The following is a 113,420-nucleotide window of genomic DNA, read 5'->3' as shown; positions in this document are numbered from 1 at the left end:
CATCGGGAAGTCCCGCGAGGGCAGGCAGTCGCCGTACCAGGAGGACTTCAGCGCGCCGCCCCGGCCGAACACGTCCAGCAGCGGCAGCTCCAGCGCCATCTCCGGCGTCGGCACGCCGACCAGGACGACCGTGCCGGCCAGGTCGCGGGCGTAGAACGCCTGCTTGTACGTCTCCGGACGGCCGACCGCCTCGACCACCACGTCCGCGCCGTGGCCGCCGGTCAGCTCGCGGATCGCCTCGACCGGGTCACTGGTACGGGAGTTGACGGTGTGGGTGGCACCGAGCCGCTGCGCGGTGGCCAGCTTGCGGTCGTCGATGTCCACCGCGATGATCTTCGACGCGCCGGCCAGGCGCGAGCCGAGCACGGCGGCGCCGCCGACCCCGCCGCAGCCGATCACCGCGACCGTGTCGCCGCGGCCGACGTTGCCGGTGTTGATCGCGGCGCCGATGCCCGCCATCACACCGCAGCCCAGCAGCCCGGCGACGGCCGGGTCGGCGGCCGGGTCGACCTTGGTGCACTGCCCGGCCGCGACCAGGGTCTTCTCGGCGAAGGCACCGATCCCCAGGGCCGGGGAGAGCTCGGTGCCGTCCAGCAGGGTCATCTTCTGCTTGGCGTTGTGGGTGTTGAAGCAGTACTGCGCCCGGCCGCGCTTGCAGGCCCGGCACTGACCGCAGACCGCGCGCCAGTTGAGGACGACGAAGTCACCCGGCTCGACCTCGGTCACGCCCGCGCCGACCGACTCGACGATGCCCGCCGCCTCGTGGCCCAGCAGGAACGGGAACTCGTCGTTGATACCGCCCTCGCGGTAGTGCAGGTCGGTGTGGCAGACACCGCAGGCCTGAATCCGCACCACCGCCTCGCCCGGACCCGGGTCGGGCACGACGATCGTCGTGACCTCCACGGGCGCGCCCTTGGCGCGCGCGATGACTGCCTTGACCTGCTGGGCCATCCGATTCCACCTCCGTCGGCCGGCGCGCCTCCGCACCGGCGTGACCTGCATCAATGACTTGCCCACGAAGCGTAGCGCCCGTCCGGCCGCGCCCCCGGCGTACGGGCCTGGTGATCCGGCTCACCGTGACCCGGTCGGCCCGGCCGGCCGCGTCGGCCGGGGCGCGCGCACGGCACCGAGCACCCGTCATCGTGCCCTGAACCGGCCGCCGATGGCTGGAAGTGCCGCTGACTGCGGACCGTCACCCACGTACGGTCGAAGCTGACCTGCCACACCCCGACCGAACCACCCCGGCCGAACCACCCCGACCCGCGCCGAACCGTCCCCGCCCGCGCACCTCCCCGGATCCACCCCCCGTCGGGCCGCCCCGTGCGGCCCACCGCCCTGGAGTCTGGAGTACGGATGTCCGCCGAGAACAGTGCGACCGGCACCGCCCAAGCGCCCCTGATCCCGCTGCACTGCCTGCGCCACCTGGAGCCGGGCCCGCCCCGCCTGGCCGCGCTGCCCACCGGCACCCCGGTCTGGCTGGTCAGCCGGCACACCGACGTCCGGCAGGTGCTCACCGACCCGCGTCTGGGCCGCGCCCCGCTGTACGCCGCCGACGCGCCGCCGCTGTCGCTCACCCCCAACATCCTGGACGACCCGCAGAGCATGCTGAACATCGACGGCACCGGGCACCAGCGGCTGCGCCGCACCGTGCAGCGGGCGTTCACCCCGCGCGCGATCGCGCGCTGGCGCCCCTGGGTGGCCTCGGTGGTCGAGTCCCTGCTGGACGAGCTGATCGACCAGGGCTCCCCCGCCGACATCGTCGCCGCCTACTCCCGCCCGCTGCCGATCGCCGTGATCAGCCGCCTGATGGGTCTGGACGGCCTCGACAGCAAGCGCCTCGCCCACTGGAGCGACCACGCGCTCTCCGCCACCGCCTTCTCCGCCGAGGCGATCCGGGCGGCCATGGACGACTTCGCCGCGTTCGGCACCGAGCTGATCGCCGAACGCCGCGCCGCCCCCGGCGACGACCTGGTCAGCAGTCTGCTCACGGCGGCCGACGAGAGCGGCGACATCGGCGAGGCGCAGCTGGTCTCGCTCGTCATCGGCCTGGTGGTGGCCGGGCACGAGACCACCATGACCACGCTCGGCAACGCCCTGGTCTACCTGCTCGGCGACGGCCGGGACGCCTGGCAGCGGCTCGCCGCGGACGAGCAGAGCGCGGCCGCGGCCACCGAGCAGTTGCTGCGCGCCGTCCCGCTCGGGGACGCCAAGATCCTCCCCGGGCTGCTGCGGCGCACCGTGGAGGACGTCGAGATCGGCGGGGTGGTCATCCCGGCGGGCAGCGTGGTGGCCGCCGACACCGGGGCCGCCAACAAGGACCCCGGGGTGTTCACCGGGGACCTGCTGACCGAGCTCTTCTCCCCGCTCGCCGCGCCGATGTACACCTTCGGGGCCGGCCCCCACCACTGTCTGGGCGCCTGGCTGGCCCGGATGGAACTGGAGCTCGCCCTGCACCGGCTGGCCCGCCGGCTGCCCGCGCTGCGGCTCGCCGGGGCGACGGACATCGACTGGCGGCGCGGCCTGCTGACGCGCAGCCCGAACTCCCTCCAGGTCGCCTGGTGACCGCCGACGCGGCGGACGCCGACGCCGTGGTGGTCCGGGTGGACCGGGACCGCTGTATCGGCTCCGGGATGTGCGCGCTCACCGCACCCGGCTCGCTGGCGCTCGGCGCCGACGGGCTGGCCCGCCCGGTGCGCGGCTCCGTCGACGGCGCGGACGGTGACGGCAGCGGCGGCAACGGCGAGCGGCTGACGGAGGCGCTGGCCGAGGCCGTGGACTTCTGCCCGGTCGAGGCGATCGCCCTCTACTCCGCCCGCCACGGCCACCGGCTCGCCCCGGCCGAGTGACGCCCGCGCCGGTGCCCCGCCCTCCCGGGGAGGGCGGGGCACCGGCGACGGTCCGCCCGTCCCGGACGGGCGGTCAGGCCGGGACCTGCCCCGGCTCGCCCGCCCAGGCCAGCGCCTTGCGGATCTCGCTCGCCGGATCGCCCTCGTGGTACGGGCGCTCGCTGGTCTCGACGTGGTCCAGGAACTCCTGGTACCGCACCGCGTACGAGAGGTGGTAGAGCGGCTCGACCAGTTCCAGGGCGCGCTCTGGGTCCGAGCCGGGGGCATGCTCCCGCCAGGCGCGCGCCCAGACACCGGCGATCTGCGCCCAGCGCTCGGCGGAGACGTACTGACGCGGGCGCAGCCCGTCCAGCGCCGGGTGGCCGAGGCAGGAGTCCGCGTAGTCGACGATCACCGTGTGCGTGCCGTCGGAGCGCCAGTTGCCGGGGTGGAAGTCGCCGTGCACCAGCGTCTCGGGGAGTCCGCAGGCGGTCAGTTCACCGACCAGTGCGGGCAGTCGCGCGGCGAGGGCGCGGGCGGCGGCGAGTTCACCGGCCGTCAGATCGGAGCGGGCCGGGCCGGTGCCGGCCTCCAGCCGGTCGAGCAGGGAGTCGACCTGGCCGAGGAGGGTGCGCGGGGTGCGGTCGCGCAGACCGGCGGCGGCCGCCCGGCCGTCCGCCGCGAGCGCCGCCTGGGCGGCGACCAGCCGGGGCAGCACGTCCGCGACGGTCTCGGCGGACGGGCCCCAGCAGTCCTCCCCGGGCACATGGTCGAGCAGCAGCAGCCCGCGCTCCGGGTCGGCGCCGAGCACCGGTGGCACCAGGGTCGCGTCGACGCCGCCGAGCAGGGCGATGACCTCGCCCTCGCGCGCGTTGAACACCGGGTTGATCGCCTTCAGCCAGGCGTCGCCGCCGGTCGTGGTCGAGTAGCGGAACAGGCCGGACAGGTTCCACGTCCTGAGCTGCCGGGCCCGGCCGGCCACGGGACGACCCGCCTTCCCCAGCGTCCGCTCCGCCCAGTCCAGGACGTCGCGCAGCCCGGCGGGCGTGGCCCAGCCGGCCCGCCGCTCGGCCGGGCCGAGCAAGGCGGCCAGGTCGGCGCCCGGCTCACGCGGGGCCGGCGCGGCGGGCCGCTCCAACGCCTCGGCGTGGTAGACCACATGCCCGCCGCTACCGCCCTCGCCGCTCGCCACCTCGGCCAGCCGGACCACCGTCACCGGCACTCCGGCCACGGCCGAGACCCGTTCGACCACCGGCCCGACGGCCGACCACCACCCTCCGTCCACCTCGAACGGGCCCACCGGCCCGAAGTAGTCGTCCCCGTGGGTGAGGTGGACGCTGACCGTCCGACCGTTCGCTCGTTCCATCCGGGCAGGTTCCCTCATCCGGCCCGCCCTCGCGACCGAATTTCGGCCCGCCGGTACGGCGTAGGCGCTGGGCCCGTCCGGGGCCGGCCGCCCGGCCCGCCGGTGCCTCCGTCCCGTCGGCCCCGGTGGCACGGCTACGGGATCGCCACGGCGGCCCCCGAGACCCGCACCCGGGCGTCGCCCTCGCGGAGTTCGACGTGCAGCAGGCCCGGGCGGCCGAGATCGTCGCCCTGGTGCAGCGTCAGTGTGGCCGGCACCGTCACCGCGCCCAGTTCGCGCAGGTAGGCGCCGAAGGCGGCGGCGGCCGCACCGGTGGCGGGATCCTCCACGACGCCGCCGACCGGGAACGGGTCGCGGACGTGGAAGACGTCCTCGCTCTCGCGCCAGACCAGTTGGAGGGTGACCAGATCGCGGGCCGTCATATAGGCGGCGAGGCCGTCGAAGTCGTACGCCAGCCGGGCGAGCCGGTCACGGGTGGCCGCGGCGAGCACCAGGTGGCGGGCGCCGCCGTAGGCGATCCGGGGCGGCAGCGCGGCGTCCAGGTCCTCGGGCGACCAGCCGAGCAGGGCGAGCGCCTCGGCGACGTCCGCCTCGCCGGCCTCCTCGACGTGCGGCTCGACGCTGGTGAGGGTGGCGCGCAGCACGCCGTCCGCGTCCTTGTCCACCTCGATCGGCACCTCGCCGGCCGGGGTGGCGAAGACGTAGTGGCCGGGACCGGTCCGCTCGGCGAGCGCGACGGCGGAGGCGACGGTGGCGTGACCGCAGAACGGCACCTCCAGCAGCGGGCTGAAGTACCGCACGGTGTAGGTGCCTTCGGCCCGGCCGGGTATCAGGAACGCCGTCTCCGAGTAGCCCACCTCGGCGGCGATGGCGAGCATCCGCTCGGTGGAGAGACCGGAGGCGTCCAGCACGACGCCGGCCGGGTTCCCGCCGTCCGGGCGGGTGGTGAAGGCGGCGTAGCGAAGGATCTCGCCGCCGGGGGGCACGGGCACGGTGTCACTGGTCATGACCGCTCGAACGCCGTCCGTCCGACGGCTGTTCCCGTTCGTCGGCCGCAACCGGTGTCACTCGGATCGCCACGCGCCCCCTCCGCCCCGCCCACGCCCCCTCAGCGCAGGCCCTCTCAGCGCAGCACGGCCCGGGTGGCCGCGCGCCGGCCCCCGCGGTGCTGACGGCGCTGCTGACCACCCGGCGGCGGCCCCGGTCCGGTGGGTCCCTCCCGGCGCCGACGAGCCCGGCCCCGTACCCGGCCGGCCGCACCACGCCCGTCCCCCGCCCGGCCCAGTCCGGCGTGCGGGCGGGCACGTCGGAGCCGATGCTGGGCGGCGACGCGCGCCCGGCGTACGGCGGCCGGGCCGGCCCGAGGAAGGACACCCCATGAGCTCCCTCGACTTCGAGGTCATCGACAGCCCCGACAGCTCACTGAACAAGACCTCCGTGCTGGTGACCGGTCCGAACGACGCCCTGCTGGTGGACGCCGGGTTCACCCGCTCCGACGGGCGGCGGCTGGCCGAGCGGATCCGCGCCACCGGCAAGCGGCTGACCACGGTGTTCGTCAGCCACGGCGACCCGGACTTCTACTTCGGCGCCGAGGAGGTCCAGGCCGCCTTCCCGCAGGCCCGGTTCCTGGCCACCGCGGCCACCGTCGAGCACATCCAGGAGTCCTACGAGGACAAGCTGAAGGCCTGGGCCCGTCTCGGGCCGGAGCTGCCGACCCGGCTGGTGCGGCCCGAGGTGCTGCACAACGACGAGCTCGTCTTCGAGGGCCACCGGTTCGAGCTGCGCGGCGCCGACTTCCACCTGCCGGAACGGCACTACCTCTGGCTCCACCACCACCACGCGATCCTCGGCGGGGTGCTGCTCTTCGAGGGCCTGCACGTCTGGACGGCCGACACCCCGACCCCGGAACAGCGGGCCGCCTGGATCGACCTGCTGGACGGGATGGAGGCGCTGGAGCCGACGTTCGTGGCGGCCGGCCACCGGACCGCCGGCGCACCCACCGACACCACCGCGATCCGACACACCCGGGACTACCTGCGGGCGTTCGAGACGGAGATCGGCCGCACCACCGACGCGGCCGCCGCCAAGGAGGCGCTGGAGCGCCGCTTCCCGGATCTGGGCCTGAAGCTGGCGGTCGACCTCGGGACGAAGGTCGCCAAGGGCGAAATGGCCTGGGGCTGAGCCGCGATGATCGAGATTCCGAAGGCCGCGGCCTCGTTCGCCGAGTCCGACGCCCCCGCCGACGTGGTGCGCCGCCAGTACCTGGCCTCGGCCCGCGGGGACCTGGCCGCACTGCGGGCCACCCTGGCCGACGACGTGGAGTGGACCGAGATGGCGGGCTTCCCGCTGGCCGGCACCTACCGCACGCCGAAGGGCGTCACCAGCAATGTGATGGAGCGCCTGGCCGCCGAGTGGGACAGCTGGACGGCGCACGACGACCGCTATGTGGTGGACGGCGAGAACGTGGTCGTGCTGGCCCGCTACACCGCCGTCAACAAGGCCACCGGCCGCCCCCTGGCGGTGCGGGTGGCGCACCACTTCACGGTGCGCGGCGGCCGGATCGTCCGGTTCGAGCAGTTCGTCGACACCGCCCTGGTCAGGGCCGCGATGACGGCCTGACCCGCGCAGAACCACCTAGCACCCGCTCTAAACCCGCTCGAACCCTGCTTCACCCGTTCGGGGGAGCCTGTCGCGGCGCGCCCGGCGCGGCCTCGACAGGCCCGCAGGACGGCGGCAGGCTGTCGGTGATTCCGGCCGGAGAGCGAGGAGTTCAGCATGAGCACGAACACGGCGGGGACGGCCGACGGCGGCGGGCGCGAGCGCCCGTACGTGATCGTCGGGGCCTCCCTCGGCGGCGCGAAGGCCGCGCAGGCACTGCGCGAGGCCGGGTACGGGGGCGGCATCGTCCTGATCGGCGACGAGCACGAGCGGCCGTACGAGCGGCCGCCGCTCTCCAAGGGATACCTGCTCGGCAAGACCCCGCGGGAGAAGATCTACGTCCACCCGCCGCAGTGGTACGCCGAGCACGACATCACCCTGCGGCTGGGCACCGCGGTCGCCTCGATCGACCCGGCCGCGCACACCGTCACGCTCACCGACAACGGCGAGATCGGCTACGACAAGCTGCTGCTGACCACCGGCTCGGTGCCGCGCCGGCTGCCGGTGCCCGGCGCGGACCTGGACGGGGTGCTGTACCTGCGCCGGGTCGAGGACAGCGACCGGATCAGGGCGGTGCTGAGGCCCGGCGCCCGGGTGGCCGTGATCGGGGCCGGCTGGATCGGCCTGGAGACGGCGGCGGCGGCGCGGGCCGCGGGCGCCGAGGTCACCGTGCTGGAGGCGGCCGAGCTGCCGCTGCTGCGGGTGCTGGGCCGCGAGGTCGCCCAGGTCTTCGCCGACCTGCACCGCGACCACGGCGTGGAGCTGCGGTTCGGCGCCGGCGTCCAGGAGCTGACCGGCGCGGGCGGCGCGGTCACCGGCGTACGGCTCGCGGACGGCGCGACGGTGGCCGCGGACGCGGTGATCGTCGGCATCGGCATCACCCCGGACACCGCGCTCGCCGAGGCCGCCGGGCTGGAGATCGACAACGGCGTCCGGACCGACGAACGGCTGCGCACCTCCGACCCGGACATCTACGCGGCGGGCGACGTCGCCAACGCCTTCCACCCGCTGTTCGGCCGGCACATCCGGGTCGAGCACTGGGCCAACGCGCTGAACCAGCCGCAGACCGCGGCCCGCGCGATGCTCGGGCAGGACGAGGTGTACGACCGGGTGCCGTATTTCTTCTCGGACCAGTACGACGCGGGCCTGGAGTACGTCGGCTACGTCGAGCCCGGCGGGTACGACCGGGTGGTCTTCCGCGGCGACCCGGCCACCCGCGAGTTCATCGCCTTCTGGGTCGCCGAGGGCAGGGTCCTGGCGGGCATGAACGTCAACGTGTGGGACGTCACCGACCCGATCCGCGAACTGGTCCGGTCCGGCCGGGCGGTGGACCTCAAGGCCCTGGCCGACCCGGCCGTCCCGCTGACGGACCTCTGACGGGCCGCTGACGGACCGCCGAGGCGCGCGGCGGGCCGACGGGCGCCCTGCCGCGCGCTCAGAGCCGCCGCAGGGCGCCGTCGGCACGCAGGTCGGCGAGCGCCGGGTAGCCGTCCACCGCCATCAGCAGGTCCGCCTCGGCGAGCAGCGAGCGCAGGACGTGCACCACACCGTCCTCGCCGCCCAGGGCCAGCCCGTACGCGTACGGGCGGCCGACGCCGACCGCGGTGGCGCCGAGGGCGAGCGCCTTGACCACGTCCGCGCCGGTCCGCACCCCGGAGTCGAACAGCACGGGCAGGCCGTCGGCGGCCTCGACCACGCCGGGCAGCGCGTCCAGCGCCGGCAGGCCGCCGTCGGCCTGCCGGCCGCCGTGGTTGGAGCAGTAGACCGCGTCCACGCCGCCGTCCCTGGCGCGGCGGACGTCCTCGGGGTGGCAGATGCCCTTGAGGACCAGCGGCAGATCGGTGAGCGAGCGCAGCCAGGGGAGGTCGTCCCAGGTGAGCGGGTTGCCGAAGACACCGGCCCACTCCAGCACGGCGGCCCTCGGGTCCTCCTCCGGGGTCTTGGCGAGGCGGGCCCGGAACACCGGGTCGCTGGTGTAGTTGGCCAGCGCGTGACCGCGCAGCTGGGGGAAGTTGCCGGTGGCGAGGTCGCGCGGCCGCCAGCCGGTGAGCCAGGTGTCCAGGGTGATCACGATGCCCCGGAAGCCGGCCCCCTCGGCGCGGCGCACCAGGCTCTCGGCCAGTGCCCGGTCGGTGGGCGTGTAGAGCTGGAACAGACCGGGGGTGTCGCCCAGCCGGTCGGCGACCTGTTCCATCGGGTCGACCGACAGGGTGGAGGCGACCATCGGCACCCCGGTCCGGGCGGCGGCCCGGGCGGCGGCGAGGTCGCCGTGGCCGTCCTGGGCGCAGAGGCCGATCACCCCGATCGGGGCCAGGAACAGCGGCGAGGGCAGCCGCAGGCCGAACAGGTCCACGGTGAGGTCGCGCTGCCGGGCGCCGACCATCATCCGGGGCACCAGGCCCCAGCCCTCGAAGGCGCTCACGTTGGCCCGCTGGGTCCGCTCGTCACCGGCGCCGCCCGCGACGTACGACCAGACCGAGGGCGACAGTGCGGCCCGGGCCCGCGTTTCGAGGTCCGCGAAGGTCATCGGCAGGGTCGGCTGGACGCCGAACAGCCCGTCGAAGTAGATCTCGTTCTGGTAGTCGCCGAACTGCTGCCCTGCCATCGCCGGTCGCCGTCCTTCCGTGGGCCGCCGGGCCCGGGCCCGTCCCGGGCGGCGGCAGCCCCCACCCTGCCAAACCCGCGGCCCGGCGGGGAGGAGGAGGACCGGTGCGGGACCGCCCGGTGTGGCGCGTTCAGTGCGTGACCAGCGCGCCGTGCCGCATCCCCGGCCCGGCTGGACGGCGGATCGGACGGCGGGTCAGACAGCGAGCAGGGTCCAGGGTTCGGGGCGGGCCAGGGCGAGGCGGGGTTTGCGGGCGGCCCAGTGGCGGACGGAGGCCGCCATGACGGCGGCCGGGTCGTGCACCGTCCGGGTGGGTTCGAAGGGCTCGCTCATGCTGGTGTAGCTCTGGAACATGGCGAGCAGCTTGACCGCCTGGCTCTGGAACGGCGAGAGGTACTGGTCCGCGAGCGGCAGGAAGAAGCGGTTCCAGCTGTCGCCGGACACCAGGGGCGGCCGTTCGATGGGGGCCACGCCGTGGGCGGCGCGCCATTCGTTGAGGGTGCCGCAGATGACGTCGAGCAGGGAGTCGAGGGTCAGGCTGCCGCGGCCGGCCGCCAGCACCTCGGTGCGCGGGACGTCCGGGGGCGCGCCGAGCGCGGCCTCGGCGACGAGGGCGGCGACCTCGTCCACCGGGCTGATCTCGGCATAGCCGGCCGGGTCGCCCACGACCACGGCGGCCAGGCCCGAGACGAGCGCCTGTAGCACGGTGTAGGGGCCGGAGAAGCGGGCGATCTCGCCGCTGTCGCGGCGGCCGACGATCAGCGGCGGGCGGACCAGCGTCAGCGGGCCGTCGTGCTCCGCGCGGACGACCTCCTCGCAGACCGCCTTGGACCACTCGTAGCCGTTGCGGTACCCCTCGAACTCGGCGCCCCGCAGGTCCTCGGGGTTGCGGACGCCGCCGACGTAGGCGGTGGAGAGGTGGACGAGGTGGGTGTCCCGGTCGGCGAGGGCCAGGACGGCCCGCAGCGGGTCGATGTTGGCGGCGGTCGCCTCCGCCCGGCTGAGGGTCCAGCGGGTGGAGGCCGCCGAGTGCACGATCACGTCCCAGTGCCCGGCGAGGACGGCGGGCGCGGGCTCGGCGCCGATCCGCCAGCAGAGCACGGAGTCGTCGGCGGCCCGCCGGGCGACCCGGGTGACGGTGTGCCGGGCGGGGCCGTCGGCGGCGCGCAGCCGTTCGACGACCTCGGCGCCGACCACACCGGTCGCTCCGGTGACCAGGATTCGCATGGCTTCCTTTCTGTCGGGGTGCGGCTGTTCTGTCGCGCTGCGGGCGGAGCCTGGTCAGCCGGCCGGGACGAGAACCAGGCAGGCGTTCTGGCCGCCGAATCCGAAGGAGTTGGAGAGGACGGGGGCGGGCCGGACGGAGCGCGGCGCGCCGCGGACCAGGTCCACCAGGTCGGCCTCCGCGCTGGAGCGGAGGTTGGCGATCGGCGGGACCACCCCCCGGGCGGCGCAGAGCAGGCCCAGCACGGCCTCCAGGGCTCCCGAGCCGCCGATCAGATGGCCGGTGACGCCCTTGGAGGCGGTGAGCGGCGGCGGCTGCCCGGCGAAGCAGCGGTCGACCGCCCGGGCCTCGGCACGGTCGTTGAGGAGCGTCGAGGTGCCGTGGGCGTTGATGTGGCCGATGTCGGCGGTGGACAGCCCCGCGTCGGCGATGGCCTGCCGCATGCACCGGGCGGCGGTCCCCCCGTCCTCCTGCGGGGCCACGATGTGGGAGGCGTCGCAGGTGTCGGCGTAACCGGCGACCTCGCCGTAGATCCGCGCGCCCCGGGCGAGGGCGGCGTCCCAGCGTTCGAGGACGAGCACGGCCGCGCCCTCGCCCATGACGAAGCCGTCCCGGTCGGTGTCGAACGGACGGCTGGCCAGCTCGGGTTCAGTGTTCCTGGTGGACATCGCCCGCATCCGCGCGAACGCCCCCACGACGACGGTGGTGACGGCCGAGTCGACGCCCCCGGCCAGCGCCACGTCGAGCTCCCCGTACCTGACCTTCCGGGCGGCCTCGCCGACGGCGGTGGTACCGCTGGCACAGGCGCTGGAGTACGTGGTGCAGGGGCCCTGGAAGCCGTACCGCATGGCCAGTCGGCAGGCCGGCGAGTTGGCCATGGTGCGGGGCACGGTGTGCACCGGCATGTCCCTGGGCCGGTCGCCGTGGCTCAGGGTGACGGCCTCCATGCTCGGCAGGCCGCCGATGCCGGTGCCGATCTGCACCCCCACCCGGTCCGGCGGCAGTCCGGCCGGCAGGGTGGCGTCGGCCACGGCGTCGGCGGCCGCGCAGAGCAGCAGTTGGGTGGTGCGGTCGATCTGGCGCGACTCACGGCGGGTGAGGTAGGCGTCGAGGTCGAACGGCGGTACCAGGCAGGCGAACTGGACCGGGTGGTCCTGCTCGGCCAGCCACCCGGCGACGGTGGCGGCGGTGCGGTCGGCCTTCAGTACGGTGGTGAACGCCTCCTCCGGGTCGTTGCCCGCCGGTGACTTCACGCCGATGCCGGTGACGGCGACGCGGTGTCCGCCCGAACGGTGACGGCCGGTCATGCGGGCTCCGCCGTGCGGATCCGGAGCAGGTCGATGGCCTGACCCACGTTCTGCGCGGCGGTCAGGTCCGCCACCTCGATCCGCAGTTTCAGGGCCCGTTCCAGCCGGGCTCCGATCTCCATCAGTTCCAGGCTGTCGATGCCGTAGTCGGCCAGCAGGCTGGTCCGCTCGTGCACCTCCTCCACCTCGGTGCCGAGCACATCCGAGATGGTGGTCCTGACCAGCAGGGCCAGGTCCTCGCGTGTGGGCATGTCCGTCGTTCCTTTCCGATACGGGGCGGTGCGGGTCGGTGCGGGCGGGCGGGTCCCGTCCGGTCGGGTCCGGTCGGGTCGGGTGTGGTGTCAACCCGCCGCGGTCGCGGCGATCGCGGCGTCGAGGATCCCGATCGCCTCCGCGATCTCCGCTCCGGTGCCGACCAGTGGGGGCAGCAGGCGCACGGTGGTCGGCCGGCCCAGGCAGGGCGAGACCAGCAGCCCGGCACCGGCCAGCTCGACCACGACCGCGCCGGCCGCCCGGGGCGTGGCGAAGTCGATCCCCCGGAGCAGGCCCCGGCCGCGCACCTCGGTCACCACACCCGGGTAGCGCTGCCCGAGACCGTCCAGCGCGAGGTCCAGAAGACGGGACAACTCGGCCCCGTGGCCGGCCAGTTCCTCGATCGCGGCGAGGGCCGCCGGCAGCGCCGCGCAGCTCAGCGGATGGCCGCCGAACGTGGCGGAGTGCAGGAACGGGTCGGCGGCCAGCGGGGCGTACATCCGCTCGGAGCAGAGCAGCGCGGACAGCGGCACCACCCCGCCGCCCAGCGGCTTTCCGAGCAGCACCGCGTCGACGGGGAGGCCGTCGGCGAGGGCGACCGACCGCTCGCCGCACCGGCGCAGCCCGCACTGGATCTCGTCCGCGATGGCGAACGCGCCGTGCCGGTGGGCGTCCTCGCACCACTGGCGCAACACCTCGGCCGACAGCGGGACGGCACCGTTCTCGCCCTGGACGGGCTCGAAGACGACGGCGGCCACATCGCCGGCGGAGGCCTCGCGGAGCACCGCGTCCGGGTCCTCCGGGTCCAGATGGACGACGTCCACCGCACAGCCGCGCAGGCCCACCCGGTAGAGCGGGCTGTGGGTCAGCGCGAGCGCGCCGAGCGACTTGCCGTGGAAGCCGCCGCGCACCGCCAGGACCCGGGCCCGGCCGGTGGCGAGCCGGGCCAGCTTGACCGCGACCTCCACCACGTCGGCACCGTTGAGGCCGAAGTAGACCTTCGGCAGCGCGTCGCCCAGGTAGCCGGCGAGGCAGGCCGCCGCCCCGGCCGCGACCGGGTTGGCCAGGCTGCGGGTGGAGGTCGGCATGGTGTCGAGCTGCCGCCGGACGGCGGCCACCACCGCCGGGTGGCGGTGGCCGAGCAGGGTGACGGCGTACGAGCCGAAGTCCAGCGCCGAGCGGCCGTCGGAGAGCGTCACCCGGCACCCGCCGGCGGACTCCTCGACGGCTCCGCGCCCGGCGAAGCTGCCGGTCAGGGCGAGCTTCGGGGAGAGGTGGCGGCGCAACTGGTCGAACACCCCGGTGGCGGTGGCCGGGGCGGTGGAGGCGGCGGTGGCTGGCCCGGCCGCAGGCGCGGCGGTCACGGCGCGACCGCCGGGTCGAGCGGGCGGTGGGTGCCGGCGGCGGGCGCGGCCCCCAGCAGCCGCTGTTCGAGGGCGGCCAGCATCTGGGCGGCGTTCTCCCTGAGGGCGTCCGCGGCCACCGGGTTGAGCATCGCGGCGAGCAGCGGGATGCCGATGTCGAAGTCGACGTGCAGGGAGACGGTGCTGCCGCCGCCCGGTGCCGGGCGGACGGCCCAGTGGCCGGCGAAGTGTCCGAGGTCACCGCTCACCTGGTGGAAGGAGAAGCGGCGGGCCTCGGGGTCGATCACCTCGGCCTCGGTCCAGTGCAGGACCGATCCCTTGAGGCGGACCGACCACGCGGTCGTCCGGTGCCGGTCGTCGGTCCGGTCGGTGACCACCACCGAGTCGACGCTCTCCATGCAGTCCGGGTAGCTCTCCACGTCGACCACCGCCGCCCAGGCGGTGTCGGGCGGAACCTCGATGGGCAGATCCACTTCCACGCGTGGCATGGCTTCACCTTTCTCCGTCGGGGGCGGCCGGCACGCCGACCGGTGGGCCGGCCGCCGGACCGGCCGCCGGAGCGAGCGGGCCCGGACCGGCCGGGGCGTTCGGGCCCAGGGCCTCGGCCACCGAGGCGGCCAGGGCGGGCGGGAGCAGCCGCCGCAGCACGGCGCGGGGCAGCGGCCGGACGTGGGTCATCGCGTGCCGCTGTTCGACCAGGTCGCAGCCGAGTTCGAGTTTCGGCTCGTACGCCGTCTGGGCGAAGCGGATGTGGCGGCAGCCCGCCTCGATCGCGAGCCGGATCGCCGCGTAGTGCACGTTGTGGTAGAGCCGGGCCTCGTGGGCAAGGCGGTAGTCGAGACCGATCCTGGCGCCGACGGCTCCCGACCCGGCGAAGAGGCAGAGCAGGAACGCGACCAGCCGGTCCCCCTCGAAGCAGGCGACCAGCCGGCGGTCCGGGTCGGTGCCGGCGTGCACGGCGGCCAGGAAGGAGCCGTCGAGGACGTCGAGGGTCTGGTCGGCGCGCGCCATCACCTGCCGGTAGAGGGCGAGCACCTGGGGCAGCAGGTGCCCGAAGTCGTCGAGGACCTCGATCCGCAGGTCCGGCCGGGCCTGGAACTTGCGGATCTTGCTGCGGGCGTTGCGCCGCGGCTTGGCCGGCAGCGCGGCGACGTAGTCGTCGAACGAGCCGTACCCGAGGCGGAGTTCGGTGTCGGGCAGGCCCGGGGCGAAGAAGAAACCGGACTCCTCCAGGGCCGGGCGCAGCCGGTCCAGCTCGGCCGGGGCGAAGTCCTTGAAGAGGACGGTGCCCAGCCGCTCCCGCCGGGCGAAGTCGAGCACCGCGCGCACCAGCAGCCGGCCGGCCTCCTCGTCCAGCGGGCCCGGGGCCAGGACGTGCCCCTGGCCCAGCAGGTTGCCGCAGAACAGCATCGGCACCCGCAGCAGCCGCGGCGCCACCCGGCGGACGGGCGCCAGCAGCCGGCGCTCGCGCGGGCCGACCACGTGGTCCAGCCGGAGCTCCCGGAACAGGGAGAGCGGCAGCACCGCGACCACCTGGCCGGCGCGGCGCACCACCAGGCAGGCATAGCCGTCGGGCCCGACGGAGGAGTGCGCCAGCGCGGTGAAGACGCCGCGGGCCCACATCGGGTCGTCGCCGGGGGCGAGTTCCGCCCACAGTTCGCGGGGCAGCGCGTCGACGCCGGGAAGGATCTCGACGCGGTAGCCGGGGTGGCGGGCGGCGGCCGGGTCCATCGAGGTCACCTGCTCACGGGTCGGAGGGACGGGTCGGGGTGGCGGGTCGGGGCGCGGGGTGGGGCGCGGATCACGGATCCGGGCCGGGAGGCGCGGGCCGGATCCGGGGACGGACGTCAGCCGATCCGCAGCGGGCGGCCGTCCAGGAAGTCGCGCAGCGGGCGGGCCATCCGGTTCCGGGACGGCGGGTGGAAGGTCAGGCCGACGGCCGCCGACGCCAGGTAGGAGCCGTCGGGCGAGCCGATGAACGCCATGCCGCCCAGCGCCGCCAGGCAGGTCCTGGTGGTGCGGGCGATCGCGTCCTGGGCCGCGTACCTGGCGGTCAGCGCCCGGACGAGCAGGGCGTCGCCCCACTCCTCGTCCTCCATCGCGCGGGCGACCGCCTCGACCGCGAGCATCGCGGCCTCGACCCCCACCAGGTACGGGGTCGGGTCCTCCTCGGCGCCGCCCGGCCGGTTCAGGACCCGTTCCACCAGGGCGCTGGCCACCCCGAGATAACCCGCCGTCAGCAGCAGCTCGAACCAGAGGAACCCGGCCACGTTCAGCGAGTCCGGGACGGCGTCGGCGGTGACGTCGGTGAGCACCACCATCTGCGGGTCGAGTTCCACCTCGGTGAGCACCACCTGGTCGCTTTCGGCGCCGGCCAGGACCGGGGTCCGCCAGAAGGGCCGTACCTCGATCCCCGGGGTGTCGGCCGGGACGAGCGCGACGGCGAGCCGGTCGACGCCGTCCTCGTCGGCCATGGTGACGGAGGCCGTCAGCAGGTCCATCGAGCGCGAGAGGCTGCAGGGCATCTTGCTGCCGTTCAGCACGATGCGGTCGCCGCGCCGTTCGGCGGTGATGTGCGGCCGGAGGATGTTCTGGCCGGTGTTGCCCTCGGCGAAGCCCGAGGCCAGCAGCAGCCGGTCGGTCGCGACCGCCTCCAGCAGCTGGCCCTCCAGCCCGCTGCCGTACTTGGCGGCCTCGACCAGGCCGGCGACCGAGAAGTGGTGCATGGTGGTGGCCACCGCCAGCGAGGGGCAGCGGGCGCCGACGGCCCGCTGCACCCGGACGGCCTGCAACGCGGTCGCGCCCGAGCCGGCGTTCTGGGCCGGTACCAGCAGCCCGGGGCCACCGGCCTCCCGGAACGCCCGGATCGCCGGGCTGGGCGCGCTCTCCAGCTCCGCCAGCGGGTGTCGGGCGAGCGCCGTGTCGAGTCCGGGCAGGAAGGTCTCGAGCGTCGCGCGTTCGAGGTGCAGGAAGTTCACGGGAGGCCCTTCGGGGGACGGCTGTGCGGGAGTGCGGGCGGGCGGCGGCCGGCCGCCGGGCCGCTAACCGGTGGCGGCCAGGGGGAGGTCGTCGAACGAGCGGAGGCTGACGGCGGCCCGCCGCACCGGTGGGCCGGCGATCGCGAGATCCGGGAATCTGTCCAGGAGTTGACCGAGCAGGGCGGCGCCCTCCAGGCGGGCGAGCGCCGCGCCCAGGCAGTAGTGCGCCCCGGCGCCGAAGCTGAGCACCCTGGTGTCCGGCCGCCGGACGAGGAAGGCGTCCGGATCGCGGTGCCGGGCGGGATCGCGGTTGGCCGCGGCGAGCACCACGGTCACGCTTCCTCCCGCGGGCACCGCCGTGCCGGCGAGCACCAGGGGGCGGGCGGCGATGCGTTCGGTCATCATCACCGGCGAGTCCCACCGGAGCGACTCCTCGACGGCACCGGGCCTGAGCGCGGGGTCGGCGCGGACCAGGGCCAGCTGGACCGGGTGGGTCAGCAGGGCGAACACCATCAGGCCGAGCAGACCGGTGGTGGTCTCGAAACCGGCGACGAACACCAGCAGCAGGAGGTCGACCAGCTCCCGCTCCGTCAGCCGCGCCTCGGGGGCGCCCCGCTGGTCGAGCAGGGCCGAGGCGAGGTCCTCGGCCGGGCGGGAACGGCGCTCGCGCAGCAGGGCGGCGAAGTACTCCCGCAGCGCCACGACCGCGCGGTCGGCGCGGTCCCAGTCCTCCGGGGTGCGCACCGGCTCCAGCAGCCGGCTGGCTCCCCGGCCCAGTTCGTCGAACTGCCCCTGCTCCTCCCGGGGGACGCCGATGAGCTGCCCGACCACCGCGACCGGGAGCGGATACCCCACCAGTTCCTGGAAGTTCGCCGCACCGCCGCCGGAGGTCGCGTCGGCGAACCGGTCCAGCAGCCCGGCGGTGATCCGCTCGACCGCCGCCCGCAGCGCCGCCACCCTCCGGGCGGTGAACGCGCCGGCCACCGGCCGCCGCAGGCGCTCGTGGTCCGAGCCGTTGCGGGCGAGCATCGAGGAGTAGAAGAAGTCCGCGGCCGGATGCCCCGGCCACTCCGGTAGTGCGTGGGCACACCACTCCCGGTCGGGCACCAGGAAACCGGGATCGGCCAGCACGCTCTGGCAGTCGTCGAACCGCGTCAGAAAGCGCGTCCCGAAAGTCTCATGATAGTGAATCGGGTCGATTCTCCGGATTTCGGCCAGCAGCGGATAAGGATTGCTCCTGCCGTCCGCCGTGAAAATCGAAAAAAGAGTCGACTCCGTATCCACCAGCCCCGCCCTCGACTCCCGCCGACCACACCGAGGCCGCCAGGCGGCGGCACGAACAGTTCGCCAATACTCCAGGGGAGGCTAGTCGAGATATACGGCGGGCGCCACGACATACGCGCCCGAATTCACCGGCATATTGATCCTATAATCACCTCTGCCATTCTCCGGGAATTCCCGGCCGGGCGGCCGGTGGCCCCGACCGGGAACGGCATCGCGGGCCGGTCGAACACCGACCGTCCGACGTCAACCCCACTCCCCCGGAGTGTCTCCACGGGCGCGCGGACTCGGTAGCCTTCGCGGGCGACCCAGGGCCGTCCACCGTCGGCCTGGGCCGGAAGGAGGCCGAATCCCATGAGTCCACCCGCCGCACGACGCCCGGCGTTCACGCTCCCGGGGGCGCGCAGGCCGGCGCGGACCGCGGATCCCGCGCCGCCCGGGGCGCCGGCGCTCCAGGCCGCAGGCCGAACAGCGCGAGGGACGCACCGGCGGACCGGCGCGCCCGCCCCCACCCCCGCCGCGGGCGGTCCGGCCCGCCCGATACCGCCCTCATCCGTACCGGCACACGGGCACTGAACCCCCGTACGACACCCCGCGTCCACACCCGGACGGCGGTACCGGACGCCCGACCCAATGTGTCCGGTGCCGTCCGTACCCACCCGACCCGACGTCCGATCAGATGTCCGACCGGGCCCGAAACGCCCGTGTTGACCGGCCAGTAGCACGCTCCTATGCTCGTCCGCGTTCGCGTTCGCGTTCGCGATCCGGCACCGGGGCCGGGGCCGCCGAGGCCCGCCCGGCCGGAGCCGCCATCGGCTCGAAGGGCTCCTCCCATCAGCACCTCCATCGACCCAGTGGACAACGCGCGGGACGCCACGGCCCCCGAGGCCGGGTGCGGCACGGCCCGGGACGGCGTCACCCCCCGCGTCCCCGGGCCGCCCCACCGGAGGCCGCCGGCCGCCCGCCGCCGCTTCCTCACCTATCTGCTCGCCGCCCCGACCCTCACCGTCGCCGCCGGGCTCGGCCGGGACACCGCCCCGTCGGCCGCCGGCGCCGTCGGCCGCCCCGAAGGGCCTTCCGGCGGGGTCAGGTTGCCCGGCGTGTCCGGCGTCCCCGACGTGCTCAGCCTCGGCGACGCGCTCATCGTGGCCGGGCTGCCGACCTCCCACCTCCTCGTGCTGGAGATCACCACCGCCGGGCGCGCCGTGCTCCACCTCCCCCGGCTCGAAGTCGGCCAGGGCCTCACCACCAGCGTCGCGATGCTGGTCGCCGACGAACTCGACGCCCGGCTGACCGACGTGGACGTCCCGCTCTCCGACGGCCGCCCGGACCTCCTGTTCAACCAGCTCACCGGCGCGTCCAACTCGGTCCGCTCGCTGTACGACCCGGTGCGCGCCGCGGCCGCCGGGGCCCGTGCCCGGCTGGTGACCGCCGCCGCGCAGCGCTGGGGACTGCCCGCCGCCGGCCTGCGCACCGCCGGCTCCGCCGTCCTCGCCCCCGACGGCCGCCGGGCCGGCTACGGCGAACTCGCCACGGCGGCGGCCGCGATCGCCACCCCGGCCGTGCCCGCCACCCCCAAACCGCCCGACCGGCTGCGCCTGGTGGGCCGGCCGACCGGCCGGATCGACGCCCGTGACATCGTCACCGGCCGCGCCAAGTACGCCGGGGACCTGACCGTCCCCGGCGCCGTGCCCACCGTGGTCGCCCGCCCCCCGACCATCAACGGCACCCTCGGATCCCTGGACGCCGCCACCGCCCGCACCATGCCCGGCGTCCTCGGCGTGGTCACCATCCCCACCGGTGTGGCCGTCCTCGCCGAGACCTTCGACCAGGCCCTCAGGGCCCGCGACGCGCTCCGCACCACCTGGAACCCCGGCCCGCTCGCCGCGCTCTCCGACGCCGGGATCCGGACCCGGCTGCGCGCCGCCCACGCGCCGTTCCTCGTCCCGCCGCTGCTCACCCACCAGGTGGACGGCGAGTTCGACTTCGCGTTCGTCAACCACGCGCCGCTGGAGGTGCTGACGGCCGTCGCCGACGTCCGTGCCAACCGCGCCGAGGTGTGGTTCGCCTCCCAGACCCCGGTCATCGCCCAGCAGACCATCGCCGCCGAACTCGGCCTGCCGCAGAGCGCCGTGACCATCCACGTGGTGCGCGGCGGCGGCTCGTTCGGCCGGCGGCTGTTCTTCGACGCCGCGCTGGAGGCCGCACTGGTCTCCAAGGCGGCCGGCCGGCCGGTCAAGCTGATGTGGACCCGCAACGACGACATGCGCCACGGCCGGATGCGCCCGGCCAGCCACCACCGGGTCCGCGCCACGTTCAGCCTCGGCGAGGTGCTCAGCTACGAACACCGGGTCGCCACCGTGCAGACCGACTTCGGGCACGGCCTCGGCGAGTTGCTGACCGCCGCCGGCTTCAGCCCCTCGGCGGCCGGGCTCAGCGCCTCCCAGGCCTTCTTCCTGCTCAGCGAGCGGAACCCGTACGACGTCGGCGTCCCCACCCAACTGCTGTCCGAGGTACCGCTGAAGATGCACACCGGGAGCTGGCGGTCGGTGTACTCGGGCACCGTCCGGGTCGCCGACGAGATCATGATGGACGAACTCGCCCAACGGCTCGGCCAGGACCCGATCGCCTTCCGGCAGGCCAGGCTGCGCCGCCCGGAGGGGCGGGCCGTCCTCGGCAGGGCGGCCCAGGCCGGCCGCTGGGGCCGCCCGATGCCCGCCGGACAGGGCCAGGGCATCGGCTACCACGAGGAGAACGGCGGGCGCGTCGCCTACCTGGTCGAGCTCGACGCCGCCGACCTGCGGCAGCCGCGCGTCACCCGGGCGGTGATCGCCGCCGACCTCGGCCAGGTGATCAACCCCCGTGGTCTGGAAGCCCAGTTGACCGGCGCGCTGGTCGACGGCATCTCGGTGATCCTCCAGGCCGGCAACCACATCGACCACGGCGCGGTCCGTGAGGGAAGCTACGCCGACTTCCGCTACGCCCGGCAGCGGCACACCCCGCCCACGGTCGAGATCCACCTCCTGCCACCGAACGGACCGCCCGGCGGCGCCGGCGAGCTGGGCGTCCCGGCGGCCTCGGCCGCGGTCGCCAACGCGTACGCCCGTGCGACCGGCACCAGCCCGCGCTCCTTCCCGATCGACTTCTGACCCCGCCCGCCCCGCGCGCCCTCCGGCACCCACGACAGCGCCGGCCGCGCCTCCCCCGAAGGGCCCGAACTCCCCATGCCCAGCCACACCTTCGTCCTCAACGGGCGGCCGGTCACCGTCGAGGCCCCCGACGACATGCCGCTGCTCTGGGTCCTGCGCGACAAGCTCGGCGTCACCGGCCCCAAGTACGGCTGCGGGGTGGGCGTCTGCCGCGCCTGCACCAGCCACCTGGACGGCGAGGAGTTCCAGCCCTGCACCCTGGCCGTCCGGGACTGCGCCGGACACAGCGTCACCACCATCGAGGGCCTGGCGGACGGCGAGACACTGCACCCCGTCCAGCAGGCCTGGCTGGAGTGCGACGTCGCCCAGTGCGGCTTCTGCCAGCCCGGGCAGATCATGACGGCGGTCGCGCTGCTGCGCCGCACCCCGGCCCCGACGGACGCGGACATCGACCAGATCCACAACATCTGCCGCTGCGGCACCTACCCCCGCATCCGCGAGGCGATCAAGAAGGCCGCGGCCCGGCGGGCAGCCACCAAGCCCTAGCCTTCGCGGTCCAGACCACCTAGGGTGATCAGCCATCAGACCGACCGATCCGAAGGGCGGATGGATGATCAGGCGCCGTTCACTGCTGGCACTCGCGGGGCTGGGCGGCGCGACGCTCGCCCTGCCCACCACCGTCGCCCAGGCCGTTCCGGCGCCCGCCCCGGCGCTTACCCCAGCACCCGCTCCGGCACCCGCCACCGGGCGGCCCCGGGCGATCACGCTGCCGGCCCCGACCGGCGACCGCCCGGTCGGCACCGTCGATCTGCACCTGGTCGACCGCTCCCGCCGGGACCCGTTCGCCCCCGTACCCGGCCCGCGCGAACTCATGGTCCAGCTCTGGTATCCGGCGCTCGGCACCGGCGGCCGCCCCCGCGCGCCGTACACCACGGCCCGGGTGGCGGCGGTCATCGACGAGATCCTGCCGGTGGACCCGGGCACGATCAGCACCGTCCGCCCGAGCGCGCACACCGGCGCGCCCGCCGTCCCCGGTCCGCTGCCGCTGCTGCTGCTCGGTCACGGCCGCACCGGCGGGCGCAGCAACTGCACCGCCCTGGCCGAGGAGTTGGCCTCCCACGGCTATCTGGTGGCGGCGATCGACCATACCTACGACGCGGCCGCCGTGGAGTTCCCGGACGGCCGGCTGGTGCGTACCGTCCTGTCGAACGACCCGCCGGACCGGGACGCCACCGAGCGCAAGGAGATCGCCGCCCGCGTGGGCGATCTCCGCTTTGTGGCCACGGAGTTGACCGCCCGCCGGCCCGGCAGGCCGTCGGTGGACCCCCGGCGGATCGGGGTGCTCGGTCACTCCATGGGCGGAGCGGCCGCCGCCGAGGCGGTCCGCCAGGATCCCCGGTTCGTGGCCGGGCTGAACCTGGACGGCGGCCTGTTCGGCTCGCCGGTGCCCGAACTCGGCCTGGACCGCCCGTTCCTGATGCTCACCTCGATCGCCGACCACGACACCTGGCAGCGCTGGCGCGAGCACCAGCGCGGCTGGGGAAGGCAGCTGAGGGTCGGCGGGGCCGGCCATCTCAGCTACACCGACCTGGTGCACGTCGCCGTCCCCGGCGGACTGCCGGGGCACGTCCCGGCCGACCTCTACGCCGCGATCATCGGCACCCTGGCCCCGGCCCGGGCGACCGAACTGACCCGCGCGTACACCCGGGCCTACTTCGACCGGTTCCTCGGGAACCGCCGGTCACCACTGCTCGACGGGCCCTCGACGCGCTTCCCGGAGATCGAGTTCCGCTGGAGCCACGGTTAGGGCTCGCCCGGAGAACGCCCACCCGGGGCGTCACCCCCGCCCCGGGTCGCGGCCGAAGAAGCCGGCCAGCCGGTCGTAGGGCGGCGCGTCCGCCGGAACGGCCACCTCTGGGCCGAACGAGTGCTTCTCCTCCTCACCCCGGTACTCGGGCCGCAGCGCGCCCCGGGCCCAGGCCAGCGAGGCGCTCGCCACCTCGTGGTCCAGGCCGTCCGTGGACTGCCCGGTGGCACGCGCCAAGTCCCAGCCGTGGACGGCGAATTCGGCGATCTGCTGGTCCACGGGGAAGCGGGCGGGCAGCTCCCCGACGCCGGGCACCACCACGACGCCGCCGAGGTCACCGGCCCGGCGCCAGGCCTCGACCAGCTCCTCCGCGCCGGCCTCGAAGGCGTGCAGCCAGTCGTCCTCCACCCGTTCGAGGGGCTGCGACCAGTCGGGTTTGCCGCCGTTCGCCCGGACGGTGAACTGCCGCAGGTCGAAGAGGAGGTGGCTGATCAACTGGCCGACGTCCCAGGACCGGCAGGCCGTCGGATGGGTGGCCAGCTCGACGCCGGCGCCGTCGATCAGCCCGGCGGTCTGGGCGAGCGCCCGGGCGAGCAGCTCGATCGGGTCTTCCGCTGCGGTCATGGCGCACCTCTCGGGTTCGGGGAGACAGGTCGAACCGGGCGATCGTAAACGCGGCCGCCGACCACCGGCCCGGCGCGACACCGCCGGGCCGGTCCTCGCCCCCGCTCCCCGCCCCGCCCCTCTCAGCGCGTCAGGCCGCGAACCCGCCGTCCACCGCGATCTCCGCACCGGTGATGTAGCGGCCGTCCTCGCCCGCCAGGTGGGCGACGGTGGCGGCGACATCGGCGCCCCGGCCGAACGTGCCGAGGGCCGTCAGTTCCCGCTGTGCCTCGGCCGCCGGGCCGTCCGCCGGGTTCATGTCGGTGTCGATCGGCCCGGGGTGGATCAGGTTGGCGGTGATCCCGCGCGGGCCCAGCTCCCGGGCCAGCGCCTTGGTGAGCCCGATCATCGCGGCCTTGCTGGTCCCGTACAGCGTGGCACCGGGGAAGGCGACCCGCTGGGCGATACAGCTGCCGATGGTGATGATCCGGCCGCCCTCGCCCAGGTGGACGGAGGCCGCCTGGGCGAACAGGAACGGTGCCCGGACGTTGATGTCCAGCACCCGGTCCACGTCGTCCGCCGCGAGCTCCGCGATCGGGCCGAGCACGCCGATCCCGGCGTTGTTGACCAGGATGTCGAGCCGCCCGAAGCGCTCGGCCACCGCCGCCACCACCGCCCGGACGTCCTGCGGGTCGGCGCTGTCCGCGCGCACCGCCCAGCCGCGCCGCCCCATCCCCGTGATCTTGGCCGCGACGGCCTCGGCCCGCTCCGCGCCGCCCCGGTAGGTCAGCGCGACATCGGCGCCCTCCTCGGCCAGTCGCAGCGCCACCGCCTCCCCGATCCCCCGGCTGCCGCCGGTCACCAGGGCCACCTTGCCGTCGAGCCTCGCCTGAACAGAAATCGTCATATCAGCAGAACTCCTCATCATGTTCTCGGACATGAATCGATCTTCTGCCGACTCCGGCCGAAGGTCCGGCGGTATTCGGACGTCGAGTTCAAGCTTCAACAATCACCTGGCGCGCCGCGCCCTGGCAGTACGGGACCACCGCGGGCTGCCCGGGTTCACCGCGCTACCGGAGACCACGATCGAGCCGGTCGGCTCGCCCGTCGCCCGTCGGTCGAGGCACCCGGCCGACCCTGACCACAGACCGAACAGCCGCCCCTCGTCGGGGGCGGCCGCTCGCACCGTTCGGATCGGGTGTCAGATGCTCAGGGTCTGGCCAGGGTAGATGAGGTCCGGGTTGCCGCCGATCGCCCTGACGTTCTTGGCGTACAGGCTCGCGGTGTCGGTGCCGAACCTGGCCGCGATGCCGCTCAGGGTGTCGCCGCTCCGGACGGTGTAGCCGCCGCCGGAGGTGTTCGTCTGCCCCTGGGCCGGCTTGGCCGGCTTCGCGGCGCCCTGCGCCTTCCCGGCCTGCGCCTTTCCGGACTGCGCCGAACCGGACCCACCGGAGGTGTTGGTCTGCCCCTGCGCGGGCTTGGCCTGCTGCGGCGCCTTGGACTTCGGGGCCTTGGCACCGGCCGGACCCTGCGCGGCCGACCGGTTCGAGGAGCCCGTCGAGCCGTTCCTGGCGGAGGAACCCGCCGAGGTGTCGACGGCCGCCGGGGCGCCGCCCTTGCTGAGGCCCGCCTTCCGGGAGCAGACCGGCCAGGCGCCCGGCCCCTGCGAGGCGAGGACCTTCTCCGCGACCGAGATCTGCTGGGCCCTGCTGGCCTGGTGGGCCTGCGGCGCGTACGCGGTGCCGCCGTACGCCTTCCAGGTGGAGGAGGTGAACTGCAGTCCGCCGGAGTAGCCGTTACCGGAGCTGATGTTCCAGTTGCCGCCGCTCTCGCACTGGGCGACGGTGTCCCAGGCGGAGGCGGGAGCGGCGGAGGCCGAGGTGGCCGTGACGAGGCCGGCCACCGGAAGGGCCGCGACGGCCCCGCCGACCAGGGCCAGACGGGCACGACGGCGGCGCGTTCCGGCGGGGGTGGCGTTGGTGGGGGTGGTGGTGGCAGCGGCGTTCTCGTGACGGAAAGTCATGAAAATCCTCTCGACAAGCCCCGGGCGGGCAGACGGAACCAGGCCCTCGCCGGGGCCGTCGTCGCGCTCACCTCACTCGTCGGGCGGTCACGCACGTGTCCGACGTGCCCTGCCGCCGCCGCCACCCCCGCTCGCCGACGGCCTGTTCGAGCCGATCGCGTCGACGGGCACGGCCCTGACGCCGGGGGTCGGCCGGCGGGCTGTGCGTCGGGGGTGAACCCGGGTGGTGCTCGTTGCACCGCCAATGAAGCTACGGGCCGTTCGGGGCCACTTCAAGCAATTCCTGGACGCTGCAGGTCAGTTGACCGTTACCGGCGGTATTGATCGAGAAAGTGTGCCCGAATTGACAGCTTTTGACCATACTTTCACGATCAAACGATCAATTTCCGTGCCCTCACTCACACCTGCCGGCCCGTGAGAGCGCCCACACCATCGACCCTCCGCGACGCGGATCCCACACACCGTCACCGGGGCCACCGGAGTTCCCGGTTCCGCGCCGGATCGCTGTGGCATCCGCCACGTCCGCTACGCACCGTGTCCGAACGATGCCCCTCAGCCGACCCCGTCCAGCCCCGCGTCCCGTGCGAGCAACGCCGCCTGCACCCGGTTCTCACAGCCCAGCTTGGCCAGGATCCGGCTGACGTACGTCTTCACCGTCGCCTCGCTCATATGGATCCGGGCCCCGGCGTCGGCGTTCGACAGACCCTCACCCAGCAGTGCCAGCACCTCCAGTTCACGCTCGGTGAGCACCTCCAGCCGACGGCGTGCCGCGGCGGCCCGGGCCGCGACCGGACCGGTCCGGCCCCCGGCCAGCGAGTCCACGATGTGCCGGGTGGCCGCGGGCGAGAGGAAGGCGTGCCCCGTGGCGGCGGCCCGCACCGCCTGGATCAGCTCGGCCGGCGCGGTGTCCTTGAGCAGGAACCCGGCGCCGCCCTCGGTCACGGCTCGCAGCACATTATCGCGCTCCCCGAAGGTGGTGAGAATCAGCGCGCGTGCGCCGGGCGCGACCCGGGACAGTTCCCCGAGCGCGGTGAGCCCGTCCATCACCGGCATCTGGATGTCGAGCAGGACGACGTCCACCCGGTGGGCCCGGGCCAGTTCCAGGGCCTCCCGGCCGTCGGCGGCCTCCACGACCACGTCGATGTCGTCGGCGGAGGACAGGATCATCCGGATCCCGGCCCGGATGAGCGGCTCGTCGTCGGCGACGAGGACTCGGATCACTGCTGGTCATCCCCTTGAACGGTGCTGGCGGCAGCGCTGGTGCCGGTGCCGTGCACCATCCTCACACCCCCGGCGCTCACACCTTCACCGGGTAGTTCTCCTTCTCGACCAGGACGCCGTCCTTGAAGCAGAACCTGATGACGTTGTCCTCACCCATGTGCCCGGAGGGCTCGTCCGACATGAAGTACCGACAGGTGGTGCCCGGCGGCGGGGTCGGGCCGCTGCCCTCCCAGTCCTTGCTGAAGAAACGGTTGCCCTTCGGCAGCCGCTCCTCGACCCCGGCCTGGTCCGTGCCCACCTGGATCGAGTCGAACACGCTCTTCTGCACGGTCACGCCGTCGATGCCCCGGACGAAGGCCACCATGCCCCAGACCAGCAGGCCCAGCACGATGAGCACCACGGCCGTCCCGCCGGCCGCACAGCCGATCGCGGGGCTGCGCCGGCGCCGCGCACCGGCCTCCCCGTCGGCCGCGGGCAGGGTGTCCAGTTCCCACGGCTCCGCGCCGCCGATGTCGGCGGCCTGGTCCGCCGCCCCCTCGTACGGCAGTACGGCGGCGAGCCGGAAACCCGCCTCGGGCGTCGGCCCGGCGTGCACCATCCCGCCGACCAGCCGGGCCCGCTCCCGCAGACCGGTCAGCCCCTGCCCACCGCTGACGGCCGCCCCCGCACCGGCGCGCACACCGACGAGCTCCGGCGCGCACGGATTGGCGACCTCCACCACCAGCGCGTCCGGCTCGTAGCGCAGCGCGACGCTGATCGGCGCGCCGGGCGCGTGCTTGTGCGCGTTGGTGAGCGCCTCCTGCACTATCCGGTACGCGGCGTTGTCGACCGCGGCCGCCAGCGGGCGCCGCTCGCCGTCCCGGCCGAGCGAGACGGTCGTCCCGGCCGCCCGCGAGAACTCCACCAGCCGCTCGATCCCCGCCACCCCGCCGGTCCGGCCGCCCCCGGACGCCGCCGGCCCGGCGGCCACCACGGGCGCGGGCGCCGTGGACTCGTCGTGCAGCACCCCGACCACCTCGCGCAGCTCGCGCATCGCGGCGACGGCGGCCAGCCGCAGCACGCCGACCGCCTCCCGCTGCCGGTCGGTCAGGGTACGGTCCACCTCCAGGGCGCCGGAGTGGACGGAGATCAGGGCCAGCTGGTGGCCCAGGCTGTCGTGCATGTCCTGGGCGATCCGGTGCCGCTCACGCAGCCGCGCCTGGTGCGCCACCATGGTGCGCTCGCGCAGCAGTTGGTCGTTGCGCTCGCGCAGCGCGTCCAGCAGCGCCTGGCGCTGGGCCCGGTACCGGCCCCAGAGCGCGGGCAGCACGGCGAGCACCAGATAGCCGCCCAGCCCGAGCCCGATGATGAGCTTCAGCGGCGCCGCGCCGGCGTCCTTCACCACGCCCGCGTACGTCATCAGCAGGAACCCGCCGGTGAAGGAGCCGATCAGCGCCCAGAGCCGGTGCATCCGGGTACCGGCCGACCACCCCGCGCAGACCAGCAGCGGAAACGTCCCGCCGAACCAGCCGCAGGCGGCGGCGGTGATCACCAGCACGGTGCCGGGCACGCCCCTCCGCAGCAGGAACAGCGCGGCGATGCCGGGCCCCACGAGGAGCCAGAGACCGGTCCTGCCGATCAGCTCGATCGCCGCCGCGAACACGCCCAGCAGCAGGGCGAACCCCAGCTCGCGCACCACCAGCCAGCGCCGCCAGGGCCCGGGAAACGCCGTCCGTACCGCCCTCGACCAGGCCTTCGCTATCGCGTCCACCCGGTGAGGCTAGCGGTGCGGCCCGGGGCCCGCCGCCACCCTTCGTCGCGACCCGCCCCGACGAAAGTCGCACCTCACCGCGGCCGCGGGCGCCGGACGGCCCCACGCGAACCGGGGCCCGACCGGGCCCGGAGCCAACCGGCCCGCTCACCCGTACGCGGTGAGCAGCAGCGCCACGTCGTCCACCCGCCGCGTCGAGCCGACCTCGCGCAGCAGCCGCTCGGCCAGCCGCTCCAGCCCGTCCGCCGTCCCGTCCGCCGCCCGGCCCGCCACCCCGGCGGAGCGCGCCAGCGCGGCGCACAGCCGGTCCACGCCGTGGTCGATCGCCACCGCCGGGTCCTCGACCAGCCCGTCCGTGTAGAGGGCGAGCACCGAGCCCCGTAGCAGCCGCAGCTCGCTGACGGGGTACTCGGCCCGCTGGTCGACGCCGAGCAGCGGGCCGCCCGCCACGTACAGCGCCTCGGCGCGCCCGCCGGGGTGGCGCAGCACCGGCGGGAGGTGGCCGGCCCGGGCGATCAGGGCGGTGCCGTCGGCTGGGGTGAGCCGTACCAGGCAGCAGCTGGCGAGCAGCCCGGGGTCGAGGTCGAGCAGCAGCTGGTTGGTCCGGGCGAGCACCTCGTCCGGCGGGTGCCCGCCGGTGGCGAAGGCCCGGACGGCGCTGCGCAGCTGGCCCATGGTGGCGGCGGCGCCGACGCTGTGACCCTCGACGTCGCCGATGACCAGGCTGAGATCGCGGCCGGTGACGATGGCGTCGTACCAGTCGCCGCCGATCTCCATGCCCTGGGTGCCGGGCAGATAGCGGGCGGCGGTCCGGACGCCCTCCAGGGACGGCAGCCGGTGCGGCAGCAGGGCCTGCTGGAGGCCGCGGGCGAGGGCGAACTCGGCGTCGTAGAGCCGGGCGCGCTCCAGCGCCTGGGCGATGAACCCGCCGAGGGCGGTGAGCATGCCGCGCTCCTCCGGGGAGAACGCGCGGGCCTCGTCGAAGCCGAGTATGCAGCTGCCGACCGGGTGGCCGGAGGCGATCAGCGGCAGGAAGGCCCAGGCGCCCATCTCGTCGAGGGGGATGCCGGGGTAGGCGGCGGCGAGCGCGTGGACGGACTCGAAGAAGATCGGCGTGCCGGTGCTCAGGGTTTCGGCGCCGGGCACCCGGGCGCCGGTCGGGGTGCCCTCGAAGCGGTCGAGGAAGCCGTCCGGGTAGCCACTCTGGAAGACCAGGTCGAGGCGTTTGTCGCAGACGTTGTAGATGGCGAGCTCCTGGCCTCCGAAGGCCGGCAGGATCTCGTCGGCGACGGCCCGGCAGACCTCGCGGACGGTGACGGCCTCGGTCAGCGCGCTGGCCAGCTGGAGCAGGTGGTGCATCGCGCTGAGGCCGGTCCGGGCGGCGGCCGGGGGGTCGGGCTCGGGCCCGGCCGTGCCGGGGGGCGGTTCGGCGGCGACGACCCGGCCGGTGACGCCGTGCGCGTCGGGGTAGAGGGAGAAGGCGAGCCAGCCGTCCGGCGGGTGGGCGGCGAGGAAGGCGGTCGGCCGCTGGGAGAGCATCGCGGCCCGGTGGCGGTTCTCGTAGACCGGGTCGGAGAGCCAGGGCAGCACGTCCCAGGGGTGGTGGCCGAGCAGGTCCTCGCGGCGGGCGTGCAGCAGCAGTTCGACGCTGTGGTTGGCGTAGACGATCCGGCCGTCCGGGTCGAGCGAGAGGACGCCGTCGCGCAGGCGTTCCACGGCGGCCGCGGCGGCGGTGCCGGTCCGGGTGTCGAGGACGGCGCCGACCAGGTGGGTACGGTCATCCGGCCCGTCGCCCTCGGGGACACGGCCCCACAGGTCGACCGGGCAGGGGTGGCCGTCGCGGTCGAGCACCCGGATCCGGGCGGCCAGCACCCGGCCGCGGTTCAGCGCGCCGCGGAGGGCGGCCCGGAACTCGGCCCGGTCGCCGGGGGCGATCCGGGCGTCCACGGTGGCGGCCCGGCCGTCGAACCCGGCGGGGTCCAGACCGAAGATCTCGCAGAACTGGTCGTCCGCCGAGAGCGCCCCGGTGGCCGCGTTCCAGTCGAACAGGCCGAGCCGGGTGGTCGGCGCGGACGGCGGCGCCAGCTCGGCCACGGCCGTCCCGCCGTCCGGCTCCACCGGGTGCCCGGCCGCCGCCAGCCCGGCCAGCCCGGCCCCGAGCCGGTCGGCCACCGCCCGCAGCTGCCGCCGTGCGCCGTCCGGCACCCCGTCGGCCGAGGCCGCCCAGAGCACGTTGAGCACCCCGTACGTCTCCGGGCCCGCCCTGACCGGTACGAAGGCCGAGGCGAAGTCGTACGGCATCCCGACGGCGAGCTGCGGGAAGCGTCGCATGGTGTCCTCGGTGTCGGCCAGGACGACCGTGTGCCCGGTGCGGAAGCTCACCGCCACCGGCAGCGGCCCGGCGGCGGCCACCCGCCGGAACGGGCTGATGACCGACAGCGGCACACCGGCGAGCGTGCAGAGCGTCAGCGAGCGCCGGTCGCGCGAGCGGAGGTAGACCATGGCGCCGTACGCGTCGGTGCTGCCGAGCACCGTGCGGACGGCGGTCGCGAGCAGCTCGTCCCGTTCGTCCGCCGTCCCGTCGGCGGCACCGCTCTCCCCTGGGCGGCGCAGGTCGGGTCGCGCGGCCCGGGTACCGCCGGTCACATGCGGACCGTCCCGGTCCGCCGGCACACCCTGGCGCATCCTCTCTTGCTACGCCCGGGTCAAGGGACTGTCAAGGCGGGGCCGGGCCTCCCCCGGCGGGCCGCCCCGCCATCGGGCCGCCCCGCCGTCGGCGGGCCATCATGACAGCATGCCGACCTCCCCCGGTCCCACCACCGTGGTCAACCTCAAGGGCCACCGGGACGACCCGGACTTCGCCGATGTCCTGTACGTCGGCCGCCCGATGCACCGCGGCGGCTGGCACCTGCCCGGTTCCCCGCTCTACTGCCCCTACCGCCCCGGCCCGGACTGCACCCGGGAGGAGATGACCGCCCGGTACCGCGCCTATCTGCTGGCCCGCCCCGACCTGCTGGCGCTCGTCCCCGCCCTGCGTGGCCACCGCCTCGGCTGCTGGTGCGTCCCGTTGCCCTGCCACGCCCAGGTCCTCGCCGACCTCGCCGACCACGGCCCCGGCTGACCGCCCGGCCCGGGGCTTGTCCGAGCACACCGCGACCGGTCTCCCCGGGGGCGGCCCCGCCCGCTTCGGTATTGTCCGTCGGACAGGGCGGCGCGACGGCCGCTCCCGGGGGGAAGCGGGTATCAGGCATGCAGTCGGCAGCGTCCGAGCGTTCCGCCACGCAGGCGTCCGACCCGGCCGAGGACGCGTCCGGCGCGTCCTGGCAGTGGGACGAGGAGGCGGACGACCGGGCCGCCGCGCCCGCGGACGTGGTCGGCGGCGGCGCCGGGCCCGACGGCGACGGGCCCCGGCCGAGCCGGCGGCGGCTGCTGGCGGGGGCCGGCGTGCTGGCGGCGGGCGCCGCGCTCTGGGCGGTCTCCCGCCCGTCCGGCGGCGGACCGGCACCCGGGCCGCCCAGGCCGCTGCCCACCCGGATCGCCGGGCCGGAGCCGCTCTGGACGTACCGCGGCCCGGCGGCGATGACGCCCGAGCGGCTGACCGACCACCCGGACCGGCCGCTCTTCCTCTCCCGGACCGGGCTCCAGGTGCTCGACCCCGCCGACGGCTCCCCGCTGCGCGGCCTCGTCTTCGAGACGCCCGGCAAGGACCGGCCGGGCGACCTCGGCACACCGGCCGACCGGGTGGTGCTCGGCGCCGACCGGATGTTCACCGTCTCGTACGGCCACATCGACGGCCGTCACCTCACGGACGCGGCCGCCGACTGGAGCCTGCCGCTGCCCGACCACCTCGACGGCAGCATCACGCTCTACGGCAGCGACGGCGCCACGCTGTACGGCAAGGTCTCCGCCCGGCCGGCCGGGGGCGCCCTGGGGGGCGACACCCTGTTCGCCGTGCGGATCGCGGACCGCACGGTGCTCTGGTCCCGTCCGGTGGCGCCCGCCGAACAGCTGTTCACGCCCGTCACCGCGGCCGGCGGCCGGCTCCCGGCCTGCGACACCACGGCGGGCCGCACCGCACTGGTGGTCCGCGGCGCCGCCGACGGCGAGCGCGCCTGGTCGGCGGCGGCCGACGAGAACCTGCGCTGGTGCGCCGCCGACCAGGAGAACCTCTACCTCCCCGACGGCCCGGCCGGCCTGCGGGCGCTGCGGCTCGCCGACGGCTCCGCCCGCTGGGAGACCGCCGCCGACCCGGCCGGGGAGCTGCGCTCGCTGTCCCCGGTGACCGACGGCACCCGCGTCTACCTCCCCCGCGACAACGGCCTGGTCACCGCGTACGACGCCGCCACCGGTGCCGAGCTCTGGTCCCGCCGCCTCCCGTTCCGGCTGGACCGCCGCAGCCACCCGCTGCCGGCCGGTGGCGTCCTCTTCGTCCCCGGCCCGGCCGCCGCCGGTGTCTGCGCCCTCGACGCCGCCACCGGCACCGAACTGTGGACGTTCCGCGACTCCGGTCCCGGCGTCGACGTCTGGTCCCTCGCCGCGGACCGGACCCGGCTCTACGCGGGCCACGACGACATCCTGTACGCCCTCCCGCTCACCTGAGCCCGCCCTGCCCCACCCGAACCCCCCACCTCCCGGCACACCGAGGCAGGATGGCCCGATGCAGGTACGACCGATCTCGCCCGAACGGCTGGCCGACCTCCTCGCCGACCGTGTGACCGCCCTGCCCGGCGCCGGGCAGCGGTGGCTGCGGGTGGCCGTGGACGGCGCCGCGGCGGCCCGCCCCGGTGCGCTCGCGGACGCCCTGGTGGAGCCGCTGCGCCTGCGCGGCCGGCCGGCCCTGCGGGTGTCGGCGGCGGACTTCCTGCGGCCGGCCTCGGTCCGGCTGGAGTACGGGCGGCACGACCCGGACGCCTTCCACGACCTCTGGCTGGACGACGGCGCCCTGACCCGCGAGGTACTGGACCCGCTGGAGCCCGGCGGCAGCGGCCGGGTGCTGCCCTCGCTGCGCGATCCGGCGACCGACCGTGCGACCCGCGCGCCGTACACCACCATGCCGCCCGGCGGGGTGCTGCTGCTGGACGGCCCGCTGCTGCTCGGCCGGTGGCTGCCCCTGGAGCTCACCGTCCATCTCGCGCTCACACCCGCCGCGCTCGCCCGCCGCACCCCGCCCGACGAGCAGTGGACACTGCCCGCCTTCGCCCGCTACGAGGCCGAGACCACTCCCGCCGAGACGGCCGACCTCACCGTCCGGGTGGACGACCCTCGGCACCCGGCCCTGGTCGAACGCCCCTGAGCGGCCGCCCGGCGGGCACCTCGGGCGCCGGGCCGCGCTGGCAGTACGGGCACCAGTAGGCCACCCGGTCGCGCGGCGGCTCGCCCTGACCCGCCGTCAGCACCGTCGTCCCGCAGCGCGGGCAGGGGCGGCCGGCCCGGCCGTACACCCAGTGCTGGTGGCCGCGCCGGGTGTCACCGGTGGTGATGTGGCCGGGGCGCAGCCTGTTGGCGTCGAGGAGCTGCCGGGCCCGCGCCACCAGCCGGTCGGGGCCGGGCAGTTCGCCGACCGCCGTCCACGGTGTCACGCCGGCGAGGAAGCAGAGCTCGTTGGCGTAGACGTTGCCGATCCCGGCCAGGTTGCGCTGGTCGAGGAGTGCCTCGGCAAGCGGGCGGCCGGGGTGGGCGAGGAGCCGGCGGACGGCCTCGGCCGGGTCCCAGTCGGGGCCCAGCAGGTCGGGCCCGAGGTGGCCGACGGCGCGTGGTTCGTCGGCGGTGCGGAGCAGCTCGACGACCGGCAGGCGGTAGCCGACGGCCGTGCCGCGCTCGGTGCCGAGGACGGCCCGGATCTGCCAGGCGGGCCCGCCGGCCCAGCGCTCGCCGGGCCGGTAGACCTCCCACCGGCCGTCCATCCGCAGATGGGTGTGGAGGGTGAGGCCGCCTTCGAGCCGGGTGAGCAGGTGCTTGCCGCGCGGGGCGACCTCCAGCACCCGCCGGCCGGCGAGCGCGGCGGTGGCGTGCGCGGGCACCCGCAGGTCGGCGGTGGTCAGCAGCTGCCCGGCGAGGAGCTCGTGCAGCCGGGCCGCCGCGCGGTAGACGGAGTCACCTTCTGGCATGTCTCCATCCTGCCCTGAGCGCGGCGGCCCGGCGTGGTTCCGCGGACCGTGGTCACCCGGCGGCGGCCACCTGCCCCTCGCGGACCACGACGACCGGGCAGGGGGCGTGCTCGGTGAGGTGCCGGCTGACGGAGCCGAGCAGCGCGCCGGAGAAGCCGCCGAGGCCCCGGCTGCCCACGACGACCAGCGCGGCACCGTCGGCCGCCTCCAGCAGGGCCTGTGCGGCGTTGCCGGGCACCACGGCCTCGGAGACGTGGACGGCGGGGTCGTCCCCGACGACCTTGGCGACCGTCTCGGAGAGCGTCTGCCCGGCCAGGTCCTGGGGGTTGAAGCCCTCCGCCGGGGGCACGCTGAGGCCGGCCCAGCCGTAGAACGCCGGGTACTCCCAGGCGGCCACCGCGTTGACGGTGCCGCCGGTCAGCCGTGCGTAGTCGATCGCCCACCGCAACGCCTGCTCCGAGGCGGGCGAGCCGTCCACGCCGACGACGATCCGGGGGTGCGCGCTGTTGGTCATGCCGCTGCTCCTTGCTCGACTACCTCGGCTTCAGCTGCCGTTTGCACCACAAACATAGATCGATACGGGCAAACGATCGCCAATTGCCACGCCGGAAGCCCCGAATACATTCGAACCCTGTGCCGCCCTGGGCCAACGCCGAAGAAGCACCGCCGCCGGCGCGCGCACCGACCGGCCGTCAGGCCCGGTAGACCGCCCAGGAACCGGCCATCCGGGCGGACTGGCCCGGGGTGAACTGCGTCATGCAGGAGTCGTAGGTGTAGTCCATGAAGTTGTGGACCGGGTCGAGGCCGACGGCGGGGCAGGTGTCCCGGCCCTCGGGGCACTGGTAGGCGGCGTTCGCCTCGGCCGGCGTGTCGTCGACGTAGTCGCCCGGGTCGCTGCAACCGCCCTGGAAGGTGTGGTAGAGCCCCAGCCAGTGGCCGATCTCGTGGGTCGCGGTGTAGCCCTGGTTGTAGTTGGCGGCCGCGCCACCGGGGAGGGACGCGTCGAGGATGACCACGCCGTCGTCGGTCGGGTTCAGCAGGTACTGGCTCGGGAACGTCGCCCAGCCGAGCAGTGACTGGCCGAGGCTGGCGGTGTAGAGGTTGAGGGCGCCGGCGCCGCCCCTGCGCAGCGCGCTCTTCATCGCCTTCTCCGCCGGGGAGCCCGGGGTCATGCCGCTGTACCAGGCGGCGTTGTCGGTGTAGTCGGTGTCGGCCAGCCGGAACTGGAACGGGCTGGCCGTGTTGCCCGCGCCCTGGCCGCCGTAGGTGGCGTTGAGGACGGCTAGCTGGTTGGCGATGTCCGCCGGGCCGAGCCGGCCGGTCGCCCCGGAGTGGATGACGTGCAGGTACACCGGGATGGTGGTGACGCCGCCCGGCCCGCCGGGGACGGGCGGCATGCCGCCCTGGCCCACAGCGGCCAGGGCGGCCCGGATGGTCAGGTCCGTCTCCATCGCCCTGGCCTGGACCTCGGTGACGGCGTTCGGCTCCTGGCTGTCCGGGCCGCCGGCGGGCTTGCGGGCCCCGGTGCCCTGGCCACTCCGGCCCTCCTGGCTGCCATGGCTGGGCCGGCCGTCGGCGTCGGCGCACCGGGGCGAAGCCGCGTGCCGGGCGGCGGGGAACGCCGCGGGGGCGGCGAACTGGGTCAGCCCGAGGGCGGCGACAAGGGCGGCGGCGCTGAGGAATCTGCGGGGAACACGCGAGGGGACGCGGGCAGAACGACGCATCTGCGCTCCTGAGGGGGAGTTGTCACGGTGGCGGCCACCGGCGGCCGCCCGGCCAGGGCTGCGCAGGGCCGCCCGGACGCGCCGGACCCGCTCGGGCCGGGCACTCTGACGCCCCGTCGGACGCCGCCCGGAAGCCCGATCGGCCCACCCGGCCCGCCCGGAACGGCGGATGCCTTGGCGCTCGATCCCCTACCGCCCCCGTGCCGTCCGACAGTTGACGCACCGTCCCGTCCGACCGGCCGGGGAGCCGGGGAGGACGATCCGGGTCGGCGGCCCGCACCGCCTCGCCGAGACTACGACGCCACGAAGACGATCTCCCGCAGGGCGCGCGCACCGGCCCGGTCGAGTAGCACGGCCGACGCACAGCCGGCCGGCGGCCGTCCGGTGCCCGCCAGCCGCCGGCGCAGCCGCCGCGCGGCCTCCCGGTGCCGGGCGAAGGCGTACGCGGAGACCGCCTGCCCCCGGGTGTGCTGGCCGTCCCGGGCCTCACCGGCACTGGCGTCCAGCAGCACCAGGTGCACCCGCCGGCCCTGGCGGGCGGCGGCCCGGGTGAGCCAGAGCCGCACCCAGGGCAGCGCCCCGCAGTCGTGCACCGCGAGCGGGCCGCCGGCCAGCACCGCGCGCCGCAGCCGCCGGTAGTGCTCGATCCGCACCAGCGGGCGGTAGACGAAGTAGGGCAGCCAGCCGGGCGCCCGGGCGGCGTACTCCTCCCGGACCTGCTGGGAGTCGACCAGCCGGGCTCGTACGCAACGGCGCATCAGTGTGCTCTTCCCGCTGCCGGGCAGCCCCGAGACGACCAGCAGGCCGTCGGCGGGGTAGCGCAGCGCCGTCGGCCGGCGGCCCTCGCACCCCTGCCGCAGGTCGTGCAGGCCGCGCGGGCGCAGCGCCGGTTCCGCCGGCCCGGCCACGGCACGGTGCGCGGCTCTCGGCGCGGGCACGCGCTGCGCCGGTGCCCCCACCGCCGACGGCTCCGCCCCGGACACCTTCGTCTCCACCACCGGCTCTCCCCCTGTCCCCCGGCCTGTCTCCCCGGCCTGTCCTCCCCGGTCGGGCCTCTCGGTGAAGCCTTCCCTTCCCAAGAGAGAGTAAAGACTAGGCCATGGCGACGGGGGCGCCGTCGAGCGGCGTGACACCGTTTCACCCGCCCGTCCGGGCCGGGGCGCGGAGCGGACGGTTCAGTGCAGACCGGCGAGGACGTCGTCGGCGCGGTGGCGCCAGGTGTACCGGTCGAGGACCTGCCGGCGGCCCTCGTCCCCGAGGGCCCGGCGCAGCGCCGGGTCGGCGAGGAGCTCGGTGATCGCGGCCACCCAGGCGGCCGGGTCGTCGGGCGGGCGGAGCAGGCAGTTGACCCGGTCCTGGAGAACCTCGTGCAGGACGGGGAGGTCGGAGGCGACGATGGCGCGGCCGTGGGCCAGGTACTCGAACAGCTTCAGCGGGGAGGCCCACCGGCTGGTCTCCCCGAGCCCTCCGGCGGCGTAGACCTTCTTCTGGTACGGCGCCAGGACGACGTCGAAGAGCGGGACGTAGGCACGGACCGCACCAGGCGGGCGGTGGCCGTGGAAGTACACGTTGGGGAGCCGGCCGGGCTCCTCCCAGCGGGCCCGGTCCTCGGGGGTGCCGCCGACCAGGTGGAAGTCGAGCCCGGGGAGCCGTCCGGCGAGATCGAGGATCAGGTCGATGCCACGCCCGGCGTAGAGGTGCCCGACGTAGCCGATCCTGGGCACACCCGGGCGCCCGGGCAGCCGCGGCGGTGCCGGGTACGAGCCGGGCGGGTCGGCGCAGTCGGGGGCGACGAGGACCGGAGGGGTTCCCGGGCCGCCGTGGGCCTGCCGGAAGTCGCGGGCGAGGGCGTGGGTGATCACCACGACCCGCGCGAGGGAGGGCCGGGCGAGCAGTTCGCGCTCCGCCCGGCGGATGTCGGGGTCGTCCCAGAGCAGGTGCGTCTCGTACACGAGCGGCGCGAGGTCCGGCGCGAGGGCGAGGCTGTAGGCGTCGCGGCCGTAGATCAGGTCGGGGGCGGCGCCGTCGGTCAGCAACTCGCTCACCCGCGCGGCGCGTTCCCGGTAGCCGGCGGCGCCGGTGTCGGGGGCGGGCACGGAACGGACGGGGAAGCGGTGCCTGGTCCCGTAGTAGGCGTGCGGGTCGTCGGCCGGGTACGAGCCGGGCAGCGCGTACAGGGTGACGTCGTGTCCGGCCTCGGTGAACGCGTCGCACATCCGCATGACGTGGATGCCGTTGGCGTAGACGGAGGGGATGCTGCCGCTGTGCAGGTAGGCGATGCGCATGCCGGCCTACGCCTGGGCCGGGGACGGGGGCGGCGTCCGCGTGTTCTCGTAGGCGGGTGGTCTCCGCAGGGCCGCCCGCAGGAGGTGCCGGCCGTAGGCGGCGGTGGCCCGCGAGCGCAGGGAGGCGAGCGCCGGCAGCGGCCCGTCGAGCAGCCGCGGGTCGTGGTACGGGATCCAGCCGCCGCCCTGCCGGCTGAAGCGCGGGGCGCCGACGCTGATCCGCTTGGTGAGCACGTACCGGGTCTCGTCGGTGGTGTTGGTCTCGGAGCTGTGGACGTGGTCGCCGGCGAACACCAGGATGTCGCCGGGATCGAGGGTGACCCGCACGGGGGTGCCGAGGTCCTGGCCGGGGGCGACGCGGAAGCCCTCCCGGCGGACCGGTTCCCGGTAGAGGTGCGGGTAGATGAGCAGACCGTTGCCGGGGCGGACCCGGCCCAGCGCGATCCACAGGTTGACGGAGTTGACGGGCGTGTTGAACCACGAGTCGATGTGCGGGGAGTGCGGCACCATGAAGCCCGCGAGCGGGTCGAGTTCGGCGCGGCCGGCCACGGCGGCGTGCGGCAGCATGATCCGGACGCCGAGGTGGTGGCTCAGGTAGACCCGGGGGCCGCCCGGGGCCGCCCGCTCGGCGAAGGAGCGCACCGCCTCGGCCGCGACGGGCCGCAGCAGCGTCTCCAGCCGGGTACGGAAGGCGGTCGCCTGCTCGACGGTCGCGGCGGTGTGCAGCGCTTCGACACCGAGGCGCCCGACGGTGGCGGCGGCGTCGGGCGGAAGGGTCCCGGCGGCGGCGTGACCGGTGGCGCGGAGCAGCGGTTCCAGCGCGTCCAGGTGGTGCAGGCCGCGCCTGACCACCACGAGCCGGCCGTCGTCGACCACCTGGCGCAGCGGTACGCCGAGGCCGCCCGGGCCGGGGCGCGGCTCCAGGATCTCGTGCCGGCCGGTGGCCGCGGCACCGGGTTCTCGGGCGGGTGCGGACATGGGAACCTCCCGTTCGTCGACGGCGGTTGGTCGCGGGGGCCGCCCCGGGCATCTCCGCTGCCGGTGGTCTCCCGCGGGTGCTTCGGTGCTCTCCTGCCGGGGGGCGGACCGCGGGTCAGGCGGTCCGTTCGTAGACGGACACGTGGTAGGAGCTGTCGGAGGTGTAGGCGCCGCCCTTCCAGTCGCCGAAGCGGTCCCGCAGGCGCAGCCCCGCCATCCCGGCCATCAGGTCGAGTTCGCCGGCATGGGCGTAGCGGAAGGAGACCGGGACGTGGTGCACGCCGTCGCCGTCGACGATCAGGTAGTCCGAGGTGTACTGCTGCGCGGCGCGGTCGACGCGGCGGGTGCGGACCGTCACCCCGCCCGGGATCGGGAGGGTGGCCACCGCGGCGCCCGGGTCGGCGAGCGCCTCGGGGACGTGGGCGTCGAGGACGAACAGCCCGCCGGGACGCAGCCGGTCGGCGGCGTTGGCGAAGCAGCGGACCTGGGCGTGCTGGGTGGGCAGTTCGAAGAACGTCCCGTTGACCACGTACACGAGGGCGAAGGTGCCGTCGACCGGGACGTGGCTGAAGTCCCCGGCGGTGACGGGGACGGACCGGCCACCCGGTTTGGCGCGGAGCCGGTCGGTCATCTCGGGTGCGCCCTCGATGCCGTGGACCTCCAGGCCCCGCGCGGCCAGTGGCAGGGCGATCCGGCCGGTGCCGGAGCCCAGTTCGAGGAGCGGCCCGCCGCCGGCGGCCCCGGCGAGACCGGCGAGCAGGTCGACGGTGCTGTCGGTGACGTACGAGGGGAACCAGTCGTCGTAGCGGGCGGCGAACGCGGTGGCGTAGTACGGGTCCTGGTCGGCCATGGCGGACGGTCCTTTTCGTGGCGGCGGGCACGGTGCGGGCGGGGTGCGGGCGGCGGGCGGAGTGCGGGCGGCGGGCCCGTCAGCCGAAGGGATGCGGCCGGCCGGGCCGTCCCGGTCCGGCGGCTCCGGCCGGGCCGCCCGGCAGCGGGAGGGCGCCCGGGGCCACGGCCCGCACCACCCGCAGCCCGGCCTCGGTGCCCTGCGGCGACGGAGTCGGTACGGCGATCACGTCCGCGCCGGTGTGCGCGGCCAGCAGTGGGCCCGGACCGGCGTGGTACCCCACCGGGGCCTGCGGACCGGCGTGGTCGTGGCGGGCTTCGGCGAGCCAGAGGGCCAGGCTGTCCTGCCGGTGGTAGGCCCAGAGCGCGTGTTCCAGCGCGGTGGCCGGCTCCGTGGCACCGGCCCACCGGGCCCAGGTCTCCCGCGCGACCGGGGTTTCCATGCTCCAGCGGACCATCAGGGCCTCGTAGGCCGCCTTCCCGGCCAGGGCCGGATACCGACCGGCCGGGCCGCAACGCGCCCCGAACGCCTGGCCGGTGCCGTCCGGGGCGTGGACGCAGACCACCACGCAGACCGCTCCGGCCGGAGCGGGCAGGAGGAAGGCCGTCGCCTCCAGACCGAGGAGGCCGAGCGACTCGCACAGCCCGGGGTCGGCCCGCCAGGGCACCACGACGGGGGGTTCGGTGTCGTCGCCGTACCAGCTGCGCCGGATCAGGTCGCGTTCCAGGATCTCCCAGAGGGCGTGGTCACGGGCCGTCGCCTCGTCCGGGTGCGCCGCCACCCCGGTGGATCCGGCGCTGATCCCCGCCCGGCAGCCGGGCGGGGGCCGGTGGCGCAGGTACACCGCTCCGGCGGGCACCAGGACGTCTCCCCCGTCCGTCAGCGACCGGCCGACCGCCCAGAGCAGGGCCGCGTCCCGCACGTCGCCGTCGGCTCCCCGGGCGCCGTGGACCAGCAGCGCGGGATCGACGGCCGGCCGGCCGGCGCGGTGCAGCCGCCGGTACGTGGCCCGCACCCCGGGCCCGGCCTCCGCCTCCCGCCCGGCCACGATGTTGCCCATCCGCTCGATCAGTTCGCCCCTGGCCCGGACGGCGGTGTCCTGCGCGTCCTGCCCGGCCGCACTGCCGACGACGACCTCGTCACCGCCCGCACGGACGCCGGTGAACAGCGCCGACCGGGCCGCCGCGCGGGCGAACACGACGGCCGGCGCACCGGCGAACGGCCGGAACGCCTGGGCCTCCCACGGCCGGGCCGGCGCCCCTGCGGAGCCGCTCACGCCGACGCCTCCGCGCCGGCCCGGGCCAGCACCCGGCGGCCCTCGTCGGTGAGCGCGGCCCGGTGCGCCTCCAGCGTCGTGGCGGCCTGTCCGACGTCCTCGCGGTGCCGCGCGTACCTGGTGCGCAGCAACTCCTGGTCGAGGGCCGGTCCTGAGCGTCCGGTGAGGAGCCTGCGGTAGAACGACGCGCTGCGGGACAGGACCACCATCTGGTGGAACAGCCCACCGAGGGGGCGCCGGTCGGCGCGCAGCGGTGTCGCCACCAGGGCGCCCTGTTCGGCCGTGCGGTGCCAGAGCGGTGTCGAGATCAGCGCCGCGTTGCAGCGCTGGTGGGTGCCCTCGTGCAGCAGGGCCTCCGCCAGGCGCAGCGGGGCGGGCAGGCCGTCGGGTTCGTCCGTCAGGCGCTCCCGGCCGAGGAACACCGCGCCGTGCACGGTGAAGTCGGTGAACCCTTCGATGGCTTCGCCGGACAGCAGGGCGATCTGGCGCACGGTGTACGTCAGTTCGTCGAGCATGGCCGGCCAGACGGCGGCCAGGAGCCGGATCGCCTCGTCGGCGGTCGCGCGTTCGGTGTCCGTCCACGCGCGGACCTCGCTCGTCGCCGGTGCTGCTCCGTTGCGCGCTCCGGCGGCCGGGGCGGGCGGGGTGTCGGCGAGCGCGCGGGCGACCGAGCGGCTCAGGTGCGGCTGGGGCCCGGCGAGTTCGAGCCGCCACGGGCGGCCGCCGCAGTCCCGGCCAGGCACCGCGCGGGCGAGGGCCAGGGCCGTGTCGAGCCGGGCGGCGAGTTCGTCGTGGCGCTCCGGGGTGAGCGGACCGGAGCGCAGCGCGCGCTGCGCGGTGTGGGCGAGCTCGATCACGGCCGGGTGGCCGAGGTCGTCGGCCGTCAGGCCGGGGTGGCGCGCGGCGAGCGCGGGCGGATGGTGCGGCGGCGCCGCCGGACCGTCCGCTCCGGGAACGGGGGCGGGGGCGGGGGCGGGGACGGCCAGTGTGGCCCGGCGCAGCGCGCCGAGCGTCAGCCGGCAGACTCCCCGCTGGTCGCGCGCCGCCTCCGCCGCGTTCGGTTCGATGTCCACGTGCGCGCTCCTCTGTGCCGCCGCCGGTGGGCGATCCGCCGGGCGAGGCCGGTCAACGATGGATCAGAAGTGGCACGCGGCGGACCGAATGGCCGCCGCGTGCGTCACGCGCGGGTGGTCACTCGCCCGGAAGGTCGATCAGCAGCGGAAGCTCCGGCAGTTCCTCCGACGTGACGGGCTCGATGTCCTCGTACATGATCCGACTCCCTTCGAACCACCGGATCCCGCCCGGATGACGGGCCCTCGGCGCGCATTCATCATCCTCAGTGATCATGCGGCTTCCAAGAGTGACGATCCGCTTCCGGTGGGAACCGGCCGACCCGTGGGCAACGGGTTTGAACCGGGCCGGTGCCGGTGGAACCACGCGCACGGGCTGGCCGGTAGGGCACCGCACGGACCGGAACGACGGCGTCCGGTGGCGGCGCTTCCACCCCGGGAGAGCCGGACAACGTCCGAATCCGCGCGTGCCTCCGCACACCGGGACCGTCCAGAATCTGATCCGTGACGACCACGCGCCCCGCCCCACCGACGCCGGAGCGGCCACAACCCGGCCGCCTGGAGAGCCCCTTGCCCGAGGCGCGGAGCGACGGCGCCCACCCCGCCGACGACGCCCACCCCCTCGTCGACGGCTACCCCGCGAGCCCCAGCGTGCGGGCCGGAGGCGTCCTGCGGCTGCACCTCTCGACCCGGGCGGACCGCTTCCGCGCCGACTTCTTCCGCTGCGGCGCCGAGGTCCGCCACATGGGCGGCACCGGCGGGCCCGGCCGGTACGCGCCCGCCGGCCGCTACGACCAGGACTGGCACTGGCCCGGCCATGACTTCACCGTCCCCGCGCACTGGCCCTCGGGCGTGTACATCGCCGTCCTGCGGCCCCACGCGTCCGGCCCGCCGGACCTCCCGGAGCCCGGCGCCGGCGCGGAGCACCTGGACGCCCGGCACTCGCGCCTGCTGTTCGTGGTGACACCGGCCGGGCCCACGAAGGCGCGGGTGCTGTACAAGGTGCCGGTCCTCACCTACCACGCGTACAACCAGAGCGGCGGCGGAAGCCTCTACGGATCGCTGCGCACCGACGATCCGCCGCCCGGCGCGGACACCCCGGTCACCCAGGCCGTCACCCTGCGCCGCCCCGGCGGCGGCATCGGCGGCCCGGTCAAGGGCTACCCCGACGCCCACGACCCGCGCACCCCCCGGCAGACCTTCGCCCACTGGGACGCCCCGTTCGTCGCCTGGCTGGAGCGCGGCGGTTTCACCGCCGACTACTGCACGGACCTCGACCTCCACCAGGACCCGCACCGCGCCGACGGATACCGCCTGCTGCTCTCGGCGGGACACGACGAGTACTGGAGCGCACCCGCCCGCCGCCACGTCACCGCCTTCCGCGACCGCGGCGGCAACCTCGCCGTCTTCGGCGCGAACACCTGCTGGTGGCGCGTCACGGTCTCGGCCGACGGCACGACCGTGCGCTGCGCGAAGCACCCGCCCGGCGCGGCCCCGGGCGTCGACGTCGACCGGCTGCGCGGTGCCCCCGGCCACTGGTGGGAGTCCGAACCCGAGAACACCCTGACGGGCGTCAGCTACCGCAACGGCGGCGGTCACTGGGAGGGCCCCCGGGCCCCGCTGGGCTTCACCGTCCAGCACACCGGCCACGAGCTCTTCGCGGGCACCGGACTGCGCGACGGCGACGTCCTCGGCGCCGAACACGCCCTCGTGGGGTACGAGTGCGACGGCGCCGCCCACCGCCGCGACGGCGCCGGGCGGGCGGTGGCGACCGGCGCGGACGGTACGCCGCCCGGCTTCACCATCCTGGGGGTGGCCGACCTCCCGGCCGATCCGGCCGCCGGCTGGCACACCGCCGTCCGGGAGGACGACGGCCCCGGCCGGGCCGCGACCTTCGGCCTGTACACCAGCGGCGGTACGGTCTTCACCGCCGCCACCGTCGACTGGCCGCGGCTGCTCGCCCTCGACCCCCGGGTGCGCACCATCACCCACAACGTGGTCACCGCGCTGTCCTGAGCCCTGCCGCCCCCGCGCATCCCCGCACGTGCCGGTGCCGCCGGCACCCCGGGAACGGGCGTCGGCGGCACCGGCCGGGCGGTCAGCCCAGCTGCGGGGCGACCCGCGAGGCGATCAGCTCCAGGTGGTCGAGGTCGTCCAGGTCGAGGATCTGCAGGTAGATGCGCTGGGTGCCGTGGGCGGCGTAGCGGCCGATGGTCTCCGCCACCTCGTCGGGGGTGCCGGCCAGACCGTTGGCCTTCAGCTCGGCCACGTTCCGGCCGATCGCGTCGGCGCGGCGGGCGACCTCGGCGTCGTCGCGGCCGACGCAGGCCACCAGGGCGCTGGAGTACACCAGGTCGTCGGCCTCGCGCCCGGCCGCCTCGACGGCGGCCCGCACCCGGCCGAACTGGGCCGCGCTGGCCTCCGGCGAGACGAACGGCATGTTGAACTCGTCGGCGTAGCGGGCGGCCAGCGCCGGGGTGCGGGTCGGGCCCGTGCCGCCGATCAGGACCGGGATCTTCTCCTGGGCGGGCTTGGGCAGCGCGGGCGAGTCGGTCAGCGTGTAGTACTGGCCGGCGAAGTCGAAGGTGTCCCCGACCTTGGTGTTCCACAGCCCGGTGATGATGGCCAGCTGCTCGTCCAGCCGCCCGAACCTCTCCTTCGGGAACGGGATGCCGTAGGCGGCGTGCTCCTCGGCGAACCACCCGGCGCCGAGGCCGAACTCGACCCGGCCGCCGCTCATGGCGTCGACCTGGGCGACCTGGATGGCGAGCACACCGGGCAGCCGGAAGGTGGCGGCGGTCATCAGGGTGCCGAGGCGGATGGTGCTGGTCTCCCGGGCGAGGCCGGCCAGGGTGATCCAGGCGTCGGTCGGCCCGGGCAGGCCGGCCCGGATGGCGGCGGCCGGGTCGCCCTCCGGGGCGGAGCCCATCCGCAGGTAGTGGTCGGAGCGGAAGAAGGCGCTGAAGGCCCCGAGTTCCTCGGCGGTCCGCGCCACCCGCAGGAGGGTGCCGTAGTCGGCGCCCTGCTGGGGTTCGGTGAAGATTCGAAGATCCATGCGGCCCATTCTGGTATAGACCGCCCCATGATCCCCGGCGATTCGCCAATCGTCCCGGACGTCGGCCGGGCGAACGGCGGGCGTCCTGAGGGTGGCCAAGGTCTCAGCCCGGAAGCGCCCCCGGCCGCCTTTTCCACGCCGGGGCTCGCCTACGGTGGACGGATGTTCGCCACGCCCGACGAGTCCCGCAGGGGCTCCCCCGACCAGCCGGCCGGCTGTCCGCTGCCCGGGATCGTCGCCGCCTTCACGCCGCGGCTGGCCGAGTTCGCGTTCGAGCCCGGCTTCGTCGCCGTGGTCGACCAGCACGCCGCCGAGCTGCGCGAACTGCTGTACGCGCAGGGGCCGGAGCTGCTGCCCCGGCCCCTGGACCGTGAGGAACTGTCGGACTACGCGCTGGGCTTCCTGGACGCGCTCGCCGAGATCGGCTGGCGCGAGCCGGTGGGGTACGACTACGCGGTGCACCGGCTGACGGCGATCTGCTGGCTGGTCCGCGAACAGGGGCTGCTCACGCCCTGACTCCGGGAGCCGCCGGGTGTCCTACCGCGGCTGCCCACCCGGCCGGCCGGGGTCGATGCCCGGGGCCGGCGGGGTGGTCGGGGTGGTCGGGCGGACCGGCTGGTTGGTCAGCGCGTCCGAACGGCCGGCCTGGTAGGCGCTGCCGCGCAGGTTGGCGCTCTCCCGCTCGGCGTGGTCCAGCCAGCGCTCCCAGCGCTGGCGCATCGGGATGATCAGACCGCCGCCGACGCCGACCACCAGGATCCCGGCGATCGAGGCGAGCACCGCGATCAGCACCGGGCCGGTGATGGCGGTGGCGATGCCGGCCTGGCCCAGCGCGGCGATCACGCCGAGCACCACGATGAACGCCCAGGCGATGGTGGCCACCGTGCGCCCGTACGAGGCGCCGGCGAGCGCGTTGCCGACGATGTCGCGGACGGCGTTGGCGATGGCCATCGCGATCACCACGATCACCACGGCGACGATGCCCCTGGGCAGCCAGGAGACAATGCCGTGGATCATCACGCTGATCGGGTTGGGGCCGAAGACGCCGAAGGCCAGTTGCAGGGCCATCAGCAGGATCGCGTAGTAGACGATCTTGCAGATGATGCCGGTCATGTCGTACTTGGATCCGCTCAGGTACCGGATCATCCCGGCCCGCGCGGCCACCCTCTCGGAACCGACCCGGCGCAGCACCCGGTCGAGGACCTTGGCGATCACCTTGGCGACGAACCAGCCGATGACCAGGATCGCCAGGAACGCGAGGAACTGCGGAATGAACTTGGCGACCTTGGACCAGGCTTCGGTGAAGCCGGACCCGAAGTCGACGGAGAGTGCGAGCTGCTGAGCCACGGGAGTCCTCCACTAGGCGACCCGACGCCCGGAACGGCGCGGGGTACACCCCCCACCCTTCGTGGATAGCAGGGTGCCCGGACCACCGCGCGCGGCGGCGGCCGGCACTGATCCCCCCGGGTGAACCCGTCATCCGGCAGGCGGCGCGTACAGTGGCGGTCCACGGGACGGACGGCGGGGCGGGACGGTACACGGTGAGCGGGCACGCGGTGGAACGTACGGGCGGCGCGGACGGCGCAGGTGGTGCGGCCGCCGCGGCCGGACACCGGGCGCTGGTCTGGCGGGTGCGGCCGGAGCGGCCGGCGGCGGCGGTGCTGGTGCTGCACGGCGGCGAGGAGCACAGCCTGGCCAGGCCCGGCCCGCTCAACCTGCCCGGTCTGCGGATGCACGGCTTCGTCCGGGCGGTGCGCCGGGAGACCGCCGGGGCGGGCGTGGCGATCGGTACGGTCCGCTACCGCCACCGGGGGTGGAACGGCGAGCGCGCCGACGCCGCCCGGGACACCCTCGCCGCGCTCGACGACCTCGCCGGGCAGCTGGGCCCGGTGCCCACGGTGCTGGTCGGCCACTCGATGGGCGGCCGCGCGGCGCTGCGCGCGGCGGGCCACCCGAACGTCACCGGGGTGGTCGCGCTGGCACCGTGGTGCCCGGCGGAGGACCCGTGCGAGCAACTGGCCGGCCGGGACGTCCTGATGCTGCACGGCGACCGCGACAAGGTGACCTCCCCGGCCGACACCCGCCGGTTCGCGGCCCGCGGCCGGACGGCCGGCGCCCGGGTCTGCGGCTACACCGTGGTCGGCAGCGGCCACGCCCTGCTCCAGCGGCTCGGCGACTGGCACCGCGCCACCGCCCGGCTGGCGGCCGGCCTCCTCGGCGTACACGACCTCCCCGCCGCCGCCACCGCCGCGTTCACCCTGCCCCCGGGCACCACCGACGCCCTCGGTGTCCCCCTCCCCTCCTATCCGCGCACCGCCCTCCCGACCGGCGCCTGAGGCCGTGGCCGTTCCCCGGCGGCCTGACCCGGCGGTGCGACCCGGCGGTCAGCCCCGTGGCGTGACCGGCCCGAGGTGGGCCGCGGCCCGGTCCGGGTCGTAGAACCACTGGTCGAGGTCGGCGGGGTCGTCGAAGCCGTTGGCGAAGCGGTGGGCCACCGCCGGGATCCGACCGGCGGCACCGAGCAGATCGAGGACGCGGGCCGGCGGCGGGGCGAGCATCGCGTTGGTCCACCTGGTGGCGTGCCGCGCGCCCGCCCAGAAGCGGTCGAACGCGGCCTGCATGAAGTCCCGGTCGAACAACTTGTCCCCCTGTGCCAGGATCGCGTCCAGGTAGACCGCGGCGCACCCGGGACGCGCTCGGGACGCACCCGGACTGCGCGAATCAGCCCGTCCGGGCCGTGACCGGGCCGGTCGGAGCCGGTTTGCCGAACATGGTGCAGACCACCGCGTCCTTGAGCGCCTTGTCGGCCTCGACGAGCTTCGGGGCGGCCCCGAACTCGAACAGGACCTCCGTCGGGACGAGAACGGTGGCGGTGCGACTGCCGGTGCCGTCGGTGAAGTTGGTGCTGGAGTACCCGGTTATTCCCCCTTCGTGGGCCCAGATGGTGCCGCACGGGGTGGTACCCGTCCCGATGCCCAGCCCGGAGCCGGGCCCGTTCACCGGATTCTCCGGGTCCGTCGGGACGGTGGTCCGCATCTGTTCCAGCTGAGCGGCGGGCAGCAGCTTGCCGGACATCAGCGCGGTGTAGAACCGGGACCAGTCCCGCGCGGTGGACACCACCGCCCCGGCGGCCCCGCCCCAGCTCGGGTCATTGCCGGAGACGTCCACATGGCCGTCGTGGCGCACCCCGGCGATCTCCCGGAACTCGGTGGGCACATCCGGCGGCATGTGGGCGGAGTCCGGTTCGTAGCCACGGACGTACCGCCCGTGCCAGCTGGAGTCGGTGGCGAGATAGGTGTGCCGCAGGCCCAGCGGCCGGGCGATCCGGTCACGGATCAGGTCGGCCGGGCTCGCCCCGGTGACCTGTTCCAGGACCGCGCCGACCGCGACGTAGTTGGTGTTGCTGTACGACCACTTCGCGCCCGGGGCGAACAGCGGCTCGTGCCGCACGCCCACGGCGAGCAGGTCCAGGGAGGTCCACCGCCGCGGGTCCTTGCCGAGGATCGAGTTCAGGACGGCACCGTCCTCGGTGTAGTCGAACAGGCCGCTGGTGTGGTTCAGCAGCATCCGCAAGGTGATCGCCCCGCCGTTCGGGACCTTGCCCGGCAGCCACTTCTCCACCGGGTCGTCCAGGGTGACCTTGCCCTCGGCGACCAGCTGCAGAACGAGCGTGGCCATCATGGTCTTGGTGTTGGACCCCATCCGGAACTCGTCCCCCACCTCCAGCCGGTGATCCCGCCCGGCCCAGGGAGCCTGCTCGACGATCTCGACGGGCCGGCCGCGGCCGTCGTCCACCCGCACGATCACGCCCGGCGCCCCGGCGGCCACCAACTCCCGCGCCAGCTGCTTCAAGTGGGCCCGCTGCGCGTCGGCCCGGGCCGACGCGGGCGCGGACGGCGTGGCCGGTGCCGCCGAGGCGGGCACCGCGATCGCGGACACCGCCAACCCCACGGCCGACGCCGTCACCACGGCGGACAGCATGCGCGAACGGCGTGACCACACCGCACGATCCGACGAAAAAACATAGCGGGACATTGATCCGTTCCTCTGCGCTTCGGGTGAACTGGACGACCTCAGCCTCCGGCCCGCCACTGACAACCCGCGCACAGCGCGCTGTCAGGCGCCCCGGTGCCGGTAGGGCCAGTGCGGTGTCGGCGGCGCCGAGGACGGGTGCGGAAGGTGCGGGTGATGACCGGCCCCGCGAGGCGCCGGGTGACGGGCGGAGCCGTTCGCGGCTATTCGCGCAGTCCGATGGCCTCCACCGGGCGGGCGCGCAGGGCCAGTCTGGTCGGCACCAGAACGGCCGCCGCCGCCAGCGCCGAGGTCGCCGCCACGATCGCCAGATAGAGCAGCGGCGGGATGTGCGGGACCAGGGAGCCGGTCAGGCCCAGGCTCACCGTCATCAGCGGCAGCACCGGCACCGCGCTGCCGACCACGACCGCGATGAGGATCACCATGAGAGTCTCCGTCCGCATCATCCGCATCACCTGGTCCGGGGTCGCGCCCACCAGGCGCAGCAGCGCGAACTCCCGTGTCCTGGACAGGGTGGTCATCACCAGGGTGTTGGCGACGGCCACCGCGATGTAGCCGAAGACCAGCACCAGCGGCAGGGCGTTGCCGACCAGGCCGACCGTGGCCGTCCGCTGCTGGGCCGCGGAGAGGCCGCCCTTGTCCCGGACCAGCACACCGGGGTAGCGGTCGTTGAGCCCGGTGAGCTCGTCGATCACCCGCTGCCGGTCGGCGCCCTCCTCGGCCCGGACCAGGACGGAGTCGTACATCCGGCGCGAACTGTGCTGCAGGACGGTCTGGTAGGACAGCGTGACGTCGCCGAAGCCCAGTCCACGGCGGTAGACGGCGACCACCCGCGGTTCCATCGTCTGCCCGTCGGGAAGGTGGAGCCGCACCGTGTCCCCGACGCCCGCGCCGAGGGTCCCGGCTGCCGCGCTGCTGAGCGCCACCGTGTCCGCGGACAGCCCGTCCAGGCCGCCCTCGGTCACGTCCAGGTCGACGAGCCGGTCCAGTCGGCCCGGGGTCAGCCCCTGGGCCTGGTATTTGAAGATCTCCGGGGAGTCGAGCATCCGGATGGAGGCGAACAGGTCGATCCGCACGGTGCCGGTGGCGGACTCCACTCCGTCCAGGCCCTCGATGAACCGCGGGGCGTCCACCGGCAGGCCGTCGGCCTCGCTGGTCACGGTGTAGTCGGCCACCACGCCCGCCCGGGCCTGCTCCTCGGCCGCGCCCGCCGTGGTGGTGGGAATGAACAGCTGCACCGAGGCGAAGCCGATCGCCAGGATCAGCGGGCCGATGCCGGCGGCCAGCCGGCGGGCGTTCGCCCGGGTGTTGGCGACGGCCAGGCGCCCCAGCCGGCCGAACCACCACTGGAACGGCGCGGCCAGCAGCCGGGTCGCCCGGGCGACCACCGGCGGGGCCAGCATGAGGATCGCGATCACCATGACCAGCCCGCCGCTGGCCGCGCCGGCCGCCGCGAAGACACTGCCGAAGAACAGCGGCAGCAGCGCCGCACCGAGGCCGAGGACGAACAGCAGCACCCCGAAGAGGACCCGGGCCCGGCCGAGGCCGGGCTGCTCGGTCCGGGCCGCGCTCAACGCCTCCACCGGCCGGACCGACACCACCCGGCGGGCCACCGCGAACGCCGCCACCTGCGCGGCGATCACCCCGATGACGACCGCCGCGACCATCGGCAGCGGGCCGTAGGAGAACTCGAAGTCCTCGGGCACCACACCGATGACGGAGAGCGCGCCGCGCAGCACCTCCGCGGCCGCCGCACCGGGGATGCAGCCCAGCACCGACGCCACCAGTGAGACGACCAGTGTCTCGCCCGAGATCATCTTGTGGATCTGCTTGGGTGTGGCGCCGACCACGCGCAACAGCGCCAGCTCGCGCCGCCGTTGGTGGACACCCAGCGCCAGGGTGCTGCCCACCACCACCATGGTGATGAGGATGACGATGCCGCCGAGCGCGCCCGCCAGCTCCCTCAGACTGCCCCGGGCCGTGGCCACGTCCGGGTTCTCCACGCTGCTGCGCCCGTCGCCGGTGCGGACGTCGGTCCGCGTGCCCTTGAGCGCCGCCCCGACCCGGTCGGCGAGCCTGCCGGTGTCCGTGCCCTTCGCCGCCAGCACCCCGATCGCGCTGACCTGGTCGGTGCGGCCGAACAACAGGCGGGCCTCGTCGTCGGTGAAGAAGACCGGCGGGGTGCGCAGCGCCCCGCCACCGCCCGTGTAGGTCACGATGCCGACGACCTTGTACGGGCTCGCGGCGCGGGTGGAGGCGATCCGGACGCTGTCGCCCGCCTTCACCCCCGCCCGGTCGGCGACGGACTTCTCCAGCACCACCTCGCCGGCCCGCCGGGGCTCCTGACCGCTGCGCTCGAACGGGCCGAGCCCGACCCCGCCCCAGTTCGTCCCGATCGAGCGCCGGTCACCGGCCCCTCTGACCAGCTCCCCTTTCCCGTCGACGAGTTGCGCGGGGAAGTCGAGAACGCCGACGGCCCGGCCGACGCCCTCGGTGCGCGCCACCGTGCCGACCAGGTCGGCGGGGACGCCCACCGCGTCGGTGAGCGCCTTGGTCTTGCTCTTCTTCCCCTCGTGCACCGTGAAGGACCTCTCACCGCCGACCACGACCGGTGCGCCCGCGTACCGCTGGACCGGCACCCCCGACCCGATGCCGGACTGCAGAATGACGCCGAAGGCCGTGATGAGCACCGACGCGCCGAACAGCGCGACGAAGGCCCCGACGAATCCGGCCCTACGCTCCTTGACGGTCTGTACGACGAGCCTGAACACGCCTCACCACTCCCCCAGTCCGGTCATCCGCTCGGCGACCCGCTCAGGAGTGGGCCGCGTCATCTCCTCCGCGTGACTCCCGTCCCTGAGGAACACCACCCGGTGCGCGTAGGAGGCGGCGACCGGGTCGTGGGTCACCATGACCACCGTCTGCCCGAGGTCGTCGACGACCTCGCGCAGGAGCCGCAGCACCTGCTGCGCGGTGCGTGTGTCCAGCGCCCCGGTCGGCTCGTCCGCGAACACCACCTCCGGCCGCGCCGCCAGCGCACGGGCGATGGCCACCCGCTGCTGCTGGCCGCCGGAGAGCTCGGCGGGCCGGTGGTTCATCCGGTCCGCGAGCCCCACCCGCGTCACCAGCTGGTGCATCCACTGGTGGTCCGGCCGGCGCCCGGCGAGCATCAGCGGCAGGGTGATGTTGTCGGCCACGGTCAGCGCCGACATCAGGTTGTACGCCTGGAAGACGAAACCGACCCGCTCCCGGCGCATCATGGTCAGCTCCACCTCGCCCAGGGTCGACAGGTCGGTTCCGCCCAGCACCACCGAGCCGGCGTCCGGGCGGTCCAGCCCGGCGGCACAGTGCAGGAAGGTGCTCTTGCCCGACCCGGACGGGCCCATCACCGCGGTGAACGAGCCCCGGGCGAAGGCGAGGGACAGGTCACGCAGCGCGTGCACGGCCCCGGCGCCCCTGCCGTACGTCTTGCGGACCCCGTCGAGGCGCACCACCCAGCGCGGGTCCGGAGCGGCGCCGCCGTCCGGCCGGGGCTGCGCCGCGTCCTCCCGTGCGGGCGCGTCGGGGAGCCCCTCCGTCCGCATTCCGCGTTCCCTTCCGCCCACTTCCGGCCCTCCATCGCTCGTACGCACAACCCGACGTTCACGACGGTAGGTTCACGATGGAACGGGGACCAGGGCGTGCACTGGAGACCCGATGGTGCAGAAAACTGCCACCCGCGGTTGGACCACGCACGGTGGTAGGGTGATCGAAATGTCGACTCGGAGGGTCTGAAAAGCCGTGCGAGCGCCCTGGGTTGCCGCGCTACGACGGTTACGGCCCGAGCAGTGGATCCGCCGGACGGTGATCCGTTTCCCGCCCACCGCGGGCTATCTCCTGATCTGCCTCGGCACCGGGCTGGCCGGGGTGGCGGTGGCCTACCTGATGGTCGCGGTCCTCGCACTCTGCCTGGTGGGGACGGGCTTCCCGCTGCTGCCCGGAGCGCTGCGGGTGGTGCGCCGGTTCGCGGAGTTCCACCGCGGCCGGGTCGGGCGTCTGCTGGGAGCCGGGGCGCGCACCCCCTACCGCGACCTGGAGCCCGGTGCGGCCGCGCCCCGGAGGCCGTCCCTGCGCGATCCGGCGGTCCGCAAGGACCTGCTCTGGCTGATCACCCACAGCGTCGCCGGGACGGCCCTGTGCGCCGTCGCCCTGACCGTGTGCGGCCATGCGGTCAACTGGCTCACCGCGCCGGTCTGGTGGAAGCTCGCGCCGAGCGAGCGCGACGCGATCATCCTGCTGAACGTCGACTCGTGGCCGAAGGCCGTCGCCGCGGCGTTCGTCGGCGTCGGCTACGCCGTGGTGGCGATGGCCGCGGTGCGGCTGCTGGCCGGCGCGCACGCCCGGGCGTCCCGGTGGCTGCTGACCGCCCGCCCGCGGGTCGCGCTCGCGCAGCGCGTCCGCGAACTGGCGGTGACCCGGACGGAGGCGCTGGACGCGCACGACGCCGAACTGCGCCGGATCGAGCGGGACCTGCACGACGGGGCCCAGGCCGCCATCGTGGCCGTCTCACTGCGCCTGGGCATGATCAAGCGGGCGCTCGGCCAACGCCCCGAGCAGGTCCCGGAGATGGTGGACGCGACCCAGCTGATCGCCGAGCAGGCCCTGGAGTCCCTGCGCCACCTGGTCCGCGGGATCTATCCGCCCGTGCTCGCCGACCGCGGGCTGAACGACGCGGTGCGGGCGCTCACCGCCCACTGCGCGGTCCCCGCCAGGATCGACATCGACGAGACGGCCGGCCCGCCGCCGCGCGCTCCGGCCGCCGCCGAGGCCGCCGCCTACTTCGTGATCTCCGAGGCGCTCACCAACGTCGCCAAGCACAGCGGTGCGCGGAGCGCGCTGGTGCGGCTCCGGGTCACCGCCGACGCGATCGCGATCAGGGTGGAGGACGACGGCAGGGGCGGCGCCACGGAGGGCGCGGGGAGCGGGCTTCCCGGACTCAGGCGGCGGGTCGCCGCCTTCGACGGGACCACCGAGCTGTTCAGCCCGCCCGGGGGCCCGACCGTAGTGAAGGTGGAAATTCCATGCGGATCCTGATCGCCGAAGACAACGCCCTGCTCCGTGAGGGGCTGGTCCTGCTGCTGGGCAGCGAGGGACACGAGGTGTGCGCCACCGTCGAGAACGGTGACGACCTGCTGCCCGCGCTGCTCGAACACCGCCCGGACGTCGCCGTGGTGGACGTCCGGCTGCCGCCCACCTTCCGGGACGAGGGGCTGCGGGCCGTGGTCGAGGCCCGCCGGCAACTGCCCACGCTCCCCGTCCTGGTGCTCTCGCAGTACGTCGAGCGGGCGTACGCGACGGAGCTGCTCGCCCAGAACGCCGCCGGCGTCGGCTACCTGCTGAAGGACCGGGTGGGGCGCGCCGAGGAGTTCCTCCAGGCGCTGCAACGGGTCGCCGACGGCGGCACGGCGATGGACCCCGAGGTCATCTCGCAGCTGATGGTCCGGCGGGTCGGGGCCGATCCGCTGTCCGCGCTGACCCAACGCGAGCGCGAGGTCCTGGCGCTGATGGCGGAGGGCCGCAACAACGGCACCATCGCGGAGCTGCTGTTCATCACGGAGAGTTCGGTGAACAAGCACATCGGGAACATCTTCGCCAAGCTGAACATGCCGACGCCGGAGAGCGGCCACCGCCGGGTGCTCGCCGTGCTGACCTACCTCCGGGCCTGAGCCGGCGCCGGGCCTGAGCCGCCGCCGGGCGGACCGGGGCGCGGCGCCGGGTGCCTGCCGGTCGGAGGTGCAGAGAACTGCACCTCCGACCGGAAGCAGGCCCCCGTGAAATCCCCCGCGCCCGGCTCCAGAATGAAGTCGTCGAAGGCGGAACCAGCGCCAGGACAACGGACACACGCAGCCGCCGGATCCCACGGGAGCCGGGAAGGACGTCGGCCGCGGTCCCTCCCCGTACCAGTTCGAGTCAGGAGCAGTCATGTCAGATTCAGCCGGCTGGAAGCCCCCGAAGGAACGTCCGATGTGGCCCTGGGTCGTCCTCGCGGTGGTCGCCGTCGGCGTCCTGGTCAACGTGCTCCTCACGATCTGACGGGCGGGCCGTCGCCAGGGCAGGAAACCTCCGCGCTCCCGGCCGGCCGGGCGAGGCGCAGCTGTTCCTCCTCCACGATCAGCGCCGCCAGCGACTGCTCCGAGATGTCGACCGCTTCAGGAGTCGATTCGGCCACGTCACTCCGGCGCGCGTATTCGTCGAACAACCGGCTCTTCGCGCGAAGAATCTCCACCATCCGCTGGTCGACGCTGTCCGTGGCCAACAGCCGGTGCACCCGTACTCGCCGCACCTGGCCCATGCGGTGAGCCCTGGCTATCGCCTGGCTCTCCATGGTGGGCTTCACCTGCGGTTCGCAGAGAATGACAACCGAGGCCGCTTGGATGTTCAGTCCCACACCTCCGGCCTGGATCTGGCTCAGCAGCACCGCATGACCCTGCACAGCGGCGAACTCGTCCACCACGTCCTGCCGTCGAACCGCGTCCAGGCCGCCGTCGACCGGGCCGAACGCACGCTGTCCCAGGGCCTCCTGGACAACCGTCAGAACATCTCGGAAGAACGAGAAGACAACGACCTTCCATCCGTTGTCCGCGGCCTCCTCGACAACTTCCATCAGCCGCTGCAGCTTCGCGGACCTCTCCGGGTCCGCGTACGCGGCACGGCGCATGGCCATGAAGTTCCCCTCGGCGACGGCCAGCCGGTAGGCGGCGAGATCGGATGCCGTCAACTCCTCCCATTCGTCGACATGAACGACGTCGGGAAGCTCGGTGAGAACGTCCTGCTGATTACGGCGGAGGTAGGCCGGGGCGACTGCCTTGCGAAACGACGTCGGCCCTGCGGCGGCCGAACCGCTGTGGATCCGGGGCAGCAGATCAGGCTGCAGATAGTGGACGAGGTTCCGGAACTCCTCCACCCGGTTCTCCATCGGGGTGCCGGTGAGGAACAGGACGCGGTCGACGCGGCCGGTCCACTCGGCCACCGCCTGAGAACGCTTGGCGCCGTGGTTCTTGACGTAGTGGGCCTCGTCCACCACGACCATGCCGACCGGGACCTCCTCCGGAACCTCCAGCCGGCGGAGTCCATCGAACGTCAGGACGGCGACGCCGCCGTTTCCGAGCCATTCGGCGCGCGCCGCCTCCCTCTCCTGGCCATGGAACCGGAACGCCCTCAGCGTGCTGCGTGACTCGATCTCCCTGACCCAGTTGACGAGGACGCTGGCCGGGCAGACGACGAGGAAGTGTGTGCTCCCGTGCGCTCGAAGATGCGCGAGCACGGCAATCGCCTGAACGGTCTTCCCGAGGCCCATCTCATCACCGATGATCACCCGCTTCTGCGCGAGGGCGAAGCGGGCACCGAACTCCTGGTAGCCGCGGAGCGAGACCTTGCACCGCGTGTCGTTCAGTGGCTCGGCCCGGACCCGGTCCGACAGATTCTCCGGAAGGAAGCCCTCGGAGGCGGTGACCCCGTCGGGGCCGAATCCGGCGGTCTCGGCGAGGACACTGTAGAACTCGGCCGAGCGGACTTCGAAGTCCGCCCATGCCTCGATGTCCGTGACCAGGGGGCGGAGAAGGTCCACGGACGCCTGGGCGAAGAGCACGGCCGTCCCTTCGCCCTCCATCTCCGCGACGAGGGCGTCGAGTTGATCGACCGCGGCGAGCGCCTGCTGTCTGCGCTGCCGCCCGGCGAACAGGCCTCTGACAACGCCCCGGGCCGGCTGGGCGGCGGACATCAGGGCGGCGACCTCACCGACGACACGCTCCGCGGTGTCCCTGGCCCGTCTCGCATCGGGCCCGGCGGCGACCAGCCGTTGGAGCGCGATGACCAGTGCGGTGCCGGCCGGATCCTGGTGGTCGATGTCCAGCCGGATGGCCACGGTCCGCTCGGCGGCCCGGGCGATCTGCCCCGCGGCGGCAATGGCCTGGGCGGCAGTCTGGGCCCCGACTCCGGGGAGCAGTTGAAGCGTGTAGGGCGTGGCGTCCACAACCTGCCGCACGGTCCTGAGCCCGGCGGCCTCCAACGCGGCGACGCGCAGCCGCCCCTCGGTCACATCCTTCAGCCGGGCCAGGGGGATGGCGTCCAGCTCGTCCCGGACCAGCCGGCCCCTCAGGCCAGCAGCGGCCTGGCACACCTGCTCGACAGCACTCCGGTGATCGCCGATGACCGCGCGAGCGACCGCGTGGAGCCGTTCGCCGTCCGCGAGGACGACCTTGGGCTTCCGGACGGTCCGTTGCCTCTCTCCCACTGACGGCTCCTGTCCCGACTCGACCGTGCGGCGCCCTCTCCGGGCATCCCCATGATTCCATCCGGGCGCCGGGGCGCCGGCCCGGCCCGGAGCCTGGCGGAAGTGACAGGCCACGCCCCGGATGTGCACACCCCATGCATGCCCTGCGAACGTTCCCGCCCGATTCCGGTCGGAATTCGCGCATGTACCGCCCGGCCATGTCCGCTGCTTTACCATCGCCCAGCCGTCCGGAAGTACCGCGTCCACAAACAGAAGGACGGATGGGAACTGTTCGCACTCTTGCCGACGCAACTGAACCGTGATTAGCATCGAGGCAAGTTTTCCGGAGGAGGTGAATATCAATGAAGGAGATCGAGGAGACGGAGTACGAGGCTCCCGCGCTGCTGCCGGTCGGTGAATTCAACGAGGTGACCACCTGGTACGGCTGGGCGAGCAACGACGGTGAGGGCGTGGCGATCATCTGATCCCGCCCCGACAGCACGCTGGTGAACGGAGGGGTTGTGGGCAGCACGTCCTGGTTCGTGGCTTTCCCGGGGAAAGCCGAAGGCCCGGCGCCCAGGATCCCGGTGCCGGCCGACGGCGTACGGGTGGTGCACCACCCGTCGGGGCGTCCGTGGATCGTCGCGGATGCCTCACACGCCCGGCTGGTGGTCGCCGGCACGGGTGCCAGGCGCCTCGCGCTGTTCGGCGAGTTCGACGCCGACGCCGGGCGCCTGGCACGGCTGCTCGACCGGCACGACGACGTACCCGGCCTGCTGGCCGCGGCGCACCGCGTCCCGGGCAGCTTCCACCTGATCTGCGCCGACGGCGATGCGCTCTGGGTCCAGGGCAGCGCCTCCGGGCTGCGGCAGGTCTGCTACGCCCGCCACCCCGAGGGCGGCTACGCGGCGGCCGACTCGGTGGAGCCGCTGATCGACTGGAGCGGGGGCGCCCCGCGGCCGGAGATGGTCGCCTGGGGGCTGGTCCACCCCGGCTTCGACTACGGCCTGACCGACAGCACCCACTGGACCGGTGTGCACCGGCTGCCCGCCGACCACCGGCTGCGCCTGACCGGCGACCGCGCCGACACCCGGCCCTGGTGGCGGCCCCCGACCGGCGGGCTCCCGCTCGCCGAAGGGGCACCACTGCTGCGCGCCGCGCTGGAGGAGGCGGTGGCGGTCCGGGTGCGCACCGCGGCCGGCCTCTCCGCGGACCTCTCCGGCGGCATGGACTCCACCTCGCTCTGCTACCTGCTGGCCGGCCAGGACGCGTCGTTCCGGTCGTTCGTCGAGCAGACCGTCGACCCCAACCACGACGACGCCCGCTGGGCCGCCCTCGCGGCGCGCGAGATCGGCCGGGAGCTGACCGTGCTGGGGCCGGAGGACGTACCGGGCCCGTACGACGGCATCTGGGACGGCGACACCGGCCTGGTCACCGAGGTGCCCTACGGCCTGGGCGAGCCGTACACGCTGATCCGCAACCGCACCCGTAAGACCGCCATGTCCCGGCTGTTCGCCGCCACCGGTGCGACGGTGCACATCGGCGGCTTCGGCGGCGACGAGCTGTTCACCGTCGCCCCCTCCTACTTCAGCGACCTCTACCGGACCGCGCCGGTGGCGGCGGTGCGCGGGATCCGCCCGCTCGCCCGGCTCCGCCGGTGGACGCTGCCGCAGGTGGTCAGGTCGCTGGCCGACCGGCGGACGTACGCCGCGTGGTTCACCCAGGAGCTGAGCACCCTGCACCTGCCGCGCCCGGCCACGGACGGGCCGACCGTCGGCTGGGGGCCGGCCCTGCACCTGCCGCCCTGGGCCACCGCGCACGCCGCCGAGGCGATCCAGGAGATCGCCCGCGAACGGTCCGGCGAGGTCCGCCCGCAGGCCGGGGACCGGGCCTCCCACACCGCGGTGGCCGGGCAGCGGATCGGCGGCCAGCGGCTCGGGCCGCTGCGGGACCTGATGGAGCGCTCCGGCGTGCTGCTGTCGTTGCCCTACATGGACGACCACGTGCTGGAGGCCGCGCTGGCCGTCCCGCGCGGCGAGTCGCTCCCGGGCCGGGGCTACAAGCCGCTGCTCAAGGCCGCCATGGGGCCGACCGGGAGCGGGGCGCTCTCCCGCTCGACCAAGGGCGAGTTCAGCATGTCGGTCTACCGCGGCCTGCAGCGCAACCGGCGGGCGCTGCTCGCCATGGTCGAGGAGCCGCTGCTGGCCGAGCAGGGCCTGGTGGACCCGGACGCGCTGCGGGCGAGCATCCGGGACACCATGCGCCCCCAGCACGAGACGGCGGCGCTGGAGCTGACGCTCGGCGCCGAGGCCTGGCTGCGCACGGTGGCCGGGCGGACGACCCCGACACCGAGGGAACCGGGAGGAATTCTGGTGAACAGCTATCCGGTGGCGCCGTGACGCCGCGCGTGGTGCCACACGTCACCCTGGTCCGGGAGAGCGAGGCGGCGGTGCTCCTCGACAAGAAATCCGGGAAGTATTTCCGGCTCAATCGGCTCGGCGCCGACGTTTTCGATCTGTTATCCGCCGGACAATCCCCGGAAGAAATCACGGAAACCCTCCGGAAAAGGTTTCCGGAGGCCCGGGAGAGAATTCCCGACGACGTCCTCCGGCTGGTCGAACAGCTGCGCGCGGCCCGGATCGTGGTGGACCGATGACCCTGCACATGACCCCGGAGCCACGCGCCTGGCTGCCGCCGCACCGCCGGATCGTGCCGCTGCTGGCGGTCGCCGCGAGCCGGCTGCTGGTCACCACTTCCAGCCCGGACCGGCTGGAGCGGCTGCTGCGCCGGCTGAGCGCCAACGCCCGGCCGGCCTCCTACGCCCAGGCGCTGCGGGCCCGCGAGGACGTGGTCTCGGTCAGCGGCCGCTGTGCCGGCCAGTACTGCCTGGAGCGGTCGGTGGCCGCCGCCCTGCTGGTGCGGGCGCGCGGCGGCTGGGCGGACTGGGTCTCCGGGGTGAACCTCGCGCCGTTCGCGGCGCACGCCTGGATCGAGGTCGACGGGGAGCCGGTGGGCGAGCCGCTGCGGTTGGACGGGTTCCACAAGAACATCCAGGTCTCCCGCCCGCCTGCCCGGGCCGGGCGGGCGGCCACGGCGGACGGAGAGGCATGACGATGGGCACCCTGGACACCGCGGCGATCGCCAAGGAGATCGCCGCCAACGGCTACGCGCTGGTACCGGACTTCGTGACCGGGCAGGCCCTGACCGACGCGGTCGCGGCGATGGAGACCTACTTCCCGGACCCGGAGGACGGCCGGACCACCGCCGAGGAGGTCGCCGCGCTCAAGCACGCGGTGCCGTTCCCGTTCTCCGCCAACGCGCTCAACCGGCTCTCCCTCGACCCGCGCGTGATCGAAGTCGCCGAACACCTGCTGGGCGACCCCGACCTGCGGCTCACCAGCTCGTTCATCCAGGCCAAGTACGGCACGGCGTACGGGCCTTCGATCGACCAGACGCTGCACAACGACGCCTGGGCCGCCAGCAGCCTGCTGCCGCCGCGCGCCGACGGCGTCTACCAACGGCTGTTCGGCATCGTCTACCTGACCGACGTCACGGTGGACACCGGGCCGACCTACGTGGTCGCGCGGGCCGAGCAGCTCGGTGTGCCGCTGCTCACCGCGACCGGCAAGGCCTCCTACGAGAAGGAGACCTACCCCGAGCTGTACGAGCGGCAGCGCCCGATCGAGGCGAAGCGCGGCTCGGTGCTGCTCTTCGTCGGTGACATCGTCCACCGCGGCGCCGGCTACCAGGGCACGCACGGCCGGCGGCTCGCGCTCTTCTTCAACATCCACGCGGCGGTGGCCCGTTGGACCGACAAGCACCTGTGGTCGATGCGGCCGGCCTCGCCAGGCTGGGACACCTTCCGGGAGTTCATGGTCGAGCTCTCGCCGCGCCAACGGCACCTGCTCGGCTTCCCCCCGCCCGGGGACGGCTACTGGACGGAGCAGTCGCTGGAGCGGGTGGCGGAGCTGTACCCGGGTATCGACACCGCCCCGTACGTGCCGGCCGAGCTCCGCGCGGGCCGCTGAGATGACCACCGACCTCGGCGACCCCGGCACCCGCCCCACTCCCCCGGCCACTCTCCCGGACACCGGACCGGAGCGGCGGGCCGCGACGGACGGCTTCGCGGAGCGCGCCGCCCGCGGGCTCCGCTGGCTGGGCGAGGCGCTGGCCCTGGGCCCGGGCTTCGGGACGGCCGTGGACGCCGCCGTGCCGCTGCTGTTCGACGGCTGGGGGCACCGGGACTCGCGCGGCTCCGACCCCGCCGATCCGGCCGCGCGGGTGGCACCGTTCGAGTACTCGCTGGTGCTCGGCGACGGCGAGCCCGAGCTGCGGATCTTCCTGCGCCCGCTGCCCCCGGCCGGGAACACCACGGCGCTCGGCAGCTGGGAGCAGGGCTGGCGGATCCTCGCCGAGCTGGAACGGCAGAACGTGGCCACGGCTGGCCGGGCGGCGGTGCTGCGCGACCTCTTCCGCCCGGTCAGCCGGAAGGCCTCGTTCGGGCTCTGCCTGGCCGCCACGGTCCGGCCCGACGGGCTCTCGGGAGTCAAGGTCTACCTGGACACCCTCGCCCAGGGCCTGGCCCGCAACCGGGAACTGGTCGGCGCCGCGCTGGAGCGGCTGGGCCACGGCGAGGCCTGGCGGTGGCTGCGCGCGCACGACCCGGCGAGCATCGAGGTGCCGATGCCGGCGGTGTTCTCGCTGGACCTGGTGGATTCGCCGGCGGCGCGCGCGAAGTTCTACACCACCGTCACCGAGCGGTCGGCCGGCGAACTGGAGGAGCGGATGGCCCGGCTCTCCGCGACCGCCCGGCAGAGCACCGCCGCGTTGCTGGACGCCCTCCCGGCCGCCGGGCCGCAGGCGCTGGCGGCGCCGGGGGTACGGCCGACGCTCTGCTGGAGCCTGACCGCGCGGCATCCCGGGCGGCCCGAGGACGCCACCCTGTACCTGCCGTTCAACCACTACACCCCGCACGCGGCGCCGACGCTGGCCCGGCTCGGCGGGCTGCTCGCACCGGCGGTGCGGGGGCGGGTCGAGGCGCTGGTCGCGCGCTGTGCGGCCGCCGCGCCCGAGGGCTCCGCGGCCAACCCGTTCCACTGGGCGGCGGCCAAACTGGACCGGGCCGACGGCGAGCTGACGCTCTATCTGGCCGCCGACCGGGTCGACGCCGCGGCCCGCGCGGAACGCTGAACCCCCGCGGCACCCGGCGCGGGGCCGGGCGCCGCGGGGGTCCGGGCGGGAGCAGTGCGAGCGACGGCCCTCAGACCGAGTGCTCCGGAGCCCGAACGGCCGGCGCCGGGAGCACCGGCTCCGGCCCGGGCGCTGCGAGCAGCCGGGCCGGGCGGGCCGCGAGCAGAACCCGGAGCGCACCCACCCAGACCAGGGCGGCACCGAGCAGGTGCAGGATCACCGCCGCCTCGGGCAGGCCGGTCAGCGACTGCACCACGCCGATCAGGCCCTGGGCCAGCACCACCAGCAGGAAGACCGCCGTCCGGCGGCGCGCGGCGGCGCCGGACGTGTCCCGGGGCAGCGCCGCGAACAGCACCGCCGCCAGCACCAGCACCACCGCCGCGAGCAGGCCGTGGACCACGGTGACCGTCGTCCAGTCCAGGCCGATCCGGGGCACGTCGGAGGAGTCGCCGGCGTGCGGGCCGGTGCCGCTGGTGACCGTACCGACCACCACCATCACGGCGGTGACCGCCACCAGGGCCGTCGCCAGGCCCCGGGCGCGCTCGGACGGCGCGGCCCCGGCGGGCCCGCCGCGCGCGTCGTCCAGCGTCGCGTCCCAGGTGACCGCGGCCGCGGTGAGCAGCAGCATCGCGGCCAGGAAGTGCGCCGCGACGATGTACGGGCTGAGCTTCAGCCAGACGGTGACGCCGCCGACCACCGCGTTCAGCACCACGATCCAGAACTGCGCCCAGCCGGCCCGGAGCACCCGCGGCACGGGGGTGCGCTGCAGCCGGGCGGCGATGATCACCCAGCCGACCACCACGCAGAGCACGCCGGTGAGCATCCGGTTGGAGAACTCGATCGCGCCGTGCAGCCCCATCTCGGAGGTCGGCGCGAGCGTGCTGTCGGTGCACATCGGCCAGTCGGGGCAGCCGAGGCCGGAGCCGGTGACCCGGACGACGCCGCCGGTCATGATGATCCCGATCGCCGCCACCACCGAGGTCACGGCCGCCGCCCGGACGCTCCGCGGTCCGAGCGTGTAGCGTCCTGCCAACCAGGACAAGGGGGTTCGCGCCATCGGGGCCATCCTCGATCGAGTCGTCGTTCGGTGGGCCCAGCCTACGACGGCCTTACGGATCGGTGGTCAAGGCCCTCCGAAGCGTCACGACGAGCACGATCCGCCGGGCACCCGCCCCGCTGTCCGCCGCGGAGCAACGCCTCCGCCGGCCCGGCCGTCCGCGGGAGGCGCGGGCGGCCGGGCCTTGGGCGCGCTCAACGGAGGATCAACCCCTATGCTCGTGCACCGCGTTGGCGCCCTGGTTCTTCTTCCACGACTTCAGCTCCGGCAGTGCGCCCGCCTTGGCTCTCGGCCACACCATGGCTCAAGTCGACTAATTCCCAAATGAGTTGATAAGTTCACCCGACCCCCTGCCCCGCGAACCGCTTCCGGTGCGCGGCGATCAGGTCGCGGTACCAGGTGTACGAGGCCTTCGGCGTGCGCACCTGCGTCGCGAAGTCGACGTGGACCAGACCGAAGCGCTGACTGAACAGTCCCTCCGCCCATTCGAAGTTGTCGAGGAGGGACCAGGTGTAGTAGCCGCGGATGTCGATGCCCTCGGCGGCGGCGCGGGCGAGGGCGTCGAGGTGGGCGGCCATGAAGTCGATGCGGGGCTGGTCGGGGACGGTCTCCTCGGCGACGGAGCAGCCGTTCTCGGTGATGGTGACGGGCGGGAGGGCCTTGCCGTACAACTCGCGGAGGTTGAGCAGGAGTTGAGTGAGAGCCTCGGGGACGACGGGCCAGCCGAAGGCGGTGTGGGGGACGTCGGGGATGTCGACCAGGTCGAAGGGCAGGCCGGGTTCGGTGGGGGCGGCGACGCGGGTGGGGTTGTAGAAGTTGAGCCCGAGGCCGTCGAGGCCGGGGGTGTGGATGAGGTCGAGGTCGCCGGGGCGGACGGCGCCGAAGATGTCGTCGGGGACGCCGAGGGCGGAGAGGTCGGGGTAGCGGCCGAGGAGGACGGGGTCGGTGAACAGGCGGTTGTGGAGGGCGTCGTAGGCCGCCGCGGCGGCCAGGTCGGCGGGGTCCGAGGAGGCCGGCTCGACCGGGGTGAGGTTGTTGGAGAGCATCGCCTCCAGACCTCGGTCGTGGAGCAAGGACGCGGCCAGGCCGTGGCCGAGGAGCTGGTGGTGGGCGGCCGGGAGGGCCTCGAACATCAGGGTGCGGCCGGGGGCGTGGGTGCCGAGGGCGTAGCCGTACACGGTGTGGACGAAGGGCTCGTTGAGGGTGATCCAGGCGGGGACGCGGTCGCCGAGGCGGTCGGCGACGACGGTGGCGTACTCGGCGAAGCGGTACGCGGTGTCGCGGTTCAGCCAGCCGCCGTTGTCTTCGAGGCCCTGCGGGAGGTCCCAGTGGAAGAGGGTGGGCAGCGGGGTGATGCCGGCCTCCAGCAGCGCGTCCACGAGCCGGTCGTAGAAGGCGAGGCCGGCCGGGTTGACGGCGCCCGCGCCGGTGGGCAGGACGCGGGGCCAGGAGACGGAGAAGCGGTAGCCGTCCAGTCCGAGGCCCTTCATCAGGGCGATGTCCTCGGGGTACCGGTGGTAGTGGTCGCAGGCCACCGCCCCTGTGTGGCCGCCCCGGACGGCCCCGGGGCGGGCGGCGAAGACGTCCCAGACGGACGCCCCGCGGCCGTCCTCCTCCACCGCCCCCTCGATCTGGTAGGCGGCGGTGGCGGCACCCCAGCGGAACCCCGCCGGCAGGTCGAAGCGGTCGGGCATGACAGCCTCCTGACGAGAACATGAGGGACTGTCATGTTAGCGGCGTCACACCGGAACACCAGAGGCCCGTCAACAAGACTCCGCCTCCGTCACGGGCCTGGGTGCCGGATGAATGGACTTCGACAAGGCCACACACTCCCTGGCGGTGGAGACCCGGCTCGTCCAGCTCGGCTGGGACGTCCTCGAAGGGGGGCCGAAGACCGCGAGCGGCGTTCGGCTGGTCGCGCTCGACCTCGGCACCACGGCTGAAGGCCACCACCGGCCACGTCCGTGGTTTCGCCGGCATGATGACCGGCCTCCGTGGCCACGAACGGCCCGACTGGATCAACGGTGTCTTGCGCGACGACCTGCCGGCCATCCGGGCGTTCGCCCAGGGGCTCCGGTACGACGAGAACGCCGCCGTCGCCGGACTGTCCCTGCCCTGGAGCTCCGGCCAGGACAGGCACGCAGCAGCTCGGTGAACCCCTGCGGTCACAGCACTGAAGGTGCGCAGGCCCTTCGGTGTGGGCACTGTTCGGAGAACGTACAGGCGCCCCAACAGCCGGGTCAGGCCGTGGGGAATTCGACCCGGACCCGCAGTCCGCCCGTGCTGCCGGGGACGGCGGTGACGGCGGCGTGATGGGCGCGCGCGATGGAGGCGACGATGGACAGGCCCAGGCCCGCGCCCTCACGCGGGCCGTGTCGACGCTCCTGAAGGCGGCGGAAGGGCTCGAAGAGATAGGGGACCGTCTCCGGCGGCACCTGGGGGCCGGTGTTGCCGACCTCCAGGACACCGTCGCGCACGCCGACCTCGACCCGGCCGCCGTCGCGGTTGTAGCGCAGGGCGTTGCCGACCAGGTTGCGCACCAGGTGTGCCAGCAGCACCGGATCACCCTCGACGGACACGGGGGCGATGTCGGATCGGACGGTGACGCGGTTCGCTCGGGCTTCCTCCGAGGCGGCGCACTCGGTGGCCACCGCGCGGGCCAGCTGGTCCAGTGCGACCGGTTCGCGGCGGTCCAGCCTCTGGTCGGAGACGGACAGCAACAGCAGGCCCTCGATGAGCCGTTCGCTGCTCTCGGAGACCTCTATCAGTTTGCGGCGGACCCGGGCGACGGCGGCCGGGTCCTCGGTGGCCAGCCCGATTTCGGCCGCGGCCCGCTGCACCGCGATCGGCGTCCGCAGTTCGTGTGCGGCGTTGGCTGCGAACCGCTGCTGCGCACCCACCAGCTGCTCCATGCGGTCGAGCATGGCGTCGAAGGTGTCGGCGAGCTGTTTGAGCTCGCCCGGGGGTGCGTCGAGGGCGATCCGCTCGTGCAGGTTCTCACCCGAGAGCCGCCGCGCCGTGTTGGTGATCACCGCTACCGGGCGCAGCACCCGTCCCGACATCCACCAGGCCAGCGCCACCGAGATGACGGCGAAGGCCGCCAGAGCGATCAGGGAGACGGTCAGCAGCTGGTTCTGGGCGGCCTGCTCGGCGGCCTGGGTGACGACCTTGACGGCCTGGAAGTGGGACTGTCCGCCGTCGGCGGGGGCGGTTCCGGGTGGAGCGTTTGCGGGTGAAGCGGTTCCCACTGTGAGGGTCCCCGCCGAGGTGGCGCCCGGGGTCGCCAGTGTGGCCAGTCGCGGTTCGACGGCGACGGCCGTGCTGATCGAGGTGTACAGACCCTCCCGGACCAGGAAGTTGACCAGGCAGATGAGCATGGCCCCGGCGAGGACGAGCAGCCCGCCGTAGAGCATGGTCAGCCGGCCCCGCTCCCCGCCCGGCAGCCGCGGGCGTGGTCTGCCGGGCAGCGGAAGGCGGTTCGGGCCGACCGGAGCGGGGCGCCTCATGCCGGGACGCCGATGCGGTAGCCGTGGCCGGGCACGGTGTCGATGACCGAGGGCTCGCCGAGCTTGGCGCGGAGTTTGCTGAGGGCGACCCGAACCGCGTTGGTGCGGTATCCCATGTTCCGCTCCCACACCTGCTCGATCAGGTCCTCACCGCTGACCACGGCGCCCTCGGCCTGCATCAGCACCTCCAGTACGCCGAACTCCTTGCGGGACAGGGCAAGGTAGCGGCCCTCCCGGAAGGCCTGGCGGCGAGCGGTGTCGAGGGTGATGCCCGCACGCTCGATGACCGGCGGAAGGGCGGGGTGGGTGCGGCGGCCGAGGGCCAGTACCCGGGCCAGCAGCTCCTCGTAGGCGAACGGCTTCGTGAGGTAGTCGTCCGCGCCCAGGTCCAGGCCGTCGACACGGTCGCGGACGGTACCGGCGGCGGTGAGCATCAGCACCCGGGTCAGCAACCGCTGCTCGACGACGCTCTGGCACACCTCGTCGCCGTGTGCTCCGGGCAGGTCGCGGTCGAGCACGAGCACGTCGTAGTCGGTGAGGCTCAGCCGTTCCAGCGCGTCGGCGCCGTTGTACACGACGTCGACGGCCAGGGCGTCGCGCCGCAGTCCCTCGGCGATCATGTCCGCCAGGAATTCCTCGTCCTCCACGATCAGTACACGCATGACATCAGGTGTACCTGAAAACCACCTTTCGTCGCCGTAAAGGTCTCGGCTGACAGCGGCGAAATGCGGGTGCGTGCCAGCCTCTGCATGGTCGGTCACTCGCAATCGGACACGGAGGAATTCCATGCGGAACCACATGCGGAACCACAGGTACGGCGCGGCGGCCGTGCTGCTGGCGGGGATGGCGCTGTTCACCGCGGCCTGTGGCGGAGGCGTCGCGGGCTCCGGAGGGGGCGGCGGCTCGGACTCGTCGGGCAAGGGCGCGGCGGCGGACCAGGCCTACGAGCACCGTAAGTGCCTGCGCGAGCACGGCGCCCAGGTGAAGGAGCCGGAGCCGGGCCAGGACCCGCGGGGCCTGGTCCTCGAGGGCGGGCAGGACAAGATGGCGGAAGCCCTCAAGGCCTGCGGGGGCGTCGGTGGCTCGGGCGGCGCGAAGATGTCCCAGGCCGACAAGGACAAGGCCCTCGAATTCGCCCAGTGCATGCGCAGTAACGGTGTGGATATGCCGGACCCGAAGTTCGACGGCGACTCGGCGATATCGGGACAGGCGATGAAGATCCCGGAGGGCGCCGAGAAGGACAGGTTCGACAAGGCGAACAAGGCGTGCAGTGGTCAGCATGCGGAGTGAGCGCGGGCGGAGCCGCCGAACGTACCTGATCGCCGCGCTGGTCACCTCGGTCACGCTGGTGGGCGGGGTCACGGCCCTCTCGCAGACCGGCGGCGGCGGAAGCGCCGGTACGGACCGCACGGACGGGCTGCCGCCGAGCACGGGCTCGGTGGAACGACAGGACCTGAGCAGCCGGACCCAGGTGGACGGGACCCTCGGCTACACCGAGGAGCGCCGGCTCAACGCCGGTGTGCCGGGCACCCTCACCTGGCTCCCGGAGGCCGGCGCGGTCGTGAAACGCGACGGGGTTCTCTACGAGGTCGACGGCCGGAAGGTCCGGCTCATGGAGGGCGAGCGCCCCGTGTACCGGACGCTGAAGGCCGGCGACAAGGGGCCGGACGTCAGACAGCTGAAGGAGAACCTCCGCGACTTGGGCTACGGCAAGGGGCTGGCTGCGGACGAGGAGTTCACCCCCGGCACCGCGGAAGCGGTCAAACGCTGGCAGAAGGCCCACGGTCTGGCCCGGACCGGCGAGATCGGACCCGAGCAGATCGCCTTCTCGCCCGCTCCGGTACGGATCAAGAAGAACGATGCGGCCGTCGGCGACCAGGCCGCTCCCGGCAAGCCGGTCCTCACCACCACCGGCTCCGAACGGCAGGTGCAGATCAAGATCGAGGTCTCCCGGGCCGACCTCGCCAAGCCCGGTACCCGGGTCGAGGTCGACCTGCCCGGCGGCGGCAGGGCCAAGGGCAAGGTCGCCTCCGTCGACCGCACCATCGGTGAGGACGGCAAGGAGCAGGGCTCCCCGGACAAGCCCGCCAAGATCACCGCCCGGGTGCTCTTCGACGACCCGGGGCAGGCGGAGGGCTTCGACCAGGCGCCGGTCACCGTCGAGCTCGAAGGCGAGGTCCGCAAGGACGTGCTGACGGTACCGGTCAACGCACTGCTCGCGCTGTCCGGCGGGGGCTTCGGCGTCCAGGTCGTGGAGAGCGGGAAGGTGCGCGAAGTCCCGGTCGAGCTCGGCATGTTCGGACAGGGCCGGGTCGAGGTCAGCGAGACCGGCCTGGCCGAGGGAATGAAGGTCGGGGTGCCCAAGTCATGAGCGCGGTGGTCGAGCTGAACCAGGTCACCAAGGAGTATCCGGGCGGGGTCGTGGCACTGCACGGGGTGGACCTGCGCATCGGACGCGGCGAACTGCTCGCCATCGTCGGGCCTTCGGGGTCGGGCAAGTCCACCCTGCTGCACATCGTCGGCACCCTGGACCGGCCCAGCGCCGGATCCGTCACCCTGGCGGGCCACGACGTCGCCGCCCTCTCCGACCGCCGGCTGTCCGCCCTGCGCGCCCGGCACATCGGCTTCGTCTTCCAGTCCTTCCACCTGGTGGCCGGGGTCAGCGCCCGGGACAACGTCGCCGAGGGCCTGCTCTACTCGGGCCTGCCGCGCGCCCAGCGCCGCAGGCGCGCGGCCCTGGCCCTGGAGCGGGTCGGGCTCGCGGACCGCATGCACCACCGTCCGCACGAGCTGTCGGGCGGCCAGCGGCAGCGGGTGGCCATCGCCCGGGCGGTGGTCGGCGAGCCTGACCTGCTGCTGGCCGACGAGCCGACCGGCGCGCTGGACTCCGCCTCGAGCGAAGCGGTGATGGAGCTGCTGCACGACCTCAACGCCGAGGGTGCCACCATCGCGGTGATCACCCACGACGGCGAGATCGCCGACAGCCTGCCACGCCAGGTCCGTATCCGCGACGGCCGCGTCGTAGCGGATCTGCGCACCGGCGCCGCCGACCCGGCCGATCGGGGTGGGGAGCGATGAGCCGCACACGGCTCTCCCCGGCCCGGCTCGGCCCCCGTGACGTCCTCCACGTCGGCTCGGCGGGCCTGCGCACCCGGCCACTGCGGGTGGTGCTGTCCGCGCTGGGCATCGCCATCGGTATCGCCACCATGATCGCGGTGGTCGGCATCTCCTCCTCCAGCAAGGCCCAACTCCTGCGGCAGCTCGACCAGTTGGGCACCAACTTGCTGGTCGCCTCCCCTGGCCAGGGGCTGTTCGGAGAGAAGGTGAAGCTGCCCAAGGAGTCGATCGGCATGCTGAGTCGCGTCCCCGGGGTCGAGCAGGTCGGCGCGACCGGTGACCTGGCCCAGTCCGTCAGGCGCAGTGAGAAGATCCCCGACGACGAAACCGGCGGCATCACCGTGAAGGCCGCCACCGAAGGACTGCTGGACGTCGTGCGCGGCGCGGTCGGCTCGGGCACCTGGCTCAACGAGGCCAACGGGCGCTACCCGTCGACGGTGCTCGGACACGTCGCGGCCCAGCGCCTGGGCATCACCACCCCCGGTCAGCAGGTCCACATCGGCGGCCGGTACTTCACCGTCATCGGCATCCTCGACCCGCTGCCGCTGGCTCCCGAGATCGAGCGGGCCGCCCTGGTCGGCTGGGACGGCGCCGGCGCGCTGCTGGGCTTCGACGGCCACCCGACCCAGATCTACGAACGGTCGACGGATCGAACGGTCAGCGCGGTCCGCGAGCTGATCCCACGCACCGTCGATCCGCAGAACCCGCGCAACGTGCAGGTCACCGACCCCTCCTCGGCGCTCCAGGCCAAGGCCGCCACCGAGGGGGCGTTCACCGACCTCCTGCTCGGGCTGGGCGGTGTGGCGCTCCTGGTCGGCGGCGTCGGGGTCGCCAACACGATGATCATCTCGGTACTGGAGAGGCGCCACGAGATCGGACTGCGCCGCTCCCTGGGCGCCACCAGGGGCCAGATCCGTCTCCAGTTCGTGACGGAGTCCCTCCTGCTCTCCGGACTGGGCGGGCTGGCCGGCGTGGCCCTGGGCTCGGCCGCCGCCTACGCCTTCGCCGCCTCGGGCGGCCTGCCCTGGGTGGTCCCCTTGTGGGCCGTCACCGGAGGCTTCGCCGCCACCTTGCTCATCGGTACGGCGGCAGGCCTCTACCCCGCCGTCCGGGCCTCCCGCCTCTCCCCGACCCTCGCCCTCAGCACCGGCTAGGGCTTGTCCGGTCGATCATGTGCGGAGCCAGATGGCGAGGGCTGCTGCGGTGATGGTGCCGAGGTAGGCGTAGCCGCGTTTGTCGGGTTGCGACCGCTCTGGCGTGCTTGAGCCGGATGCCGCGTCTGCGCAGGTAGGCGCGACACGGCCCGTTGCTGTAGGCCTTGTCGGCGGCCAGGCTGTCGGGCTTCTTGCGGGACCTGCCCGGACCGGTCCGCGGGATCCGGACCGCGCACCGCGCAGAACGGTGTACTCGGACCAGCGTCGCCGCCGCAAGGCTGCGTGACCACCATTGGTCTACTCCAATCTGTCCTGAATACGTCGTCACAGCGGGCGCCGGTCTGCCGTTCACTGTTTCTTCCGAGCCGCCGGGTCACTGCCGCGCGACCGGTCGATGTGGGAGTCGTGATGCGAAGATCCGTGCGCTTTCTGATCGTTGGGGTTACTGCCGTGCTCGCTGCCGGTGTGGTGGTGGCCGTGCACATCGATGGCCGGGTGCCGCTCGTGCCCGCCCTGTGTGTGGACGGGTTCGTCGGGGTCGGCTGGCTGTCGCTCGCCGCCCTGGCCTTCCCGCGGCGACGGCCTCCGGTCGCCCCGGTGGACGACGGCGTGGGGCCACTGTTCCTCGCCGACCTCCCCTACCGGCCGGAGGGCGAGCCTCGCGCCACCGCGCCCTGGAGAGGCCGCCGCTGGCCCTGACCCCGACGTTCGGAACCGGCCGAGATCACTCCGCACCCTTTCCGCGGCGGGGGGCTCCTGTCACGATGACACGGGACCCCAGAAACGAGGGAGAGTTACGGTGTCGACGGTGCGCGTGAGTTCGGCGGTCATGACCCACCCGGTACGCCTGGTCCAGGCCCGCGAGCTGGCCGAGCGGCTCGGGCTGGACGGCCTGGCGCTCGATCCGGAGCCGGACGGTCCGCCCTCGGCCCTCCGGACGGCCCAGGTCGCCTGGGCGGCGGCGGACTCCGGGGGGAGCCACCACCTCGTCGTCCAGGACGACGTGTCCGCCCCGGAGAACCTGGTGGCGCTCGTCGGCCGCGCGGCCGCCCGGTTCCCCGACGAGGCCCTGGTGTTCTACACGAACTGGCACGCGCGCAACGGCGGCGCCTCCCGGCTCGCCGCGCTCGCCGGCGCCGCCTGGGTGCGGGCCGTGCCCGACGAGTTCACGCCGTCCCTCGCCGTCTGTCTGCCGCTCGACACGGCGGACGGCTTCCGCCGGTTCAGCACCGGCAGCGCCGAGCGCCACGACGACGAGCTCTTCTCCGTCTTCTTCCGCGCCCGCGGCCGGATGAGTCTGATCGCCGTGCCCAACGTGGTGGAGCACATCGGCACCAGCAGCATCAACGGCCATGCCACCCAGGGGATCCGGCTCGCCGTCTGCCCCATGGACGCCGCCGACGCCGAGCCGCTCCTGGAGCACGGCCGCGTCCTGGAGGAGCCGGGGTGGATCCCGTACATGCGGTACGGCGAGGGCTACATCCGGCTCGTGGGCCAGGAGAACGGCCCGGACGGCGGGCGCGGCCATCACCGTTGGCTCGACGCCCTGCCGATGACCGGCCTCACCGAGCGCGCGGTGCGCGACGCGGTGGCCGACGGCATGCCGGCGGACCTGGCGTCGGAGGTGGCCGGGCGGTTCGGCCGGAGCTTCGCCGAGGAGCTGTGGATCCACTGCCTGCTGCTCGGCCGGCAGGCGGCCGAGGCCGCCCGTCGGCTGGGCGGCGACCCCGGCGACGTCCCGCCGGCCGCCCTCGCCCGGCTGCGGGACGCGGCGGTGTCCACCGCCGGTCCCGCCGGCCTGCCGCCCGAGCGTCGCCCGGAGGCCGGGCCGGACGAGGTGCGGCTCATGTCCGCCTTCGCGTGGACCGCCGTCAGGGCCGGGGAGCAGTGGCCTCCGGCGTGAGCTCCCCGGTGACCGGGTGGGTGATCCACACCGCGGGCTCCCAGTACCCGCCGAGATCCCGTGCGTGCTCGATCCGCAGGGTGGCGAGGCCGCCGGGGAACACGTAGTCGCCGTCCTCCGGGAAGGCGAGACCGGTCCAGCGCTCCCATTCGGCCACCGTGCCGGTGATCCGTGACGAGCGCTCCGAGGCGCCGGCGATCGCACCGCCGGCGCCCACCTGGGTGCGGATCCACGGGTCGAGCGGAGCCCCGTCCGCGCGCCGCCAGGTCGCGTACCGCTCGATCGGCACCAGCGGGTACCGGTCCTTCCAGGTGGGCCGCACGGGCACCAGCACCGTCTCCAGGCCGGCCCGCCGCGCCACCTGGCGCATGCCGTCGAGAAGCACGCTGGAGAAACCCTTGCGCTGGTAGTCCTCAGCGACCTCGATGCCCAGCGCGCACAGGGCGCCGGCGGTCCGGCCCGCGGTGCGGTCCGCGAACGCCCGGGCGATGGAGTCGTCCAGTCCGGGGCCCAGGTCGGCGGCCGTGCCGTCCCAGGTCCGCGGCAGCGAGCGTCCGGCGCCCGCCACCACCTCGCGCTCGTCGTCGTACAGGACGAACTGGTAGTCGGGGAAATCCGCGAACAGCCGGTCCCAGTAGCCGTCGTTGACATCGCCGTGCAGGTTGTACTCGGGCACGATGCCGGCGAACCGTTCCGGCATGCGGTCCCACAGTTCGGGTTTCTCCGCGTGGGTCACCACGATCAGGGCCATCGGGCCGTCCTCCTCTTCTTGTGGGTCTAAGCGGGGACTTCGACGTCCCAGACGATGACGATCGGCAGCCCGTCCCAGGCCGCGCGGGCGGCGTCCGCGATGAACTCCTCGTAACCCCCGGGCGCGAGACTGCCGTTGAAGAGCGGCTCGTGACAGGCCCGCACCCGCAGCCCGGCTCCCGTGAACGCCTCCAGGTACCGCCCGGGCAGATGGACGTGGTTGCGGACGAACGCGAGCTGCTCGGAGTCGTGCACGAAGACGCACTGCCCCTGGAGGGCGATGACGAACGGGTGCAGGTCCGAGACGATGATCCGCCCACCCGGACGGACCACCCGGGCCAGTTCCGCCACGCCCGCCGCCAGGTCCGGAAGGTGGGTCATGGCCAGCGAACAGACGGCGAGATCGACCGAGTCGTCCTCCAGCGGCAGGCTCTCCAGGCGCCCGACCCGGAACTCGGCCTGCGGAGCGCGCTCACGGGCCTTGGCCAGCATCTCGGGCGACTGGTCCACGCCGATGGTCCGGTGCCCGCGGGAGACCAGGGCGCCGGTCTGCCGCCCGGTACCGCAGGCGGCGTCCAGGGCGGTGCCCGCGGGAAGGGTGTCGAGGATCCCGTGCAGCACGGGCTCCTCGACCTCGATGTACGAGCTGGGCAGCGAGTCGTACACCGCCGACCAGGAGGCGTAGCCCTCGGCCAGGTCGAGTTCGCTGACGTCGGTGCCCCCGTCCGGCAGCTCCCCGTCGCCCGACACGAAGCGCCGGATGTCCTCGACGCGTGCCTTGAGGAACTCCTCCTCGCCGTCCAGGGCGTGGCGCAGCAGCGCCAGGCCCTGGATTCCCAGGACGAGTTCCCTCACTCGAAATTCATTGCTCATGCGAATGCCTCGTTCTTGACCGGAGGTGACGGATTTGCGGTAGCCGGTCGGCTTCGGCTGAATTCCAGCTACCCGGCCCGGCGGTAGAGGACTCTCCCCATCCGGTTCGCTGTCCGAAAGGCGGCCTTGAATGACCGGTTTCGCGGCATCGTTGCCCGGAATTCCCGGAACCCCCTACGATGGCGGGCCGAAGCGGCCGAACACCTATTCGCCGGCCGTTCGCTCTGCTGGGAGGCGGAATGATAGAGGGATATCTCGGCCGGGAAAGCGTCACCGCCGGGGAGGAGCTGACCGTGCACGTCTCCACCGACGCCGCCCGGTTCCGGCTGAGGTTCTACCGGTTGGGAGCGGAGCTGGACCTGGTGGCGGAGACCGGCCGGCGCCCCGGTTCGCTCCACCTGCCGCCCGCGCACCCCGACGGCGTCCCCGGCCGGGCCTCGCCCGCCGACGGCTGGAACTGGCCGCCGCTCACCGTGCCCGTGCCGGAGGACTGGACGCCCGGCATGCACCTCGTCCAGTTCGTCGAGGACGGCGACGACCCGCCGCTCCTGGACGCCGCGAGCATCGAGGGCCCCGCTCGCGAGTTCTTCGTCGTGCGGCCCCGGCGGGCCGGCAGCCGGTCCGGCATCCTCTACAAGAAGTCGACCTTCACCCGGCATGCCTACAACCGCTCCGACCGGCCGGACGCGGAGCGCGCCGTCAGCCTCTACGACCACCCCGTGTACCTGCCGAACGACAATCCCCGCGGGCACAAGGTGAGCCTGCACCGGCCCGGCGGAATCATCGACCTCGCCTACTGGGACGCCCCTTTCATCGCCTGGCTGGAGCGCAACGACTATCCGGTCGAATTCTGCACGGATCTCGATCTGCACGAGGATCCGGATCTACTGTCCTCGTATGATCTGCTGCTCAGCGTCGGCCATGACGAGTACTGGAGCGAGGCGATGCGCAGCCATGCCGAGCGATTCGTCCGGGACGGCGGGAACATCGCTTTCCTCAGCGCCAACACGTGTTGGTGGCGCATTCATCCGACCGACCGGAACACCGCCTTCGTCTCGGACACCGACCACCACGTCGGGGACGAGTACCCGCACCTTCCCGCGACCGACCAGTGGTGGCCGGCGGCGCCCGACGGCGTGGGCCGCCCCGAGAACTCCCTCACCGGGGTGAGTTTCCGCAACGGCGGCATGTGGGCGGGCACCGAATGGCCAGGGGACCGTCCGCGCGAGGGGTACACCGTGCAGCACGCCGACCACTGGGTCTTCGCCGGCACCGGGCTGCGCGACGGCTCCGACGGCGGTGAGCCCGACCGGCTCGGCGCGGGCACCCCGCTCATCGGGTACGAGTGCGACGGCGCCGCCTACGTCCGGGACGACCACGGCGTCGCCCGCGCCAGCGGCGAGGACGGCACTCCCACCTCCTTCCTCATCCTCGGCATCCACGTCCTCGAACCCGTCCACGAGGACTTCCACCACTTCAAGTGGGGCCACTGGAACGGCCCGGCCCGGGAGCCGGGCATCACCAGCCCCCGGGCCGCGACCATGGGTGTCTTCACCGCCGGCGGCACCGTGTTCTCCGCCGGTACCACCGACTGGCCGGTGGTCTGCGGGAAGGATCAGGACGCCGGTGTCGTCCAGGTCACCCGCAATCTCCTGGACCGGCTGCGGCACCGCTCGTCACGAGCCTGAGCAGTTCCCCCAGCCCGCGGATCCGGGCCGCCCCGGCCGGCAGGGGCGGCTCGGATCCGAGCACCGCCGGGTCCGGCCGGCACAGGTGGACGGACCGCATCCCGGCCGAGAGCGGGCCGAGCACGTCCGGCGCCCACATGTCCCCGACGAACAGCACGTGTTCGGGCGGCAGTCGGCACCGCTCCAGCAGCGTCCGGTAGATCAGCGGGTGCGGCTTGCGCGCGCCCGCCCGGGCGGAGCCCACCACGACGTCGACCGACCCACCGAGGCCGACGTCCTCCACGCAATCCTCCAGGTTCCAGAACCAGTTGGAACAGACGCCGACCAGCAGCCCCTGCGCGCGGAGCTCTTCGAGGACGGGGCGGGCGTCCTCGAAGAGCTCCAGCCGGAGGGCCTTCATGGCGCGGTCGATCTCCTCGACCAGGCCGTCCAGCTCGTGTTCCGGCACCCCGCAGTCGAGAGCCCTGCGCCGAAGCCGGTCCAACTCCCAGCGGTGGTAGTCGTTCTCCGCGGCGGAGTGGACCGCATGCTCCTCGCCCTCGCCGGGGCCCACCGCCCACTGGTCGCCCCAGCGGGCGCCCTGGGCGGCCAGGCCCCGGCGGTCGAAGATCGCGCGGTGGTCGGGCGGCAGCGGCTCGACCATCCGCACCAGCGTCCCGTAGAAGTCGAAGACGACGGCACGGACCTCCGGTGGCAGCACGTACGGCACGGGCCCGGCCTCAGTACCGGCCGTGCCGGCGCGGGAAGTAGTCCTGCAGGTCGCCGTCCCGTTCGATGTCGACGGTCGCGCAGTGCAGCCCGCCGCCGAACGGCCCGACCGCCCGGAACGGCACCGGGACGATCTCGAATCCGTACGAGGACAGCTGCTCCGAGAGCCGGACCTCCTTCTCCTCGATGCACAGGGTGTTCTCGTCGAGGTTCAGCATGTTGCCTGCGAGCCACGGGCTGCAGAACGACAGCTTCGGCGGGTGGTCCCAGCTCGCGGGCTGCACCGCCTCGATGATCTCCCAGTCGTTGAGCCGGAAGAACTCCATCAGCTCGGCGTCCGCGAGCCGCTCGCCGCAGTGCAGCACGAGCCCGGGGCGCAGCGGCACCCAGGTCGCGTCGATGTGCAGCGGGTGGGTGTTGGTGGAGGTGACCGCGTGCACCCGGTGGTCGGGGAAGTGGCGCTTGAGCCACTGGTAGCCGCTGCGGTTGGTGACGAAGGACAGCTGGACGAAGAGGTCCTTGCCGAAGCGGGCGACGTCGGCCGCGTCGAACAGCGGCTCGGCCTCGGTCAGCACCAGGTCGTAGTCGCGGACCCGGGCCAGCTGCTCCTCGGTCGGCAGGTCGTTGTAGGTGTCCCAGAACTTGGTGTTGAACGAAGCGTCGGTGAGCCGCGGCTTCGGTGCGGCCTCCCAGCGCATGTTCTCGTCGGCGTCGAACAGGCCCTGCAGCACGGGCCGGTAGCACAGGTACTCGTGCCAGCGGCTGCGGTAGGACATGGTCGCTTCCAGGACCTCGTTGCCGACGGTCAGCAGCAGGTCCCGGGGCGGCATGCAGCCGAACATGGAGTCCTGCGTCCAGTCGGGCGTGCTGACCTGCTGGGTGAAGTCGACGGGGGTGGGGCGGTCCACCCTGATGCCGCGGCGGCGCAGCATCTCGGCGAAGTCGTCGAGCTGTTCCTCGGCCTCGGCGACCATGTCCTCGGGCATCGGGCCGTAGGTGCCCAGGGGGAAGCCGTCCTCGGGGTAGTCCCGGCGCACCGCGTGCTCGGGAGCCTGGACCACGGTGCCCTCGGCCCGCCCGACGATCACGTGGCGCAGCGGGTCCCAGCCGTTCCAGGCGTTGACCCGGAGCGGCCTGGCGGAGGCGTCGGGAGTCTCGTCGGACGAAGTCGTCATCTGCTCGGTCACGTAACAAGCCCTTCGTATCGGGATCACGTGGTGCAGAGGCCTAACCTGCGGGTACCGCCCCGGAGGAGTCAAGCGTTGGGCCCTCTGCGGGACACTGAACGTCATCTTCCGGCCGAATGTTCGCGCCTCTGCGACGCGGAGTGATCAGACGGGTAGTCAGGAGGTTGCCCCCATAGTGAACTTGGAGACCTCATGGCCATTCGCATGTCCTACCGCCCCCTTGTCCTCACGTTTCTCCTGTCTCTCGCGGCCACCGGATGCAGTTCCGGGTCGGGGAGCGGGTCCGAGGCGGGCGGCAAACTGACGGTGTGGCTGGCCGTGGACGCGCAGGAGAGTTGGCCGCAATTGGTCCAGTCCACCAACGACCGGTTCACCAAGGCCCACCCCGGGGTCCAGGTCGACGTCCAGTACCAGCAGTGGACGACGAAGAACCAGAAGCTGGACGCCGTCCTCGCCGGGAAGAACGTTCCCGACGTGGTCGAGATGGGCAACAGCGAGACCACCAACTACATCGTCAACGGCGCCTTCGCCGCCGTCGACCCGGCGCGCTTCGACCAGTCGGACGCCTGGCTGCCGGCGCTCGCCGACGCCTGTCGTGCCGACGGCAAGACGTACTGCGTGCCGTACTACGTCGGAGCCCGGGTCGCGATCTACCGCACCGACCAGTTCTCCGGCGCGGGTGTCGCCGGCGCCCCGAAGACCTACCCCGAACTGCTCTCCGCGCTGGACAAGCTGAAGGGCACCTACAGCGCCGGGGACCCCAACTACTCGGCGCTCTACATGCCCGGCCGCTACTGGTACGCGGCCATGGCCTTCGTGAAGGACGCGGGTGGCGAGATCGCCGTGAAGGACGGCGACAAGTGGAAGAGCTCGCTGTCCTCGCCGCAGTCGGTGGCCGGGCTCACCGAGTGGAAGCGGCTGATCGACACGTACTACGTCGGTGACCGCGCCAAGGACAACAGCGACCAGCCGGCCGTCATCGGGCAGGGCCGCGTGGGCGTCTTCTACGGCAACACCTGGGAGGCCGACGCCGCCGCCGACGAACGCTCCGGCGGGGACCCGAAGCTGAAGGACAAGTTCGGCACCTTCCCCTTCCCCGGCCCGTCCGGCAAGCTCCTGCCGCCGTTCCTCGGCGGATCCACCCTGGCGGTGCCGGCCAAGTCGACCCGCAAGGACCTGGCCGCCGACTGGATCAAGATGTTCACCGACCGGGAGTCGCAGAAGACCCTGATCGAGGTGAACACCCTGCCCAACAACACCACTCAGCTGGCCGAGGTCGCCGGCGGCGGCATCAACGGCCCGGCGGCCCAGGCCGCCGCGACCGGAGGCTGGATGACCCCGTTCGCGCCCGGCTGGACGTCGGTGGAGAAGTCCAACATCCTGCCCGAGATGCTGGAGCGCATCGCCAACGGCAAGCAGTCCGTGCAGGACGCCACCCGTGAGGCGGACCAGCGGATCAACGAAGTGATCAATGAGCGCTGACCGGGGCCGGCGGCGGCGTCCGAAGCTGCTGCCGTACCTGCTGATCGGTCCCACCGTCCTCGCGATGGTCCTCGTGCTCGGCTACCCGCTCGTGGACATGGTCGTGCTCGCCTTCCAGGACATGACCCGCGAACAGCTCTTCAGCGGCGCCGCACCGCCGTGGGCCGGACTGGACCAGTTCAGGAAGATCCTCGGTGACGGCTTCTTCTGGACCGTGGTGGGCCGCACGGTGCTCTTCACCGCGGTGACCGTCGTGCTCACCGTGCTCTGCGGGCTGTTCACGGCGCAGCTGATGCACCGGGTCTCGCCCTGGGTGCGCGCCGTCATCTCCGGTGTGCTGGTCACCGTGTGGGCGATGCCCGCGATGGTCGCGGCGTCGATCTTCCGCTGGCTCTTCGACACCGACTACGGCGTCACGAACTGGGTGCTCTCCGAACTGCCGGGGGTCGACATGATCCACCACAACTGGTTCATCGACCCCTGGCAGGGGTTCACCATCATCGTCGCCGTGGTGGTGTGGGGCTCACTGCCGTTCGCCGCCATCACCCTGCGGGCCGCGCTGGCGCAGGTCCCGCACGAACTGGAGGAGTCCGCGGTGCTGGACGGTGCCCGGCCGTTCCAGGTCTTCCGGCACGTCACCCTCCCGGTGATAAGACCGGTCCTCCTCATGGTCACCACGCTGAACGCGATCTGGAACTTCGGTGTCTTCAACCAGATCTGGCTCATGCGCGGCGGCCAGCCCGAGCGGGAGTACTACCTGCTGGGCGTCTACTCCTTCATCGAGTCCTTCGCGGTGAACCGGTACAGCACCGGGGCCGCGATCGCGCTCGTGACCGTCGTGCTGCTGCTCGCCGGATCGGTCGTCTACCTGCGTCAGATGCTCAGGACGGGAGAGCTCGAATGAGACGACGACGGTCGCTGGGCCACGACCTCCTCGGGCTGCTCGTCGCCGCGGTGATCGGCTTCCCCGTCTACTGGATGGTGCTCACCGCGTTCCGGCCGGCCAACGAGATCCTGAGCCTTCCGCCGAAGTTCTGGCCGGGCCGGCTCTCGTTGGACAACTTCGCCCGGGCCCTGGGCTCGGAGACCTTCTGGGCCAACGTCCGCTCCAGCGTCATCATCGGCCTCGGCACCGTCGTGGTGTCGCTGGTCGTCGGCACGCTCGCCGCGTTCGCCCTCGCCCGCTTCCGCTTCACGGGCCGCAAGACCTTCGTCGTGGTGATCCTCATCGTCCAGATGGTGCCGCTGACGGCCCTGATCATCCCGCTGTACCTGCTGCTGAACGACGCCGGGCTGACCGACAGCCTCACCGGGGTGATCCTCACCTATCTGGTGTTCACCCTGCCGTTCACGGTGTGGATGCTGCGCGGATTCATCAACGGGGTACCCGTGGAGCTGGAGGAGGCGGCCATGGTCGACGGCTGCGGCCGCCTCGGCGCGTTCCGCCGGGTGGTGCTGCCACTGCTCGCACCCGGCATCGTCGCCACCTCTGTCTTCGCGCTCGTCCAGGCCTGGAACGAATACGTCCTCGTCTACATCCTGTTGTCCACTCCCGAGAAGCAGACCGTCAGCATCTGGCTGGTCTCCTTCACGACCAGCCGAGGCACCGACTACGGCGGCCTCATGGCGGGTGCCACACTCACCGCCCTGCCCGTCGTGGTCTTCTTCCTCATCATCCAGCGCCGGATCGCCTCCGGCCTGGCCGCCGGCGCCGTCAAGGGCTGACCCCGCACACCGAAAACCCGGCTCCCCCGGTCGCACCCCGTTCACGTCCACAGGAGGACTCCGTGACGCACGACCGTCTCGATCTCGTCTCCAAGCTGTACCAGCCATCAGGCTGGCCCCGCGTCCTGCAAGCGGCCGAAGGAGCCGCGTCGGACGCCCCGCTCGTCGTGGATCTCGATCCGACGACCTTCTGCGATCTGGCCTGCCCCGAGTGCATCAGCGGAAAGCTGCTCAACCAGGGCCGCTTCACCCCCGAGCGGCTGGCCGCGCTCGCGGAGGAACTGGTCTCCATGTCCGTCCGGGCCGTGGTGCTCATCGGGGGCGGCGAACCGCTCGCCCACCGGGGCACCCGTAAGGTCCTGCGCATCCTCGGCGAGGCCGGCCTGGCCGTCGGGGTCGTCACCAACGGCACCATGATCGACAAGAACCTCGACGAACTCGCCCGCTACGCCTCCTGGGTCCGCGTCTCCATGGACGCCGGCACCGCCGGAACGTACGGCCTCTTCCGCCCCGACCGAAAGGGCCGCAGCGTCTTCGACAAGGTCGTCGCGAACATGCGGCTGCTCGCCGAGGCGAAGACCGGCGCCCTCGGCTACTCCTTCCTCGTCATGACCCGCCAGGAGCCGGACGGCCGGGTCGTCAGCAACCACACGGAGGTCCTGCAAGCAGCCGAGCTCGCCCACGACATCGGCTGCGACTACTTCGAGACCAAGGCGATGTTCGACGATGAGCACCACGTCATCCAGGTCTCCCAGGACCTCCTCGCATCGGTCGACAGTCAGCTCGCCGAGGCCGCCCGGCTGGAGAGCGACACCTTCCAGCTCATCAACTCCTCCACGCTCACCTCGCTACGCCGGCACACCGGGCCGGTCCAGCCCAAGGAGTACCACCACTGCCGGGTCGCCGAGCTGCGCACCCTGATCACCCCGTCCGGGGTGTACATCTGCTCCTACCACCGGGGCAACCCGCTGGCCCGGATCGGCGACGCCGTCACCGACAGCCTGCCCGACATCTGGAAGACGTCGGACCGCGGCATCGTCGACCCGAGCCGGGACTGCCGCTTCCACTGCGCGCGGCACCGGTCCAACCTGGAACTGGAGCGAATAGCGGAAGGAACGGGCGCAGTCCCCCCGGGAGAGGACTACGACCCGTTCCTGTGACCGTCACCCGGCGCTGACGCCGACCCTGGTCCCCGCCCGGGCACTCCGGCTCCCCGGAGCCGCCCGGGTGGGGATCACCCGTGCCCCGGGGAACGGGCCGCGCAGCGCGTCGGCCAGCCGCGCCACCACCCCGGGCGTGTCGGCCGCGGGGCACACACCCACCAGCGAACCGCCGCCGCCGGCCCCGCTGAGCTTCAACGGCAGGCCGGCGGCGCGCAGCGCCAGCGTCCGCAGCTCCTCCAGGACCGGGGTCGACATGCCCTGGAAGTCGCGCATCGCCTCGTGCGCCCGGGTCATCGCCTCCCCCAGCGCCTGGTGGTCGCGCCGGCGCAGCGCCGCCCATGCGGCGCCCGACGCCCGGTCGGCCTCGGCCCGGTACGCCGCCAGGGCCGGATCGCCGGCCGCCAGCTGCGCCCGCACCGTGCGGATGTGGTCGGCGGTGTTCTTCCGGGTGCCCGAATCCACCACGACCACCCGCCAGTCCTCCGGGAACTCCAGCCGTTCCCGGACCACCGGCAGGCCGCGCTCCCGGCCGTCGATCAGCAGCGCACCGCCCTCGGCGACGGCGAGGTGGTCCATGCCCCCGCCGTTGAACCGGGCGAACTCGAACTCGTACGCCCACTGGACGATCGAGGCGTCCGGCACCGGCACGCCGTCCGGTGCCCCGGCCGCCTCGGCGTACGCCCGGAACAGCGCCACGATCAGCGCCGTGGACGAGGACAGCCCGCTCGCGGAGGGCGCCTCGCTGCTCACCCGCACGGCCGGCGCCGGGCCGGCCGCGCCGGGGAGCCGCTCGCCCAGGAACGTCCACACCTGCGCCGACCAGTCGGCCTCCACCGGCTGCTCCGCCCCGGACGGTCCGCCGGGCACGACCTCGGCCGTGGTCCGCAGGTCGAGGGCGAGACTGACCGAGCGGCCGTCGCCCAGCCAGTCCAGGTCCTCCCCCGACAAACACGCCCGGCACGGCACCGCGACGCGGATCGATTGCTCCTCGCTCACCTTGCCCGGAACCTCCCGTCCGTGAGAAACGCGCGGTACATCTCCAGCACGACCCGCGTGGGCGGGTGCAGCGGCGCCGGCGGGTCGTCGAGGGGCCGGAACTCCGCCCGGCGCACCTCGTCCGCCCCCGGGGAGAGCTCCCCCGACCAGTTCCGGGCCACGAAGCACAGCGCGAAGCAGTGGTTGACGTCCCCGTTCGGGTAGGTCACGGTGTGCACGGCCGGATCGGACAGCGAGCCGAAGGCGACCAGGTCGTCCTTCCCGACCCGCAGCCCGGTCTCCTCCGCCACCTCCCGGACGGCGGCGTCGGCGAATCCCCCGTCCTCCTCGCAGGCTCCCGCGGGAAGCTCCCACACACCGTTGTCCACCCGCTGCTGGAACAGCCCCCGGCCCGCCTCGTCGATCAGCAGGACCTGGGCACCCGGAACCAACAGCCGCCGGTCGCCCACCTTCTGACGCAGCGACCAGACGTACGATCCGACATAGCCCATGCTCGTACCACCCCCTCCGACGTGCGCCCGACGCCGGGCGGTCACGGGGGCACAGACTGTCACGCGCCGTCCTCGCTGAGCCAGCGCGGCACCGCTTCGGGCGTCTTCTCCAGCCAGCGCACATAGCGGTCGACGCCCTCCGCGACGTCGATCCGGGCCTGCCAGCGCAGCAGTTCCCGGGCCCGCTCCGTGGAGGCGTACCCCCCGAGCGGATCGCCCTCGGGGCGCGGGGTGACGATCCGCCGCGCCTCGGGGAAGTAGGGCATCAGCAGGTCCGCGACGTCCCGGATCGCCGTCGGACGCCCGGTCCCCACGTTCACCGTCCGGCCCGCCATCCCCTCCTCGACGAGCGCGAGCGCCGTCGCCTCGGCCACGTCCTGGACGTGGACCATGTCGCGCACCTGGACGCCACCCCCGTTCAGGCGCATCGGGCGGCCGAGCTTGGCCTGCAGGGACAGCCAGGGAACCATCCAGGAGTGGCTGCCCGGCTTCGGGATCTGCGGATCGCCGTAGACGGAGAAGTAGCGCACGATCGCGTACTCGGCCCCCGACGACGCCCCGAGCATCAGCCGGGTCTGGTGCTCCGCCCACAACTTGCCGTTCGCGTACACCGACAGCGGGAACAGCGCCTGATCCTCATGGAACATGTGCGGGCCGGGCGAGTCGGTGGGGCCGTCGCCGTACACGGACGCGGAGGAGACCAGCACCAGCCGGCGCACCCCCGTCCGGGCCAGCTCCTCCAGGACGACCTGGGTGCCCTGCACATTGGCCCGGAAGGCGATGTCGGGGTTCCGGGTGCAGGCGGCCACGTCCGCGTAGGCGGCGGCGTGGACCACGAAGTCGGCATCCCGGAGCAGGCCGGCGACCACCTCGCGGTCACAGACGTCGCCGACGACGAGCCTGGCCCCGGACTTCTCGATCCCGAATATGGTGTGGCCGTTCTCGGGGTAGGCGTCCATCCGGTCCAGGACGACCACGTCGGCACCGGCCCGGCACAGCAAGGCGGTGAGCCGGCTGCCGACCAGGCCCCCGCCTCCCGTCACGACGATGCGGGCATCGCGGAGCTTCTCCAACCGGGACTCGACGCTCTCACCGTCGTCGCTCCCGGCCTCGTTCAACGGCGTGTGCGATTCAGCGGACATAGGGGGTTCCCTCCGTGAAGACGGCGAACTCTCGAATACGCGCTCAAACACAGCCACATGCTTCACACGGAAGGTGGCGTGCCCATCCAGCATCCTTGGGACACCAACCGTGACACCAGTGCGAATTCGGCACTCTTGCCAGCCTCCGGCTCTATCCGTACTGTCCGGAATCGATGGCACCCGCAGTAGCCGATTACGACACGAGTGCCACCAAGTCCCCCACACCCCATCAGAAAGAGGGAAACCACGTGACACGCCATCAGCTCAGCGGTGTGGTCATGACCCACCCCAAGCGCCGGCGGGCCGCCGAGCAGATGGCCCTGACCGCGCCTCCGGGCGCGCTGCGCGTCGTCATGGACCCGGACCCGACCGGCACTCCGTCGGTCCTGCGCACGGCCCTCGCCGCCTGGGAGGCCATCGAGGACGGCGCCACCCACCAACTGGTGGTCCAGGACGACATGCTGTTGTCCGAATCGTTCTTCGAACGGGTCAACCTCGCCATCGACGCGATGCCGGACGCGGCGCTGGCGCTGTTCGCCCTGTGGGACTCCCGCAACGGGGCCGCGGTCCGCTTCGGCGCCATGGCCGGCGCCCGCTGGGTCGGCGCGGTCAACGAGTACTTCCCGTGCGTCGCGATCGTACTGCCCCGGTCCGTCGCCGAAGGATTCGTCCGCTACGGCCGCGAGCGCCTCGGCGGCTGGCCCGACGACATTCTGATGCATCGTTATCTGAACGACAGCGGTGTCCCCCGCTACGTCTCCGTCCCCAACCTCGCCGAACACCAGGACCGCGGCTCGATCTCGGGCAACGCCTTCCGGGGGCCGCGCCGCTCGGTCTGCTTCCTGCCCGGCGACCGGCCCGGCGACGAGGAGCGCCGGCTGACCGGCCTGACGGTCCTGCCGTTCTTCAAGTACGGCGTCGCGCGCTGCGCGGTGCGGGTCACCGGACCGGGCCCCGAGCGCTGGCTGCACATGGACTGCGAACAGTACCTTCGCGGCCTTGAGCTGCCCCGCTCGCTGTTCACGCCGCCCGGGCCGGAGTCGGACGCACCGGACGTCCGGGGGACCTGGCTCACGGCCCTCGCCATGGGTCACGAGGCCGCCCGCCTCGGCCTGGACGTCGACGCCACCGGACCGGCGGAACGAACCGCGGTGCACGCGGAGGCGATCGCGACGATCGGGCCGGGCGGCATCAGCAACGCCAGCACCGAGGAACGGATCGCCGAACGCCGCGAGGCCCTGGCAGCCGTGGCCCGCCGGGCACTGGCCGCCGGGCACGAGGCCGCCGACCGGCCGGCCCCCCGCCGGCCCCGGCGGCCCGCCGGCCTCACCGTACGCGGCGGCGCCACACCGCTCGGCGAGCACCTCGTGGGGAGGCTGACCGACCTGACCGGCGACGGGGCACCCGACGCCGTCCTCGACCTGACCGGCCTGCGCGAGGGAGCCCCGGCCCGGGAGCTGAGGATCCAACTGCCCGACGACCCACGGCCGTACACCCTGGCCGTCGGCGAGGTGTACGGCCCCGGCTGCTCCCGGGACACCCTCATCGGGCGCATGGTGTGGGACGCCCTGCGCAGCCGGCCGGTGACCGTCCAGGGGAGCCCCGACGCCGAGACGCACCCCGTGTACACGGACGACCTGGCCGATGCCATCCTGGCGGTGCTCCGCACCCGCCCTACGGCCCACACCCTGACCGTCGCGGCCGAAAAACCCACCACGATCGGCGAGTTGGCGCACGCCGTGCACGCGGCCGTCCGGCCCGTACCGGTGCGGGCCGAGCCATCTCCACCCGGACCGCCCTCCCCCCGAACCGAGTTCGCGACCAACCCCCGCCCGCCCGCGTGGACACCGGCCACGGGATACGCGAAGGGACTGCACGCGTTCGCGCAGTGGCTGGCGTACGAGGGAACGCTGCTCACCGTCGTCTGACACCGCCCGGCGAGTCCCCCGCCACGGGAATACCGTCGTCGAACGGGAACACGAGGCCCCCGCGCTCGCGCGGCGCCCGACCGCCGCGGGGCGGGCGCCGCGCGGTCGGGACGGTCAGGCGGCAGACGGGATGGTGACGCGGGGTTCGGGGGTGTCGCCGTAGGGGGTGGTGATGCACCGGCGAGCCCGCCAGGTTGGGGGTTGGCACGAACGGCAACTCGCACGGGAGTTCCTTGTTCAGGGCGTGCGGCCCAGCCGAGGAAGTCCTCGCCGTGACGGCCGCGGACCCCCCGCGCGCCGTGGCGTGGCCGGGGTGTGTCCACTCGTCCGGTGGCGGAGATTTTGCATCGGCGCACGTCGTGTGATCGGCTGATGGCCCGATCTGCCCACATGGGCATTGCCGACGAGGAGAGTGACCCATGGCGGGCTTCGGCTGGAAGCTGCACGGCGACGGAAGGAGCCCCGCGCCCGGTGCGGTCGTCAAGCCGGACGAGCGGCTGAGCTGGGGGCGCACCGTCGGGCTCGGCGCTCAGCACGTGGTGGCGATGTTCGGTGCGACCTTCGTGGCGCCGGTTCTGATGGGGCTTGATCCCAACCTGGCCGTGATGGTCTCCGGGGTCGCGACCATCTTCTTCCTGCTGGTCACCGGCGGGCGCATCCCCAGCTACCTCGGCAGCAGCCTCTCCTTCGTCGGCGTGGCCGCGGTGATCAAGGCCCAGGGTGGTGACGCCGCGACACTGACGGGCGCCATGCTGGTGGTCGGGGCGGTGCTCGTGGCCTGTGGCGCGGCGGTCCGGGCGGCGGGCGCGCGGGTGATCCACGCCGTGCTGCCGCCGGTCGTGACCGGTGCCGTGGTGATGCTGATCGGCTTCAACCTGGCACCGGTCACCGCCGGGACGTACTGGCCGCAGGACCAGTGGACCGCACTGCTCACCATGGTGTTCACCGGCCTCGCCCTGGTGGTGCTGCGCGGCTTCTGGTCACGGATCGCGATCTTCCTCGGCCTGGTCTTCGGGTACGCGATCTCCTGGGTCCTCGACCGGGTCTTCGGGCAGATCCACGCCGCCAACGGGGCCGGAGTGGTGACGGACCACTGGCGGCTCGACCTCTCCGGCGTGGGCAAGGCCGAGTGGCTCGGCCTGCCCAGCCTGCACGCCCCGAGCTTCTCCGCCTCCGCCGTGCTGGTCGCGCTGCCCGTCGTGGTCGCGCTGATCGCCGAGAACGCCGGACACGTCAAGGCCGTGGGCGAGATGACGGGTGACCCGCTGGACGACCGGATGGGCGCGGCGATCATGGCGGACGGCGCCGCCACCATGATCTCCACCAGCGTCGGCGGCCCGGCCACCACCACCTACGCCGAGAACATCGGCGTGATGGCCGCGACCCGGGTCTACTCCACCGCCGCGTACTGGTGCGCCGCCGGGTTCGCGATCCTCTTCGGTCTCTGCCCGAAGTTCGGCGCGGTGATCGCCGCGATCCCGGGCGGCGTGCTCGGCGGGATCACCGTCGTCCTGTACGGCATGATCGGCCTCCTCGGCGCCCAGATCTGGGTGCACAACCGGGTGGACCTGACCAATCCGCTGCACCTCGTCCCGGTGGCGGCCGGTGTCATCATCGGCATCGGCAACGTGTCCCTGAAGTTCACCGACAACTTCTCGCTCAGCGGCATCGCCCTGGGCACCCTGGTCGTGCTGATCGGCTACCACCTGCTGCGCCTGATGGCCCCCGCCCACATGAAACAGCAGCAGCAGTCCCCGCTGCTGGACGCGGGAACCAGCGAGTACGACAGCGGCGCCCCGGAGCGCTGACCCCAACTCCACGCACGGACGGCGGCCCGGTGTTCAACACCGGGCCGCCGTCCGGTTCCAGGACGCTGAAACCATCGTGAAACCGCGCTGAATGCGCCCTGCCGCAAGCTCTGCGGCATGACGACAGCGACATCGCACTCACTCGCCATCGCGGCCAAGGGGCTGCGCAAGGCCTACGGGGACAAGACGGTCCTCGACGGCATCGACCTGGCGGTGCCGACCGGCACGGTCTTCTCCCTGCTCGGCCCGAACGGCGCCGGCAAGACCACCGCCGTCAAGATCCTCTCCACCCTCGTCACCGCCGACGCCGGCGACCTGCGGGTCGGCGGCCACGACCTGGCCGCCGACCCGCAGGCCGTGCGGGCCGCGATCGGCGTCACCGGGCAGTTCTCCGCCGTCGACGGCCTGATCACCGGCGAGGAGAACATGCTCCTCATGGCGGACCTGCACCACCTCTCGCGCCGCGAGGGCCGCCGCACCGCCGCCGAGCTCCTCGGGCGCCTCGACCTGGTGGAGGCGGCCAGGAAGCCCGTCTCCACCTACTCCGGCGGCATGAAGCGCCGCCTCGACATCGCCATGACGCTGGTCGGCGACCCGCGGATCATCTTCCTCGACGAGCCGACCACCGGCCTCGACCCGCGCAGCCGCCACAACATGTGGGGGATCATCCGCGAGCTGGTCTCCGGCGGCGTCACCGTCTTCCTCACCACCCAGTACCTGGACGAGGCCGACGAACTCGCCGACCGCATCGCGGTGCTGAGCGACGGCAGGATCGCCGCCGAGGGGAGCGCCGACGAGCTGAAGCGGCTCGTCCCTGGCGGGCACGTGCGGCTGCGGTTCTCCGACCCGTCCGCGTACCGGTCCGCCGCCGTCGCCCTGCGCGAGGTCACCAGGGACGACGAGGCGCTGTCACTGCAGATCCCCGGCGACGGCAGCCAGCGCGAACTGCGTTCCATCCTCGACCGGCTGGACTCGGCCGGCGTCGAGGCGGACGAGCTGACCGTGCACACCCCCGACCTCGACGACGTGTTCTTCGCCCTGACCAGCGGCACCGACGCCCCCGACCAGCCCCAGGAGACCGTCCGATGAGCGCCCTCTCCCTCGCCGTCCGCGACTCGGCCACGATGCTGCGCCGCAACCTGCTGCACGCGCGGCGCTACCCGTCCCTCACCCTGAACCTGCTGCTCACGCCGGTCATGCTGCTGCTGCTCTTCGTCTACATCTTCGGAGACGTGATGAGCGCGGGCATCGGTGGCGGCGGCGCCGACCGCTCCGAGTACATCGCCTACATCGTCCCGGGCATCCTGATGATGACCATCGGCAGCACCGTGATCGGGGCCGCGGTGTCCGTCTCCACCGATATGGCCGAGGGCCTCATCGCCCGCTTCCGCACGATGGCGATCCACCGCGGCTCCGTGATCATCGGGCACGTCGTCGGCAGCGTGCTGCAGGTGCTCGCCAGCCTGGTCCTCGTCGGTGCCGTCGCCGTGGCCATCGGTTTCAGGTCCACGCACGCCACGGCCCTGGACTGGCTGGCGGCGTTCGGGCTGCTCGCGCTGTTCGCCCTGGCGCTCACCTGGATCGCGGTCGGGATCGGCATGGCCAGCCCGAACGCCGAGGCGGCCGGCAACAGTGCGATGCCGCTGATCCTCCTCCCGCTCATCTCAAGCGCCTTCATCCCGGCCGACACGATGCCGGGCTGGTTCCAGCCGATCGCCGAGTACCAGCCGTTCACGCCGGCCATCGAGACCCTGCGCGGCCTGCTGCTCGGCACCGGGATCGGCGACAACTGGTGGATCGCGGTCCTCTGGTGCGTCGGCCTGTCCGCGCTCGGCCACCGCTGGTCGACGGCGTTGTTCAACCGCGACCCGAAATGAGCGCGCGGGCTGCCTCCCGCAGCTCGTCCCGCCCCAGGGCGGCGTACTCCGACACCGCGTCGGCGTACGCCGCCCGGTCGGCGTCCTCGGCCGCCTTCCGGGCGCGGTCCGCCGACATCGTCGGCTGGAAGTCGCGCAGCACCAGCAGCCGTTCGGCCAGCGCGATCATCCGTACGGTACCGGCGTCGCCGGACGCGAGCCCCGCCAGGCCGAGCGCGTGCAGCACCGTCCCGAACACCGGGAGCTCCATGGGCAGGCGGGACGGGCCGGAGAGCAGCGTCCGCAGCCGCTGCCGCAGCCGGTCGACCGGCTCCGCGACCAGCACGATACGGCCGGCGTGCGCGTGCGCCGTCACCGACGCCGACTGGATCTGAAGCGCCCACGGGTCGAGCCGGGCGTCGTCGCCGTGCGTCGAACCGGCCGCGAGCATGCGCTCCACGGCGCCGCGCCACAGGCCGAGCCCGGTCTCCGTCAGTCCGCGGGCGAGCGCGATCTCGGCGCGCCCGCCGAGGTCGGGCCGGTAGAAGGCGTCCCGCTGCGGGGTGTTGTCGCTCTCCGTCTGCCGCAGCCAGTGCTCGGCCTCGTCGGGGTCGTCGCGCTGCAGGCAGGCGAGGACGAGGAGCGAGCGGATGCCGATGTGGTCGTGGCCGTCGCCGAGCCGCGGCAGCACCCGGAGCGACGCCTTGAGGTGCTCGTACGCTTCCTCCCCCTGCCCCGTCCGCAAGCACAGCTCGCTCAGCCGGGAATGCACCATGAGCCGCACGGAAGGATTGTCGACCGGTGCCAGTGCGACGACCGTCCGGCGGGCCGAGGCGAGCGCGCGGTCGATCTCGTGCTCGTGCTCCCAGACGTAGGAGGCGATGCACTCGGCGACGCCGGCGACCAGCGGCTGCTCGCTGTCGCAGAGCTCGCGCAGCACGTCGTAGTCGGGAGGCAGCATTCCGGGGACCGCGCTCAGCACGAACGCGGTGGCGCGCAGCAGCGTGTCCGGCGGGGCCGGGGGCAGCCTCCGGAGGGTGACGAGCTGGCGTACGGCGCGCGGGCCGTGGCCCATGAACAGGCTCGCCGCGCACAACACCGCGGCGGTTCGGGCGACTTCGACGTGTTCGGGCCCGGGGTGGTAGTGCGACAGCGGCGGGCCGGTCTCCGCGGCGAGGGCGGCGAGGCGGGGAAAGCTGGAGTCGGTGGACCACAGAGCGGCGAGCACGGCGGTGAGGGCGGCGATGCTGGGGCCGTCGGTACGGGCCAGGGCGTGCCGCAGGGCCGGCACGAGGTTGTCCTGCTCGGCCTTGATCCGCTCCCAGGCGGCCGTCGACTCCGAGGCGAAGAGCGCGTCGTGGTACGCGACCCCGAAGTCCCGTGCCCAGGCGAGGAGCCGGCCGACGGCCTCGTCCTCCTCGCCCGCCGCCGTGCGCCGGGCGGCGCTGAACTCCCGTACGGTCTCCAGCATCCCGAACCGCACGCCGGCCGGGGTGTCGGCGACGGTGAGCAGCGACTGATCGGCCAACTGCTCCAGGAGAGCCGGCGCGTCCTCGCCGAGCACCTGCTCCGCCGCTTCGCCCAGGAAGCCGCCGGGGAAGACGGAAAGCGTGCGCAGCGCCGCCCGGGCGTCCTCGGCGAGCAGGTTCCAGCTCCACTCCACGACCGCGTGCAGCGTGCGGTGGCGCTCCGGCATGTCCCGCGCCCCGCCCCGCAGCAGCGCGAACCGGTCGCCGAGACGGCGGGCGATCTCCGGCACCGACAGCACCCGCACCCGCGCCGCGGCCAGCTCCACGGCGAGCGGCAGCCCGTCGAGGTGGCGGCACAGCTCGGCCACCGCGTCCGGCGGCAGCCCCACGCCGGGCCGGGCGGCCCGGGCCCGCTGGGTGAACAGCTCGACCGAGGTGTCGAGACCGAGCTCCGGCAGTGCGTACACCGCCTCCGATGTGAGGCCCAGCGGGGCCCGGCTGGTGGCGAGCACCCGCAGGTCCTTCGAGGACGAGACCAGGGCCTGTACGAGGTCGGCGGCGCCCCGGACGACCTGCTCGCAGTTGTCCAGCACCAGCAGCGCGGGCCCGGAGCCGAGCACGCCGAGGATGCCGGACACCGGGTCGGCCGAGGCGTGGCCGCTCACCGCGCCGGGCCGCCCCTCGCCCGCGCCGAGCGCGGAGGCCACCTCCGCGGCCACGTCCTCGTCCGCGGTGACGCCGGCGAGCGGCACGAAATACACCACGCGCTGCTCGGCCCGGCGGCTGACGGCGTGCGCGAGCCGGGTCTTGCCGAGGCCGCCGGGGCCGACGACGGTGACGGCGCGGGAGGCGCGCAGCAGCCGTTCCACCGCCGCGATGTCCTCGTCCCGCCCGAGCAGCGGGTTCGGCTCGTGCGGCACGCCGTGCCTGACCACGGGCGCCTCGCCGCGCAGCAGCTCCCGCTGTACGGCCTTGAGCCCGGCGCCCGGATCCGTGCCGAGTCCGTCGCGCAGCTCACGGCGATACGCCTCGTACCGCGTCAGCGCGGCGGACGGGCCCGCCGTCGCCGCCTCGCCGCGCAGCAGCTCGGCGAGCACCTCCTCGTCGCGCGGATGCGCCGAGGCGGCGACGGCCAGTGGCCCGGCCGCCTCCGCGTGCCGACCCAGCCGGGCGAGCGCGAGCGCCTGCGCGCGTACGAGCGTGCCGCGGACGGGGGCGCGCTCCGTGCGCAACGCGGCTATGGGGCCGGTGTCGCCGGCCGCGTCGGGGGTGCCCTTCCACAGCGCGAGCCCGGCCTCGGCCGCGGCCAGCGACCCCGCGTGGTCCCCGGCCCTGGCCCGGTCCGCGCTCGCGGCGGCGTGCAGCAGCAGGGCGGAGCTGTCGACCTGGTCCTCGCCGAGGGTGAGCCGGTATCCGGTCGGCGTGCTGACGATGACGCCGGCGCCCAGCTGCGCCCGGGCCCTGGACACGAGGACCTGCAGCGCCTTTCCCGGCCGCTCCGGCAACGCGTCCGGCCACAGCCCCGCCACCAGCCGCTCGGTGCCGCAGCCCGTGCGCAAGTCGCCCGCGAGCAGCGCGAGGAGGGCACGGAGCCGGGGCGCGGTGACTTCCTGTCCGCGATAGGCGACACGCGGCAGCAGGGTCAGGTCGGTGGTCACCTGGGTAGATTAGCCAAGGCGTCGGCCACCGGAACTCCCGCTGCGCGGGCCCCGCACTCCCACCGGCCGAACTCCCGCTGCGCGGGCGGCCCTTGCCCAACGCGCTTCCGCCCACACGAAACCCTGATCGGCAGGACGGTTCCCGTGCGGGGGGCCGGAGTCGGCCGACGAGGTCAGCAACGGCCGCCCCGGGTCAGTCGCGTCCTCGGTGTGATGCCCACCAGGTGAGCGGGGCCGGCGGGAGGCAGACCGTCAGGTAGATCGCCACCGCCGGCAGCACCGGCTCGCCCAGGCGGTGCTGGTCGGCCGCGAGCAGTCCCAGGAAGAGCACCAGCACGCCGTAGACCGGCCACGGGGCGCGCTTGGTGATCCTCATGCCGCACTCCTTGGTCGGGCGGGCTGGGCGTTCTCCAGGTCTCCGCTGCGGCTGATCGTGGATGTCCGGTTCGCCGGCGGGCCGGCGGGTGGGCGGGTCAGCGCCGGATCGCGGGGGCGGCGGACGCGCCGTAGGCCCGCAGCCGTCTCTCCCGGCCCTGGGGCCGGACCCACCCCAGGTCCGTTCCACAGACGCCGAGGACCGTGCCGAGGGCGTGGCTCATCGCCGCGTGGACGGCGGACCGGGCAGCCGTCGCCGACCCGGCGGCGGGGGAACGGCTGTCGGCGAGATCGGAGAGCCGGCGGGCCGGGTTCCAGCCGAGGTCCACGACACCGGCGGTGTCGTCCTCGTCGCCGGAGGGAGGGCACGGTCCGAGCGTGACACCGGGAGCGCCGAGGTGGCCGGCGACGGGCAGCCCGGCGAGAGCGGCGCTGCGCCGGACGGCCCCGACGGCCTCGGGGCCCAGCCCGAGTTCGGCCGGTGTCCGCCCGGGCGGACGCCGCACCAGGACATCCGGCGGAACGTGCACCCCGCTGCCGCGCGTACCGCCGACCCGCAGTTCCCAGCCGAGACGGTCCCGGCGGGCGTCGAGGCCGAAGGCCGGGAGGAACTCGGCGAGCGCGGTCTCCATGCTCGCGGTGACGGTCTGCCGGGCCGCGAAGGCCGGCTGCTGGGGCCGTTCCATGGCTGCCGCGTCGGACAGCCGGCGGGAGGACCGCCAGTGGAGGGCTATCAGCCCGTCGCACCGGTCGTCATCGTCGAGCGGATCCGCGGGGCACAGGTGCGCCCCGGGGCCCTGGCCGCCGAAGGCGACCGGCAGGCCGGAGAGCAGGACGGCCTCGGTGATGCGGTCGGCCAGCAGCGGATCGACCTGCCTCGGCAGGTGCGCGAACCGCCCGCGGATCCCGTCCAAGAACACCCCCCGTTCGACCGGTCGGGCCGCCGGCGAGCACCCGCCGCGAGGTTACCGGCGCACCCGGGCGGGCCGCCCGCGAATCCGGAATCTGACCGGATTCCGCCGGTCGGCGGCGCCGAGTACCGCTGCCGGCCGCAGGGTTCGCGGCTCTGCCCTTACGGGCAGTACCGACCGGCGGACGGGCCAGGTTCGCGGAACCACCTTGACATGGCGTCGGCGGGGCGATGAGGCCCGTCGGCGTGCTCGCCGAGGCCCTCGTCTCCGGTCGGCGCCAGATCGCCACCGAGCTGCGGGCGGGCGACCATCAGTGACGGCTGCCGGCCGCTCCCCGGGTGGGGAGCGGCCGGCAGGCGGTGCCGCGGCCGGGCCGCCGGGCCGCCGGGCTCAGGAGGCCGGGTTGCCGACCAGCTGGAGCGGGCCGTTCAGGGTGTTCGGAGTGCAGCCCGGACCGGCCAGGGTCAGCTGGTCACGGGTGTTCACCACGCTCAGCGGGCCGGTCAGGGTGGTGCCGCAGAACCGCACCGTGCCGGCGCCCACCGCCTGGACCGGACCGGTGAGGTCCGATCCCGTGACGACCAGGCTCGCCCCGGCGCGGACCACGACCGGGCCGGTCTGCTGGGCGTCGGTCAGGCAGGTGGTGCCGGTGCCGACCACGAGCGGGCCGGTGTGGCGGCCGGTGACGGTGCTGGTGCAGGCCGGGCCGGTCGCGACCTTGGCGCGGAAGTCCAGGGCGTAGGCGAGCTTGCCGGGCTTGGCATCGGTGATCGGCGCGCTCAGCTTGCCGAACTCGCCGCCGGTGGGCTTCTTTCCGGCGTTCCACGGGGTCAGCCGGCCCAGCTGGTCGGCGGTGCGGCCCTCGGCTATCACGGTGTCCCCGGGCGCGGCCGACATGGCCTGGGAGGCCGTTCGGACCGCCGCCAGGTAGGAGGCGGAGTCGGCCGGGTCGTAGGAGCCGGGCAGGCCGATGCCCTGGCCCCGCAGCCAGTCGCCCCAGAGGAACTCCAGGTACTCGGCCGCGTCGTCCGGCACCGAGTAGCCGATGTCGCGGGTGAAGTAGACGAGGCTGCGGTACGGGTCGTCGTGGAAGTACGCCAGACCCAGGTGCTGCGGCAACTGCTCGACGGTGAGCGGCTGGTTCCTCTCGTCGACCAGGCGGACCCAGTCGCGGGCCCGCATGGCCTGCCAGAAGGCGGCCGGCGACAGGTCGCTGAAGTCGGCCCGGACGATCAGGCGGATGTGCAGCTGCGGACCGCCGTCCGGGGCCTCCAGGAAGGAGGTCAGGGTGTGGTGACCGTCGGTCAGGTAGAGCGCGCCGCCCGGTCCCACCACGACGGTCTTCATCCCGGCGCGGCTGGCGGCGGTCTCCTGGCCCGGCGCGAGGGCGCAGGTGAAGGTCGACGGGTCGGCGAGCCGGGCGCCCGGCCGCACCGTCACGGCCTCGCCCTGACCGTTGGTCTCGCACCAGTCGTTGAAGCGCTTGTTGACGGACCCGTTCAGCTCGTCCTTGGGCGAGGTGTAGCGGCCGAGCTTGTAGTAGACCTCGTCGTAGCCGATCGAGGACTGGGTGGGGCGCAGCTGGTCCAGGCTCACGTCCAGCAGGTCGCCGGGCTGGGCCCGCAGGGCCGCACCCGCGGCGGGCGCGGTGGCCGCACCGGCCGGGGCGGCGAGCCCCGCCAGGCCACCCAGTGCGAGCGCGCCGGCCGCCGCGGCGGCGAGCAGCCCGCGGCCCGGGCGACGACGCCGCGACAACGGTGCGGGGGTGGGGCCGGTGTTCATGGTTCTCCTGCGGGTCGACGGCTGACGGCAATGCGGTGCTGGCGCATATCCATCCATCACCTGCGGCTCGACCGATAGCCGCAGGGCGGCATCGGGGTGGCGGGAGCGTGAACTCTGTTCGTCACGGCGGCCGGCGGGCCCGCACCGGCCACCGCAGGACCGCCGGATCCCCGCCCCTGTCATGCACGCACGACCGGCGGTCCGCCCGGGTGGAGCAACCCGTTCACCTGACCGCAGCAGCACGGGTATTCGTCGCACGACCGGTCAGTTCGTCCACTGCTAGCGTCGCGTTCGGCGAATGCGCCATGCTCGCCGTCCCCCGCTCCTTCCGAAAAGGAAGAAGAAATGGCCACTACGGCTCCTGACATCATCACTCTCAAGATCGAGAAGATTTTCAATGCCCTCGACACCGACCACAACGGGTACGTCGAGTGGAGCGACTTCCAGCAGCTCGTCGACCGGCTCCTGACCGAGTACCGGCTGGACCGCGGTGACCGCCGGGCCACGGCCCTCCACGCCGGGTACGCCATGTTCTGGCAGGAGCTCGCCCGCCACGCGGACGCCAACGGCGACCAGCGGATCTCCAAGGACGAGTACATCGCGGCGGCCCGCGCCTCGATCCTCGACAACAGCCGCTTCGACTCGGTCGACGGCCTGAGCAATGTGCTGTTCGACGTCATCGACGTCAATGGCGACAACGAGATCGACAAGAGCGAGTTCGCCCGGTTCCTGGGGAACGTCTGGGGTGTTCCGGCGCCCGACACCGCCCAGGCGTTCGCGGCCCTGGACACGGACGGCGACGGACGGATCTCCCGTTCCGAGTTCGTCCGGGCCGCGCGTGAGTTCTTCATGTCCAACGACCCGGCGGCGCCCGGCGGTCGGCTGTTCGGAGCCGTCTGACGCCTTCTGGATCAGTCGGTTCGCGGCCGGGCCCGGTCGCACGGCGCGCAGCCGTGCGGCCGGGCCCGGCCATGTGTCACCCGGCCGACGGCCGGATCCGTGGCCGGTGGTTGGGCCGGTGGAGTGAACCGCTTCGAGGTGGCCCGGTATCTGTCCGCGGTTCACCGTCCGCGGCAGTAGGTTCCGGCAGCGGGCAGGCAGGCGTGGTGCGGAAGAGGTGCGCGTGATGACAGGGGTGCTCGACTGCCGGGGTGTCACGGCCGACGGCCTGATGCGGGTCGATGACGCGGACTGCGGGCCCGAGTGGCTCAGGGCGGCTCTCCAACTCGCGGTCCTGCTGGAGCTCGCCACGATTCCCGTCTACTCGTGCGGCCTCTGGTCGATCAAGGACCCGCACGCCGACGACGCCGTTCACACGGCGCTTCGCGACATCGTCTTCGACGAGATGACCCACCTCGCCCTGGCGGCCAACATCCTCCGCGCCACGGGCTCCGCGCCGGTCCTGACCGACCCGCGCACCGTGCCGGCGTATCCGGGGCCGCTGCCCGGGGGCCTTCGGCCCGGTCTGACGGTCCACCTCACCGGGCTCGACCGGCAGGCCGCCGACATGTACGCGCGCATCGAGCTGCCCGACCGCCCGCTCGCCGCCGACGCCGGTGCCAGTACCGGTGCCGGCGGCACCATGGGCGCGTTCTACGCCAAGGTGAGGACGGCCGTCGCGCACAACCGGCACCTGTTCGACGCGGACCCGGGCCCGCAACTGGACGTCGACCTCTCCAAGCGGTACGCCGGCGGCAGCGCCATCACCCCCATCCGCGGCTGGCAGGCCGCGGACACCGCCATCGGCGTCATCATGGAGCAGAGCGAAGGCACCGGAGACCGCCCGGACAACCCCTACCCCGCCGGCCCGGGCGAGCCGGCCCACTACTACGTCTTCCGTGAGATCGCCCGCGGCCGCAAGCTCGCCAGAACCGGCGAGGACGGCGAACCCGGCGTCCCGGCCTGGGACTTCACCGGCCCTCCGGTCCCGATGCCGGCGACCCACCCCATGGGGCGCGTGCCCGGCGGGGGCTGGGCGAACGACCCGGTCAACAGGCCCACCGGCGGCGTCGAGGTCGTCCTCGACGACTTCAACGCCCACTACAGCTCCATGCTGCGGGCCCTGGAGTCCGTGTGGCGGGCGACGTCGAAGGCCGCCCAGTACGCCGAGCTCAGCAACGCGATCAGGTCCATGGGGCACATGCGGGCCCTCGCGCGCGTCCTGGTCCGCATCCCCCTGCCGGACGGCCAGGGGGCCACCTACGGACCGGAGTTCCGCTACGTCGACCGGGAACCCTGACCGCGCCTCCGCCGCCCCGCCGGGCGGGATCCGTACCGCCGAACCCCCAAACGAGAGGAGAACCGGTGACGCCCCCCGCGTACACCCTGGCCAGTGCCCCCGGTGCGCTGCCCCTGCTCGGCCACACGCTCGCGCTGGTACGCAGGCCGCTGGAGCTCGTGGCGTCCCTGCCCGCCCATGGCGACCTGGTGCGTATCCGCATGGGCCCGCACCGGGCGTACGTGGTCTGCCATCCCGACCTCGTCCACCGCGTCCTGACCGAGGACCGCACCTTCGACAAGGGCGGCCCGTTCTACGACAAGTTCCGTGAGGCCGCCGGCGACGGGATCTCCAGCTGTCCGGCCTCCGCCCACCGCCGGCAGCGCAGGCTCGTCCAGCCCGCGTTCCACCACACGCGGCTGCCGGGCTACGCGGCGACGATGACGCGGGAGATCGCCGCCCTCACCCGGCACTGGCACCACGGCCAGGTCCTGGACGTGCCCACCGAGATGAGCCGGCTCTCCGCCGCCGTCACCGCCGGATGCCTGTTCACGCTCGACAGCACCGCCCTGCCCGGGGTGTTCGACAGCGTCACCGCGATCAGCACCTCCGTCGCCCGGCGCGTGATGCTCGCGCTGCCGATGGCCGACCGGATCCCCACCCCCGCCAACCGGCGCTTCGCCCGGGCCCGCGCACACCTGCGCGAGCTCACCGAGGTGCTGATCGCCGACCGCCGCGCCACCGGCGTCCACCAGGACGACCTGCTGTCCACCCTGCTGACCGCCCGGGACCAGGACGGCCGGGGCCTGACCGACACCGAGATCCACGACCAGCTGGTCACGTTCGTCATCGCGGGGGTGGAGACCACCGCCTGTACGCTGTCGTGGGCCTGGCACCTGCTCGGCACGCGCCCGGACATCCGGGCCCGGGTCCAGGCCGAGGCCGATGCCGCCCTCGGCGGCCGCACCGCCCGCTACGAGGACCTGCCCGCGCTCGGCCTCACCCGCCGGGTCGTCGCCGAGACCCTGCGCCTGTACCCGCCGGGCTGGCTCATCACCCGGAGGACCACCGCCGACACCGAACTCGGCGGCCACCACCTGCCCACCGGCACCACCGTCGTCTACAGCTCCTACCAGCTCCACCACCGCGCCGACCTCCACCCCGACCCGGAGTCCTTCGAGCCCGACCGCCCGCACCGGGGCCCGAAGCCCGCGCACGGCAGCCTGGTGCCGTTCGGCGGCGGCGCCCGCAAGTGCCTCGGCGAGACCTTCGCCCTCACCGAGACGGTCCTCGCCCTCGCCTCCATCGCCGCCCACTGGCAGCTGCGGCCCGTTCCCGGACCGCGCGTCCGCCCCTCTCGCCGCGCCACCCTCGGCCCCCACCGGCTCACCATGCGCCTGCACCGCCGCCACGCGACCGGCGCCCTGGCCGGCTGAACCCGGGCACGGCAACGAGCCACCACCAAGGAGACACCCAGTGCCCAGGACCAGCGTCGCGGTGATCGGCTCGGGAGTGGGCGGGCTGACCGCCGCCCACCTCCTCCAGCGCTCGTACGACGTCACCCTGTACGAGGCCGCGCCCAGGATCGGCGGCCACGCCGAGACCCACACCGTGCCCGACGGGGCGGGCGGGAGCGTCGCGGTCGACACCGCCGTGATGATGGTCCACGCCCGGGGCAATCCGCACCTGATGCGCCTGTTCGACGAACTCGGCGTCACCACCAGGCCGTTGGGAGAAATCACGCTGAGTGTCGTCTGCGAGGAATGCGGATTCGCGAACCCGGACGCCCACGACCTGCACAGGCCCCCGCCCCAGCCGCAGGCGGTGCCCGCGGCCGCGTGGCAGCGCGTCACCGAGCAGACGAAGCGGTTCTCCGACGACCTGACGGCCGCACTGGGCGCCACCGCGGCCGACCGCACCCTCCACGAGCTGATCGACGCCGGGGAGTACGGCGACTACGTCGTCGAGCACGTCATCATGCCGGTCATGGTCACCATGGGACTCGTCCCCGCCGACCACGTCCGGCGTTTCCCGCTCGGCCACCTCTTCGAGACGCTGGACCACAACGGTGTCCTGGCCGGTGACAACGGCTGGCGCTCCGTCGTCGGCGGCACCGCCTCCTACGTCGAACGCATCGCCGCACGGCTGACCACCGTCCTGCGGTCGACCCCGGTCCGCTCCGTGCGCCGAACCGCCCGCACCATCGACGTCCGCGACGCCACCGGCACCGTCCGCTCCTTCGACAAGGCCGTCATCGCCACCCACCCCCGGCACGCACTGGACCTGCTGGCCGACCCGTCCGGGCTCGAAACGCGAATCCTCGGCGTCTTCGACTACGTGGCCAACCCCGGTGTCCTGCACACCGACGCCTCCGTACTCCCCACCGCACCGGGCATGCGCCGCACGCACAACTACCGCCAGAGGTCGTGCCGCCCCGTGAACGCGGCACCCTCGCTGAGCATCGACCTGAACCGGCTCCAGGGCATCGCCTCGGCCGCCCACCACATCGCGTCCTACAACGACGAGGCCCGGCGGGCCTCCCCCGCCACCGTCATCGCCCCGCTCAGCTACGAACACCCCGCCTGGACCCCCGAGAGCGCCGCCGCGCAGCGGCTCCTGCCGCTCGTCTCCGACCACCGGCTGGCCTTCGCCGGCGCCTACCACCACGCGGGCGGCTACCACGAGGACGGCTGCCTGTCCGGAGTGCGCGCCGCGGCATCGCTCGGCGTCCCCTGGTGACAGACGGCTCCCCCGGCACGGCGCAGCGGCCGCGCCGGGAGCGCCCTCCGCCACCGGGCCCGTCACCCGCCGCGTACGGCCCGTCCGCGCGGCCCGGGCACCACCGCGTTCCCGCCCGTCACAACGAGGAAGCGTTCCAGCCCGGGCGTGTACGTACTCACCGTCGACACGCCGTTGGAAGCCCGGTGCAGCACGCACGCGAACGGCCGGAACCCGCGCGCGCCGAGCATCGCGACCAGGTCGTCCAGGTGCCCCCGGGCCGTGGCCGGTGCGGCGGTCTCCCGGAACGGCACCTCCACCGCGCCCGCGAGGTGCGGCCCGAAATCCGCCCGCCCGGCGGCCAGCAGCCGCGGCCGGCGCCTCAGCGCCCCGAAATCGCGCGGCACCCACAACGCCCGCTCCGCGGGCGCGGAGATCTGCAGCAGCTCGCGCAGCGCGCGCCGCACCGCATGGGCCGCCGACAGCGAAGCCCCGTACCCCTGGAACCTGAACCCGCCGTCCGGCGCGGCATGGGCGCAGTAGGCGGGCACCCGCAGATCGGTCGTCATCTCGATCAGCCGGACCCGCCGCCCCACCCGCCGCTCGGCGTACCCGAGCAGAGCGGCGAGGGCGTCCGGCAGGGTGCCGGGGTCGACCAGCCGCAGCCGCGCCGGAGACGCCACGAGGAAGGTGTCGACGAGCAGGAGCGAGAAGGCGTCGCGCTCGACCGTCTCGGCCAGCGCGTGCACCACCGCTTCGGTGGTCGAGGCACCGCTCGCGGTACCGCTGTTGTTGCTGTAGCGCGAGGCCGACGCGTACGCGAACGTGTCACCGGCCAGGCCCCGCAGCCGAGCGCCCTCCGCGCTGCTCACGTACGAGGGACAGGTGAGCAGGAGCGGAACGTCGAGCGTCCCCGTGCCGCACAGCGCGGTATGACGGCGGCAGGCCACCCCTGCGGCGGGGCTGCGTGCCAGCAGGGGGACCCCCGGTTCGTCGGCCAGTTCGCCGGCGGCGAGGTCGCCCGCGCGGTGCCGGACCAGGTCCTCGGGGCGCACCCGGGCAGCGTGACTGTGGTAGTGCTCAAGTGCCTCGAACAGCGCGCCCACCCGTGCCGCGGCCGGGTCGCCCTTGCCCGATCCGGTGGCGCCGGGCGGCCGGGAGCCGTCCGTGCGCAGCAGGTCACAGCGCCACGCGTCGCCACGGTCCGACAGCCGTGCCACCAGGCCGGCTTCGGCCGCGGCGTCCTGCCCGCGGCTCCACGCCTCGACCAGGTCCAGTTCCCGCTCCCCTGCCTGGACCGGGGTGGTGGTGGTTCGGGGTGATGTCGTCATGGTCCGGCCCGGCCCGGGGCCGGGCGCTCCTTCCTACGGCGTGGTCGGTGCTGCGGACACACGCCGGGTGGGCGCCGGCCCGATGCCGTACGCCCACCCGGATGTGAGCCCCGGAGGTCAGTTCGCGTCGCCGGCGCTGTTCTCGATCTCGTCGAGCTGGCGCTCCTCCGCCGGGGTCAGGTCCTCCCCTTCCGGCGACGCGTCGTTCAGGCACCAGGCTGCATCCGCACCCATGACATCTCTCCCTTCGGTGAAATCGAGTAGCCGATCGGCTACGGCAGGGGGCGTTCCCCGGGGCGTCGGTGGCGAGCACCTGCGGTGGCCGGAACACCTCGACAGCGCAACGCTTTCACCCGCGCGGGGCAGCCGGCGCCCGTCGCTCGGCCATCCGGCGGACCGGGCCGACCGGGCCGGGCCGCCGGGGCGGGGCGGGGCGGGGTGGACGATGGAGTGAGTGGCGAGTCGCGCTCCGCCGACCGTCCTGGCCGGGCCCAGGAACCGGGTGGAGGGTGCCGCGGGAAGGAGCCGGAGATGGCAGCGTCCGCTGGAGGCCTCGTCCGCACGGTGGCGTGGGTGGTGGAACGTCCGGGCCCGATGGCGTCGGGCCCGTTGAGACGCGTGGAGCGAACGGTCTCCGAACCCGGTCCGTGGGAGCTGCTGGTCGAGGTGGCCGCCTGCGGTGTGTGCAGAACGGACCTCCACCTCGCCGAGGGCGACCTCGGGCCGCACACCCCGCGGTGCACGCCGGGCCACGAGGTCGTGGGCCGCGTCCTTCACCGCGGCCATGAGGTGCGGGACTTCTCCCCCGGTGACCGCGTGGGTGCGGCCTGGCTGGCGGGTACCTGCGGCGTGTGCCGGTACTGCCGGGCCGGCCGCGAGAACCTCTGCCCGGACTCGCGGTACACCGGCTGGGACATCCACGGCGGCTACGCCCGGTACGCGGTGGTCGACGCCCGCTTCGCCTACCGGCTGCCGGAAGGGCCTCCCGACGAGGAACTGGCGCCGTTGCTGTGTGCCGGGATCATCGGCTACCGGGCCCTGAAGCGGGCCGAACTGCCGGCGGGCGGCAGGCTGGGGATCTACGGGTTCGGCGCCTCCGCGCACCTGACGGCGCAGCTCGCCCTCGTCCGGGGTGCCACCGTGCACGTCCTGACGCGCGCCGAGGAGGCCCGGCGGCTGGCGCTGGAGCTGGGCGCGGCGTCCGCCCGGGGCGCGTACGAGGCACCGCCGGAGCCGCTCGACGCGGCGATTCTCTTCGCGCCGGTCGGCGACCTGGTACCGGTGGCCCTGTCCGCCCTGGACCGCGGCGGAACGCTGGCGGTGGCCGGCATCCACCTCAGCGACATCCCCGTGCTCGACTACCAGCGGCATCTCTTCCAGGAGCGGACGCTTCGCAGCGTCACCGCCAACACCCGCGAGGACGGCCGCGCCTACCTGGCCGAGGCCGCCCTCCACCACCCGACCGTCCGCGTTCGGCGGTACAGCATGGACCGGGCCGACCGGGCGCTGGCGGACCTGGCAGCCGACCGGGTCACCGGCGTCGCCGTCCTGCTCACGGACTGACAGCGCGCGGGAGAACCCGGACGTGGCATTTCGCGACGGCGGCCGGCTTCGACCGGGCTGCTCTCGTCAGGACGCCGGGTGGATCCGGGGGAACCGGGGCAGGGCAGCTCAGCGGATGCCGCGTTCTCGCAGGCAGCGGCTCGGCGTGGTACCGAGGGTGCGGCGGAACGCGGTGTGGAAGGCGCCCGCAGTGGCGTAGCCGACCGCCCGGGCGCGGCCGTCGACGGGGGCGGGGGCCTCGGCGGGCAGGGCCGGGAGCGGTCGCAGGAGGTCGAGGACCACCGCCGCGGCCCGGTGACCGGCCCCGGCCGGCCCAGGGCCGAGATCGCCTTCCGGGCCGTCAAGGCCGGGCGGACCGGGCGTCTCCGCGCCCGGCGGCGGAGGAACCCGGTCGCCGGGAGGGGTCAGGCCGACGGTCCGAGCAGGAATCCCAGCAGGTCGAACTCGCCCGGCGAGGGCAGCGCCTTGCGGTGCAGGCCGGCGAGCATGGCGGCCACCGCGGTGGTGACCGGGGCGGTGCGGGTCCGCTGCTCGGCCCAGCGCCAGTCGCCGTCCGGGTTGACCTCCAGGAAGACCGGCGTGCCGTCGCTGATCAGGAAGTCGAACGCGCCGTAGCGCAGCGACATCGCGGCGGCCAGGGTCCTGGTGGCGGAGGCCACCGCCGGCGGCGGCGGCACGGGGCGGATCTCCATCCGGTCGGGTGCGGTCCAGGGGTCGGCGGGTGAGGCCTTGCCGACCTGGAACGTGTGGAGCCGCCCGGCCACGTAGTAGACGCGCAGCTCCGCCTCGTGCTCGACGTACTCCTGCACGATCACGGGCGGCCCGGGGCACGGACCGGCGGGCAGGCCGTGCGGGCCGTCCCGCTCGACGACCGTGGGGAAGACCCCGGTCAGCCGCCCCGGCGCCGGTTCGACGAAGTGGTGGTGTGCCGCCTTGACGACCAGCCGCGGGCAGTCGAACTCGTCCCGGGCGTGGGACGGGTCGGTGGTCAGCATCGTGCGCGGCACCGCGATCCGGTGCCGCCGGGCGAGCCGCAGCTGGGAGAGGATCCCCGGCCGGCCCGGGCGGATCGTCGTCCCGGAGACCGCCGCCAGCTGGCCGGCCGCGGCCTGCCAGGACTCCCGTACGAACACGGTGTGGGCCGGATCCCGCGTGCTCTCGATCGCGGACACCGAGAAGTGCCTGATCCAGGTCACCGTGGGGGTCAGCCAGCGGCCGTTCAGCCGGACCGCACGCCCGTCCGGGGCGACGAGCAGGTCGGTGGCGACGAGTTCCTCGGCGTTCAGCCGGGCCGACCGGATCCCCGCGGCACCGAGCAGGTTCTGTACCGCGTCCAGGTCGCCGTCGCACGCGCGGCTGAGCAGCAGCACAGCCGGGACGGGCCGGGGCCGGACGTCGACGACCCGGGCGGGTTGCCCGAGCTGGGCGAGAAAGGCCGGGTGACCGTCAGCCATCGCCGGTCAGCCGTCGCCGTCGGGCGGCAGGTCGTCGGGCGGCAGGTCGTCGGCCAGCAGCTCGTCGGCCATCACCAGGAGCTTGGCCACCGTCGCGCCCACCTGCTCGGATGCCGTGGGCAGCCGCTCCGCCACCCGTTGCAGCAGGGCCGTGTCGAGCCGCGGGAGCCGGGCCTTCCCGGCCCGCGCGCCGTGCTCGGCGTCCCTCGACCGGAGCTGGAGGAGCAGCTCCAGCACCGTCGCCATCTCGGTCGCCAGCAGCCCGAGGGAGGCCATGTCGCCGAGGTCGCAGCGCTGCCGGCTGTCGCGGTCCAGCACCTCCAGCACCCCGACGCAGTCGCCCGCGCAGATGAGCGGCGCGGCCATGATGCTGCGCGGCACATAGCCGGTGAACTCCGCCGCCTTGCGGGCGAACCGGGGGTTCTCCGACACGTCGTCGATCACCAGCGGCTGGCCGGACACCATCGCCCAGCCGGCGATCCCGGTGCCGCCCGGAAACCTCGTCCCCAGCAGATGGTGCTCGCCCTCGCCGGCGACCGCCTCGAAGACCAGGTCCCCGTTCTCCTCGTCCACCAGGAGAACGGAGGCGGCGGCCGCGCCGAAGACGCTGCGGGCGACCTCCACGATCGACTGGAGCAGTCTGCGCTGCGGGATCTCGGCACTCTCCAGCGGGTCAGTCGCCACGTGGGCCTCCATCGGGTACGGCTACGTTCTCGGCGGCCAGGTAGAGGACGGACTTGAGCTGGAACGGCGTGAGCGAGCGGTGCTTGCTGAGGATGAGCGCGCAGATGCCCGCGATGTGCGGGGTCGCGAAGCTGTTGCCGGTGCTGAGCAGCTGCCGGTGGCCGGGGCCGGCCACCGGCACCCGGACACCCCGTGCGTAGAACTCGACCGGCGGTGACGGGTTGTAGTAGTAGGTCATCGGGTTGGGGACATCGTGGCTGGCGACCGAGATGACCGAGGCGAACGGCCACGGGTAGCTGCGCACCGGCATGTTGTGGGCCGACGCGACGATGACACAGCGCCGGAAGTAGGCGGAGTCCGACAGGTCGCGCAGGCCGTCGCGGAAGTCGGTCTTCGTCGTCGAGAGGCTCATGTTGATGACGTCGAAGCCCTCCTCGATGGCCCAGGTCAGTCCGGCCAGCAGGGCGGCGCCGCTGCCGTGCCTGCCGCTGGACAGGACGCGCACCGAGGTGAGCGACACCGCGGGGGCGATGGACCGGATCACGCTCGCGCAGGCCGTGCCGTGCCCCGCCGCGTCGCCGGGTTCCGTGGGCGTGACGGTGAGATCGCCGTCCTCTCCCCTGGTCACGTCCATGGCCCGGTCGAGCCCGCCGACCAGCGGGTGGTCGGCGTCCACGCCGCTGTCGAGCACGCAGACCCGGACCCCGGAGCCGTCCGCGTCCCCCCAGGCCCACTCCGGGGTGACCGGGCCGAGCGGGCTGACGTCGAAGGGCTCCTGCGGCATCACGGACGCGGGCATGCTCCACGCGGGCACGCCCGGGAAGTGGTCGCGCGGTGGCCTGCGCCAGGGCGGGAGGTCATTCACCGGTACCACCCGGCCCCGGTTCGCCGGCATCGAGCCACGCGCGGACCCGGGCGGCCGGCAGCGTGGCGCCCTTGGCCTCGAACCTCCGCAACGCCTCGGTCCCTTCGGCCGTCGCCCGTCCGGTCGTCCCGGCCGCTCTGAGCACGATCGCCAGGTCGAAGAGGGCCTCCCCGGTCAGGCACAGGTCGTCGGAGCCGGCGGCCAGGGACCGGGCCGCCATGGCTTCGGCGACCGCCTCCTCGTGGCGCCCCCGGGCGGAGGCGATCCGGCCGCGCAGTGCGGCCGAGCCGAGCCGCGCCCGCAGGCCCGCCGTCCCGGCGTCCCGGTCGATCCGGTCCAGCGCCGACGCGGCGACGGCCACCCGGCCCTGGGCGAAGAGCTCCCTGGCGATCGCGACCTCGGTGCTCCGGGTGTCCGGGGCGTGGTCCGCGGCGCGCAGCACGCCCAGGCTCTGGCGGTATCGCGCTTCGGCCGCCTCGTGTGCCCCGGCCAGCGACTCCACGAAGCCTGAGGCGTCCAGCACCACCGCGTCGGCCAGGTCGAGGTGCACGTCGCGGGAGTACGTCAGCGCGTCGGCCAGGGTGCGTCGTGCGCCGTCGAGGTCGCCGCCGAGCGCCTCCAGGTGCGCCCGGGTCACCAGCACCGGGATGAGCAGGGTGCGGCCGGCCGCGAACCGGTGGCCGAGCATGGCGCACAGCTCCAGCCCGGTGGCCACCGGCGTCGGCGCCCACTGCGCCAGCTCGCAGACGGCGCAGAGCAGCCGGTCCTCCTCGTAACGGTCGTTCATGGCCCGCGCCCGCGCCAGCGCGAGCCCCAGCGAGGCTTCGGCGGACGCCGCGCGCTCCGCGGCGAGTTCGAGGTAGGCCCGCAGCTGGTGCAGCCGGCACCAGCTGAGTTCGTCCCCGGGGTCGTGCTCCAGCTCCGCCGCGATCCCGGCCGCGGCCGCCGCCACGGATTCGGGCGGCGCCAGGCCGAGCCGGAGCTCGACGATCCCGCGCTGGACCGCGCAGGTGGCCGCGGACCTGCGGTCGCCGGGCAGCGCGGCCTCGGCGGCGGCGAGCGCGCCGCGGCACCGCTCCTCGTCCTGCAGCCAGAGCCCGGCGTCGCAGAGGTGCAGTGCGAGCGCCGTCTGGCGGGGATCCCCGCCCGGCAGCAGCTCCCGCCCGCGCTCCAGCAGCTGGACCGCCGCGGGCAGGTCCTTGCGGGCCAGGGCGTTCATGCCCTCCGCGATCAGGGTGTTCGCCGCCGGCCCGGCCAGCACGGGCAGTCGCGGGTCACCCGGCCGCAGCTGCCGGCGCAGTCGGCAGGTGGCCTCGACGTGGTACGCCACGGCCATCGCGTCCTGCGGCTGCTCCCGGGAGAACCATTCGGCCAGGAAGTCGTGCCAGCGCTCGCGGCGGGTCTTCGGGGTGAACTCGTAGGCGGTGTCGCGCAGCAGTGCCTGGGCGAAGCGGAAGGTGCCGGCCGGGCCGCGTTCGAAGACGCGCCGCCGGGCCAGTCCGGCCATCGCCGCGTCGGCCGCGGCGGCGCCGGTGCCGTCCGCTTCGGCCATCACCCGCAGCAGCTCCCGGGTGAACTCGCGCCCGATCACCGCGGCGAGCTCCAGCAGGCCGCGTTCGGTTCCGGGCAGCTGGTCCAGCCGGGCGCCCAGCATCGCCTGGATGGTGGGCGGGATCTGGGTGCCGGGGGCGGTCTCGGCGAAGACGTCCATGAGCTGCTCGGCGAACAGCGGATTGCCGTCGCAGAGTGCGGCGACCCGGCTGTTCACCTCCTGGTAGCCCTGCGGATAGACGTCGTTGCGCAGCGTCAGCTGCCCGACCAGTTCGGCGGTCTGATCGGTGGTCATCGGCCCGAGCTCCAGCGTCGTCGCGCAGGGCTTCCCGCCGCCCCAGGCGCTGCGGATGTCCAGCAGTTCGGGGCGGGCGACGCACAGCAGCAGCACGGGGACGCCGTGCAGCCAGGTCGCGACCTCGTCGATGAGGTCCAGCAGGGTCTCCTCCGACCAGTGCAGGTCGTCCCAGACCATGATCACGGACCGTGACCGGCCGAGGGTTTCCAGGAGGGACCGCACCGCCCAGGCGATGTCCTCGACACCGACCTGGCCGGGGCCCCCGTTCTGGTCCACGACCGTGCCGAGGGTGTGCGCCACCAGGCCGTGGGCCGGCGTTCCGCCCGCCGGGTCGGTGTCCTCCGCCAGGAGCCGGGTGAGCGCCGGCCAGCCGCCGGGGAGCGAGCCGAGCATCTCGGCCAGCGGCCGGTAGGTGATCCCCCGGCCGTAGGACGAGCAGCGTCCGGACAGCACGGTCACCTCACCGTCCGGCAGGGTGGCGAGGAACTCCCGTACCAGACGCGACTTTCCGATCCCGGGCGCGCCGATCACCGTGGCCAGGCACACCTGTCGCCGCCGCCGGACCCTCCGGAAGCTGTGCTCCAGTTCCTCCAGTTCGTCGGCCCGGCCGATGAACGGGGTGGTCGGCGGGGCGTCGGCGACCTGCACCGGAGCGGTGACCCGCCAGGCCGGCACGGGGTGGGCCTTGCCCTTCAGCCGCAGCGGGGCGACGGGCTCGATGCCGACCTGCGAGCGCACCATGGCGGCGGTGTCGGCGCAGAGCAGCACCTCGCCCGGCCGGGCGGCCGTCTGCAGCCTGCTGGCCGTGTTGACCGAGTCCCCGATGACCCGGAAGTCGTCCCCCGCCCTGGTGATCACCACGACGTCACCCGTGCAGACGCCGGCCCGTGCCTCCAGCTTCACCTGGTACTCGGCGTCGAGTGCGGCGGCGAGGCCGGCGAGCGCGGCGAGCGCCCCGGTGGCGGCGCGCACCGCGCGCACCGCGTCGTCCTCGTGGGCCACGGTGGCGCCGAAGGCGGCGAGGATGGCGTCGCCGATGAACTTCTCCACCACGCCGCCGTGTTCGGCGATGCAGGCTTCGCAGCTCGCGAAGTACCGGTCCATGACCTGCCGCAGCGGCTCCGGGTCCAGCCGTTCCGCGAGCGCGGTCGAGCCGACGAGGTCCAGGAACAGCATGGACACCTTCCTGCGCGTCTCGCGCTGTGCGGCGCCGGCCGCCAGCGGCGCGCCGCAGCCGGCGCAGAACCTGTCCGAGTCGGCGGCGCTCCGTCCGCACGCGGGGCAGTTCACGGTGCGCCCTTCTCCAGGGCGGGTTCGGACGGCGCCGGGTCGGTCGGCGCGGGGTCGGACGCGGCCGGGTCGGTCGGCGCGGTGCCGGAAGCGTCGGCCGGCGCGGTGTCCGTGACGGGGAGGGCGATCCGGGCGTAGACGCCGGAAAGGACGATGACGACTCCGGCCGTCGTGAGGATCGTGTCGATCGGGCCGAACCGCAGGCCCGCCACCGAGCCCGAGAAGTCCCGCAGGCCGTTGCTGGCGAGCCAGCCGGAGACCACCGCGGCCAGCATCGACGCCAGTTGGGTGGCCGGATAGAACACCGCGACCACCCGGCCCCGGAACTCCCGGGGGGCCGCGGCGAGCAGCAGCGGTGACATCGCGGTGTTCAGCATGGTGAGCGGAACGGCGAAGACGAAGAGCAGCGCCACCGCGGCGGGGAAGACGACCTGCCGGGAGTACAGGACCAGCAGGGTGCCGCTCACCAGCAGGCCCATCCAGGTGGTTCTCCGGGCACCGATCCACTGCACCACCCGGCCCGAACCCAGCGCGCCGAGGATCCCGCCGATCCCCATCGCCATGCCGAGGTAGCCGTACAACCGGGCGGACACGTCCAGGTTCCTGGTGGCGAAGAAGACGTTCAGGGTGCCCAGGGCGCCGATGCCGAACTGGCCGATCACGGCGAGCAGCAACAGCGCCACCAGGAACCGGCTGCCCGCGAAGAAGCGCACGCCCGCCGTGAACTCCTTGACCAGCCCGGGCCGTTCGGCGCCCGGCCGGTCCCGGCCCGCGGCCGGTGCGGGCCGGACGTCCACCGAGCGGATGGCGATGTACGACACCAGGTAGGAAACCGCGTTGAACAGCAGCGCCCACTGCAGGCCGACCGTGAACAGCAGCGGCGCGGCGAGCGGCGGTCCGATGATCCAGGCGGTCTGACCGGTCGCCTGGGCGATCCCGGCGGCTCGCGCGCGGTCGGCCTCCCCCGTGACGAGCTCCGCGATGACCGAGAACCGCGCCGGTGCGAAGAACTGGCTGGCCGCGTTGAGCACCAGCACCGTCACATAGATCAGGCCGAGCCACACCCCGATCGGGAGGTCGCCGGCCGGCAGGAAGGAGACGGCGGCCAGCACGGCCACCAGCCCGCCGCGGACCACCTCGGTGCGGAGCATCGTGGCACGTTTGTCCCAGCGGTCGACGAACACGCCCGCGACCGGGCCGACGCACAGCACGGCTATGCCGGTCGCCAGCACGACACCGCTGACCGCCTGCGGCGCCCACGGCTTCCCCTTGACCAGCACGGTCGCCACCCACAGGACCAGGGTGGTGCTGAAGACGGCGTCTCCGACGGACGAGACCGCCTGCCCGAACCACAGGCGGGTGTAGTCGCGGTTGATGAGGGTCAGCCGAGGCCTCATGAGGCTCGCGCCGATGAGACGGCCAGCGACATGAGGGCGGTCACCAGGGTCGTGTGATAGGCCTTCTCGAAGAACGCTCCGGCCGGTTCC

At 73.8% G+C, this 113,420-nt stretch carries 101 protein-coding genes (2 of these 101 only partly in view); 43 read left to right on the top strand and 58 right to left on the bottom strand.

The window, feature by feature from the left end:
• On the bottom strand, positions 1-951 hold the 5' portion of the coding sequence (locus ACIO5D_RS01090) for an S-(hydroxymethyl)mycothiol dehydrogenase (protein ID WP_363606214.1). The gene continues 135 nt to the left of window position 1, outside the view; 951 of the gene's 1,086 nt are visible here — the first part of the coding sequence; the start codon lies at positions 949-951; its stop codon lies off the left edge, out of view.
• 402 nt (positions 952-1,353) lie between these two features.
• Between ACIO5D_RS01090 and ACIO5D_RS01085 the strand changes: the two genes are divergently transcribed.
• On the top strand, positions 1,354-2,562 hold the full coding sequence (locus ACIO5D_RS01085; RefSeq protein WP_363606216.1) for a cytochrome P450: 1,209 nt from the start codon (positions 1,354-1,356) through the stop codon (positions 2,560-2,562).
• On the top strand, positions 2,559-2,846 hold the full coding sequence (locus tag ACIO5D_RS01080; protein WP_400793522.1) for a ferredoxin: 288 nt from the start codon (positions 2,559-2,561) through the stop codon (positions 2,844-2,846). Before ACIO5D_RS01085 ends, ACIO5D_RS01080 begins: the two co-directional genes overlap by 4 nt.
• A gap of 73 nt (positions 2,847-2,919) precedes the next feature.
• Here ACIO5D_RS01080 and ACIO5D_RS01075 read toward each other — a convergent pair whose 3' ends face one another.
• Together ACIO5D_RS01075 and ACIO5D_RS01070 are read right to left on the bottom strand one after the other, a co-directional pair.
• Positions 2,920-4,191, bottom strand: coding sequence for a phosphotransferase (locus ACIO5D_RS01075; RefSeq protein ID WP_400793520.1), 1,272 nt, complete (start codon positions 4,189-4,191; stop codon positions 2,920-2,922).
• A 134-nt stretch (positions 4,192-4,325) separates the two neighbouring features.
• The gene (locus tag ACIO5D_RS01070) at positions 4,326-5,198 is read right to left on the bottom strand and encodes a PhzF family phenazine biosynthesis protein (protein WP_400651687.1); all 873 of its coding nucleotides are present in this window, start codon (positions 5,196-5,198) and stop codon (positions 4,326-4,328) included.
• A 370-nt stretch (positions 5,199-5,568) separates the two neighbouring features.
• On the opposite strand from ACIO5D_RS01070, the gene ACIO5D_RS01065 reads away from it, so the two are divergent.
• From ACIO5D_RS01065 to ACIO5D_RS01055, 3 genes are all read left to right on the top strand, one after another.
• A complete protein-coding gene (locus ACIO5D_RS01065) occupies positions 5,569-6,372 on the top strand; it encodes an MBL fold metallo-hydrolase (protein ID WP_363606222.1) in 804 nt (267 codons plus the stop codon).
• Positions 6,373-6,378: 6 nt separating this feature from the next.
• The gene (locus tag ACIO5D_RS01060; protein WP_363606223.1) at positions 6,379-6,810 is read left to right on the top strand and encodes a nuclear transport factor 2 family protein; all 432 of its coding nucleotides are present in this window, start codon (positions 6,379-6,381) and stop codon (positions 6,808-6,810) included.
• A gap of 156 nt (positions 6,811-6,966) precedes the next feature.
• The gene (locus ACIO5D_RS01055) at positions 6,967-8,226 is read left to right on the top strand and encodes an NAD(P)/FAD-dependent oxidoreductase (RefSeq protein WP_400651683.1); all 1,260 of its coding nucleotides are present in this window, start codon (positions 6,967-6,969) and stop codon (positions 8,224-8,226) included.
• A gap of 58 nt (positions 8,227-8,284) precedes the next feature.
• Here ACIO5D_RS01055 and ACIO5D_RS01050 read toward each other — a convergent pair whose 3' ends face one another.
• From ACIO5D_RS01050 to ACIO5D_RS01010, 9 genes are all read right to left on the bottom strand, one after another.
• Positions 8,285-9,454 carry an alpha-hydroxy-acid oxidizing protein gene (locus ACIO5D_RS01050; RefSeq protein ID WP_400651680.1) on the bottom strand — a complete coding sequence of 390 codons (1,170 nt, stop codon included), beginning with the start codon at positions 9,452-9,454 and terminating at the stop codon, positions 8,285-8,287.
• Positions 9,455-9,649: 195 nt separating this feature from the next.
• Positions 9,650-10,681 (bottom strand): SDR family oxidoreductase, encoded by a 1,032-nt coding sequence (locus ACIO5D_RS01045; protein WP_363606227.1) that lies wholly within the window; start codon positions 10,679-10,681, stop codon positions 9,650-9,652.
• Positions 10,682-10,735: 54 nt separating this feature from the next.
• The gene (locus tag ACIO5D_RS01040) at positions 10,736-11,986 is read right to left on the bottom strand and encodes a beta-ketoacyl-[acyl-carrier-protein] synthase family protein (RefSeq protein WP_363606228.1); all 1,251 of its coding nucleotides are present in this window, start codon (positions 11,984-11,986) and stop codon (positions 10,736-10,738) included.
• Positions 11,983-12,237 carry an acyl carrier protein gene (locus ACIO5D_RS01035; RefSeq protein ID WP_363606230.1) on the bottom strand — a complete coding sequence of 85 codons (255 nt, stop codon included), beginning with the start codon at positions 12,235-12,237 and terminating at the stop codon, positions 11,983-11,985. Before ACIO5D_RS01035 ends, ACIO5D_RS01040 begins: the two co-directional genes overlap by 4 nt.
• Positions 12,238-12,327: 90 nt before the next feature.
• Positions 12,328-13,602, bottom strand: coding sequence for an aspartate aminotransferase family protein (locus ACIO5D_RS01030; RefSeq protein WP_400793519.1), 1,275 nt, complete (start codon positions 13,600-13,602; stop codon positions 12,328-12,330).
• Positions 13,599-14,090 (bottom strand): type II toxin-antitoxin system RatA family toxin, encoded by a 492-nt coding sequence (locus tag ACIO5D_RS01025; RefSeq protein ID WP_400793517.1) that lies wholly within the window; start codon positions 14,088-14,090, stop codon positions 13,599-13,601. Before ACIO5D_RS01025 ends, ACIO5D_RS01030 begins: the two co-directional genes overlap by 4 nt.
• Positions 14,091-14,094: 4 nt before the next feature.
• On the bottom strand, positions 14,095-15,333 hold the full coding sequence (locus tag ACIO5D_RS01020; protein WP_400651866.1) for a GNAT family N-acetyltransferase: 1,239 nt from the start codon (positions 15,331-15,333) through the stop codon (positions 14,095-14,097).
• 116 nt (positions 15,334-15,449) lie between these two features.
• A complete protein-coding gene (locus tag ACIO5D_RS01015; RefSeq protein WP_400793516.1) occupies positions 15,450-16,580 on the bottom strand; it encodes an acyl-CoA dehydrogenase in 1,131 nt (376 codons plus the stop codon).
• Between the two features lie 63 nt (positions 16,581-16,643).
• Positions 16,644-17,711, bottom strand: a complete 1,068-nt coding sequence (locus ACIO5D_RS01010) for a cytochrome P450 (protein WP_363606236.1) — start codon at positions 17,709-17,711, stop codon at positions 16,644-16,646.
• Positions 17,712-18,715: 1,004 nt separating this feature from the next.
• Here ACIO5D_RS01010 and ACIO5D_RS01005 point away from each other — a divergent pair.
• The 3 genes from ACIO5D_RS01005 to ACIO5D_RS00995 all read left to right on the top strand — a co-directional run bounded on the left by ACIO5D_RS01005 (position 18,716) and on the right by ACIO5D_RS00995 (position 22,817).
• Positions 18,716-21,010: a molybdopterin cofactor-binding domain-containing protein gene (locus ACIO5D_RS01005; RefSeq protein ID WP_400793515.1), complete on the top strand. Its 2,295-nt coding sequence runs from the start codon at positions 18,716-18,718 to the stop codon at positions 21,008-21,010.
• Between the two features lie 75 nt (positions 21,011-21,085).
• Complete coding sequence (locus tag ACIO5D_RS01000) at positions 21,086-21,556, top strand: (2Fe-2S)-binding protein (protein WP_400651664.1); 471 nt, start codon at positions 21,086-21,088, stop codon at positions 21,554-21,556.
• Between the two features lie 64 nt (positions 21,557-21,620).
• Entirely contained in the window at positions 21,621-22,817 is a 1,197-nt protein-coding gene (locus ACIO5D_RS00995; RefSeq protein ID WP_400793514.1) for an alpha/beta hydrolase family protein, read from the top strand.
• Between the two features lie 30 nt (positions 22,818-22,847).
• Here the strand turns inward: ACIO5D_RS00995 and ACIO5D_RS00990 are convergent, their stop codons facing one another.
• The 6 genes from ACIO5D_RS00990 to ACIO5D_RS00965 form a co-directional block, all read right to left on the bottom strand.
• Positions 22,848-23,441 (bottom strand): TIGR03086 family metal-binding protein, encoded by a 594-nt coding sequence (locus ACIO5D_RS00990; protein WP_400651659.1) that lies wholly within the window; start codon positions 23,439-23,441, stop codon positions 22,848-22,850.
• A 130-nt stretch (positions 23,442-23,571) separates the two neighbouring features.
• Positions 23,572-24,327 carry an SDR family NAD(P)-dependent oxidoreductase gene (locus ACIO5D_RS00985; protein ID WP_400651657.1) on the bottom strand — a complete coding sequence of 252 codons (756 nt, stop codon included), beginning with the start codon at positions 24,325-24,327 and terminating at the stop codon, positions 23,572-23,574.
• Positions 24,328-24,621: 294 nt separating this feature from the next.
• Positions 24,622-25,443 carry a transglycosylase family protein gene (locus ACIO5D_RS00980; RefSeq protein WP_400793512.1) on the bottom strand — a complete coding sequence of 274 codons (822 nt, stop codon included), beginning with the start codon at positions 25,441-25,443 and terminating at the stop codon, positions 24,622-24,624.
• 552 nt (positions 25,444-25,995) lie between these two features.
• Positions 25,996-26,664, bottom strand: coding sequence for a response regulator transcription factor (locus ACIO5D_RS00975; protein WP_363606246.1), 669 nt, complete (start codon positions 26,662-26,664; stop codon positions 25,996-25,998).
• A 76-nt stretch (positions 26,665-26,740) separates the two neighbouring features.
• Positions 26,741-28,414, bottom strand: a complete 1,674-nt coding sequence (locus ACIO5D_RS00970; protein ID WP_400793510.1) for a sensor histidine kinase — start codon at positions 28,412-28,414, stop codon at positions 26,741-26,743.
• 147 nt (positions 28,415-28,561) lie between these two features.
• Positions 28,562-31,099 carry a SpoIIE family protein phosphatase gene (locus tag ACIO5D_RS00965; protein ID WP_400651650.1) on the bottom strand — a complete coding sequence of 846 codons (2,538 nt, stop codon included), beginning with the start codon at positions 31,097-31,099 and terminating at the stop codon, positions 28,562-28,564.
• A 109-nt stretch (positions 31,100-31,208) separates the two neighbouring features.
• Here ACIO5D_RS00965 and ACIO5D_RS00960 point away from each other — a divergent pair, with 109 nt between their 5' ends.
• The 3 genes from ACIO5D_RS00960 (at position 31,209) to ACIO5D_RS00950 (ending at position 33,707) form a co-directional block, all read left to right on the top strand.
• Positions 31,209-31,535, top strand: a complete 327-nt coding sequence (locus tag ACIO5D_RS00960; RefSeq protein ID WP_363606250.1) for a DUF4326 domain-containing protein — start codon at positions 31,209-31,211, stop codon at positions 31,533-31,535.
• Between the two features lie 128 nt (positions 31,536-31,663).
• On the top strand, positions 31,664-33,013 hold the full coding sequence (locus tag ACIO5D_RS00955; RefSeq protein ID WP_400793508.1) for a PQQ-binding-like beta-propeller repeat protein: 1,350 nt from the start codon (positions 31,664-31,666) through the stop codon (positions 33,011-33,013).
• Between the two features lie 58 nt (positions 33,014-33,071).
• Positions 33,072-33,707 (top strand): uridine kinase, encoded by a 636-nt coding sequence (locus tag ACIO5D_RS00950; RefSeq protein ID WP_400793506.1) that lies wholly within the window; start codon positions 33,072-33,074, stop codon positions 33,705-33,707.
• On the opposite strand, the gene ACIO5D_RS00945 is transcribed toward ACIO5D_RS00950, so the two are convergent.
• The 10 genes from ACIO5D_RS00945 to ACIO5D_RS00900 all read right to left on the bottom strand — a co-directional run bounded on the left by ACIO5D_RS00945 (position 33,655) and on the right by ACIO5D_RS00900 (position 42,981).
• Complete coding sequence (locus ACIO5D_RS00945) at positions 33,655-34,521, bottom strand: DNA-formamidopyrimidine glycosylase family protein (RefSeq protein WP_400793504.1); 867 nt, start codon at positions 34,519-34,521, stop codon at positions 33,655-33,657. The genes ACIO5D_RS00950 and ACIO5D_RS00945 overlap by 53 nt on opposite strands.
• A gap of 52 nt (positions 34,522-34,573) precedes the next feature.
• Complete coding sequence (locus ACIO5D_RS00940) at positions 34,574-35,035, bottom strand: universal stress protein (RefSeq protein WP_363606253.1); 462 nt, start codon at positions 35,033-35,035, stop codon at positions 34,574-34,576.
• A 178-nt stretch (positions 35,036-35,213) separates the two neighbouring features.
• Positions 35,214-36,245 carry a zinc metalloprotease gene (locus ACIO5D_RS00935; RefSeq protein ID WP_400793502.1) on the bottom strand — a complete coding sequence of 344 codons (1,032 nt, stop codon included), beginning with the start codon at positions 36,243-36,245 and terminating at the stop codon, positions 35,214-35,216.
• A gap of 293 nt (positions 36,246-36,538) precedes the next feature.
• Positions 36,539-37,240 (bottom strand): AAA family ATPase, encoded by a 702-nt coding sequence (locus ACIO5D_RS00930; RefSeq protein ID WP_363606256.1) that lies wholly within the window; start codon positions 37,238-37,240, stop codon positions 36,539-36,541.
• A gap of 180 nt (positions 37,241-37,420) precedes the next feature.
• Positions 37,421-38,530: a glycosyltransferase family 4 protein gene (locus ACIO5D_RS00925; RefSeq protein ID WP_400793500.1), complete on the bottom strand. Its 1,110-nt coding sequence runs from the start codon at positions 38,528-38,530 to the stop codon at positions 37,421-37,423.
• A 6-nt stretch (positions 38,531-38,536) separates the two neighbouring features.
• Positions 38,537-39,508, bottom strand: a complete 972-nt coding sequence (locus ACIO5D_RS00920; RefSeq protein WP_363606260.1) for a phytanoyl-CoA dioxygenase family protein — start codon at positions 39,506-39,508, stop codon at positions 38,537-38,539.
• A 115-nt stretch (positions 39,509-39,623) separates the two neighbouring features.
• On the bottom strand, positions 39,624-40,358 hold the full coding sequence (locus ACIO5D_RS00915; protein WP_400651635.1) for a class I SAM-dependent DNA methyltransferase: 735 nt from the start codon (positions 40,356-40,358) through the stop codon (positions 39,624-39,626).
• Between the two features lie 79 nt (positions 40,359-40,437).
• The gene (locus tag ACIO5D_RS00910) at positions 40,438-41,634 is read right to left on the bottom strand and encodes a YcaO-like family protein (RefSeq protein ID WP_400793498.1); all 1,197 of its coding nucleotides are present in this window, start codon (positions 41,632-41,634) and stop codon (positions 40,438-40,440) included.
• The gene (locus ACIO5D_RS00905; RefSeq protein ID WP_400793496.1) at positions 41,631-42,707 is read right to left on the bottom strand and encodes an aKG-HExxH-type peptide beta-hydroxylase; all 1,077 of its coding nucleotides are present in this window, start codon (positions 42,705-42,707) and stop codon (positions 41,631-41,633) included. Before ACIO5D_RS00905 ends, ACIO5D_RS00910 begins: the two co-directional genes overlap by 4 nt.
• 118 nt (positions 42,708-42,825) lie before the next feature.
• The gene (locus ACIO5D_RS00900; RefSeq protein ID WP_363606267.1) at positions 42,826-42,981 is read right to left on the bottom strand and encodes a hypothetical protein; all 156 of its coding nucleotides are present in this window, start codon (positions 42,979-42,981) and stop codon (positions 42,826-42,828) included.
• Positions 42,982-43,208: 227 nt separating this feature from the next.
• Here ACIO5D_RS00900 and ACIO5D_RS00895 point away from each other — a divergent pair, with 227 nt between their 5' ends.
• A complete protein-coding gene (locus ACIO5D_RS00895) occupies positions 43,209-44,720 on the top strand; it encodes a N,N-dimethylformamidase beta subunit family domain-containing protein (RefSeq protein ID WP_400793494.1) in 1,512 nt (503 codons plus the stop codon).
• A gap of 82 nt (positions 44,721-44,802) precedes the next feature.
• Here the strand turns inward: ACIO5D_RS00895 and ACIO5D_RS00890 are convergent, their stop codons facing one another.
• A complete protein-coding gene (locus ACIO5D_RS00890; protein WP_363606270.1) occupies positions 44,803-45,759 on the bottom strand; it encodes an LLM class F420-dependent oxidoreductase in 957 nt (318 codons plus the stop codon).
• A 162-nt stretch (positions 45,760-45,921) separates the two neighbouring features.
• Here ACIO5D_RS00890 and ACIO5D_RS00885 point away from each other — a divergent pair, with 162 nt between their 5' ends.
• Complete coding sequence (locus tag ACIO5D_RS00885; protein ID WP_363606272.1) at positions 45,922-46,275, top strand: DUF6401 family natural product biosynthesis protein; 354 nt, start codon at positions 45,922-45,924, stop codon at positions 46,273-46,275.
• A gap of 21 nt (positions 46,276-46,296) precedes the next feature.
• On the opposite strand, the gene ACIO5D_RS00880 is transcribed toward ACIO5D_RS00885, so the two are convergent.
• Complete coding sequence (locus tag ACIO5D_RS00880) at positions 46,297-47,106, bottom strand: hypothetical protein (protein ID WP_400793492.1); 810 nt, start codon at positions 47,104-47,106, stop codon at positions 46,297-46,299.
• Between the two features lie 194 nt (positions 47,107-47,300).
• Between ACIO5D_RS00880 and ACIO5D_RS00875 the strand changes: the two genes are divergently transcribed.
• Entirely contained in the window at positions 47,301-48,095 is a 795-nt protein-coding gene (locus tag ACIO5D_RS00875; RefSeq protein ID WP_363606274.1) for an alpha/beta fold hydrolase, read from the top strand.
• 48 nt (positions 48,096-48,143) lie between these two features.
• Here the strand turns inward: ACIO5D_RS00875 and ACIO5D_RS00870 are convergent, their stop codons facing one another.
• From ACIO5D_RS00870 to ACIO5D_RS00855, 4 genes are all read right to left on the bottom strand, one after another.
• Positions 48,144-48,398, bottom strand: coding sequence for a hypothetical protein (locus ACIO5D_RS00870; RefSeq protein WP_400793491.1), 255 nt, complete (start codon positions 48,396-48,398; stop codon positions 48,144-48,146).
• Positions 48,399-48,480: 82 nt separating this feature from the next.
• Positions 48,481-49,740, bottom strand: coding sequence for a serine hydrolase domain-containing protein (locus ACIO5D_RS00865; RefSeq protein ID WP_400758285.1), 1,260 nt, complete (start codon positions 49,738-49,740; stop codon positions 48,481-48,483).
• A 254-nt stretch (positions 49,741-49,994) separates the two neighbouring features.
• Positions 49,995-52,562 carry an FtsX-like permease family protein gene (locus ACIO5D_RS00860; protein WP_363606275.1) on the bottom strand — a complete coding sequence of 856 codons (2,568 nt, stop codon included), beginning with the start codon at positions 52,560-52,562 and terminating at the stop codon, positions 49,995-49,997.
• Between the two features lie 3 nt (positions 52,563-52,565).
• Complete coding sequence (locus tag ACIO5D_RS00855; protein ID WP_400758288.1) at positions 52,566-53,375, bottom strand: ABC transporter ATP-binding protein; 810 nt, start codon at positions 53,373-53,375, stop codon at positions 52,566-52,568.
• A 259-nt stretch (positions 53,376-53,634) separates the two neighbouring features.
• Between ACIO5D_RS00855 and ACIO5D_RS00850 the strand changes: the two genes are divergently transcribed.
• Together ACIO5D_RS00850 and ACIO5D_RS00845 are read left to right on the top strand one after the other, a co-directional pair.
• Entirely contained in the window at positions 53,635-54,864 is a 1,230-nt protein-coding gene (locus tag ACIO5D_RS00850; RefSeq protein WP_400793489.1) for a sensor histidine kinase, read from the top strand.
• A complete protein-coding gene (locus tag ACIO5D_RS00845) occupies positions 54,852-55,496 on the top strand; it encodes a response regulator transcription factor (protein ID WP_363606279.1) in 645 nt (214 codons plus the stop codon). The genes ACIO5D_RS00850 and ACIO5D_RS00845 overlap by 13 nt, the downstream gene beginning before the upstream one ends.
• A gap of 356 nt (positions 55,497-55,852) precedes the next feature.
• On the opposite strand, the gene ACIO5D_RS00840 is transcribed toward ACIO5D_RS00845, so the two are convergent.
• Complete coding sequence (locus tag ACIO5D_RS00840) at positions 55,853-58,063, bottom strand: DEAD/DEAH box helicase (protein ID WP_400793735.1); 2,211 nt, start codon at positions 58,061-58,063, stop codon at positions 55,853-55,855.
• 341 nt (positions 58,064-58,404) lie between these two features.
• On the opposite strand from ACIO5D_RS00840, the gene ACIO5D_RS00835 reads away from it, so the two are divergent.
• From ACIO5D_RS00835 to ACIO5D_RS00810, 6 genes are read left to right on the top strand one after another with little or no spacing between them, the layout of a single operon-like run.
• Positions 58,405-58,527 (top strand): lasso RiPP family leader peptide-containing protein, encoded by a 123-nt coding sequence (locus tag ACIO5D_RS00835; RefSeq protein WP_363606284.1) that lies wholly within the window; start codon positions 58,405-58,407, stop codon positions 58,525-58,527.
• A gap of 36 nt (positions 58,528-58,563) precedes the next feature.
• A complete protein-coding gene (locus tag ACIO5D_RS00830) occupies positions 58,564-60,441 on the top strand; it encodes an asparagine synthase-related protein (RefSeq protein ID WP_400793487.1) in 1,878 nt (625 codons plus the stop codon).
• The gene (locus ACIO5D_RS00825) at positions 60,438-60,698 is read left to right on the top strand and encodes a PqqD family peptide modification chaperone (protein ID WP_400793485.1); all 261 of its coding nucleotides are present in this window, start codon (positions 60,438-60,440) and stop codon (positions 60,696-60,698) included. The genes ACIO5D_RS00830 and ACIO5D_RS00825 overlap by 4 nt, the downstream gene beginning before the upstream one ends.
• Positions 60,695-61,153, top strand: coding sequence for a lasso peptide biosynthesis B2 protein (locus ACIO5D_RS00820; protein ID WP_363606289.1), 459 nt, complete (start codon positions 60,695-60,697; stop codon positions 61,151-61,153). Before ACIO5D_RS00825 ends, ACIO5D_RS00820 begins: the two co-directional genes overlap by 4 nt.
• Positions 61,150-62,070: a phytanoyl-CoA dioxygenase family protein gene (locus ACIO5D_RS00815; RefSeq protein WP_400651607.1), complete on the top strand. Its 921-nt coding sequence runs from the start codon at positions 61,150-61,152 to the stop codon at positions 62,068-62,070. The genes ACIO5D_RS00820 and ACIO5D_RS00815 overlap by 4 nt, the downstream gene beginning before the upstream one ends.
• Before the next feature lies 1 nt (position 62,071).
• Positions 62,072-63,232, top strand: coding sequence for a tryptophan dimethylallyltransferase family protein (locus ACIO5D_RS00810; protein WP_400793484.1), 1,161 nt, complete (start codon positions 62,072-62,074; stop codon positions 63,230-63,232).
• A gap of 70 nt (positions 63,233-63,302) precedes the next feature.
• On the opposite strand, the gene ACIO5D_RS00805 is transcribed toward ACIO5D_RS00810, so the two are convergent.
• Positions 63,303-64,289: a heme A synthase gene (locus ACIO5D_RS00805; RefSeq protein ID WP_400793482.1), complete on the bottom strand. Its 987-nt coding sequence runs from the start codon at positions 64,287-64,289 to the stop codon at positions 63,303-63,305.
• Between the two features lie 338 nt (positions 64,290-64,627).
• Positions 64,628-65,983 carry a GH1 family beta-glucosidase gene (locus tag ACIO5D_RS00800; protein WP_400793480.1) on the bottom strand — a complete coding sequence of 452 codons (1,356 nt, stop codon included), beginning with the start codon at positions 65,981-65,983 and terminating at the stop codon, positions 64,628-64,630.
• A gap of 284 nt (positions 65,984-66,267) precedes the next feature.
• Between ACIO5D_RS00800 and ACIO5D_RS00795 the strand changes: the two genes are divergently transcribed.
• Positions 66,268-66,444, top strand: a complete 177-nt coding sequence (locus ACIO5D_RS00795) for a hypothetical protein (protein ID WP_363606333.1) — start codon at positions 66,268-66,270, stop codon at positions 66,442-66,444.
• Positions 66,445-66,529: 85 nt separating this feature from the next.
• Here the strand turns inward: ACIO5D_RS00795 and ACIO5D_RS00790 are convergent, their stop codons facing one another.
• On the bottom strand, positions 66,530-67,795 hold the full coding sequence (locus ACIO5D_RS00790) for a sensor histidine kinase (RefSeq protein ID WP_400793477.1): 1,266 nt from the start codon (positions 67,793-67,795) through the stop codon (positions 66,530-66,532).
• A complete protein-coding gene (locus tag ACIO5D_RS00785; protein WP_363606295.1) occupies positions 67,792-68,457 on the bottom strand; it encodes a response regulator transcription factor in 666 nt (221 codons plus the stop codon). The genes ACIO5D_RS00790 and ACIO5D_RS00785 overlap by 4 nt, the downstream gene beginning before the upstream one ends.
• 124 nt (positions 68,458-68,581) lie before the next feature.
• On the opposite strand from ACIO5D_RS00785, the gene ACIO5D_RS00780 reads away from it, so the two are divergent.
• The 6 genes from ACIO5D_RS00780 (at position 68,582) to ACIO5D_RS00755 (ending at position 73,969) form a co-directional block, all read left to right on the top strand.
• A complete protein-coding gene (locus ACIO5D_RS00780) occupies positions 68,582-69,085 on the top strand; it encodes a hypothetical protein (RefSeq protein ID WP_363606296.1) in 504 nt (167 codons plus the stop codon).
• Positions 69,075-70,166, top strand: coding sequence for an efflux RND transporter periplasmic adaptor subunit (locus tag ACIO5D_RS00775; RefSeq protein WP_400793475.1), 1,092 nt, complete (start codon positions 69,075-69,077; stop codon positions 70,164-70,166). The genes ACIO5D_RS00780 and ACIO5D_RS00775 overlap by 11 nt, the downstream gene beginning before the upstream one ends.
• Positions 70,163-70,873, top strand: coding sequence for an ABC transporter ATP-binding protein (locus tag ACIO5D_RS00770; protein WP_363606298.1), 711 nt, complete (start codon positions 70,163-70,165; stop codon positions 70,871-70,873). Before ACIO5D_RS00775 ends, ACIO5D_RS00770 begins: the two co-directional genes overlap by 4 nt.
• Positions 70,870-72,066 carry an ABC transporter permease gene (locus ACIO5D_RS00765; protein WP_400793473.1) on the top strand — a complete coding sequence of 399 codons (1,197 nt, stop codon included), beginning with the start codon at positions 70,870-70,872 and terminating at the stop codon, positions 72,064-72,066. The genes ACIO5D_RS00770 and ACIO5D_RS00765 overlap by 4 nt, the downstream gene beginning before the upstream one ends.
• A 450-nt stretch (positions 72,067-72,516) precedes the next feature.
• Complete coding sequence (locus ACIO5D_RS00760; RefSeq protein ID WP_363606301.1) at positions 72,517-72,765, top strand: hypothetical protein; 249 nt, start codon at positions 72,517-72,519, stop codon at positions 72,763-72,765.
• A 100-nt stretch (positions 72,766-72,865) separates the two neighbouring features.
• Positions 72,866-73,969 carry a hypothetical protein gene (locus ACIO5D_RS00755; protein ID WP_400793471.1) on the top strand — a complete coding sequence of 368 codons (1,104 nt, stop codon included), beginning with the start codon at positions 72,866-72,868 and terminating at the stop codon, positions 73,967-73,969.
• On the opposite strand, the gene ACIO5D_RS00750 is transcribed toward ACIO5D_RS00755, so the two are convergent.
• Together ACIO5D_RS00750 and ACIO5D_RS00745 are read right to left on the bottom strand one after the other, a co-directional pair.
• Positions 73,938-74,720 carry an N-acetyltransferase gene (locus ACIO5D_RS00750; RefSeq protein ID WP_400793469.1) on the bottom strand — a complete coding sequence of 261 codons (783 nt, stop codon included), beginning with the start codon at positions 74,718-74,720 and terminating at the stop codon, positions 73,938-73,940. The two genes, ACIO5D_RS00755 and ACIO5D_RS00750, sit on opposite strands and share 32 nt — an antisense overlap.
• A gap of 26 nt (positions 74,721-74,746) precedes the next feature.
• Positions 74,747-75,592, bottom strand: a complete 846-nt coding sequence (locus ACIO5D_RS00745) for a class I SAM-dependent methyltransferase (protein ID WP_400756623.1) — start codon at positions 75,590-75,592, stop codon at positions 74,747-74,749.
• A gap of 239 nt (positions 75,593-75,831) precedes the next feature.
• Between ACIO5D_RS00745 and ACIO5D_RS00740 the strand changes: the two genes are divergently transcribed.
• Positions 75,832-77,280 (top strand): N,N-dimethylformamidase beta subunit family domain-containing protein, encoded by a 1,449-nt coding sequence (locus tag ACIO5D_RS00740; protein WP_400651563.1) that lies wholly within the window; start codon positions 75,832-75,834, stop codon positions 77,278-77,280.
• Here ACIO5D_RS00740 and ACIO5D_RS00735 read toward each other — a convergent pair.
• Together ACIO5D_RS00735 and ACIO5D_RS00730 are read right to left on the bottom strand one after the other, a co-directional pair.
• Positions 77,231-77,989, bottom strand: coding sequence for an HAD family hydrolase (locus ACIO5D_RS00735; protein ID WP_400793467.1), 759 nt, complete (start codon positions 77,987-77,989; stop codon positions 77,231-77,233). The genes ACIO5D_RS00740 and ACIO5D_RS00735 overlap by 50 nt on opposite strands.
• Before the next feature lie 10 nt (positions 77,990-77,999).
• Positions 78,000-79,175, bottom strand: coding sequence for a serine/threonine protein kinase (locus tag ACIO5D_RS00730; RefSeq protein WP_363606308.1), 1,176 nt, complete (start codon positions 79,173-79,175; stop codon positions 78,000-78,002).
• A 192-nt stretch (positions 79,176-79,367) separates the two neighbouring features.
• Between ACIO5D_RS00730 and ACIO5D_RS00725 the strand changes: the two genes are divergently transcribed.
• The 4 genes from ACIO5D_RS00725 (at position 79,368) to ACIO5D_RS00710 (ending at position 83,542) form a co-directional block, all read left to right on the top strand.
• Positions 79,368-80,657, top strand: a complete 1,290-nt coding sequence (locus tag ACIO5D_RS00725; protein WP_400793465.1) for an extracellular solute-binding protein — start codon at positions 79,368-79,370, stop codon at positions 80,655-80,657.
• On the top strand, positions 80,647-81,561 hold the full coding sequence (locus tag ACIO5D_RS00720; protein ID WP_363606310.1) for a sugar ABC transporter permease: 915 nt from the start codon (positions 80,647-80,649) through the stop codon (positions 81,559-81,561). The genes ACIO5D_RS00725 and ACIO5D_RS00720 overlap by 11 nt, the downstream gene beginning before the upstream one ends.
• Positions 81,558-82,382: a carbohydrate ABC transporter permease gene (locus tag ACIO5D_RS00715; protein WP_363606311.1), complete on the top strand. Its 825-nt coding sequence runs from the start codon at positions 81,558-81,560 to the stop codon at positions 82,380-82,382. Before ACIO5D_RS00720 ends, ACIO5D_RS00715 begins: the two co-directional genes overlap by 4 nt.
• 62 nt (positions 82,383-82,444) lie before the next feature.
• Positions 82,445-83,542: a radical SAM protein gene (locus tag ACIO5D_RS00710; protein WP_363606312.1), complete on the top strand. Its 1,098-nt coding sequence runs from the start codon at positions 82,445-82,447 to the stop codon at positions 83,540-83,542.
• Positions 83,543-83,545: 3 nt separating this feature from the next.
• Here the strand turns inward: ACIO5D_RS00710 and ACIO5D_RS00705 are convergent, their stop codons facing one another.
• Genes ACIO5D_RS00705 through ACIO5D_RS00695 form a run of 3 tightly spaced genes read right to left on the bottom strand, consistent with a single transcriptional unit; the run spans position 83,546 to position 86,174 of the window.
• Entirely contained in the window at positions 83,546-84,541 is a 996-nt protein-coding gene (locus ACIO5D_RS00705) for a mevalonate kinase (RefSeq protein ID WP_400793463.1), read from the bottom strand.
• Entirely contained in the window at positions 84,538-85,032 is a 495-nt protein-coding gene (locus tag ACIO5D_RS00700) for an NUDIX domain-containing protein (RefSeq protein WP_363606314.1), read from the bottom strand. Before ACIO5D_RS00700 ends, ACIO5D_RS00705 begins: the two co-directional genes overlap by 4 nt.
• Positions 85,033-85,091: 59 nt before the next feature.
• Positions 85,092-86,174 (bottom strand): NAD-dependent epimerase/dehydratase family protein, encoded by a 1,083-nt coding sequence (locus ACIO5D_RS00695; protein ID WP_400793461.1) that lies wholly within the window; start codon positions 86,172-86,174, stop codon positions 85,092-85,094.
• 248 nt (positions 86,175-86,422) lie between these two features.
• Here ACIO5D_RS00695 and ACIO5D_RS00690 point away from each other — a divergent pair, with 248 nt between their 5' ends.
• The 4 genes from ACIO5D_RS00690 (at position 86,423) to ACIO5D_RS00675 (ending at position 91,787) form a co-directional block, all read left to right on the top strand.
• Positions 86,423-88,102 (top strand): hypothetical protein, encoded by a 1,680-nt coding sequence (locus tag ACIO5D_RS00690; protein WP_400793459.1) that lies wholly within the window; start codon positions 86,423-86,425, stop codon positions 88,100-88,102.
• A 419-nt stretch (positions 88,103-88,521) separates the two neighbouring features.
• Positions 88,522-89,910, top strand: a complete 1,389-nt coding sequence (locus ACIO5D_RS00685; protein WP_400651541.1) for a uracil-xanthine permease family protein — start codon at positions 88,522-88,524, stop codon at positions 89,908-89,910.
• Between the two features lie 117 nt (positions 89,911-90,027).
• Positions 90,028-90,999: an ATP-binding cassette domain-containing protein gene (locus ACIO5D_RS00680; protein WP_400793457.1), complete on the top strand. Its 972-nt coding sequence runs from the start codon at positions 90,028-90,030 to the stop codon at positions 90,997-90,999.
• Complete coding sequence (locus ACIO5D_RS00675) at positions 90,996-91,787, top strand: ABC transporter permease (RefSeq protein WP_400793455.1); 792 nt, start codon at positions 90,996-90,998, stop codon at positions 91,785-91,787. Before ACIO5D_RS00680 ends, ACIO5D_RS00675 begins: the two co-directional genes overlap by 4 nt.
• Here ACIO5D_RS00675 and ACIO5D_RS00670 read toward each other — a convergent pair.
• The 4 genes from ACIO5D_RS00670 to ACIO5D_RS00655 all read right to left on the bottom strand — a co-directional run bounded on the left by ACIO5D_RS00670 (position 91,768) and on the right by ACIO5D_RS00655 (position 97,961).
• Positions 91,768-94,893 carry an AfsR/SARP family transcriptional regulator gene (locus tag ACIO5D_RS00670; protein ID WP_400793453.1) on the bottom strand — a complete coding sequence of 1,042 codons (3,126 nt, stop codon included), beginning with the start codon at positions 94,891-94,893 and terminating at the stop codon, positions 91,768-91,770. The genes ACIO5D_RS00675 and ACIO5D_RS00670 overlap by 20 nt on opposite strands.
• A 193-nt stretch (positions 94,894-95,086) precedes the next feature.
• Complete coding sequence (locus ACIO5D_RS00665; RefSeq protein WP_363608109.1) at positions 95,087-95,269, bottom strand: hypothetical protein; 183 nt, start codon at positions 95,267-95,269, stop codon at positions 95,087-95,089.
• A gap of 97 nt (positions 95,270-95,366) precedes the next feature.
• Complete coding sequence (locus ACIO5D_RS00660) at positions 95,367-96,182, bottom strand: hypothetical protein (protein WP_400793451.1); 816 nt, start codon at positions 96,180-96,182, stop codon at positions 95,367-95,369.
• Between the two features lie 387 nt (positions 96,183-96,569).
• Positions 96,570-97,961: a ParB/Srx family N-terminal domain-containing protein gene (locus tag ACIO5D_RS00655; RefSeq protein WP_400651535.1), complete on the bottom strand. Its 1,392-nt coding sequence runs from the start codon at positions 97,959-97,961 to the stop codon at positions 96,570-96,572.
• 345 nt (positions 97,962-98,306) lie between these two features.
• On the opposite strand from ACIO5D_RS00655, the gene ACIO5D_RS00650 reads away from it, so the two are divergent.
• The 4 genes from ACIO5D_RS00650 (at position 98,307) to ACIO5D_RS00635 (ending at position 102,918) form a co-directional block, all read left to right on the top strand.
• Positions 98,307-98,861: an EF-hand domain-containing protein gene (locus ACIO5D_RS00650; RefSeq protein WP_363608112.1), complete on the top strand. Its 555-nt coding sequence runs from the start codon at positions 98,307-98,309 to the stop codon at positions 98,859-98,861.
• A gap of 226 nt (positions 98,862-99,087) precedes the next feature.
• Positions 99,088-100,200 (top strand): ferritin-like protein, encoded by a 1,113-nt coding sequence (locus tag ACIO5D_RS00645; RefSeq protein WP_363608113.1) that lies wholly within the window; start codon positions 99,088-99,090, stop codon positions 100,198-100,200.
• Positions 100,201-100,265: 65 nt separating this feature from the next.
• On the top strand, positions 100,266-101,615 hold the full coding sequence (locus ACIO5D_RS00640; RefSeq protein WP_363608114.1) for a cytochrome P450: 1,350 nt from the start codon (positions 100,266-100,268) through the stop codon (positions 101,613-101,615).
• Between the two features lie 40 nt (positions 101,616-101,655).
• Positions 101,656-102,918, top strand: a complete 1,263-nt coding sequence (locus ACIO5D_RS00635) for an FAD-dependent oxidoreductase (RefSeq protein WP_400793449.1) — start codon at positions 101,656-101,658, stop codon at positions 102,916-102,918.
• Positions 102,919-102,980: 62 nt separating this feature from the next.
• Here ACIO5D_RS00635 and ACIO5D_RS00630 read toward each other — a convergent pair whose 3' ends face one another.
• Positions 102,981-104,228 (bottom strand): YcaO-like family protein, encoded by a 1,248-nt coding sequence (locus ACIO5D_RS00630; protein WP_400651525.1) that lies wholly within the window; start codon positions 104,226-104,228, stop codon positions 102,981-102,983.
• Positions 104,229-104,759: 531 nt separating this feature from the next.
• Here ACIO5D_RS00630 and ACIO5D_RS00625 point away from each other — a divergent pair.
• Positions 104,760-105,791: a zinc-dependent alcohol dehydrogenase family protein gene (locus ACIO5D_RS00625; RefSeq protein ID WP_400793447.1), complete on the top strand. Its 1,032-nt coding sequence runs from the start codon at positions 104,760-104,762 to the stop codon at positions 105,789-105,791.
• A gap of 108 nt (positions 105,792-105,899) precedes the next feature.
• On the opposite strand, the gene ACIO5D_RS00620 is transcribed toward ACIO5D_RS00625, so the two are convergent.
• The 7 genes from ACIO5D_RS00620 to ACIO5D_RS00590 form a co-directional block, all read right to left on the bottom strand.
• Positions 105,900-106,073: a hypothetical protein gene (locus tag ACIO5D_RS00620; RefSeq protein ID WP_400793446.1), complete on the bottom strand. Its 174-nt coding sequence runs from the start codon at positions 106,071-106,073 to the stop codon at positions 105,900-105,902.
• A gap of 122 nt (positions 106,074-106,195) precedes the next feature.
• Positions 106,196-107,245 carry a hypothetical protein gene (locus ACIO5D_RS00615; RefSeq protein ID WP_363608118.1) on the bottom strand — a complete coding sequence of 350 codons (1,050 nt, stop codon included), beginning with the start codon at positions 107,243-107,245 and terminating at the stop codon, positions 106,196-106,198.
• Between the two features lie 6 nt (positions 107,246-107,251).
• Positions 107,252-107,929 carry a GAF domain-containing protein gene (locus ACIO5D_RS00610; RefSeq protein ID WP_363608119.1) on the bottom strand — a complete coding sequence of 226 codons (678 nt, stop codon included), beginning with the start codon at positions 107,927-107,929 and terminating at the stop codon, positions 107,252-107,254.
• Complete coding sequence (locus ACIO5D_RS00605; protein ID WP_363608120.1) at positions 107,919-108,794, bottom strand: S8 family serine peptidase; 876 nt, start codon at positions 108,792-108,794, stop codon at positions 107,919-107,921. The genes ACIO5D_RS00610 and ACIO5D_RS00605 overlap by 11 nt, the downstream gene beginning before the upstream one ends.
• Positions 108,787-111,933, bottom strand: a complete 3,147-nt coding sequence (locus tag ACIO5D_RS00600) for an AAA family ATPase (RefSeq protein ID WP_400793444.1) — start codon at positions 111,931-111,933, stop codon at positions 108,787-108,789. Before ACIO5D_RS00600 ends, ACIO5D_RS00605 begins: the two co-directional genes overlap by 8 nt.
• Positions 111,930-113,330: an MFS transporter gene (locus tag ACIO5D_RS00595; protein ID WP_400793441.1), complete on the bottom strand. Its 1,401-nt coding sequence runs from the start codon at positions 113,328-113,330 to the stop codon at positions 111,930-111,932. Before ACIO5D_RS00595 ends, ACIO5D_RS00600 begins: the two co-directional genes overlap by 4 nt.
• Positions 113,327-113,420, bottom strand: the 3' portion of a protein-coding gene (locus ACIO5D_RS00590) for a DUF6895 family protein (protein ID WP_400793438.1). Its footprint extends 893 nt past the window's final position; the window shows 94 of its 987 coding nt (coding positions 894-987); its start codon lies beyond the right edge, outside the window; the stop codon is at positions 113,327-113,329. The genes ACIO5D_RS00595 and ACIO5D_RS00590 overlap by 4 nt, the downstream gene beginning before the upstream one ends.

The sequence above is a fragment of the Kitasatospora sp. NPDC087315 genome, from assembly GCF_044744345.1.
Classification (GTDB): Bacteria; Actinomycetota; Actinomycetes; order Streptomycetales; family Streptomycetaceae; genus Kitasatospora.
Note: the sequence above shows the minus strand (reverse complement) of the source record. Positions and strands in the feature narration are given on the sequence as shown.

Bases quoted from the DNA above. Each gene is read 5' to 3' on its own strand.
- ACIO5D_RS00595 (WP_400793441.1), bottom strand. From the start codon at position 113,330: ATGAGGCCTCGGCTGACCCTCATCAACCGCGACTACACCCGCCTGTGG.
- ACIO5D_RS00890 (WP_363606270.1), bottom strand. From the start codon at position 45,759: ATGGATCTTCGAATCTTCACCGAACCCCAGCAGGGCGCCGACTACGGC.
- ACIO5D_RS01075 (WP_400793520.1), bottom strand. From the start codon at position 4,191: ATGGAACGAGCGAACGGTCGGACGGTCAGCGTCCACCTCACCCACGGG.
- ACIO5D_RS00695 (WP_400793461.1), bottom strand. From the start codon at position 86,174: ATGTCCGCTGAATCGCACACGCCGTTGAACGAGGCCGGGAGCGACGAC.
- ACIO5D_RS00845 (WP_363606279.1), top strand. From the start codon at position 54,852: ATGCGGATCCTGATCGCCGAAGACAACGCCCTGCTCCGTGAGGGGCTG.
- ACIO5D_RS01035 (WP_363606230.1), bottom strand. From the start codon at position 12,237: ATGCCCACACGCGAGGACCTGGCCCTGCTGGTCAGGACCACCATCTCG.
- ACIO5D_RS01045 (WP_363606227.1), bottom strand. From the start codon at position 10,681: ATGCGAATCCTGGTCACCGGAGCGACCGGTGTGGTCGGCGCCGAGGTC.
- ACIO5D_RS00960 (WP_363606250.1), top strand. From the start codon at position 31,209: ATGCCGACCTCCCCCGGTCCCACCACCGTGGTCAACCTCAAGGGCCAC.
- ACIO5D_RS00650 (WP_363608112.1), top strand. From the start codon at position 98,307: ATGGCCACTACGGCTCCTGACATCATCACTCTCAAGATCGAGAAGATT.
- ACIO5D_RS00715 (WP_363606311.1), top strand. From the start codon at position 81,558: ATGAGACGACGACGGTCGCTGGGCCACGACCTCCTCGGGCTGCTCGTC.
- ACIO5D_RS00625 (WP_400793447.1), top strand. From the start codon at position 104,760: ATGGCAGCGTCCGCTGGAGGCCTCGTCCGCACGGTGGCGTGGGTGGTG.
- ACIO5D_RS00740 (WP_400651563.1), top strand. From the start codon at position 75,832: ATGATAGAGGGATATCTCGGCCGGGAAAGCGTCACCGCCGGGGAGGAG.
- ACIO5D_RS00920 (WP_363606260.1), bottom strand. From the start codon at position 39,508: ATGTCCGCACCCGCCCGAGAACCCGGTGCCGCGGCCACCGGCCGGCAC.
- ACIO5D_RS00685 (WP_400651541.1), top strand. From the start codon at position 88,522: ATGGCGGGCTTCGGCTGGAAGCTGCACGGCGACGGAAGGAGCCCCGCG.
- ACIO5D_RS01070 (WP_400651687.1), bottom strand. From the start codon at position 5,198: ATGACCAGTGACACCGTGCCCGTGCCCCCCGGCGGCGAGATCCTTCGC.
- ACIO5D_RS00655 (WP_400651535.1), bottom strand. From the start codon at position 97,961: ATGAACACCGGCCCCACCCCCGCACCGTTGTCGCGGCGTCGTCGCCCG.
- ACIO5D_RS00985 (WP_400651657.1), bottom strand. From the start codon at position 24,327: ATGACGATTTCTGTTCAGGCGAGGCTCGACGGCAAGGTGGCCCTGGTG.
- ACIO5D_RS00900 (WP_363606267.1), bottom strand. From the start codon at position 42,981: ATGATCACTGAGGATGATGAATGCGCGCCGAGGGCCCGTCATCCGGGC.
- ACIO5D_RS00675 (WP_400793455.1), top strand. From the start codon at position 90,996: ATGAGCGCCCTCTCCCTCGCCGTCCGCGACTCGGCCACGATGCTGCGC.
- ACIO5D_RS01025 (WP_400793517.1), bottom strand. From the start codon at position 14,090: ATGCCACGCGTGGAAGTGGATCTGCCCATCGAGGTTCCGCCCGACACC.
- ACIO5D_RS00940 (WP_363606253.1), bottom strand. From the start codon at position 35,035: ATGACCAACAGCGCGCACCCCCGGATCGTCGTCGGCGTGGACGGCTCG.
- ACIO5D_RS01050 (WP_400651680.1), bottom strand. From the start codon at position 9,454: ATGGCAGGGCAGCAGTTCGGCGACTACCAGAACGAGATCTACTTCGAC.
- ACIO5D_RS00720 (WP_363606310.1), top strand. From the start codon at position 80,647: ATGAGCGCTGACCGGGGCCGGCGGCGGCGTCCGAAGCTGCTGCCGTAC.
- ACIO5D_RS00615 (WP_363608118.1), bottom strand. From the start codon at position 107,245: ATGGCTGACGGTCACCCGGCCTTTCTCGCCCAGCTCGGGCAACCCGCC.
- ACIO5D_RS00765 (WP_400793473.1), top strand. From the start codon at position 70,870: ATGAGCCGCACACGGCTCTCCCCGGCCCGGCTCGGCCCCCGTGACGTC.
- ACIO5D_RS00865 (WP_400758285.1), bottom strand. From the start codon at position 49,740: ATGCTGTCCGCCGTGGTGACGGCGTCGGCCGTGGGGTTGGCGGTGTCC.
- ACIO5D_RS00945 (WP_400793504.1), bottom strand. From the start codon at position 34,521: ATGCCAGAAGGTGACTCCGTCTACCGCGCGGCGGCCCGGCTGCACGAG.
- ACIO5D_RS00750 (WP_400793469.1), bottom strand. From the start codon at position 74,720: ATGGCCCTGATCGTGGTGACCCACGCGGAGAAACCCGAACTGTGGGAC.
- ACIO5D_RS00965 (WP_400651650.1), bottom strand. From the start codon at position 31,099: ATGCGCCAGGGTGTGCCGGCGGACCGGGACGGTCCGCATGTGACCGGC.
- ACIO5D_RS00665 (WP_363608109.1), bottom strand. From the start codon at position 95,269: ATGAGGATCACCAAGCGCGCCCCGTGGCCGGTCTACGGCGTGCTGGTG.
- ACIO5D_RS01000 (WP_400651664.1), top strand. From the start codon at position 21,086: ATGCCCAGCCACACCTTCGTCCTCAACGGGCGGCCGGTCACCGTCGAG.
- ACIO5D_RS00700 (WP_363606314.1), bottom strand. From the start codon at position 85,032: ATGGGCTATGTCGGATCGTACGTCTGGTCGCTGCGTCAGAAGGTGGGC.
- ACIO5D_RS00955 (WP_400793508.1), top strand. From the start codon at position 31,664: ATGCAGTCGGCAGCGTCCGAGCGTTCCGCCACGCAGGCGTCCGACCCG.
- ACIO5D_RS00835 (WP_363606284.1), top strand. From the start codon at position 58,405: ATGAAGGAGATCGAGGAGACGGAGTACGAGGCTCCCGCGCTGCTGCCG.
- ACIO5D_RS00810 (WP_400793484.1), top strand. From the start codon at position 62,072: ATGACCACCGACCTCGGCGACCCCGGCACCCGCCCCACTCCCCCGGCC.
- ACIO5D_RS00815 (WP_400651607.1), top strand. From the start codon at position 61,150: ATGACGATGGGCACCCTGGACACCGCGGCGATCGCCAAGGAGATCGCC.
- ACIO5D_RS00770 (WP_363606298.1), top strand. From the start codon at position 70,163: ATGAGCGCGGTGGTCGAGCTGAACCAGGTCACCAAGGAGTATCCGGGC.
- ACIO5D_RS01040 (WP_363606228.1), bottom strand. From the start codon at position 11,986: ATGACCGGCCGTCACCGTTCGGGCGGACACCGCGTCGCCGTCACCGGC.
- ACIO5D_RS00805 (WP_400793482.1), bottom strand. From the start codon at position 64,289: ATGGCGCGAACCCCCTTGTCCTGGTTGGCAGGACGCTACACGCTCGGA.
- ACIO5D_RS00935 (WP_400793502.1), bottom strand. From the start codon at position 36,245: ATGCGTCGTTCTGCCCGCGTCCCCTCGCGTGTTCCCCGCAGATTCCTC.
- ACIO5D_RS00995 (WP_400793514.1), top strand. From the start codon at position 21,621: ATGATCAGGCGCCGTTCACTGCTGGCACTCGCGGGGCTGGGCGGCGCG.
- ACIO5D_RS00800 (WP_400793480.1), bottom strand. From the start codon at position 65,983: ATGCCCGACCGCTTCGACCTGCCGGCGGGGTTCCGCTGGGGTGCCGCC.
- ACIO5D_RS00980 (WP_400793512.1), bottom strand. From the start codon at position 25,443: ATGACTTTCCGTCACGAGAACGCCGCTGCCACCACCACCCCCACCAAC.
- ACIO5D_RS00745 (WP_400756623.1), bottom strand. From the start codon at position 75,592: ATGAGCAATGAATTTCGAGTGAGGGAACTCGTCCTGGGAATCCAGGGC.
- ACIO5D_RS00680 (WP_400793457.1), top strand. From the start codon at position 90,028: ATGACGACAGCGACATCGCACTCACTCGCCATCGCGGCCAAGGGGCTG.
- ACIO5D_RS00990 (WP_400651659.1), bottom strand. From the start codon at position 23,441: ATGACCGCAGCGGAAGACCCGATCGAGCTGCTCGCCCGGGCGCTCGCC.
- ACIO5D_RS00725 (WP_400793465.1), top strand. From the start codon at position 79,368: ATGGCCATTCGCATGTCCTACCGCCCCCTTGTCCTCACGTTTCTCCTG.
- ACIO5D_RS01065 (WP_363606222.1), top strand. From the start codon at position 5,569: ATGAGCTCCCTCGACTTCGAGGTCATCGACAGCCCCGACAGCTCACTG.
- ACIO5D_RS00645 (WP_363608113.1), top strand. From the start codon at position 99,088: ATGACAGGGGTGCTCGACTGCCGGGGTGTCACGGCCGACGGCCTGATG.
- ACIO5D_RS00950 (WP_400793506.1), top strand. From the start codon at position 33,072: ATGCAGGTACGACCGATCTCGCCCGAACGGCTGGCCGACCTCCTCGCC.
- ACIO5D_RS00790 (WP_400793477.1), bottom strand. From the start codon at position 67,795: ATGAGGCGCCCCGCTCCGGTCGGCCCGAACCGCCTTCCGCTGCCCGGC.
- ACIO5D_RS01055 (WP_400651683.1), top strand. From the start codon at position 6,967: ATGAGCACGAACACGGCGGGGACGGCCGACGGCGGCGGGCGCGAGCGC.
- ACIO5D_RS00885 (WP_363606272.1), top strand. From the start codon at position 45,922: ATGTTCGCCACGCCCGACGAGTCCCGCAGGGGCTCCCCCGACCAGCCG.
- ACIO5D_RS01060 (WP_363606223.1), top strand. From the start codon at position 6,379: ATGATCGAGATTCCGAAGGCCGCGGCCTCGTTCGCCGAGTCCGACGCC.
- ACIO5D_RS00820 (WP_363606289.1), top strand. From the start codon at position 60,695: ATGACCCTGCACATGACCCCGGAGCCACGCGCCTGGCTGCCGCCGCAC.
- ACIO5D_RS00915 (WP_400651635.1), bottom strand. From the start codon at position 40,358: ATGGCCGACCAGGACCCGTACTACGCCACCGCGTTCGCCGCCCGCTAC.
- ACIO5D_RS00785 (WP_363606295.1), bottom strand. From the start codon at position 68,457: ATGCGTGTACTGATCGTGGAGGACGAGGAATTCCTGGCGGACATGATC.
- ACIO5D_RS01085 (WP_363606216.1), top strand. From the start codon at position 1,354: ATGTCCGCCGAGAACAGTGCGACCGGCACCGCCCAAGCGCCCCTGATC.
- ACIO5D_RS00775 (WP_400793475.1), top strand. From the start codon at position 69,075: ATGCGGAGTGAGCGCGGGCGGAGCCGCCGAACGTACCTGATCGCCGCG.
- ACIO5D_RS00795 (WP_363606333.1), top strand. From the start codon at position 66,268: ATGATGACCGGCCTCCGTGGCCACGAACGGCCCGACTGGATCAACGGT.
- ACIO5D_RS00855 (WP_400758288.1), bottom strand. From the start codon at position 53,375: ATGCGGACGGAGGGGCTCCCCGACGCGCCCGCACGGGAGGACGCGGCG.
- ACIO5D_RS01020 (WP_400651866.1), bottom strand. From the start codon at position 15,333: ATGGACCCGGCCGCCGCCCGCCACCCCGGCTACCGCGTCGAGATCCTT.
- ACIO5D_RS00780 (WP_363606296.1), top strand. From the start codon at position 68,582: ATGCGGAACCACATGCGGAACCACAGGTACGGCGCGGCGGCCGTGCTG.
- ACIO5D_RS00925 (WP_400793500.1), bottom strand. From the start codon at position 38,530: ATGCGCATCGCCTACCTGCACAGCGGCAGCATCCCCTCCGTCTACGCC.
- ACIO5D_RS00630 (WP_400651525.1), bottom strand. From the start codon at position 104,228: ATGACGACATCACCCCGAACCACCACCACCCCGGTCCAGGCAGGGGAG.